We start from the raw sequence: 115,343 nt of genomic DNA, 5'->3' as shown, positions 1-115,343 counted from the left end.
TCAACACCATCGGCGGCCCGACCAACGGTGCCAAGCGCAACGACTCCATCGGCTACGGCATCGTCCGCCCGCGCATCGCCCTGCAGAGGCCCGGCAATCCCGGCGTCGCCGACATGTACCCCCTCCCGGACCTCACGGCCGCGGCTTCGAAGTCGCCGTCTCCAGAAACCTCAAAAACCGTTGACATCGGTGCTCCCGCGAAGGAAGACAACTCCGCCGAGTCCGAGGACGGCAGCAGTCGCTGGATCTCGCTGGGCACCGGCGCCGTCGCATTCCTCGGAACGGCCATCTCGATCGCCGTAGGCATCCGCAGACGTCGGGCTTCCGCAGAATCAGTCGAGGCGTCCATGACGAACTCACGCCAATTCCCCCGCCTGGCATCGGGGTTCACACAGCCTCCGAACGCAACCCCAAGCACACCGGGCCGCGTCAGCCCGTCCGACCGAGGCCGTGGTTCCGCATGAGTACAGATACTCAGGCGCGATGGTTGCCGGTACGGATAGGCCACGTGATGAACGGACGTTACGTTATTTCTCGATCACCGCAACCTTGCTGTCGCACGTTCACACCAGCTCGTCGCCGCACGACGAGCCACGGGGAGGGGGAAACGCATGGCGTGGGATGAATGGGAGCAGCTCAAGACTGCAGCGGCCGAGCGGCACACCACGCAGATGCAGCTCAACCAGCTGCCCGCTGACCCCGGAGGCTCCACTCCCGGTCGCAGTGGCGGCACGCTGAGGTCCGACAAGGGGGCGTGGACCAAGGCGGCGGAAGGTGTTGGCGATCTGCGGGACAACACCGGAAAAGCGCTGACGAAGCTGGATGATGGACAGACGGGGCTCGCCAAGGGTTCCGGGTGTCTGACCGCAGTTGCTCAAAAGGGCGTGTACTACTCCTGGGAGCGCCGAATGAAGGACATCGGTGAACTCTGCGATGGACTCGCCGGAGTGCTGGAGAAGACGGGTAACGACCAACTGAGGACTGACGAGGCCATCAAAGCCGAGATCGCCAAGCTGAAGGTCCACTCCGAGGACACAGCCACTTCCGGTGGCTCGGGCAAGGGTCGGTGATCTGGAGGCATGGACCTCAAGACACTCAAGGTCATCAAAGCGTCCGAATTTGCGGAAGCGGCGGACGGCTACCGCGTGGTTAGTGACATGGCTGACGCAGCCAAGGGCCGCATCGACAAGCAGATCACCACGGACATGCACAAGGCGAACGAGGGCGCGGCCGCGGACGCGGCGCTCAGGCAGCTTCAGAAGCTGTCGGAGAACTTCCACTACTCCCAGGTGGAGTGCGGTTTGATCAGTGGGGCGCTCAACGGCTTCTCGTCCGAAATGGCCGTGCCCAAGAAGCATCTACTCGAGGCGCTGGAAGACGCGGACGCATTGGCGTACCTCGTCGACAAGGATGGCAGCATCACGTATCCCGTCGGCGGTGAGAACGAACTGACCGGTGACAAGATTCCCGGCGGAACGATCATTGGCAACACCGGCAGGTATACCCCCGGGCCTGGCCCGGACACCTCCGGCCTGCACAGCCCCAATCCCCACCGCGCGAAGGCCCAGGACATCGCGGACCGTATCGCCCACGCCCTACAGGAAGCCACGGAGATCGACGAGCGGTACAGCGAGGCGCTGGGGAAGCTCAAGGCGGCCCCTGGGCTGACGGTCAACGCGAGAACGTGGGCGAATGTGGCAGCCGATGCCGAGGACGTCAGCTCGGCCGCTCGCGAATATCTCCTTCGCCATATTCCGTTGGATAAGTCGCCCAGTGACCGCAAAAAATGGTGGGATGACCTCAGCGATGAGGAGCGCGACGAATACAAAAGAGGGTTTCCCGAGGTCATCGGAAATCTGGACGGAATTCCATCTGTTGTGCGCGACGAAGCGAATCGCGAAAATCTGCAGATGCTCATCGCGAAGCTGGAAGGTCAGCACGATGACGATTCACAGACAAAGTTGGATGGATTGAAGGGAATCCAAGAGAATCTTCTCACTGGCGGCCAGCCACCCATGTACCTACTGGGCATCGGCGACGAAGGAAACGGACGCGCAATTGTCGCCTACGGAAACCCGGACACTTCAAAAAATATTTCAGCCTACGTCCCAGGACTCACTACAGCGCTTAACGGGGATTTCGTCGACTCAACAATGAAACGAGCTCAGGATACAGCCCTTGCCGCCGGGGAAATCAGTCCACACAGCTCTACTTCGTCGATCGTCTGGCTTGGATATGACGCACCCCAACTCAGTGCGGGCGACATGCTGACCAGTAGGAGTGTCATGTTCAGGGATGACGCCGAAGCCGGAGCACCCACTTACGACGAATTCATGGCCGGAATCTCGGCGACACACCAAAATGGCGACCCCCATGTCACCGCTATCGGGCATTCATATGGATCACTCACCGTTGGTCTCGCAGCCCAAGAAAAGGGCGGAATCCCTGGGGCCGATGACATCATTCTCGTAGGGAGCCCCGGAACGGGGGCGGATTCCGCAGATCAGCTGAACGTGGGTAAGGGGCATGTGTTTGTGGGAGCAGCCAACCACGACGTCGTCACCATGGCACCCGCCAAGGAGCAGAGCGCTGGTGCGCTCACCGGCGGTGCTCTTGGTCTTGTCGCAGGCGGACCTGCTGGAGCCGTGCTCGGCGCTACTGCCGGTGGGAGCGCGACCGATCCGGGCGGCGATGATCTCTGGTTCGGCAAGGATCCCGCCAGCAAGGCGTTCGGCGCTACAAGATTCCAAGTGAGTGACGGCCCTACTCTTCTTGAAGATCACGGGAAGATGCAGGCTCACTCCAACTACTTCACACCGACAAAAGATCAGATCTCGGCCGACAATATCGCCAGGATCGTTACTGGGAAATCTGACGAGATCACTTTGGAGCAGTCGCGGTGAGGACCATATACCCTTCGCTTCTGGTAGGGGCTTTACTGTTGACTGGATGCAGCTCCGCGGAGAGTACACTTGGGGGGGAATCGCAAAAAATGGACATGCAAGGGGCCGCAGAGCGCGCCGACAAGATCTTGGACGACACATTCTCCGCGATCAAGCCACCTGTGCATTGGACGCACGGCGAGTCGACCAAGGGCAGTTGCGATGTGTCGCGACGGCGGGCGGTAATGACCGTAGTCTCGAAAGAGCGTCGAGGAAGTTTCCTTGGCGTGGTGGAGCGTTACTGGAAATCGCAGGGTCACAAGCAGATCGGCGTGAATCGGAACGCGAGTAGTCCTGCCATATATTTCCAGACATCGGATAAATTCAACATGCGCGTCCTGATCGGCGGAAATGGTCAGGCGTTCTTCGAGGTTGCGACACCTTGCGTGGAAAAGTCTTCGGTATCACCCCCTACCTCGAAGACGGTGGGGCCGAACTACGCGGGAAAGCAGATTCCGGACCCGAATGTCCACTCCGACTTCTGGTCGTCAAGCGACCCCGTTCCTTCCGCCTCCCCGAGCGGGACCTGAAGAGGCCGGCTCCGAGACGGGAGTCCTGGTCAGCGGCGAACGCGGAGTCGGCTCCGGCGCATCGACCTTGCGAAGCGAAGGCCCTACCCACCTGGGATAGGACCTCTTCGACGTCTGTGCGGGCCCGCTCGGGTCCCGTTCATTGGCTACGGTCCGCCCACATCCGCAGAACCCTTTCCTACCGGACGCTGAGAGAACCGTGGATAGCCCGGCGTCGTCGCAGCCACGTCGGAAGGGCACCCACTCCAGGCGTGTGTGCGGGGCGCGGATCGACTCGCGGGAGCGGGCCGGAGCTGAGCTGGATTCCGGCCGGACGGAGTCGGAGGTCCTGGCGGCCCGTAGCCATGAGGCCGCAAAGGCGAAGGGCGCCCCGGAGATTCCGGGGCGCCCTTCGTGGTACTCGTGACCCAGCGCTGCTCAGCGCACGTCCACGTAGTCGTGGTAGCTCTCGGCGTCCACGTAGGAGCCGGACGAGAGATAGACCCCGACCCAGGTGCCGTCCTGCTTCGCGGTGAAGTGGGCGGTGAAGCGGCCGTGCGAGTCAGCCTTGACGGAGCCCAGCCCCGTCCAGGACTTCTTGCCCTTGGCCTGGAAGACGATGTAGACACGCTGCTTGCCGAACGCCACCCACTTCGTGCCGCTCAGCCGCTGCAAGGTGCCGGTGGCGGTCACGGTGTGGCCCTTGCGCACCGGCTCGGGACCGGCGTTGAAGCCGGTGATCCGGGTGGCGGTGCGGTTGAAGTGCACGGAGTTGGAGTAGCCGGACTGGTAGTCCGACGACCCCGTCGAGTACAGGCGCCAGTAGCCCTTGGGCACTGCCACGTACCCGTCGAGGTCGAAGGTGCCGTTGGACTTGGCGGTGAACCAGCCGAGCGACTTCCAGCCGGTCTTGCCGTCAGTGGATTGCTGGAGGTACAGCTTCCGGTTCGGCGGCACCTTGCCGTTGCTGGCGCTCAAGCTGCCCTGGATGTGCAGGTTGGAGTACTCGTCGATCCAGCTCGAACAGAAACAGATGTTCGTCCGGTTGATGACGTCGACCTTGAACTTCGTCTGCGAGAAGGACAGATACGGGTCGGCCAGGTAACTGTCGCGGCTGGTCTCCACCGTGTACGTGCTGTCGTCGTACGGCATGTACGGGTCGGTGAGGGTGAAGCGCCCGCCGGCACCGCTGGTCGCCGTGGCGTAGTAGCCCATGTCGAGCGCGACACCCTTGGCCGGGTGCCAGGTGCCGTTGTACAGGTACTCCACGACGCCGGACGCGGACGCCTTGGCGCCGTACTTGATCTGCACGCTGGAGTGGTCCAGCCGGATCCGGCTCGGGCTGACCACGACCGGCAGGTCCTTGCTGTCGACGAGCACATAGGTGTTCGTGCCGTCGGGGTTGGCGATCCAGAACGAGAGCGAGACCGGCACGGACGTGGTGTTCTCGCCGTGCAACTTCGGTACCACGTCGATCGCGTAGCTGCCGTCGGCGGCCGTGACGGCGCTGTAGGCGTACTCGGCCACCACGCTCAGCGTCTTGCCGGCCAGCGGCGAGGTGTCGCCGGTGATCGGGTCGAAGAGCGAGATGCGGCCGCTGAGCACGACGTGCGTGTGCTCCACGTCCATTACGGCGGGGCTGATGCTGCGGTCGGCGAAGACCGGCTTCGGCTCGACGTCCACGGTGGTGGCATGTGCTGACGAGGTGATGTCGCCATCACTGTCGTGGGCGCTGACCGTCACGTCATAGCTGCCGTACGAGGGCAGTTGTGACATGCGGGGCGAGCGCCAGACGCCGTCCTGCGCCGTGCCGGAGACAAGCGTGAAGCCGGTGACCGCGACGGTCGCCGGGTTCGCGCCGCGCACCTCGGTCAGATCGGCGGACACCTCGGTGATCGCCGAATCGGAGGAGACGGCGACCGTCACGAATCCGGCGTCGGAAGGGTCGGAACCGACGTTGCCGAACACCGGGGCGGCGGCACCGTCGGCAGGCGCGCCGCTGCTCGGATCGACTGTCGGGTCGCCGGAGGGCTGGTCGGACGGGGCCGCATCGGTGGGGGTCGGGGTGTCCGACGGTTCACCGATGGGCGGGGTGGACGGGTTCGGGGTGTCCGAAGGAGTGCCGGACGGGTCGCTGGTGGGCGTATCCGCCGAAGTCGGATCGGCCGGCGGGTTCGAGGCCGCGGTGGCCGCCGGGGCCTGCCCGGACGTACCGTCGTCGGCCGCGTACGCCAGCGCGGGCGCGGCGAGGAGCGCGGCGCCCAGTGCGGCGGACACGGCCGCCGACACCAAAGAGCGTGTTCTCACTGCTGGATTCCCCCCACGGGAATGGCGCGGCCGCGCCACCCCGGGTTTCTCCGGAGGCCGGCCGCGCTCTTTTGTGCGGTTGCTGTGAACATCACGCAACGCACCGGACTCTAGCGGTTGCCCCCGGCAGGTGAGCGAGCGGATTTATGGAACCGGTACGGGACCTCAACCGGCCCTGTCCCTCGTGCTGTTCGGATGTCGTCCGCAGCGATGCGATGGTGTCAGGGCGCTCCCATGACGACCGCTCGCGTCCGGTCGGGCGGTACGTCCGATGCGTTGGGGCGGGGAGGGGCAGTCTCCTTTCCCGCCCCCGCCTAGTGATCGGCAACCACTACCGCGCCAGGAGGCCGTACGCCGCATCCGTCCCTACGAAGCCCTCGCTGCCGAGCAAATCGTTGAGAGTGTCGGCCGGCACGCCCTCCCGAACTAGACCGGACGCCCCCTCTTCAGCGGCGGACAATCACCCTGATCAGCCTGACAAGGCCGGCCGCAGGCCCCACGTCTGCAGGGCAAAGGGCCGCCCCTTCTCCTCCCCCTCGATGAGCGGAAGGTCAAGCAGGCTGAAGCCCGCCTTGGTGGCCACGGCGACGCTGGCGGCGTTTTCGGCCTCCAACTCCAGGACCACTTGTTCCACGCCCAGTTGCTCGAAGGCATATGCGGTCATCACCCGCACCGCCCGCACGGCCAGCCCCTGGCCGCGGTACGCCGGGCCGACCGCGTAGCCGATCTCTGTGCCCTCGGGAGCGCGCCGCAGCATCACCTCGCCGAGCGGCGCGCAGCCGTCGACGGTGATGGCGAGCAGGATGGTCGTGCCTTCCGCCCGCATCCGCCGGTCGCGGTCCAGCCGTGCGCGAGCGGCCGCTTCGTCGAAGGGAGAGACGATCGGCGTCCAGTACGCGATGTCGGGATGGTCGAACAACTCCGGCATCGCAGCCAGGTCCGATTCCGTCCAGTCACGCAGGACGAGCCCTTCCCCTGTGAGCTCGATCCGATCCGGAAACGGTGGCGTGCTGCTGCTCATGGTGCGGAGCCTCCCTGGCCTGTAGGACGAGGCAGCATAACGGTGCGGTCAATCGGCTCACCAGATTTTTCGTGAGCACCACTGAGCGCCCGCTAGGCCATGACGCCCCTGTGGGCCACGGCGCCGCATCCTGGTGCCGGTAGCCATGCGGCCCGACGAGGCGAACGGGTCCCCGGTGGTGCCGAACGCCGTGACGTCCGCATCCGGCACGGTCCGGACGTACCGACGATCATGGAGATCCTGCGGCACACCCCCATCAGTCGGACGCGCCGCCGCGTCAAGGGCCGCTCGCACCTCCCGAAGGACGCCACGCGCCGCATGGGAGACGCCTTCCCACCCACCCCAGCGTCTGCCTCTGCGACCGCAACTGAGACTGAGACTGGGAATGAGACTGGGGACCGGCGCGCGGCTCGTGCACGGCGCCGCCGCCGTATTCAATGAAAAGCAAAAGCCCCAGGTCACGGCGAGTGAGAATCCTGGGGCTTCTACAGAGCCGCCTTCGGGATTCGAACCCGAGACCTACGCATTACGAGGGCCCGCAAGATCGTGACGGCGGGTACCGGACGATGTCACAGAATCCCGTTTCCCCAGTTCAGCGACCTGCACCTCTGGATCCGCGTGCCACCCGGTCCATCCCATGCCGCCCCGTCCGCTCACGCATCGCTCACGCACGCTGGACGCGTCTTCGCCCTCGCGTAGAGCACCCGGAGTGCCGGGGTTGTCGGTGTTCTGTAGCGTTCTCGCGCGGGAAACTGGGATGACGGCGCTCAACAGCACGTGGCCGGGAGGGGAGGGAGCAGATGGCGTACTCGACGCGTATGGCTGCCGCCCTCTCCGGGGCGACGGTCGGGCAACTGCGCACGTGGCGACAGGACCGGGGTAACGGGCCGGTCCTTCGGCCCGAGCTGGCGACCAGGCCGGCCCTTTACTCCTTCCGAGACGTACTCGCGCTACGCGCGTTCGCCCACCTCCGTCAGGACGTGTCCCTCCAGAAGATCCGCGTGGCCCTGGCCACCCTGAAGAAGATCGGGGAGGTCGAGCACCTGTCCAGCTACGCCCTGGTGGCCGAGGGCGACTCGATCGTCCTCGCGGGCCACGATGACCATGGCACCGATCTGGTCAAACATCCTGGCCAACGAGTGATCGCCACCATGGCTGACATCCTCCAGGAGTTCGCTCCCAGAGCCGGCGTCGTGGTCCCGCACCTGCTGCAGCCGAAGCACCACGTCACGGTCGATCCCGAGACCCAGGGCGGACAGCCCGTGATCACGGGCACGAGGATCCCCTTCGACGCCGTAGCGGAGCTGATCGAGGACGGCATCCCGCCGGAGCGGATCGCCGACTATTACCCCGGCGTCACCGCGGACGCCGCACGCGACGCGGCTTCCTTCGCCCTCTACGTGGACAGCTACAGCACGGGAGCGCGCGCCGCCTGATGCGGATCCTCATCGACGAGAACGTTCCCGTACAGGTGTTGGAGATGCTCAGACGGCTCCTGCCCGGCCACGAGGTCAAGCACGTCAGTGAGATCAGGTGGGCGGGGAAGAAGGATCTCGCCCTTCTCCCCGATGCCGCGAGAAACGGCTTCGACGCCTTTCTGACCAGAGACGCCCGGCAGCTCGAGGATCCGTCGGAGACGGAGGCCATCAAGAAGTCGGGCATGCACCACATCCGGTTCAGCCAGGCCCACAAGGGTATGGCGGGCCTCGGCCTGGCGATGGGCGCGATGGGCGCGATGGGCGCGGTGGTCGCGGCGATGCCGCTGATCGTCGGTGAACTCGGCGAAGCAGACGCACCAGCAGCTGATCCACATCAAGGGCTTGAACCCGGTGAGCAAGCACCGGTTCGAGCGTGTGGACCCGTCGGTCTCACCGCCGTCCTTACTGGCCACGGTAGGCGAGCAACGCTTCCCAGGGCTTCGAAGGCCCCGCTTTCCGCCGCATCCCGACGCGGCGGAAAGCTGAGACGACCACCCCTCTACGAGGTCCTCGGTGCCGGCCAGTCCTCCTACGCCGACCTCCGCTCGGGTGCCGCACGCCTCCTGGAGATCAACCACACCCTGCCGAGTCCCGCCGACCGCCTCTACCTGGTCCTCTCCGAGCCGCCGGCCGAGAGTTGGTCGGCCGAGACCCTGCTCGACGTCCACAACGTCCACATCCTCTGGCGCACCACCGACGGCTGGGGCGGCCGGGACACGGACACCGCCCTGGGCACGGCCCTGCCGTAGGTCCTGTCGGTCCGGGCAGTTCGATGAAGCCTGTTTTGCTGAAGACGACGAAGTGATGACGGGCGCCGCCGCGACCGGCGCCGCCGGCGCGCCACCGTCCGGCGGCCTCTACTCCTCCGGATCGGTAGGACGGTATTGGGCTTGCTCCCCGTCAACGCGCAGCAGCAGCCCTTCATCGGCAAGATCGCGCAGGATCTGTCGAGCGCGCTTCTCGTCGGCGGCGTGGCCGACCTCGTGCAGCGCGGTCACGGCACGCGGAGTGCGGCTGATCGCGCGGTCGGGGTGGGTCGGGTTCTCGGCCCAGACGCCAGCTTGCTCGTCGCCGCCCTTCCGTCGCATCACCGGCCCCGCCACGCGCCTGCACGTCAGGGCCACGCTCCGCGCGGCCCTGAACGACGCGATCGGGCAGCAGATCATCACGTTCAATCCGGCGGCCCACGTCGAGATCGATCCCGTGCGCAAGCCGAAGGCGCTCGTGTGGACGGACGAGCGGACGGCCAAGTGGGAGCAGACGGGCGAGAAGCCGTCACCCGTGATGGTCTGGACGCCCCAGCAGACCGGCGCCTTCCTCGACTTCGTCGCCGAGGACCGGCTGTACGCGATGTGGCACCTGATCGCCTTCCGCGGCCTGCGGCGCGGCGAGGCGTGCGGGCAGCCGTGGTCGGAGACAAACCGCGACACCCACTCCCTCACGGTCTCCTCCCCACTCGTGCAGGACGGCTGGGAGATCGAGGGCACGCCAAATTTTCGGACAGCCACACCCACCTCACGAACTGTGAGGAGGTGCGTCCTGTCGTGGTACTTCAGCGGGGTTCAGCAGGGGCTGCGCCAGCGGCCCAGGGCGAGCCTTTTGCGCATCGAGTCGAGGCCGAGCCGCTTGGCGATCGGGCAGAACGTGCGCTTGGGCTCGCTGTACTCCACGTGGAAGACGGCCTTGTCCGCCTTGATGAAGGGACTCAGCGACGGGCATTCGTCGAACTCCGCGCATTGCTCGTTGACCGCGAAATCGAAGTCATCGACCAGGTCGGGGATCTGTTCCAGGTCGTTCTTGAGGCCGACGGCCATGCCCCGTTCGTGTGCGAGGTCCGCGATCATGCGGTTGTAGGCGAGCTGGTGGGCGGCGGTCAGCGGGAAGCCGGTGTCGTTGGTGTACGCGTCCGTGAGGTCGGGTTCGACGGCGTCGAAGCCCTTCGCCCGGCACATGTCGAAACGTGCGGCCATGATGGGGCGGAGCACCGAGCGGCGGCGGATGTCGAGCCAGCGCTCGCCGCTCCAGCCGTCGGAGCGGCCGAGGACGGAGGCGGGGAAGGCGCCGCGGTCGGGGCGGAAGGACTCCCAGGCACCGGCGTTGATGTAGCAGATGACCTTGCGGCCGCTCTTGTGGAGGCGTCGCACGACGGCGGCGCTGTTCACGAAACCGTCGATGTCGTAGACGGGGACGGCCACGCGGGTGTCGACGCGGCCGCTGAGCTGCCACTGCCAGGCCGTGCCGGGGCGCGGTTGCCAGCGTGCGGCCGACGGGTGTCCGCCGGGAGCGCGGTCGGAGGTGCGGTCCGGGACGGTGACGCACCCGGTGAGCAGCCCCGCGAGCGCTCCCGCGCACAGCAGCGACACGACTGGCCGCAGGAGTGACGGGCGGGTTGCGAACCTCATGCGGTTTCCCTCCTCACGGCGGAGGGCAGGGCGGCCCAGGGGTTCGCGCCCGCACCCGGTACCGCGCAGTGGACGCCGGCTCGGCGGATCCGGGCGGTGCGGGCGGCGACGTCGCACAGGCCGTCGGGGATGCCGTGGATCAGATGACAGAAGCGGGCCGGCGGGTGCGCCGCGGTCCAGGCGGGCACGGCCGAGGCGAGGTAGGTCCGCCAGTTCCCTTCGAAGGTGACCAGCAGATCGGCGATGGCGGCGTAGCCGGGATCAGGGTGGACTCCCGGGTTGAGTGTGACGGTGCCGACGCCGTGGTCGCGGGCCTCGTCGGCCAGCGCGCGGTAGTACGGCAGCAGGCCGGCGTCGGCGCCGGTCTGGTCGAGGAAGACACCGTCGGTTCCGTACCAGGTGATGTGGCGGCGCAGCTCGTGGAGCACCGCCTGGTGGGGACGGGTGCCGTAGGCGGTGTCGAGGTAGCCGAGCACGCGTATGCCCGCCGCGCGCAGCGCCCCGGCGACGGCGGCGAAGGCCGGGTCGCGGGTCGCGCCGGGGCCGTCGGCGACGTTGAGCACGACGCCGTACAGCCGCGACGGGACCCGCGTCAGAGCCTGCCACGCCGCTGGGTCCACAGCGGGGTGGACGTACAGCGGCACGAGCAGTCGGCCGTGTGTCATGCCGCGGACGGGGTCGGGGGCGTGCCGGTGCGCGAGGTCCACAGATCGTCGAGCGAGGTGGCGAGGGTACGTTCGGGTCGCCAGCCCAGAGCGGTGGCGGCGGCTGTGATGTCCGCCTGCTGCCAGGAGACGGCCGACGAGCGCTGGGAACCGGTGCCGTTCTCGTCGATCCGCCCGTGGAACCCGCTGATCCGGGCCAGGCTTTCCGCGACCTCGCGGACCTGGGTGGCGCTGCCGCCGGCGATGTTGAGGATGCGGGGCAGCGAGCCGGGCGCGGTGGTGGCGAGGACGGCGGCACGGGCCACGTCCCGCGCGTCGACGAAGTCGCGGTACGCGGACAGGTCACCGACCCGCACCGCGCCGTCCGGCCCGGCGCGCAGCAGCTCGTCGGCGAGCCGCCCGGGCAGGCTGGTGCCGGGCGAGCCCGGCCCGAGGGGGTTGAACACCCGGAGGACGACGGCGTCCAGGGCGGACTCGGCGACGGTCAGCGAACCCGCCAGTTTGGTGGCTCCGTAGGCGCCCTGCGGGCAGGTGGCGGAGTCCTCGCCGAGCGGCTGCCCAGCGTTCGTCCCGTACTCGCCGGCGGATCCGAGATGGACCAGGCGTACCGGGATACCGGCCGTGGTCAGGGCCTCGCACAGCACGGCGGGCCCCCGGACGTTGGTCTCCGCCAGCAGAAGCGGGCCGCCTGCGACGGCGCCGGCACAGTTGACGACGGCGTCCGGGGCCAGCGTGCGCAGGTCGGCGGCGAGAGCGGGAACGGTGGCGGTGGTGAGGTCGACCCGCAGGTCGGCACCCGGGGAGCGGCCGGCGCGGAGCACCCGCACGCCGGACAGGGCACGCAGGTGATCCGTGAGGTGCCGGCCAAGGAACCCGGTGGAGCCCAGGACGAGGACGCGCATCAGGTCACGCTCCCTTCAGCAGCAGGTCGCGGTAGGTGGTGAACTCGACGTTCGCCCGGTCGTAGTCGTCCGGGCGGCCGATGTCCAGCCAGTAGCCGTCGAACTCGTGGGCGGCCGGTGGGGTGCCGTCGCGGAGCAGGTCGAGGACGAGTTCGTCGAAGCCGAGCGGCAGGCCGGGGGTGTAGCCGTTGAGGGTGGAGCGGGAGAGCCCGTAGACGCCCATGGAGACCCGGTAGTCCAGGGTCGGCTTCTCGGTGAAGCCGACGACCCGCTTGCTGTCGGTGGTGAGGACGCCGAAGTCGATCCTGACCTTGCGGGAGTACGTGGCGATGGTCAGCGGCGCGCCGTCGGCCTGGTGACCGTGCAGGACGGCGCGGAAGTCCAGGTCGGTGAGGATGTCGCCGTTCATGACCAGGAAGTGCTCCGGCAGCCGGTCGAGCATGGTCAGCAGCGGGCCCATGGTGCCCAGCGGGCTGTCCTCGGTCGAGTAGTCGACGCGCATACCCCATTGGGAGCCGTCGCCGACGTAGGCGCGGATGATGTGGCCGAGGTGGCCGATGGCGACGGTGCAGCTGGTGAATCCCGAGTTGGCGAGCTGCCGCATCACGATTTCCAGGATGGCGTGCTGGTCGCCGATGGGGACGAGCGGCTTGGGCAGGGCGGTGGTGTAGGGGCGCAGCCGGACACCCTTGCCTCCGGCCAGAATGACTGCGTGCATGGCGGACTCCGTTGTCGGTCGGTGGTCGATGGCCTGGGACGAGTCGTCAGACGTTGTAGATGGCGGTCTTGTAGCGGGCCAGGTTCGCCGGGTCGGAGAAGAACCGGACGGTCTGCTCCAACCCCTCCTGGAGGCTGTGGGCCGGTGCCCAGCCGGTCGCGGCGCGCAGCCGGGAGGCGTCGCAGACCAGCCTCATCACCTCGGACGCGGCGGGCCGGATGCGCTGCGCGTCCTCGCGGACCTCCAGCTCGGCCCCCATCAGCTTGCCGACCAGCGTCACCAGCTCGCCGACCGAGATCTCGCCGCCCGTACCGGCGTTGAACGTCCTGCCGACGACCGCCTCGGCGGGCGCGGTGCCCACCGCGAGGAACGCCTGGGCGGTGTCCTTGACGAACATGAAGTCCCGGGTGGGCCGCAGATCGCCCAGGGCGATGGTCCGCTCGCCGGCCGCCACCTGCCCGATGACGGTCGGGATCACCGCCCGCATGGACTGGCGCGGTCCGAAGGTGTTGAACGGCCGCAGTGTGGCCACCGGGATGCCGAAGCTGGCGTAGTAGCCGTCGGCCAGCCGGTCGCCGCCCGCCTTGGAAGCGGAGTACGGGGACTGGGTGTTGATGGGGTGGTCCTCGGTGATGGGGACGGTCTGCGCGGTGCCGTACGTCTCGCTGGTCGAGGTGTGCACCATCCTGGGGATGCCCAGCCGGCGTACGGCTTCCAGCACGTTGAGCGTCCCGGTGACATTGGTGGCCACGTAGCTGTGCGGTGCCTGGTAGGAGTACGGGATCGCGATCAGTGCGGCCAGGTGGTACACGGCCTCGGTGCCGGTGAGCAGGTGCTGCACGGACCCGGCGTCGCGTACGTCGCCGAGTACGACCTCCACACCGTCCATCACGTCCTGCGGCAGGGTCTCCAGCCAGCCGTACGACGAGAAGGAGTTGTACTGGGCCATGGCGCGTACCCGGTGCCCTGATGCGACGAGCGCCTCCACCAGGTGCGAGCCGATGAAACCCTCGGCGCCGGTTACTGCCACGGTTACGGGAGCGGGCGAAGTCACGGATATGTCTCCTCTGGATGTGAATCGAAATCTGAATCTGAAATCCGGGAACTGAATCTGCGAACCGAATCTGGGAACTGACTCCGAATCTGGAATCTGGAATCTGAATCGGTCGGGCCGGGGCGTCAGGACGTCCGGGCGTCATGCGGTCGCGGGGCTACGGGATACGGGGGTCTGGTCAGCGGTGGGCCGTGGTCCGGCCCATCCGGGTGCACGCGACCGCCAGCAGCACCGCCGTCGCGCAGCCGCAGGCCGTCAACTCGGCGGTCGCCGCGCTGAGCAGAGCCGTTCCCCGGTGGGCCGCGCCCGACAGGGCCGCCTCCGCCACGGCGGCGGCGAGGCAGGCCACGGCGGACGGCCAGGCGATACCGGCCGCCTGGAGCAGCAGGGCGACCCAGAGCGCCGCGCCGAGGGCGAGCAGCGGCAGCGGCGCCGCCCCGGTGACCAGCGCCGGGGCGGCGAGTACCGTGAGGTACCCGGTGAGGCACAGGGCGAGCACACCGGCCGCCCGGAGCCGGAAGTCCCGAGGGGTCCGGCTGTGCCGCAGAGCGGTGAGTGTCAGGCTCCGGTAGCGGTAGAGCAGCCACTCGGCCACGCCCATGCTCAGCGTCAGCACGACGGCGGCCGACCTGCCCGCCGCCGGGGCCATCAGCGTCAGCGCCCCGCCGGCGAGGCCGAACAGCCCGTACGGGACGGAGCCGGTGAGCCGGGCCGTGCCCGGTGTCGAGGAGCCGGGGGTGCGCAGCGACCCTGCGATCTCCCGTACCGCCGACAGCACCGCCGCCGCGACGGTGGCCAGCAGCAGCACGGCGACCGGCACCGGTCCGGGGCGCCACAGCGGTGTGCAGGCCGCCCCGGCCGCCGTCGGTACGAGCGCGAGCAGCAGGTGCTGTTCGCGTCCCAGTACGAGCAGCACCGTGGCGGCCGCCAGATAGAGCGCCTCTCCCGCTGCGAAGGCCGGGACGGCACCCGGCCCCGAGACGGCCAGCGCGGCCGCCGCCGCTGCCGTCACCCCGGCCGGGGCCCCGAGCAGCAGGCACCGCGCGGCTGCCCGCCGGCCGCCCGCGGCGAGCCGTACGTAGGCCCGGTGGGCCAGTGCCTGGTTCCAGGCCCAGGCCACGAGTGCCGAGGCGGCGAGCCCGGTGACCCGGCCGGGCAGCAGCCCCGCGCCCAGCAGGTAGGCCAGTCCCGGCAGGCCGAACAGCATGCCGCGCAGCAGGCACTGCCACGGGCTGGTCCGCCACGGGTCGGGTACCGGTCCGGGATCCGGGAAGCGGCGCGGTACCCGGGCGTACAGCTCCTCCGCGACGGCGAACAGGTCCTGTCGCGAGTAACGGGTGGTGATCTGTTCGTGCGTCAGCCCGTCGGCCTCCAGCACCGCGGCGATCTCGTCCGGGTGCACGGCGGCCCCGCACACGTCCGCCAGCCGTTCGGCGAGCCCGTCGAGCGGGTCGTCGGCCCAGGTCGGCCGCTGCGGCGGGGTCGGCAGGCGCAGGAGTACGGTTCGGTCGTCGCCCAGCCGGTTCACCACTCGCCTCCGGCCCGTCGGGCACGTGGCGCCGGGTCCTCGGCCAGGTGCGTCCAGGTCTCGGAAAGGTGCGTCCGGTCCTCGCCCGCTGCCAGTGCGCCGTAGATCTCCCGGAAGGAGTCGATGGTGTGCCGGAGGGTGAACTGATCGATCACCCTCATGCGTGCGGCCGCGCCCATCCGGGCCCGGCGGGCGGGAGCGCGCAGCAGTTCCAGGGCTGCCCGTGCCATCGCCTCCGGTTCGCGCGGCGGTACGACGAGTCCCGCGTCGCCCACCGCCTCGCGGACCCCGCCGACATCGGTGGAGACGGTGGCCCGGCCGCACGACATGGCCTCGATGAGGGTGAAGGGGAAGCCCTCGCTGATGCTGGAGAGCATGACCACGGTGCCCGCCGCGTAGGCGTCGCGGATGTCCTCCACCCGGCCTTCGAAGACGACCGCCTCGGCGACGCCCAGGTCCCGGCCGAGAGCCTGGCAGCGTTCCCGGTAGGCCTGGCCGCCGCTGGGTGTGCCGCCGAACAGCCGTAACCGCACCTGGGGCATCTCGCGGCGTACCAGGGCGAAGGCCCGGATCAGCGTCTCCAGGTCCTTGATGGGATCGACCCGCCCCGCCCAGGCCAGCGTGGGGGTCTCCGGTTCCGGACCGGCGGGGGGAAAGGCCCCGGGGTCCACGCCGTTGTAGACGGTACGGATCTTGTCGGGTGGGGTCCCGCCGCGTTCCTCCCAGCGTCGGTTGTAGTGGCTTCCCGGCGTGATGAGCGCGGCGCGGGCGTAGGTCTCCTGTGCCAGCAGCCGGAAGAAGCCGAGCAGCAGTGCCTTCACCGGCCAGCGGTATCCGCCGGCGCCGTAACCGAGGTAGCGCTCACGCAGGTAGACGCCGTGTTCGGTGAGCAGCAGGGGTGTGCCGTGCAGGTGCCGGGCCAGCAGTCCGGGGAGGGCCGCCAGTCCGCCGCTGACGGCGTGCGTGATCCCGTGCCTGGGCGGGGCTGCCGCCAGTGGGCGCAGGGCGTGTTCCAACAGATCGGTCGCGGTCAGTACGTCGTGCATGGTCGGCCGGGCGGCGTGGGTGGGTAGGTGCGGACGGTTCCAGACGGCGGCCAGGAGGCGTGTCGCCGCCTCGGTGCGCAGCGCCGCCGTCAGTTCCCCGTACCGGGCCCGTGCCGCCAGGCCGTACAGCCCTTCGGCGAAGCGCTCCAGGCGGCTGGGGCCGGCATGGGTGCCGGGGCCGGCACCGGGATCGAGGAGGGCCAGCAGGAACATCTCGTAGGTGCCGAGGAAGTCCCGCAGCCGCCGGCCGCGCGGTGCGCGGCCGGTCGGCGTCGGTCCCCAGGTGGGTACGGAGACCACCTTGCTGACGTGCGCGGGTGTTTCCCAGGTGACGGTCTCATGGCCGTCACCGGTGACCGCGATGATCTGGAAGTCCACGTCGGGTATGCCGTGGACCAGCTGATCGCACCAGACACTCACTCCGCCGTGGCTGTGCGGGTAGGTGCCCTCGGTGAGCATGGTGACGCGGGTCGCGCCGGTGTTGAGGGCCGCGATGGCCGTGGCCATGCCGGAGGGCGGTGTGTCCCCGCGTGCCCGCATGGTGTGGTCGGTCCGTGCCAAGGTTTCCGTATCCCCGTATCCCCGTGTCCCGTCGGGCCCGCCGGGGCGGTTGCGCCCGGTGGGCCCGTCGGGCCGGTCGTGACCATCGGTCACGGTCAGCGCTTGCGGCGGACGGTGTCGCCGGGGCCTGCCGGGACAGGGCTGGCCACACCACTGGGTACACGCAGCGCGGGAGCCGGAGCGGCTGCCTTCGCGGTGCCGGTGCCGGTGGCGGTGGGGGCCGCGGGCGTGCCCTGCGTGGTCAGTTGCAGGGTGATCGAGGCCTGCAGCAGGCCGGGCGTGGTCCAGCCGGACAGCTGTCCGGCGTAGGCGGTGCCGAAGGCGGTGCTGCCGAGCAGCTGCTGCTGGGTGGTGCCGGCGGGCATGGTCGCGCTGGTCTGGGTGCCGCTCGGCGAGGTGATGGTGACCGTGTTGCCGATCCGGTAGGCGGTGACCTGGTTGTTCTTCACCGCGGCGGCCCAGGCGGCACGGTTCTTCAGCTCGGTGCCGATGTCTTTCAGCCGCAGGTTCACCAACGGGGTGTTGGCGGCGTAGAGGCTGCTGTAGTCGCCCAGGATCTTGTTCAGCACCGGGTAGGCGATGCGGTCCTCGGCGAGGTTCGACTGGTGCATGTACACCGGCCGGGGATCGTTGGACAGCGCGTGCCCGAGGGCGATGCGGCTCTCCAGCGGGACGATGTACGACGTGTAGCCGGTCTGGGGGTCCAGCGGGGCGCTCAGGCAGGTGGTGGTCGCGGAGCCCTCGCAGATGCCGCTGCCGCCGTTGGCCCTGCTGGTGTAGATGTAGTTGTACTCGTCCACTTCCTCGGCCGCGCGGCCCGCGTTGTAGTAGACGTTCATCGGGAAGCGCGGCGCGGTGAGGGCGGAGCCGATCTGACGCTGCTGCGGGTCCCGGGAGTTGTCGCTGGCCAGCCACTTCACCCCGGTGGAGTTCAGGGACGGGGCCAGGTTGGGGTTGTCGGTGGGCTGCTGCGGCAGCACCTTCATCCCGGAGTGCTCACCGGTGACCAGTTCCGTGTTGTCGAGGGCGAGGCCCTTGCCGCCCGCCCAGGTGCGGTTCTGGGTGATCTGCGAGGTGATGTCGGCCTGGCTGACCCACTTGACCTTTCCACTCGCGTCGGTGGAGCACTTCCACGGCACCACGCTGACGTCCTGGACGCAGCCCAGGAACGGGTGCTGGTAGGTGTGGTTGACCCAGCGGTAGGCGTTCTTGTCGGCGATGAGCTGGGTCGCCGCCGGGTCGGCGCCACCGTGTTCCGCCTTGTAGTCCTCGCTGCCGCCGCCGTTGAACACCATGTCCAGGGTGAGCCCGTGGCCGGCGGACCACTGCTTGGCGTACTGGGCGTCCGCCGGCGTCATCCGGATCGGGTCGGGGGTGGCGCCCTCGCCCGGGGCGCAGTCCACGTCTCCGGGGGTGCAGTTGAGCGAGGTGTTCCACCGGTCGTCGCCGAGGAAGACGTCGTCGATGTGGACCGCGAAGTAGTTGCGGTCGGCGCCCAGGTGGATGCCCTGGGTCAGCCACTCGACAATGCCCCGGGTGAGCAGCCGGTACTGCTCCTGGTACTGGTTGTAGACGAAGTTGACGACCAGTTCCCGGCGCCCGTCGTGGGCGTACTCGCCGACGAGCGAGCCGCGCGCGGAGCTGCCCGGGATCGGGGCGTCCACATAGCTGGTGAACGTGGCCCCGGCCTGCTGCTGGGCGAGCGGCACCGCCAGATAGCCGTAACTCTCGGACACGTCGGGCGCGTTGTCCTCGAAGGGGACGTTCCCGTCGAGGTAGCCGAAGGGGCCGGCCTTCCCCGTGGACGTCACCTGGGCGGTGGCGCCGTCGAGCGAGCCGATGTACCCGGGCGACTGCGCGTAGTTCAGCCCGACCTCGGGCCTGGCGTAGGTGTAGGCGTCGGCCTGCCGGATGCCGAAGGTCTGCTCGAAGGTCGCGAGGGCCGTCATCTCGGCGGACCCCGCTCCGAACGGGTTGTCGTTCGGCAGCACGACGGCCTGGTACTTGGCCCTGGGACGGCCGCTGACGGTATCGCTCAGGAAGGCGGCGTTGATCTGCGGCCGCCCGCTGTCGGCCAGGTTGACCCTGGTGTAGGGGGTGCCAGCCGAGTCGAGTTCGGCGGTGATGGCTCCGGTGGCCGGACCCCCGTCATCGACGACGAGCACCTTCAGGTCGATCCTCGGCTCCAGCGTGGCCGCTTTCGCAGCTATGGGCGACGTGACGAGTGCGAGCACGGCAGCGCTGCCGCACACACCGGATTTCAACAGCATGCGACGCATGATGAACTCCCCCCAACGCCGCGGGTCAGCGCGGCGCGGAATAACAGTGGATCAGATATGGATCAGACGGCGATAGAAATTGCGCAGGGTTGCATGCTTGCGGACACGACCGTGTCGGCAGCGAATACAACCGCGTATACGTGAATCCCCCGATCCCCGCGCCCCCATCGCCCAGAGGTATATCACCTCCGGCCTACCGCCGAGAATTATCGCCTGCCGCATCACAGACGCGCGTGAGCCCGTCCTACGGAATCTCGGAGCGTGCGATTACACCTCGCCGAATGAGCAAATGATCAATAACATATGCAGCTCAGAGCGCATTCATCACGTGAGCGAAGCGCCGGGGAGAGCGTCGGAACCTCGCCCGACACTTCACCGACCGGCCACTAATCGGATCACCCGAAGGTGTGATCCGACGAGATGGCCGTACGAATTTTCCCCGCATCCGCTAAACGACCCTGCGCCCTGGATCCGGGCCAGATCCTTCAGGCAGCTGAGGCGGCGCGGCCTACCGCCGATCCTGCGACGTTATCGCCAATCGGCTACTGAGTGCACCCACGATGATGATCATCACCGGCGAAGGCAGCGATGCCGAAGTTGCTAATCGCCTCGCCCCAGGAGAAGCCTCCGTCCCAGCATGTTTCGACGTAGTACGACACCGAGGCGGAGAGCCCGGTGACTATCGCGCTGCACAGGGCGAAGACCACGGTGGCCACGGCACCGCAGAAGACCTCGCCGACCGCCTCGGTACCGTGCTCGGTGGCCCAGACGGCCGCCTTGCACGCGGCCTTCTTGATCGGGTGCTTCCATGACGGGCACTGGCCGCTTGTGTCGGCGCAGTTGACCGGGTCGCCGTTGCAGTAGTCGTACGGGTTCGCGCTACCGCCCGCGACGGAGTCGGTCTGGAGGAATGGCCAGTAGTGGGGTGGTAGAGGCGCAGCCCCACCAGGGTGAGGCCCCCACCCCGTGCCGATCCCGCCCGCGTTCATCCCGTATCTGCTCGCGCACAAGGCACAGCAGGACGAATTGCGAGAGGCGGCCGGCGAACTCTGGCAAGGAGCACCAAGCCGTTTTCACCCGGGCCGGGCCGACGGGCGCCCCATCGACCCGCGGGACGACTGGGAAGAGTTCAAGGAGCTACTGGCGGAGGCAGGCATTGCCGACCGTCGCCTCTACGACGGGAGCCGCCACAGGGCCGGCACGATCCTGAACGAACTCGGGGTGGACATGCCCACGATCATCGAGATCTTGCGGCACACCCGGATCAGCCAGACCCGCCGCTACGTCAAGGCCCGCTCGCACCTCTCGAAGGACGCCATGCGCCGCATGGGGGACGCCTTCATGCCGCGCCCGGAACCCGCCCCGGAACATCAGCCGGAACCCCATCCTGAACCGTCCATTGAGACCAGAATGGAGACCAGGGACAGCCGCACGGTCCGCGCACGGCGTCGTCGCCGCATCCAGCAAAAGCAAAAGCCCCAGGTCACGGCGAGTGAGAATCCTGGGGCTTCTACAGAGCCGCCTTCGGGATTCGAACCCGAGACCTACGCATTACGAGTGCGTTGCTCTGGCCATCTGAGCTAAGGCGGCACGCTGTCCGCACTATGGTGCGATCAGCAACGTCGGTAAGTCTACACAGTTTCCGAGAGTGCTCCGTACACGCCCCGGAGGGCCCGGATCCGGGGCGTGGGGGAGGGCTATGAGCAGCGCTTTCCCTTGGGTGGAGGGGTGCCGTCGAGGAGGTAGCGGTTGATCGCGGTGTCGATGCAGACGCTGCCGCGGCCGTAGGCGGTGTGGCCGTCGCCGACGTAGGTCAGGAGCGTGGCGGAGGAGAGCTGCCTGGCGAGGGACTTGGCCCAGGCGTAGGGGGTGGCCGGGTCCCGGGTGGTGCCGACCACCAGGATCGGGCCCGCGCCCTTCGCCTCGATGCGGTGGGGCTCCCCCGTCGGTTTCACGGGCCAGTACGCGCAGTTCAGGGAGGCCCAGGCCAGGCCGTCGCCGAAGACAGGGGATGCCTTCTCGAAGGCGGGGAGGCTCTTCTCCAGTTGGTCGGGGGTCGAGAAGGCGGCGGGGAGGTCGAGGCAGTTCACGGCCGCGTTGGCGTACATCAGGTTCGTGTAGTGACCCTTGGCGTCACGCTCGTAGTAGCTGTCGGAGAGGGCGAGCAGGCCCGCCCCGTCCTTGTGCTTCATCGCCGCGCTGAGCGCCTCGCGCAGCTGGGGCCAGGCCGCCTCGTCGTACATCGCCGCGATCACGCCCGTCGTCGCGAGCGACTCGGTGAGTTGGCGGCGGTCCGCGTCGCCCGTCGGGATCGGGTCCGAGTCGAGCTTCTTGAAGAAGGCGCTGAGGTTCTTGCCCACCTGGTCCGGGCTGGTTCCCCGGCCGCCCAGGGGGCAGCCGCTGTGGCGCACGCAGTCCTTCGCGAAGGACTGGAAGGCCGTCTCGAAGCCCGCCGTCTGGTCCTCGTTGAGCTTGCGGGCGGTGATCGAGGGGTCCAGCGCGCCGTCCAGGACCATACGGCCCACCCGCTGCGGGTACAGACCCGCGTACGTCGCTCCCAGGAAGGTCCCGTACGACGCTCCCACGTAGTTCAGCTTCTGGTCGCCCAGAACCGCACGCAAGATGTCCATGTCACGGGCCGCCTCGACCGTGGAGACATGACGCAGCACCTTGGGCGAGTGCCGGGCACACCCCACGGCGAACTTCTTGTAGGCGTCGACCAGTTCGGCCGTCTCCCGTGTGTTGTCGGGCGTCATGTCCGTCTTCGTGAACGCGTCCATCTCCGGGCCGCTGAGACATTCGACCGGCTCACTGCGGGCCACTCCGCGCGGGTCGACCGCGACCATGTCGTAACGGGCGCGGACCTGCGCCGGGTAGCCGAGCCCCGCGTACGACTGCAGGTATCCGACCGCCGAGCCGCCCGGACCACCCGGGTTGACCAGGAGCGAGCCGATCCGCTTCCCCGGACCTGTGGCCTTCTTGCGGGCCACGGCCAGTTTGATGGCGCCCGAGGCCGGGTCGTCGTAGTCGAGCGGCACCTTCATCGTGGTGCATTCGAAGCCGGGCGCACCGCAGGAGCGCCAGGCCGGCTTCTGCTCGTAGTACGGCGTCAGCGTCGCGGGCGTGGTGCGGGGCAGTGGGGTCAGCACCGCCTCCGCCGTCGTCGGTGCCGACGCCGTCGTGGTGAGACTCTCCGTGGAGCAGGCGGAGACGAGCAGCGTCGCGGCGGCCAGCAGCATGCCGCCCCTGCGGAGGGGCCTGAGGATGCGCCTGAAGTACATTCCGCGAGCGTAACCTCGCGTGCTCGATTGATCACCTTGAGTGGCATACGCGCCTCGTACGAGTGACATCGTCAACCCCGCACACTCCGTGCCCTGAGGACCTGGCCCCGTCTGCCCGCCCTGCCGCGTCCCGACGGTCGCGTCAGACCGAACGCCGTATCCCGACGGTCGCGTCAGCCCGCGCGCAGCGCCATCGTCATCGCCTCCACCGCCAGCAGCGGCGCCACATTGCGGTCGAGGGCCTCGCGGCACGCGGCGATGGCGTCGATCCGGCGCAGGGTCGCCTCCGGCGAGCCGCCGCGGGCCAGTCTCTCCAGCACATCCCCGGAATCCGCGTTGGCGATGGCCAGGCGGGAGCCGAGCTGGAGGGCGAGGACGTCGCGGTAGAAGCCCGTGAGGTCGATGAGCGCCAGGTCCAGGCTGTCGCGCTGGGTGCGCGTTCTGCGGCGCTTCTGCCGGTCCTCCAGCTCCTTCATGACGCCCGCGGTGCCGCGCGGCATGCGGCCGCCCTGCGCCGCGCCGAGGGCGGTCTTCAACTCCTCGGTCTCCTTCACGTCGACCTCCTCGGCGAGCTGCTTCGCGTCCTCCGACGCGGTGTCGACCAGCTCCTGGGCCGCCCTGAGACAACTTCCGACGTCGTCGACCCGGAGGGGGAGCCTGAGGACGGCGGCCCGGCGCTCACGGGCACGCGGATCCGTGGCGAGGCGCCGGGCCCGCCCGATGTGCCCCTGGGTCGCGCTCGCGGCGGCCGCGGCGACAACGGGGTCGATGCCGTCACGCCGTACGAGGATGTCGGCGACCGCTTCCACCGGTGGCGTGCGCAGGGTCAGCAGGCGGCAGCGGGAGCGGATGGTGGGCAGGACGTCCTCGATGGAGGGCGCGCACAGCAGCCAGACCGTACGCGGCGCCGGCTCCTCGACGGCCTTCAGCAGCACATTGCCCGCACCCTCCGTCAGCCGGTCCGCGTCCTCCAGGACGATGACCTGCCAGCGGCCGACGGCGGGCGACATCTGGGCGCGGCGGACCAGGTCACGGGTCTCCTTCACACCGATGGAGAGGAGGTCGGTGCGGACGATCTGCACATCGGCATGCGTCCCGATCAGGCTGGTGTGGCAGCCGTCGCAGAAGCCGCAGCCCGGGACTCCGCCCAGCGCGCGGTCGGGGCTCACGCACTGAAGCGCCGCGGCGAAGGCGCGCGCCGCGGTGGAACGGCCGGAGCCGGGCGGGCCGGTGAACAGCCAGGCGTGGGTCATCCTGGACGCCTCGGGGGGCGGGGTGGCCCCGGCGACCGCCGTGACCAGGGCGTCGGCGTCACGCGCGGCGGCGGCGAGCTGCTCGCTCACCTTGTCCTGGCCCACCAGGTCGTCCCATACGGGCACGGGGCACCGCCCTTTCGTCGCACTTTGCCTTGCCGCGTCCATTGTGCGGGTCGCCACTGACAACGGGCCCCGGACCGGGGATCACCCGGCGGAGGCCGTGGCGCTCGGCGATCCCGTCCGGCCCGCGCCGGCCGAGCGCAGTCGATATCGGCTGATCACGACCGATCACGGCCACCAGCCTCACCGATCGCGACCACCGCACCCCCGGCGGATCGTCCCCGCCGGGCTCCCGGGCTCCCGGGCTCACGGGCTCACGAGGACCGCACCCGGCGGTCACCCCACCCGCTCCCGCGGCGATGACCGCCCCGGACAGCGGCGGCCACCGCCCTGGATTCAGCGACGATTCCCGCCGCGTCCCTCGCGTCCGCGTCCGTCACGCCCCTCGTCCGCTTCGTCGTCGTCCCGCGGGCCCAGCAGCTCGTCCGCGAGGGTCGGGAGATCGTCGAGCGGTGTCTCCTCGGCCCAGTCGGGACGCGGGCGGCGGCGGGGCGTGCCCGAGGCGTCCACCTGGGGCAACTCGCGGGTACGGTCGACCCCGTCGTCGGGCCGCTGCGCCGCCTGCCGCTCGTCCCGGAAGAAGCCCGGGGGCACCCGGCCGGCGGGGTCCCCGGCCGCATCCCTACCGCTGCCGCTGCCCCTGTCCCTGTTCGAGCCCCTGTCCGAGCCCCTGTCCGAGTCCGAGTCCCTGTCCCGTACGGGAGGCAGAACCGCCGTCTCGTCGGCCGCGCGGGGGGTCACCGGCGGCAGGACGGCCGTCTCGTCCGTGGCTCGCCCGACCGGCGGCAGCACCGTCGTCCGCTCCGCGGTGTCCTCCGGCACGGGCGGCTTCGGCAGCTTGGCCGTCTCCTCGGAGTCGGACCGGGAACCGCGGTTGCCCCTGTCCCGCACCGGCGACAGCACCGCGGTGTCGTCCACGGCACCACCCGACGCGTTCGGGGGCGCGACGACCGGCGTGGGCACGGTCGTCTCGTTGTCGGACCGGGTGCCGGTGCCGGCCGGAGCGGCAGCCCGCGCCGAGGCCGGAGTCGTGGTCGGAGCGGATGCCGATGGCGTGGCGGATGCCGAAGCCCCCGCGGACGGGGCGGCCCCGGTGGAAGGAGCAGCCCCGGTGGAAGGCGAGGACGCCGCCGCGCTCGCCGCGGCTGCGGCCGCGGCCGAAGCGGCCGCCGTCTCCGCCGCGGCGCGCCGTGCCCGCTCCGCGCGCAGCAGCGCCTCCTCGGCCTTGCGCTGCTTCTCCAGACGCCGGGTCTCCGCCTCGGCGCGCAGCCGGGCCTCCTCCTCGGCCTGCTTGCGCAGCCGTTCCTGCTCGGCGGCCCTGACCTTCTCCTCGGCCAGCAGACGGGCCCGCTCCTCCTCGGCCCGGCGGCGGGCGTCCTCGGCACGCTGCCGGGCCTCCTCCGCCTGCCGCTCCGCCTCGCGACGCTGGGCCTCCTCCAGCTCGCGCTGCTTGCGTTCCTCTTCCTCCGCGCGCAACCGGGCGAGCTGTTCCTGGCGCTCGCGCTCCTGGCGCTCCTCCTCGGCCTTGCGGGCGGCCTCTTCCTCGGCCTTGCGCCGGGCCTCCTCCTCGGCCGCCTTGCGCGCCTCCTCCTGGGCCTTCACCTCGGCCTCGGAGAGGGGCAGCATCACGTCGAGACGGTGCCGGACGACAGTGGTGACCGCCTCGGGCTCCTGCGCGGCGTCGACGACCAGGTAGCGGCCGGGGTCGGCCGCGGCCAGCGTCAGGAAACCGGACCGTACGCGCGTGTGGAACTCGACGGGCTCCGATTCCAGCCGGTCCGGCGCCTCCGTGAACCGCTCGCGCGCCGCCTCCGGGGAGACGTCGAGGAGGACCGTGAGGTGCGGCACCAGTCCGTCGGTCGCCCACCGGTTGATGCGGGCGATCTCGGTCGGCGACAGGTCGCGGCCCGCGCCCTGGTAGGCGACCGAGGAGTCGATGTAGCGGTCGGAGATGACGACGGCACCACGCTCCAGAGCGGGCCGCACCACGGTGTCCACGTGCTCCGCGCGGTCGGCGGCGTACAGCAGCGCCTCCGCGCGGTGCGACAGACCCGCCGACGAGACGTCCAGCAGGATGGACCGCAGCCGCTTGCCGACCGGTGTGGCACCGGGCTCGCGGGTCACCACGACCTCGTGGCCCTTGGCCCGGATCCACTCGGCGAGCGCCTCGGCCTGGGTCGACTTCCCGGCCCCGTCACCGCCCTCCAGGGCGATGAAGAACCCGTTCCCGGCGGGCGTCGGCAGCGGGTCGTCGCCGCCGCGCAGCGCGTCCAGCAGGTCATGGCGCAGCGGCACGCCCGCGCGGTCGTCGACCTTGGCGAGCACCAGGGCGGCGACGGGCAGCAGCAGGGCGCCCACCAGCATCAGGGTGAAGGCGGCGCCGCCGTGCGCGAACACGAACTTGCCGTTCTCCAGGCGGTGCGGTCCGATCGCCGCGGCCACCAGGGGTGCCAGCAGGACGCCGAGCGCCACGGAGACCCGTACGACCGCGTGCAGGTGTTCGGTGGTGCGCGGCCGCCGGTACTCCTCGGTCTCCTGGTCGAGCAGCGCGTGCCCGGTGTTCGCGGCGACACCCGCGCCGGCGCCGGCGAGGGCGACGATCAGCAGCACGCTGGTGACATCCGGGACCAGTCCGGCGGCCAGCAAGGCGATACCGGTGAAGGCGATCGCGAGGGAGAGCAGCCGGCGGCGGGACAGCGAAGGCAGCACCTTGGCGGCGTTGCGGATACCGACGACGACGCCGCCGGTCAGCGCCAGCACCAGCAGCCCGTACATGACCGGTCCGCCGCCCAGGTCCTTGGCCTGCAGCACGGAGACCGCGACGGCGGCCGCGATCGCCGCGGCGACCGCCGCGCAGGCGAGCACCAGGAGCGGGATCACGCCGGTACGGCCCTTGTCGACACCGGTGCCCGTCCTGGGCCGACGCAGGCCTTCCAGGGGCGAGCGGGCGCGGGGGGTGCGGGTGTCGGGCAGTTCGAGGAACGTGAGCACGGAGAGCGAGGCGGCGAACAGCCCGGCGGCGACGTACGAGGCGAGCGCCCCCTGATGCTGGTCGAACCAGGCGATCCCGGCCCCCAGCAGGTTGTTGACAAGAGACACCACGACGAGCGCCGCGGCCGCGAGCGGCACCGCCACGAACGCGGTGCGCAGGGACAGGCGCCGCAGCGCGTCCATGTGGTCCGGCAGCGGGCGCACGGTGGCGCCCTCCAGGGGCGGCGCCGGCAGCAGCGCGGGGGCCGCGCCCTCCCGGCTCACCGTCCAGAAGCGCTCGGCCACACCGGTCACGAACGCGACGACCAGGAGGATGGCGAGGGCGTCGTCCGGTGTCCAGTCGATCCACAGGGGCGCGACGATCAGCAGCAGGGTGCGCAGGCCGTCGGCGCCGACCATGGTCCAGCGCCTGTCGAGCGGGCCGTCCTTCGACGTCAGCGAGGTGAGCGGGCCCAACAGGACCGCTCCGAAGAGCAGCGTCGCGAGCACACGCGCCGCGAAGACCGCGGACACCGCGAGGGCCACGCCGCGGTAGCCACCGCCGAAGGAACCCTCCGCGACCGCCGCCTGGAGGACGAGAACGACCAGCACAAGCAGGGCCAGGGCGTCGGCCACACTCCCTACGAGGTGGGCGCCCCACAGGCGTTTCAGCTGCGGCTGGCGCAGCAGCGCGCGCACGGCGCGCTCGCGCGAATCCGCGACCAGGGCGTCGTCGGGGGCCGGAGTGTGGGCCGTAGGCTGCTCGGCTCGCGTCATCCTGTAAGCCTATCGGGACCCACTGACTGTCCGAAGGGGTGCCCGAACATGTGGACGCCCCCACACCGGAAGGTACGGGGGCGTCCACATCTGCCGGGCGGTACCGGCCCGGCCTCAGCTCTCGGAACCGGCCGTCTTCTTGGCGGCGGTCTTCTTGGCGGGCGCCTTCTTGGCGGCCGTACTCGACGTCGTCGTCTTCTTCGCGGCGGCCTTCTTGGCAGGGGCCTTCTTGGTGGCCGTCTTCTTGGCGACGGCCTTCTTCGCGGTCTTCTTGGCCGGCGCCTTGGCACGCTTCTCGGCGAGCAGCTCGAAGCCGCGCTCCGGAGTGATGTCCTCGACACTGTCGCCGGACCGCAGGGTCGCGTTGGTCTCGCCGTCGGTCACGTACGGCCCGAAACGGCCGTCCTTGACGACGACGGGCTTCGCGCTGACCGGGTCCTCGCCCAGCTCCTTCAGCGGCGGCTTGGCGGCCGCACGGCCCCGCTGCTTGGGCTGGGAGTAGATCTCCAGCGCCTCTTCGAGCGTGATGGTGAAGAGCTGGTCCTCGGTCTGGAGGGAGCGCGAGTCCGTGCCCTTCTTCAGGTACGGCCCGTAGCGCCCGTTCTGCGAGGTGATCTCCACGCCCTCGGCGTCCTTGCCGACGACGCGCGGCAGGGACATCAGTTTGAGGGCGTCCTGAAGGGTCACCGTGTCCAGCGTCATGGACTTGAAGAGGGACGCGGTGCGCGGTTTGACGGCGTTCTTGCCCGTCTTCGGGGTGCCCTCGGGAAGTACCTCGGTGACGTACGGGCCGTAGCGGCCGTCCCGCGCGATGATCTCGTGGCCCGACTCGGGGTCGGTGCCGAGTTCGAAGTCGCCGCTGGGCTTGGCGAGCAGTTCCTCCGCCAGTTCCACGGAGAGCTCGTCCGGGGCCAGCTCCTCGGGCACGTCGGCGCGCTGGTGGTTCTCGGAGTCCTTCTCGCCGCGCTCGACGTACGGGCCGTAGCGGCCGACGCGGAGCACGATGTCGTTGCCGACGGGGAAGGACGACACCTCGCGGGCGTCGATGGCGCCCAGGTCGGTGACGAGCTCCTTGAGACCGCCCAGGTGGTCGCCGTCGCCGTTGCCCGCCTCGGCGGCACCGGTGGCCTCGCCCTCGCCGAAGTAGAAGCGCCTGAGCCACGGCACGGCACGGGCCTCGCCCCGCGCGATGCGGTCGAGGTCGTCCTCCATCTTGGCGGTGAAGTCGTAGTCGACGAGCCGCCCGAAGTGCTTCTCCAGGAGGTTGACGACGGCGAAGCTCAGGAAGGACGGCACCAGGGCGGTGCCCTTCTTGAAGACGTAGCCGCGGTCGAGGATCGTGCCGATGATCGACGCGTACGTCGACGGGCGGCCGATCTCGCGCTCTTCGAGCTCCTTGACCAGCGAGGCCTCGGTGTAGCGGGCCGGAGGCTTGGTGGAGTGGCCGTCCACCGTGATCTCCTCGGCGGACAGCGGGTCGCCCTCGCCGACCTGGGGGAGACGGCTCTCGCGGTCGTCGAGTTCGGCGTTCGGGTCGTCCGCGCCTTCGACGTAGGCCTTGAGGAAGCCGTGGAAGGTGATCGTCTTGCCGGACGCGCTGAACTCGGCGTCGCGGCCGTCGGCGGCGGTGCCGGCGATCTTCACCGTGACGGAGTTGCCGACCGCGTCCTTCATCTGGGAGGCGACGGTCCGCTTCCAGATCAGCTCGTACAGCTTGAACTGGTCGCCGGTCAGACCCGTCTCGGCCGGGGTGCGGAAACGATCACCCGAGGGGCGGATCGCCTCGTGCGCCTCCTGCGCGTTCTTGACCTTTCCGGCGTACGTGCGCGGCTGGGCCGGCAGGTAGTCGGCGCCGTACAGCTGCGTGACCTGGGTGCGGGCGGCGGTGATGGCCGTCTCCGAGAGGGTCGTGGAGTCCGTACGCATGTACGTGATGAAGCCGTTCTCGTACAGCTTCTGGGCCACCTGCATGGTGGCCTTCGCGCCGAAGCCGAGCTTGCGCGAGGCCTCCTGCTGGAGCGTCGTCGTGCGGAACGGCGCGTACGGCGAACGGCGGTAGGGCTTGGACTCGACCGAGCGGACCGAGAAGTCCGTGTTCTCCAGGGCGGCGGCGAGCGCGCGGGCGTTCGCCTCGTCCAGATGGAGTGTGTTGGCGCCCTTCGACTGGCCGAGCGAGTCGAAGTCGCGGCCCTGGGCGACGCGCTTGCCGTCGACCGCGGTCAGGCGGGCGACCAGGGCGGACGGGTCGGAGGCGTCCCCACGGCGGCCGGTGCCGAAGGTGCCGGTCAGGTCCCAGTACTCGGCGGACCGGAAGGCGATGCGCTCGCGCTCCCGCTCGACGACGAGGCGGGTCGCCACGGACTGGACACGGCCAGCCGACAGGCGCGGCATGACCTTCTTCCACAGGACCGGTGAGACCTCGTAGCCGTAGAGGCGGTCCAGGATGCGGCGGGTCTCCTGGGCGTCGACCATGCGCTGGTTGAGCTCGCGCGGATTGGCGACAGCGCTGCGGATCGCGTCCTTGGTGATCTCGTGGAAGACCATCCGGTGGACGGGAACCTTGGGCTTCAGCACCTCCAGGAGGTGCCACGCGATGGCTTCGCCCTCGCGGTCCTCATCGGTGGCGAGGAAGAGCTCGTCGGAGTCGCGCAGCAGGTCCTTGAGCTTCTTGACCTGGGCTTTCTTGTCGGCGTTGACCACGTAGATGGGCTGGAAGTCGTTCTCGACGTCCACTCCGAGGCGGCGCACCTCGCCGGTGTACTCCTCCGGCACCTCCGCCGCGCCGTTGGGGAGGTCGCGGATGTGCCCGACGCTCGCTTCGACGACATAGCCGGGGCCGAGATAGCCCTTGATCGTCTTCGCTTTGGCAGGCGACTCGACGATGACGAGTCGGCGGCCGCCGTGTGCGGTGTCGCTGGTCGGGGACAACTTCGCTCTTCTCTCCGGTCGACGCAGGGGGTCTCCCCAGGCCTGGGTCCCGGGGGTCGGGTCGTGCTGACGCTGCGGAGTGTGACGGTACATCCCGCCCCCGTGTCAAACGGGAAAAGCCCGCAACGGCCACTCGAACGGTAACCCGACTACCGCCATTCCTGCCGCCCGGAGTACGCAGCCGCCCTTTCGGCCCTAACCGGAGCGTGACCCCCCGGTTACCGGGGGTCGGGCCCTCACACGCGCGTGAAACACCACATCCCGAGTGCCAGCGCACCCGCTCCGGCAACGCTCGCGACCGTCGCCGATGCGACGCGGTTCACACCGACGGCGATGGGCTCACCCTGCCGCAGCCGCACCACCGTCCACGCCAGCAGCGCGCCTCCGAACAGGGCGAACACCGTGCCCACGAAGATCGCCGGTCCACTTTCCATCGATATGCCCTTCCGCCCCGAGTCCTAGGGTCGGGACGTTGGCACGCCGCGGAAGCGACTGTGCGAATCTGCGGTGAACGCAGGGCGGACGGCACCCCATCGGCGGGCCCGGACGGCTCGGACCGTGCCCCGGTGCGGGCGCCCTCCGGGGCGTCCTCGGGTGGCTGGAGCGATCCGCCGGGCGCGTGAGTGTGGTGAATTCGTCGTTCGCCGTTCCCGGCGCTCACCCTCACCGACCGGCTCACCCCCGCCGGCCGGCCTGTCGCGGGTCCGTGGACGCGCCCGCTCCCCCGGCCGGCCGGGGACACACCCGCGCGTGGATCGCCCGGAACGTCCGGCGCCGGACGTATGTTGGCCGAATTCGCATCCCGGTCAAGGCCAGGCCCCCGGTGAGGGTCCTGGCGGGGGACCCTTGGAGGACGGTCCTGACGGGAAGCCCCGGAGGAGGATCTCGACCGGGGCCCCGGGGGCAGGATCCGAGACGGTGCCCGACAGGGCATCCGGTGCCCGGCGGAGCGTCCGATCCCCCGGAGCGTCGGGTGCCCTACGGAGCGTCGGGTGCCCGACGGAGCTTCCGGTGCCCGGTGGTGCGCGTGCCGGTGGCCACCGTCAGGCGCGTCCCTCGTCACTCCGCGAGCTCGAGGAACCCCTGTTCCACCAGCAGCCGGATCTGGCCGGGTGTCCGGTCGCGCAGCAACACCGGGTCCTCGCCGACCAGTTGGGCGATGGCGTCGAGAATCCGCCCGGCGCTCAGCGTGCCGTCGCACACGCCCGCGAAGCCCGCGCCGACCGTGTCCACCTTGGTGGCGCGCCGCATCCCGCGGTTCTGGCGCAGCACCACGTGTTCCGGGTCCTCGGCGCCGGGCAGCCCGACCTGCTCCTGGACCACCTCGGCGGTGAGCCTGAAGTGCCCCGCGAGCAACGCCGCGTCGTCACTGGCCCGCAGGAAGTCGACACGGGCGAAGTGCGCGCGCACGGTGTCTCCGAGCGGCTGTTCGACGGGGTGCGGCCACTCCTCGACGGTGATCGAGGGCTCGGCGGCCGCCGTTCTGCGCAACGTGATCCACCCGAAGCCGACCGCCTTGACCTTGCGCGCCTCGAACTCGTCCAGCCACGCGTCGTACCGTGCCTGGTACTCGGCCGGGTCGGAACGGTGGTCGCCCGCGTCGCGCAGCCACAACTCCGCGTACTGCGTGATGTCCTGGACCTCGCGCTGCACGATCCACGCGTCACAGCCGCGCGGCACCCAGGAGCGCAGCCGGTCCTGCCAGTCCTCGCCCTCCACGTGCTGCCAGTTGGCCAGGAACTGCGCGTATCCCCCTTCGTTCAGCCGGTCCCCCGCCTGCTGAACGAGCGTGCGGCACAGATCGTCCCCGCCCATGCCGCCGTCGCGGTAGGTGAGGCGGGCGTCGGGCGAGATCACGAAGGGCGGGTTGGAGACGATCAGGTCGTACGTCTCGTCGTCCGCGACCGGCTCGAAGAGCGAGCCCTCGCGCAGATCGGCCGCCGGGGCGCCGGACAGCGCCAGGGTGAGCGCGGTGATGTGCAACGCGCGCGGGTTGAGGTCGGTCGCGGTCACACGGGTGGCGTGCTGGACCGCGTGCAGGGCCTGGATGCCGGAGCCGGTGCCGAGATCGAGCGCGGCGGCGACGGGCTCGCGGACCGTGATGCCGGCCAGGGTCGTGGACGCGCCGCCCACACCGAGGACGACGCCTTCCTCACGGCTTCCGATGCCGCCCGCGCCGCCGACGGCGCACCCGAGGTCGGACACGATGAACCAGTCCTCGCCGGCCGGTCCCCCGTACGGCCGGACGTCCACCGTCGCGGTGACCTCGTCCCCGCCCACCCGGGTGAGCCAGCCGCTCTCCAGGCAGTCCTCCACCGGCAGCACGTCCGTCACGCGCGCGTGCGGCACGGGCTGCTGCAGCAGGAACAGCCGGACGAGCGCCTCCAGCGGTGTGTCCCCGCGGGTCGCCCGGAGCGCGGGGACGGTCTCGCTGCGCGCCAGGGCCGCGTAGGCGGGTGCGCCGAGCAGGTCGAGCATTCCGTCGGCGGTGAACGAGGCGCCGAGCAGGGCGTCCCGCAGCCGAGCGGCGACGTCGACGCGGTCGGACGAGGGCAACGGTGACAGGCTGGTGTGACTCACATCCCCCATTGTGTCCGCTCCCGCCGACCGGCACGCACTCCTGTGGACAGCGGCACGCACTCCTGTGGACAGCCTCCTGTGGACAGCGGCGCGCACCCCTGTGGACACCCATGCCGGGGACCCGGTACGCGGGCGTACCGGGTCCTGGTCCGGACGTGTGTCGGATCCCCGCCGGGCTGGCGGCCGCGCGCCGGCCCGCCGCTCAGCCCTGGGCCGCCGAGGGCGACGACGCCGACTTGCAGCTCGCCTGCTTCGCCATCGCCTTGCCCACGTCGCCCTCCTCCAGCTTCTTCAGCGCGTCGTTGCCGCTCTGGCTCAGCTTGGCGAGCTGCGTCGCGATGCCCTTGAGGCCGTCCGCGAACTTCGCCTGGTCCTTCGTGTCGAGCCCGTCGACCTGCTTCTTGAGGGCGGCGTAGGACGCGGAGATGCCGTTGAGTTCCTTCACGGCGTCCGTCTGCTTCTTCTTGCCGTCGGTGACGTCGGGCGCGCCGGCGCCGTCGACGGCGGCGCCGATCGCCTTGTAGGCGTCGGACATGTCCTGGAAGGCCTGCGCGTCCGTCTTCCGGACGGCGTCCGGCGCGCTGTTGTCCGAGGTCTCCTTCTGGATCGCGGCGTTGGCGGCCTCGATCTTCTTGGCCTGCGGCTGCACCGCGTCACAGACCTGCTTGGCCCAGGAGTTCAGCTTGTCGTCGTTGCCGTTGTCGCTGCTGCATCCCGACAGCGCCAGTGCCAGTACCGCACCGCCGGACAGTACGGCCGTGAGCTTCTTGTTCACCGGATTGGTCCCTTCCATGGCTCTCGGCCCCGGAACATACACGCCATCCGGGCGACATCCGCGGGCCGTGCGACCGGTTCACCCATTATTAGGGCCATTTGCACCAAGCGAGAGAAGGCTCACGGCGAGGGTGTGAACACACACAAGGCGGGCGGGCGGCGTATCAAAACGCGCCGCCCGCCCGCCCGTTGGCCAGTACCTGACCAGATGGAGAACCCTGGAGCTACGAAACCACCGCCGCATCCGGCGACTTGGAGACCCGTTCCGCGTCCTCCTCGTCGCCCACGGCGATCCCGCGTCGCTTCGAGATGTACACCGCGACCACGATCACGAGCAGCGAGAGCACCGCGATCAGGAAGCGCAGAGCGAGGTTCTTGTCGTCGCCGTACGAGAACCTGACGACCGCCGGCGCGATCAGCAGCGCCACCAGGTTCATCACCTTCAGAAGCGGGTTGATCGCCGGTCCCGCGGTGTCCTTGAAGGGGTCACCGACGGTGTCGCCGATCACCGTGGCGGCGTGCGCCTCGCTGCCCTTGCCGCCGTGGTGACCGTCCTCCACGAGTTTCTTCGCGTTGTCCCACGCGCCGCCGGAGTTGGCGAGGAAGACGGCCATCAGGGTGCCGGTGCCGATCGCTCCCGCGAGATACGAGCCGAGCGCGCCGACACCGAGGGTGAAGCCGATGGCGATGGGCGCCAGGACGGCGAGCAGACCCGGGGTGGCCAGCTCCCGCAGGGCGTCCTTGGTGCAGATGTCGACGACCCGCCCGTATTCGGGCTTCTCCGTGTAGTCCATGATCCCGGGGTGCTCGCGGAACTGCCGCCGCACCTCGTAGACCACGGCCCCCGCGGAGCGCGACACGGCGTTGATCGCGAGGCCCGAGAAGAGGAACACGACGGCCGCGCCGGCGATCAGGCCCACCAGGTTGTTGGGCTGGGAGATGTCCATCATCAGGTTCAACGGCGCGCCGGGCCCGGAGACCTTCTCGCCCACGTCGTTCGCGGCCGACAGGATCGCGTCCCGGTAGGACCCGAAGAGCGCCGAGGCGGCGAGGACGGCCGTGGCGATGGCGATGCCCTTGGTGATGGCCTTGGTGGTGTTGCCCACCGCGTCCAGGTCGGTGAGCACCTGGGCGCCCGCGCCCGTGACGTCGCCGGACATCTCCGCGATGCCCTGGGCGTTGTCGGAGACCGGGCCGAAGGTGTCCATGGCGACGATGACACCGACCGTGGTGAGCAGGCCGGTCCCGGCGAGCGCCACGGCGAAGAGCGCCAGCGTGATGGACGCGCCGCCGAGCAGGAAGGCCCCGTACACGCCGAGGCCGATCAGCAGGGCGGTGTAGACGGCCGATTCGAGACCGATGGAGATACCGGCGAGGACGACGGTGGCCGCACCGGTGAGCGAGCTCTTGCCGATGTCCCGTACGGGACGACGGGTGGTCTCCGTGAAGTAGCCGGTCAGCTGCTGGATCAGCGCGGCCAGCACGATGCCGATCGCGACGGCCACCAGCGCGAGGATCCGCGGATCGCCGCTCTTCGCCTTGATCGCCGCGTCCGTGACGCCGTCCAGGCCGGAGTACTTCCCCGGCAGGTAGACGAAGACGGCCACCGCGACCAGCACCAGCGAGATCACCGCGGAGACGAAGAAGCCACGGTTGATCGCGGACATGCCGCTGCGGTCGGAACGGCGTGGTGCCACCGCGAAGATGCCGACCATGGCCGTGAGGACGCCGATCGCGGGCACGATCAGCGGGAAAGCGAGCCCGGAGTCGCCGAACGCCGCCTTGCCGAGGATCAGCGCGGCGACGAGCGTGACGGCGTACGACTCGAAGAGGTCCGCGGCCATGCCGGCGCAGTCACCGACGTTGTCACCGACGTTGTCGGCGATGGTCGCGGCGTTGCGCGGGTCGTCCTCCGGGATGCCCTGCTCGACCTTGCCGACCAGGTCGGCGCCGACGTCGGCGGCCTTGGTGAAGATGCCGCCGCCGACACGCATGAACATGGCGATCAGCGCGGCGCCGAGTCCGAATCCCTCCAGGACCTTCGGCGCGTCGGCCGCGTAGACCAGCACCACACAGGAGGCGCCCAGCAGACCGAGCCCCACCGTGAACATGCCGACGACGCCGCCCGTACGGAATGCGATCTTCATGGCTTTGTGCGAGACGGCGGTGAGATCCTTTTCGGGTTCCCCCGCGGCCGGAGTCGCTTCCCGTGCCGCGGCGGCCACGCGGACATTGCTCCGGACGGCGAGCCACATGCCGATATATCCGGTGGTCGCCGAGAACACCGCGCCGATCAAGAAGAAGATCGATCTTCCCGCGCGCTGATTCCAGTCGTCCGCGGGCAGCAGCATGAGCAGGAAGAACACCACGGAGGCGAATACCGCCAGAGTGCGCAACTGCCGCCCCAGGTAGGCGTTCGCGCCTTCCTGGACCGCCGCCGCGATCTCCTTCATGCTGTCGGTGCCCTCGCCGGCCGCGAGCACTTGCCGTACCAGGACCCCGGCGACCGCCAGGGCCGCCAGCGCGACGACGCCGATGACCATCACGATCATGCGGTTGTCGTCGGTCAGGACTGCGGCTGCGAAGGTTGTGGGATGGTCAAACTGATGAGGGGTAGAAAGCCCCGCCATTCGTCCTCCTTGACGCCTGTGCTGAGCTCAAGATGTGGACGGATTGTAGGTACCGGGACCTGATCAAAACAGTACGCGGTAAACGGAATTTGCCTTCACATCCCCGTCAGCAAATGATCGACGGGTGTTCACAGAACCCAAAAGAGGTAATGCCCCAAAAGCGTTGACCCTTGATCAAATAATCGCGTGATTGATCGTGAACCAATTCACGAAAGGCCCGCGCAGTCATCTCACCTGCCCGGGAGCAAGAAAAAGGGCCCTGCGAGGCAGGGCCCTTCGTGTGATGAGTGTGTCTTGTACGTGTCCTGCTACGAGGGGGACATCAGGGAACGAGCGTGACCGGCGGCGTGGTCGGCCAGCTCATCCTGATCAGTCCACCGTGCTCGTCGGCGCTGACTTCCACGTCGTCGACGAGGCCGCTGATGACCGCGAGGCCCATCTCGTCCTCCTCGGCGTCCGTGTCGGCATTGCCGGGAGAGGCTCCGGACACCGTCGCACCGAGCGCCGAACGCGGCGCCTCGTCGCCGACCTCGATGGAGAACTGCTTCTCCTCCTCGATCAGCGTCACCCGCACCGGCGCCGAGATGCCGCCGCTCTGGTGCAGTCCGACGGCACGGCTGCAGGCCTCGCCCACGGCGAGTCTGACCTCGTCGAGGACGGCCTCGTCCACTCCGGCCCTGCGCGCCACCGCTGCCGCCACCAGTCGGGCGGTCCTGACGTGCTCGGGCAGCGCGCTGAAGCGGAGCTCAACGGTGGCCATGCATCCCCCTCAACTACGGGCGTGCTGTCAGGGGGCCGGGCCGCCGAGGCCCAGTCCCCCTCCATTGCTTCTACCGTCTCGGACGCCACGCTCCCGTGGCGCCCCGTGACGGGGTCAGTCGGTGGCCGCTACCGCTTCCTCGACCGAGGTGTGGATGGGGAACACCTTGGTGAGACCGGTGATACGGAAGATCTTCAGAATGCGCTCCTGGTTGCAGACCAGTCGCAGCGAGCCCTCATGGGCACGCACACGCTTCAGGCCGCCCACCAAAACGCCGAGCCCGGTGGAGTCGAGGAAGTCCACGCCCTCCATGTCGACGACAAGATGGAAACTGCCGTCGTTCACCAGCTCGACCAGCTGCTCACGCAGCTTGGGCGCGGTATATACATCGATTTCGCCACCGCCCTCGACGACCGTACGATCGCCGACGGTACGGGTCGACAGGGACAGGTCCACGGATCCTCCAGCACCTTGCTATCGAGCGGTCGCCCGAAGGGACACCTCGGCAGAGCCCCCGGGACGGTTCGCCAGCCGCGATGGCATTCAATCACTTACCGGCAGGCGTGCACGACGCCTTGAGCCCATTGTCCGTCACGCCAGTGACACACTCGATGCCGATGGCCAAGAATCACCGATCCGATCGAACCTCGTCGGACACCGCTTCCCGCCCGTCTCCGGGCACGGTCCTGGGCCTGCTCGCCTCGGGGCCGAGCCGGGCTTCGCGCATCACTCATACGGAGCACTTGCCCCCGCGGGCGGGTCGCCATGCCGTATGGCCCGATCGGATCCGATCGGAGGTCGTCGCCGCCGTGCAGGCCGCGGGCATCGAGCACCCCTGGGCCCACCAGGCGCTCGCCGCCGAGCACGCCCTGGACGGCGAGTCCGTGATCGTCGCCACCGGCACGGCCTCAGGCAAGTCCCTGGCATACCTCGCGCCGGTCCTCACAGCCCTTCTGGACGGCTCCGAGGCGCCGAACGGCCGAGGGGCCACCGCGCTCTACCTGGCGCCCACAAAGGCCCTCGCAGCCGATCAGCGGCGTTCCGTGAAGGAACTTTCACAACCTCTGGGCAACGCCGTCCGCCCGGCCGTGTACGACGGCGACACCCCGTTCGAGGAACGCGAGTGGGTCCGCCAGTACGCCAACTACGTCCTGACCAACCCCGACATGCTGCATCGCGGGATACTTCCCTCCCACCCTCGCTGGGCCTCCTTCCTCCGTGCCCTGAAGTACGTCGTCATCGACGAGTGCCACACCTACCGTGGCGTCTTCGGCTCCCACGTCGCCCAGGTGCTGCGCCGACTGCGCCGCCTGTGCGCCCGCTACGGCTCCTCGCCCGTCTTCCTGCTGGCCTCCGCGACCGCCGCCGAACCCTCCGTCGCCGCCCGTCGCCTGACCGGCCTCCCGGTGGTCGAGGTCGCCGACGACGCCTCCCCGCGCGGCGAGCTGGTCTTCGCCCTCTGGGAACCCCCGCTCACCGAACTGCACGGCGAGAAGGGCGCGCCCGTCCGGCGTACCGCCACCGCCGAGACCGCCGACCTCCTGACGGACCTGACCGTCCAGGGCGTGCGCTCGGTCGCCTTCGTACGGTCCCGGCGCGGCGCCGAACTGATCGCGGTGATCGCCCAGGAGCGGCTGGCCGAGGTCGACCGCTCGCTCGTCCGGCGCGTGGCGGCGTACCGCGGCGGCTACCTCCCCGAAGAGCGCCGCGCCCTCGAACGCGCCCTGCACTCCGGAGAACTCCTCGGTCTCGCCGCCACCACCGCCCTCGAACTCGGCGTCGACGTCTCCGGACTGGACGCGGTCGTCATCGCCGGCTACCCGGGCACCCGAGCGTCCCTGTGGCAGCAGGCGGGCCGCGCCGGCCGCTCGGGGCAGGGCGCGCTCGCGATCCTCGTCGCCCGCGACGACCCGCTGGACACGTTCCTCGTCCACCACCCCGAAGCACTGTTCGACCAACCGGTGGAATCCACGGTCCTCGACCCCGACAACCCGTACGTCCTCGCCCCCCACCTGTGCGCCGCCGCCTCCGAGATCCCTCTCACGGACGAGGACCTGGAGCTGTTCGGGCCGGCCGCCGCGGATCTGCTCCCGCAACTGGAGGCCGCGAAACTGCTGCGCCGCCGGACGAAGGCCTGGCACTGGACACGCCGGGAGCGGGCCGCCGACCTGACCGACATCCGCGGCGAGGGCGGCAGCCCGGTGCAGATCGTCGAGGCCGGAACGGGGCGGCTGCTCGGCACGGTGGACGCCGGCGCCGCGCACACGACGGTGCACGAGGGCGCGGTCCATCTGCACCAGGGCCGTACGTACCTGGTGCAGCACCTGGACCTGGAGGACTCCGTCGCACTGGTCGAGGAGGCCAACCCGCCGTACTCGACGGTCGCCCGCGACACGACCGCCATCTCCGTCCTCGAGACGGACACCGAAATCCCCTGGGGCGAGGGCCGGTTGTGCTACGGCTCCGTCGAAGTCACCAACCAGGTCGTCTCCTTCCTGCGCCGTAGGGTCATCACCGGGGAAGTACTGGGTGAGTCGAAGCTCGACCTCCCTCCGCGCACACTCCGCACGCGTGCCGTGTGGTGGACGGTCACCGAGGATCAGCTGGACGCCGCCCGCATCGGTCCGGAGATCCTCGGCGGCGCCCTGCACGCCGCCGAACACGCGTCGATCGGCATGCTCCCGCTGTTCGCCACCTGCGACCGCTGGGACATCGGCGGCGTGTCCGTCCCGCTGCACCCCGACACCCTGCTGCCCACGGTGTTCGTCTACGACGGTCACCCCGGCGGCGCGGGCTTCGCCGAACGTGCCTTCCACACCGCCCGTGCCTGGCTCACCGCCACCCGTGAGGCCATCTCGTCCTGCGAGTGCGAGGCGGGCTGCCCGTCCTGCATCCAGTCCCCCAAGTGCGGCAACGGCAACGACCCGCTGCACAAACGGGGTGCCGTCCGGCTGCTCACCGAACTGCTGCGGGGAGCGCCGCCGGAGTAGCCGCCGGGTCGACCGGTGTGGCGGGGCCCGCTCTGGATCTGATCTCCGCGGCGAAGGGGCCCGCACCCGACACGGCCATGACGTCCGCGATCTCGCCCTCCACCGCGCACCGCGCCAGCCGGGCACGCTGGGCCCGGGCCACCCGGTCCGCCTCGGCGCAGGCCTCCGCGCTCCCGTCCCTCCAGTGGTCCGCGGCGGCGAGCGCGGCCAGGTCGGCCGCCCCCGCCGCGCGGTGGCGCACCACGACCGCCTGCCCCATGGCCAGGACCGCCCCGAAGACGGCACACAGCAGGGCGATCACCCCGACCGCCCACACGGTCGCCGACCCCCTGTCCGAGAAATCCGGGGACCGCGTCCGCCGCCTCACCCACACGGCAGCCCGTGTGGCCCGGAGCAGGGCGTGTGGAGAGCGGAGGAGGGCGCACGGAGGCCGGAGGAGGCCGCGCGGCCCGAGAAGGGTGTGCGGGGGCCCGAGGAGAGCGCGGGGCCGGAGAAGGGCGCGCAGAGGTCCTGAGAGGGTGCGCTGGGACCCTGCGGGGGTGCGCTGGCGCCCTGCGGGGGATCGCGTGAGCCCGCGCCGGTCACGCGGGGGTCGGAGGGCGTCGGGCATCGGCACGAGGCGGACGCGTCGCGCGCTATGACCTCGTGTCATCGCCGGTCACCCCCACGGTCTCCTCCGCCAGGGCCACGGCCTCGTCGCTCAGCTCCACGGACAGCGCGTCGGGCCCCGGCGCGTTCGCCGTGACCGTCACCCGGACCAGATCACCCGTCCGGCTCACCGTGACCCCGGCACCGCGCGGTGCCGCGCGGCGGGCGGTCGCCAGGACCGTGTCGGGCGGGTCCTGGCGGGCCGCCGCGCGGGCGCCCGCCCTCGCCGCGTCCACGCACTGGATCTGCGCGGACGCGGCGAGCAGGGCCCACACCAGCGCCATTCCGACGAGCACCAGCGAGGGCAGCACCACCGCGGCCTCGGCGGTCACGAATCCGCGGTCGCCGCACCGGACCGGGCCGGCCGCCACCGGCTCATGTCGGGACATTGAGCGCCCGCCCCACGATGTCCTGCAACTCCGCGCTGACCTGACCGCTCGTCACCACCTTGTAGAGCACGGCCGCGAAGGCCACCGCCGCGATGACACCCACCGCGTACTCGGAGGTGACCATTCCCGCGTCCCCGCGCGCCGCCAGGCCGCGCATCCATGCCCGTACCCGTACTCGTACCGTCCTGCGCATCTCAACCCCCGTGGGTTCGATCCTGCTGATCACTTGACTCGTGTCGTCACTCGACGCCTGTCGCCGGCCGTCCGGCCGGTCATCCACCACCTCCCAGCACCCCGTCCGCCAGCCCGATCACCACGGGCAGGACACCGATCGCGAGGAACGCGGGCAGGAAGCACAGCCCCACGGGCACGGTGACCATGACGGCCGCCCTGCGTGCCCGCGCCGTCGCGCTCCGCCCCCGTTCGGCGCGGGCCTCGGTGGCGAGTCGCCCGACCGGCACGGCCGCCGGCACCCCCGACTCGCCCGCCCGCTCCAGCAGCCGCGCCAGACCCCCGGCACCCGGTATCGACGCCAACCTCCGCCACGCGTCCGCCGGTTCGCCTCCGAGCCGCACCTCCGCGGCACCCCGGGCAAGCCGCTCCCCGACGGGCCCGCCGAGGGCCTCGCCCACGGCCCGGGCCGCCCCCACGGGATCCGCCCCCGCCGCGATGCAGGCCGCCACCAGGTCGGCGGCGAGCGGAAGCTGCCGGGCGGCCCGCGTCACGTCGTACTCCTCCACCCGCTCCGGCCCGCGCCTCCGGCGCCACCGAAGGATCCCGAGCCCGGCGACCAGTCCCGTCACGACCCCGGCCGGCCCTCCGACCAGCACCCAGCCGGCGCACACGGCGCCCACCGGCGGCAGCCACCTCAGGCCCGCGCCCCGGACGTCGAATCGCCGCCGCTGTGGCGGCCGCCGCGGGTCCAGCAACCCGGCCAGCCTCCTGCGCGCCCGCCGCTCGTACCGCGCCCTGCCGAACGCCCGCACCAGCCACCCGAGCGCCATCGCACCGCACCCGAGCATGCCCAGCCTGTGGACAATCTCCGCACTCATGCCGCCTCCGCTCCCTTCACGATGCGTAGCGCCCACCACAGCCCCACGCCCTCCAGCACCCCACCGACCAGCAGGCAACCCAGGCCCGGCCCGCTGTGCAGCAGCACGTGCAGCGGATCCGCGCCCAGCGCCGTGCCGAGCAACAGCCCCAGGACCGGCAGCCCCGCGAGCATCACCGCCGTCGACCGCGACCCCGCCAACTGGGCTCTCAGATCGGCCCGCTGGTCGCGCTCCGCGCACAGCGCCCCTTCCAGGCGGTCCAGCCCCGCCGCGAGACCCGCACCCCGGTCCACGGCCACCCGCCAGCACGCGGCGAGCCCCACCAGCCCCTCGGCCCCCGGCTGCCGTGCCGCGTCGGTCAGCGCGTCCGGCACGTCCCCGCCGAACCGCGCCGCGGCCAGTACCCCCGCCCGCCCCTCGCCGAGGCCGCCCGAGTCGTGCGCGGCGTTCAACAGCGCCTCGCCCGGCTGCCGTCCGGCCCGCACCTCACCGGCGAGGGCCCCGCACAGGGCGATCACCGCGTCGCCCCGGCGCTCCCGCTCCCGGTCCGCCTCCCCGGCCCGTCGTACCCGCCGGAACAACGGCACCCCGGCCGCGCCGAGGAGCAGCGGCACGACCGAGGCACCCAGCAGCGCGACCGCCAACCCGGCCACCAGCGACCACCCTTCGGGCCGCAGCCGCCCGCGCAGCCGCCGCCATCCGGCCCGCGCCCTCTCCCCCGCCGGTGGTCCGGCCGCCACCGCGCCGCCCGCACACAGCAGCCGCGCTCTGCGCGCCCCCGAGTTCCACCCGCCCATCAGCCAGGCGGCCGTCCCGGCGCACGCCATGGCTGCCCCCAGCGACATCCCGCCCGTCCCCGTCACCACGGTCCGCTCCCCTCGCTCCCCTCGCGGAGCAGCCCCCGCAGCCGCTCCCAACCCGGCTCGTACGCGAACGCCCGAGCGCCCCACCGCAGCGCGGGAACCGTCACCACCAGGCCCGACGGATCGCGCTCGAGGACGTGGACTTCGGCGATGCGCCGACGCCCCGCCCGGTCACGCGCGAGGTGCAGGACCACTGACAGCGCCGCCGCCAACTGGCTGTGCAGGGCGGCCCTGTCGAGCCCGGCGGCGGTACCCAGGGCCTCCAGGCGGGCCGGTACCTGCGCCGCCGCGTTCGCGTGCACCGTTCCGCACCCGCCCTCGTGGCCCGTGTTGAGCGCCGCCAGCAGCGAGACGACCTCCGGTCCGCGCACCTCACCGACGACCAGCCGGTCAGGTCGCATGCGCAGGGCCTGGCGGACCAGGTCCTGCAGTGCCACGAGCCCGGCGCCCTCCTGGTTGGCGGGCCGCCCCTCCAACCGGACCACATGGGGATGGTCGGGCCGCAGCTCCGCCGAGTCCTCGGCCAGCACGATCCGCTCCCCCGGGCCGACCAGCCCCAGCAGCGCGCTCAGCAGCGTCGTCTTTCCCGAGCCGGTGCCGCCGCTGATCAGGAAGGACAGCCGGGCCTCCAGCAGGGCCCGCAGCACCCGGTCGCCGCCGGGCGGCACCGTCCCGGCGGCCACCAGTTCGTCGAGCGTGAAAGCGCGCGGTCGTACGACACGCAGCGACAGGCAGGTGGAGCCGACGGCGACCGGTGGCAGTACCGCGTGCAGCCGGGTGCCGTCCGGAAGCCGGGCGTCGACCCAGGGCCGCGCGTCGTCGAGCCTCCGTCCGGCCACGGCCGCGAGGCGCTGTGCGAGGCGCCGCACGGCCGCCGCGTCCGGGAAGGCGACGGCCGTCAGTTCCAGTCCGCCGCCCCGGTCGACCCAGACCCGATCGGGCGCCGACACCAGGACGTCGGTGACCGACGGGTCGGCGAGCAGAGGTTCCAGAGGTCCACTGCCGACCAGTTCGGAGCGCAGCTGCCGGGCGGCTCCGAGGACTTCGGTGTCACCGAGGACGCGGCCCTGCGCGCGCAGGGCCTGCGCCACGCGTGCCGGTGTGGGCTCCGACCCGCTCTCGGCGAGCCACTGCCGTACACCGTCCAACAGCTCCGTTCGCCCTGTGTGCCCCATGTGCCCCACGGCTCCTGACGGTCCGGCCTTCCCGCCCTGCCCCAGGGACCCCGTGTCCCCTCGCGGGCCCGGTGGACGTCTCCGGGCTGGCGTGCCTGACAGTTCTGGCGGCCTTGGCGGCCCCGGCAGACCCGTAGGCCCTGTCCGCCCAAGCGGTTCCGTCCGTCGTGTCGGCCCTGTCGGATCCTCGGCTCGGCCCGGTGTCATGGCTCCGCCCAGGGCCGCGACTCGCCGCGTCCTCGCAACGGTGTCCCGGTTCACGCGACCCCGCCCTCCCCCGCCACGCGCTCCCAGAAGGCGGTGCAGAACCGGGCCAGCGGGCCCCGTACCGCTCCGCCGGGTGGCACACCGGAGTCCAGCGGCGGGGATTCGGCGGGCACTTCACCGACCAGTGGCAGCCCTAGCAGCCGGGCCACCTCGCGGTCGTCGAGACCCGGAGCGTAGGGACCCCGGACCGCCACCCGCAGATCCCGCAGGACCATGCCGACCGCGGACGCCACCCGGCCGGCCGCCGCGACCGCGCGCAGGTCGGCGGGGACCACCAACAGTCCGAGGTCGAGCTGGGCGAGGGCCTCCGCGACGCCGTCGTCGACACGGCGGGGCAGGTCGACGACCACCGCGCCGCCACGCCGTCTGGCCGCGGCCAGAACAGCGCGGACCGCTTGCGACGGGATGACGACGGAATCACCGCGATCCCAGCTGAGAACACGCAGCGCGTGCAGTTCGGGCAGGGACTCCTCCAGCGCGCCGCCGCCGACCCGGCCGCGGGAAGCGGCGAACGACGGCCAGCGCAGGCCCTCCACCGCCTCTCCGCCGAGCAGCACATCGAGTCCGCCACCCAGGGGATCGGCGTCCACGAGCAGGGTGCGGCGTCCCTCGCGCGCCGAGGTGACGGCGAGCGCGCAGGCCAGCGTGGACGCTCCCGCGCCGCCCCTACCGCCGATCACGCCCACCGTGAGCGCGGGCCGGCCCACGCCCTCGGCCACGTCGGCGATGCGGTCGACCAGCCACTGCTCACCGTCGGGCAGCATCAGGACATGGTCGGCGCCGATCTCCACGGCCCGCCGCCAGACGCCCGAGTCGTCCTGGTCCCGCCCGACCAGAACCACTCCGCGCCTGCGCACGGCCCCCCGCACCCGCCGCGCGGCGTCGTCGCCGACCAGCACCAGCGGTGCCGCCTCCCAGCCGCCTCCGCGCTCCGGCACACCGTGGTGCACCTCCGGCCTCGCACCCGCCGCCGCGCACAGGCGCAGCAGGTCATCGAGGAGTTCGACGTCCTCCGTGACGATCAATGGTCCGCCCTGCCGCCCGTCGGCGGCGGGCGGCACGTCGTGTGTGATGGCTCCCGCCACGATCTCCAGCCCCCTTCGCTGCTCCCTGCGCGGAGCCCGCAGCGTTCCCTGCGGACCCGCGATTCCCGCCCGTACGGAGAACCGGCGAGCGGCCTCCATATGAACGGCCGATACGAACCGGCCGAACGCGTCCCGCAAACGGAACCGGCCGTGAACTTGCCGCGAGGAACTCGCCGCGAGCGGGACGCGCTGGAATCACGGTGCAGCGATCCAGGAAATCGTGTGGATCTTGGTCGATAACTGTGGACAACTCAGTGGTTGTGAATATCGCCTTCACTCATACCGGAGACCTGTGCGCGACTTCCGCAGAGCAGCGCAACGGCTACACACAGTGACCGAATGTGGGCATGCCGAAGGGCCCGCCGCAGCGGTGGCAACAGGGTTTCAGGGCCGCGCAAGAGAGGGGGAAAAACCCATCCGGACATGCGACGACCCCCGCCGGGGGGGAGAGCGGGGGTCGTCCCCACGGCCGACTCGGGGGGGGAGGAGTCGGACCGGGTTAGCACGGTCGCGAACGATCCGTGACTTCCATGGTGTACCCGAGAGGCCTCTCAGGCAAACCCACGCGCACCACAGTAGCCCGAATGGCGGGCGCCTATGCTCGGGCTCGTGGAAAACCACTCCTTGCCTCGCACAGCAGCCTTCTTTGACCTGGACAAGACGGTCATTGCGAAGTCGAGCACGCTCACGTTCAGCAAGTCGTTCTACCAAGGCGGACTGATCAACCGCCGGGCCGTGCTGCGTACGGCATACGCCCAGTTCGTGTTCATGGCGGGCGGCGCTGACCACGACCAGATGGAGCGGATGCGCGCCTACCTGTCCGCGCTCTGTCGCGGCTGGAACGTCCAGCAGGTCAAGGAGATCGTCGCGGAGACGCTGCACGATCTGATCGACCCCATCATCTACGACGAGGCCGCCTCGCTCATCGAGGAGCACCACACCGCCGGACGCGACGTCGTGATCGTGTCCACGTCGGGGGCGGAAGTGGTGGAGCCCATCGGGGAGCTGCTCGGCGCGGACCGGGTGGTGGCCACCCGGATGGTCGTGGGCACGGACGGCTGCTTCACCGGAGAGGTGGAGTACTACGCCTACGGGCCGACGAAGGCCGAGGCGGTGAAGGAGCTGGCCGCGTCCGAGGGGTACGACCTGGCGCGGTGCTACGCGTACAGCGACTCGGCCACCGACATCCCGATGCTGGAGTCCGTCGGTCACCCCCACGCGGTGAATCCGGACCGCACGCTGCGGCGCGAGGCAGCCGCGCGCGGATGGCCCGTTCTGGACTTCCACCGTCCGGTACGGCTCAAGCAGCGGCTGCCCGCACTGTCGGTACCGCAGCGTCCAGCGCTCGTCGCGGCCGCGGCGATAGGAGCGGCGGCGGCCACGGCGGGACTCGTCTGGTACGCGAGCAGGCGGCGCGCCACGGCCCTGTGAGGGCGTCGCACGCGGGGCGTCACGCGTGCGCGTGCGGCGCGATTCCCGCCCGATTCACAGGCCTTTGAACCTAAAAGTAAAGAAGTGCGGCCAGGGGTTCCACTTCCTCCGGACCTGGAGTACAAAGGGTTTAACGGCCCGCGAGACCAAGGACATCCGAAAGGATCACCTTAAAACTCAACCAAGGCCCCACGGACCGAGCATGTACACCAGGCACCCACGCGACGTCGACCCGTCGATTACGGGCCAGCCGCACCAGGTGACGGGCAGCAGTTCCCGACCTGATGGGCAGTACATCGAGGACGCTTGGTAACCCGGTGGGCATGCCAGCGGCGGTACGAGACCTCGTACCGCCGCAACCCTGTGCCAGAACCTAGGCCGCCCCGCGCTGAAGCGCCTCACAGACGGCCGTCGACTCCCTGGCCCCGAGTCCGACCGCCTCGCCGCAGTGGGCGATCCACGCCGCCATACCCCGCGGGGTCCCGGAGACGTAGCCTTCCAGAGCCGCCAGATAGGACGCGCGGCCCAGTTCGGCGTGACCGACCTCCGCCGGACAGACGGACTTCGGGTCCAGGCCACTGCCGATCAGCACGATGCGCTCGGCCGCGCGCGCGACCAGGCCGTTATGGGTCCCGAAGGGGCGCAGGGCGAGCAGTTCGCCGTGCACGACGGCCGCCGTGACCAGTGCCGGCGCCGCACCACCGGCGATGATCAGCTGAGAGAGCCCCTCCAGCCGGCCCGCCACCTCGGCGGCGCCCGGCAGCGGCAGTTCGACGAGCGGCTCGTCGACGGGTTCGCCGTCCTGGCGCGGCCGGCCGACCGCGTCCTCCCCGTCCGCGGCCGCGACGAGATGCAGTCGCGCCAGCACCCGGAGGGGCGACTGCCGCCAGATGGAGAGAAGTTGGCCCGACTCGGCGGTCAGCCGGAGGGCCGCGCCGACCTTGCGGGCCTCGTCGTCCCCGCTGAAGTCGGTGCGGCGGCGCACCTCTTCGAGGGCCCAGTCGGCGCCGGACAGCGCCGCGGAGCCACGCGCGCCACGCAGCGCGGCTTCGGCGGTGATCTCGTTGCTGCGACGTCGCATGACCCGGTGCCCGTAGACCCGGTCCACCGCCTTGCGGACGGACTCCACGGATTCGGCCACCCCGGGCAGCGAGGCCAGGGTCGCGAGCGGATCGGCGGTCGCGCCTGTCGTACTCATGAGTACGACACTACGCACCCCTGCCGCCCGCCCCACGAAGGAGTGGTCTTCTTCACCCCACATGAGCACTCTGAGCTATCAGTCCACTACTCTTGGTGAACATGAAAATTGCTTTCGTGGGGAAGGGCGGCAGCGGCAAGACCACGCTGTCCGCCCTGTTCATCCGCCATCTTGCCGCCTCGGGCGCGCCGGTCGTCGCGGTGGACGCGGACATCAACCAGCACCTCGGGGCGGCGCTCGGACTCGACGAGGAGGTGGCTGTCGCACTGCCCGCCATGGGTGCGCGGCTGCCCCTGATCAAGGACTACCTGCGCGGTTCCAACCAACGGATCGCCTCCGCCGCGACGATGATCAAGACGACCCCGCCCGGCGAGGGTTCACGGCTGCTGCGGGTGCGCGAGAACAATCCGGTGTACGACGCCTGCGCACGGCCGGTGGAACTCGACAGCGGCGACGCCCGTTTGATGGTCACCGGCCCGTTCACCGAGGCCGATCTCGGAGTGTCCTGCTACCACTCCAAGACCGGCGCGGTGGAGCTCTGCCTGAACCACCTCGTCGACGGCAGGGGTGAGTACGTGGTCGTCGACATGACGGCGGGCTCGGACTCCTTCGCGTCCGGCATGTTCACCCGCTTCGACATGACGTTCCTCGTCGCCGAGCCGACCCGGAAGGGAGTCTCCGTCTATCGCCAGTACAGGGACTACGCCCGCGACTTCAAAGTCGCCCTGAAGGTCGTCGGCAACAAGGTGCAGAGCCAGGACGACATCGACTTCCTGCGCGCCGAGGTCGGTGACGACCTCCTGGTCACGGTCGGACACTCGGACTGGGTGCGCGCCATGGAGAAGGGCCGCCCGCCCCGGTTCGAGTACCTGGAGGACACCAACCGCCAGTCCCTGCGGGCCCTCCAGGCCGCTGCGGACGCCACGTACGAGCTGCGGGACTGGAAGCGCTACACGCGCCAGATGGTGCACTTCCACCTGAAGAACGCGAGCAGTTGGGGCAACGAGAGGACCGGGGCGGACCTGGCGGCGCAGGTCGACCCCGGTTTCGTACTCGGCGAGGAGCTGGTGGCTACGGCTTGACCGCCGGCGCTCCGGGGACGCCCTTCGGGGCGGGGGCGGGGCGCCCGGAGAAGAAGGACGCCCAGCCCTGCTTGGGGGCCTCGCCGACGTCGAGGCCGCGCAGCTTGTCGAGCGTGGCCGGGTCCTGGGCGTCGAGCCAGTCGGCGAGGCGGCGGAACGAGACGCAGCGGACGCCTGGCTTGTTGCAGACGTTCTCGATCACCTGGTCGAGGGCGCGCATGTACGTGCCGCCGTTCCAGGACTCGAAGTGGTTGCCGATGACCAGCGGGGCACGGTTGCCGTTGTAGGCGCGCCGGAAGCCCTTGAGCAGGCTGTCACGTACCTGGTTGCCCCAGGTCGCCCGCTTGGCGGGGTCCCCCTGGGTCTGGGTCCCCGACTGGTTGACCATGAAGTTGTAATCCGTGGTGAGCTGCTCGCCGGAGTGCCCGACGAAGGGCACGAGCTGCATGGACAGGTCCCACAGGTTGTCCTTCTTCCTGGGCCAGACCTGGTTGTCGACACCGCTGGTGTCGTAGCGGAAGCCCAGCTGCCGGGCCGCCTTCACGAAGTTCTTCTGGCCCTCCAGGCAGGGCGTGCGGCCGCCGATGAGCTCCTTGTCGTAGTCGAAGGGCAGCGACGGGGCACCCTTCATGCCCGTGTTGGTCCTCCAGGACTTCACGAACGACTTCGCCTGGGCGATCTCGCTCTTCCACTCCTCGACCGACCACTCACCGACGCCGCCCTCCGGCCCACAGAAGTGGCCGTTGAAGTGCGTACCGATCTCGTTGCCCTCCAGCCACGCGCCGCGCAGCTGCTGCAGGGTGTTCCTGATGCCCTCGTCGTCGTTGAAGCCGATCTCCGAGGTACCCGGCGAGTGCTCCGGAGGCCTGTACAGGTCGCGCTTGGCCTCCGGCAGCAGGTACACGCCGCTCAGGAAGTACGTCATCGTCGCCCGGTTGGCCTTGGCGACCTTCCGGAAGTGCGAGAAGAGTTTCTGGCTGTCCTCGCCTGCGCCGTCCCACGAGAAGACCACGAACTGCGGGGGCTTCTGGCCGCGCTTCAGCTTCTCGGGTGCGGGCAGGCGCGGCTGCGCCCCGGTGTACGCGGTGGAGCCGTCACCGATGAGACGGGCGGCGCCCTGAGGTGCCGGCGCCCCCGCGGCGGCTCCCTTCGCGCCGTGCGCACCCTCCTTGGAACCGGTGGTACCGATGGCGCAACCGGCGAGCGCCGCCGCGCAGGCCGCGGTGAGTGCTACCCCCGCGGCGATCCTCTGGGTGGCGGCCATCTCCGCCCACCTTCTTCCTTCGATCGGGGCAACGCCGCCGAGGGCGTCCCGGGGATCTGCAGCGAATACCGACAGCGCCGCCAAGGTCGCACGAGGCCGAGACCGAATAAATACGACAAGCCGATAGAAAGGCCCGTTCACCCACGGGGGTGACTTCTTGCCCCATTTGCGACTAACGTCCACACAAAGCCTTTACTCTGCATTACGATCTATTTACCGAGCGTTGAAAATCCCGCCGCTGCACGCCGTGACCCACGGCCGCGATCCGCCCCCGCCTCCCTGGCTGGGGGACCACCTGTTCCGCGACCGCGCCGCCCCGGAGGAGACGGGAATGTCTGCCTGCGTCCCCACCCGCGCCGCCGACTCGACTCGGCCGAAGCGCAACCACCCGCCCCACAACCGCCCGCCGATTCCGCCCCGCCGATTCCGTATCGCGGGCGCCGATGTGTCGGCATCGATCGCGGTCTTCCTGATCGCGCTGCCTCTGTCCCTGGGTATCGCCCTCGCCACCGGCGCCCCGCTCCAGTCGGGCCTCGTCGCCGCCGCCGTGGGCGGACTCGTCGCCGGCCGGCTCGGGGGTTCACCGCTCCAGGTGAGCGGGCCCGCCGCCGGGCTCACGGTCGTCACCGCCGAGCTCATCCACCGCTACGGATGGCGCACGACCTGCGCCATCACCGTCCTCGCCGGAATCGCCCAACTGGGCCTCGGTTGTCTGCGCGTGGCCCGCACGGCGCTCGCCGTCAGCCCCGCGATCGTGCACGGCATGCTCGCCGGGATCGGCGTGACCATCGCCGTCGCCCAGTTGCACGTCGTACTGGGCGGCATCCCGCAGAGTTCCGTGCTCGAGAACTTCCGCGCGCTGCCCGCCCAGTTGGCGCGCGTACATCCCGGGGCGGTGTCGATGAGCCTGCTGACACTGACGCTCCTGTTCGCCTGGCCGCGGATTCCCGGCCGGGCAGGACACGTCCTGCGCACCATTCCGGCCGCGCTCGTCGCCGTCGCCGGGGCCACCGCGACCGCCTCGCTCGCCGGGCTGGTCCTGCCCAAGGTCGACCTGCCGTCCTGGAGCAGTCACGCCCTGGCCGGGCTGCCCGACGGGCCGGTGCTCGGAATCGCCGCCGCCGTCCTCACCACCACGCTGGTGTGCAGTGTGCAGTCGCTGCTCGGCGCCGTGGCCGTGGACAAACTGGTGTCCGCACGGCCCGACCTGCAGGCCCGGGTGGGTCGCTCCCGTCTGGACCGCGAGCTCCTCGGGCAGGGCGCCGCGAACGCCGTCTCCGGCGCGCTCGGCGGGCTGCCCGTCGCCGGAGTCGCCGTCCGCAGTTCGGCGAACGTGCAAGCCGGTGCCGTGAGCCGGAACTCCACGATGCTGCACGGCGTTTTCGTAGTGATCGCCGCGCTGCTGATGGTCCCGATCCTGGAGCTGATCCCCCTCGCGTCGCTCGCCGCCCTGGTGATGGCAGTCGGCATCCAGATGGTCTCCCTGCACCACATCCGCACGGTCACCCGCCATCGCGAGGCAGTGGTGTACGCGGTCACCACACTCGGTGTCGTGGTCCTCGGCGTCCTGGAGGGCGTTGCCCTGGGGATCGCCGTGGCCGTCGTCGTCGCCATGCACCGCCTCGCGCGCACCCGCATCACACACGAAGAGAGAGGGGGAGTCCATCACATCCATGTATGCGGCCAGTTGACCTTCCTCGCGGTGCCCAGGCTCAGCCGCATCCTGCATCTGGTGCCCCGAGGCACCTCCGCCGTCGTCGAGCTGGACGGTTCGTTCATGGACCACGCGGCGTACGAGTCGCTGCAGGACTGGCAGCAGGCGCACTGCGCACAGGGCGGCACGGTCGAGCTGACCGGACGGACCGGCGGCCGGATCGCCGAGCCGTCGGACTCGTCGCACTGCCGCTGCCGGCCCTGGACACCGTGGCGCAACCACCACTGCGAGCCCTCCACCAACCCGCAGTCCGTGTCCCCCGGTGGCCGGCCGGGCGCGTCGAGTGCACCGGTCGGGCCGGGCGGGTCCGGTGACTCAGGCGGGCCGGGCGACGCGGTGGGTTCCTCCGCGCGGAGCGGGCCGGGCGATCATCGCGGACACGGTGACCATCAACTCGCCCGTGGGATCAGCGCGTTCCAGCGCAACACCGCTCCGCTGGTGCGGGACGAGCTGGCGCGGCTGGCACGAGAGGGGCAGCGACCGTCGCAGCTGTTCCTGACCTGCGCCGACTCACGGCTCGTCACCTCGATGATCACCTCAAGCGGCCCCGGCGACCTCTTCGTCGTCCGCAACGTGGGCAACCTCGTACCGAAGCCCGGGGAGGAGAGCGGCGACGATTCGGTGGCCGCGGCGATCGAGTACGCGGTGGACGTGCTGCATGTGCGGTCCATCACGGTGTGCGGGCACTCGGGATGCGGGGCGATGCAGGCCCTGCTGAACTCGGAGCCCGGCGGAGCGCAGACGCCCCTCAAGCGGTGGCTGCGGCACGGGCTGCCGAGCCTGGAGCGGATGGCCGCCAGGGAGCGGCCGTGGGCCAAGCTCGCCGGACGGGCACCGGCCGACGCGGTGGAACAGCTGTGTCTGACCAACGTGGTGCAGCAGTTGGAGCATCTCCGGGCCCACGACTCCGTGACACGGGCACTGCGCGAGGGCGCGCTCGATCTGCACGGGATGTACTTCCACGTCGGCGAGGCGCAGGCGTACCTGCTGGTCGACCGTGACGGCGACGAGCTGTTCGATGACGTCGGAGCGGCGGAGGATCTGCGCCGTCCCGCGTGACCCCGCCGTGGTGCGCGGCCCCGGTCGACGGGGCCGCGCACCACATGCCGGGCCCTGTGGAGCGCGGGCCGAACGGGTGTATTCGGCTGAGCTGCGACGCGCCCGTCGGCGCGCGTATGCGCCGGCGCGCCGCGCCGCCGGTCGCCATGCCACCGACCTCCGCCAGACCGGTCTTCACGCACGGGTCGCCATGCCACCAGCCTCCACCCGACCGGCCTCCGCGCCGCTCGCCGGGGCCGATCTCGTGCCCGTCCGAACGTGTTCCGGTCCGCGCCGCCTTCGTTGCCGGCGTGCGTCGTCGAGTGAACCCGGACATGGGGCCGTCCGTGCCTCGGGGTACTAAGCCGCCGCCGCGCGACAGCGGACCCGGAGCGGAAGCGGCGCCGGTGCCGAGCCGGTCCCCTGTCGACCGCTCGGTTCCCGGTCCGAGGCGCACCCCTGAAGGACGCAGAAGAATCACTGAAGGAACACTGAGAGACCGCCGGACAAGCCCAGGCCCCCAATAGGTCTAAACCAATTTGAGATCGGCCCTTGTCATCGAGGCCCCTGGTCTGATGAGCTGTGGCCTGGGACACAACGGACACCCTGGGAAAGGGAGATGTCGTGAGCAACGAAAGCCTGGCCAACCTGCTGAAGGAAGAGCGCAGGTTCGCGCCGCCCGCCGACCTGGCGGCGAACGCCAATGTCACCGCGGAGGCGTATGAGCAGGCCAAGGCTGACAGGCTCGGCTTCTGGGCCGAGCAGGCCCGCCGCCTGACCTGGGCCACCGAGCCGACCGAGACACTGGACTGGTCGAACCCGCCGTTCGCCAAGTGGTTCGCCGACGGGAAGCTGAACGTCGCGTACAACTGCGTGGACCGGCACGTGGAAGCAGGGAACGGTGACCGCGTCGCCCTCCACTTCGAGGGCGAGCCGGGCGACAGCCGCGCGATCACCTACGCCGAGCTGAAGGACGAGGTGTCAAAGGCCGCCCACGCCCTGACCGAGCTGGGTGTGGGCAAGGGCGACCGGGTCGCCGTCTATCTGCCGATGATCCCCGAGGCCGTCGTCGCGATGCTGGCCTGCGCCCGGATCGGAGCCGCGCACTCGGTCGTCTTCGGCGGGTTCTCCGCGGAGGCGATCGCCACCCGCATCCAGGACGCCGACGCCAAGCTGGTCATCACCTCCGACGGCGGTTACCGCCGCGGCAAGCCGTCCGCGCTCAAGCCGACCGTGGACGACGCGGTGAGCCGGGTCGACGGGGTCGACAAGGTGCTGGTGGTACGCCGTACCGGGCAGGAGGTCGAGTGGACCGAGGGCCGCGACGTCTGGTGGCACGAGATCGTCGACCGCCAGTCCACCGAGCACACGCCGGAGGCGTTCGACGCCGAGCAGCCGCTGTTCATCCTGTACACGTCCGGGACGACGGGAAAGCCGAAGGGCATCCTGCACACCTCGGGCGGCTATCTCACGCAGGCCTCGTACACCCACCACGCCGTCTTCGACCTCAAGCCGGAGACCGACGTGTACTGGTGCACGGCCGACATCGGCTGGGTCACCGGGCACTCGTACATCACGTACGGACCGCTCTCGAACGGTGCGACACAGGTGATATACGAGGGGACGCCGGACACCCCGCACCAGGGGCGGTTCTGGGAGATCGTGCAGAAGTACGGGGTGACGATTCTCTACACCGCGCCCACCGCGATCCGTACGTTCATGAAGTGGGGCGACGACATCCCCGCGAAGTTCGACCTGTCCTCGCTGCGAGTCCTCGGGTCCGTCGGTGAGCCGATCAACCCCGAGGCCTGGATCTGGTACCGCAAGCACATCGGGGCGGACCGGACGCCGATCGTGGACACGTGGTGGCAGACCGAGACCGGCGCGATGATGATCTCGCCGCTGCCTGGGGTCACCGAGACCAAGCCGGGGTCGGCCCAGCGGCCGCTGCCCGGCATCTCGGCGACGGTCGTCGACGACGACGCCCGGGAGGTCCCCGACGGTGGCGGCGGGTACCTCGTGCTGACCGAGCCGTGGCCGTCGATGCTGCGGACGATCTGGCGCGACGACCAGCGGTACCTCGACACGTACTGGTCGCGCTTCGAGGGCAAGTACTTCGCCGGGGACGGCGCCAAGAAGGACGATGACGGGGACATCTGGCTCCTCGGCCGGGTCGACGACGTCATGCTCGTGTCCGGGCACAACATCTCGACCACGGAGGTCGAGTCGGCGCTCGTGTCGCATCCGTCGGTCGCCGAGGCGGCGGTCGTGGGCGCGGCGGACGAGACGACCGGGCAGGCCATCGTCGCGTTCGTCATCCTGCGCGGCACGGCGTCCGCCGACGACGAAGGGCTCGTGGCCGACCTGCGCAACCACGTCGGCGCGACCCTCGGCCCGATCGCCAAGCCCAAGCGGGTCCTCCCGGTCGCCGAACTGCCCAAGACCCGGTCCGGCAAGATCATGCGCCGCCTGCTGCGTGACGTCGCCGAGAACCGCGAACTGGGTGACGTCACGACCCTCACGGACTCCACGGTGATGGAGCTGATCCAGGAGAAGCTGCCGGCGGCACCCAGCGAGGACTGAGGAACCCCTCCCTCCCGCTCCGCCTCCGGGTGTGGGGGCACCACGTGTGCCCCCACACCCGTGCGCCCACCCTTGTGCGCCCACACCCTCCCCGGGAACACCTCCACACCAAATGTCCGTATAGCGCATTATCGGGCTGTAATGACAAGGTAAACTGAGGCCTCAGGGTGTGCCGGGAAGTCTGGTCGGCAACGTCGTCGGCGACCCCGCCTGACGGTCGTCAGCGAGTCGTACCGACCCGGAGGTCCCCGCCGTGGCCGCGCCCCGTCCGAGCAGCACCACCAGCAACCGCAGGTTCTTCGGGCGGCTGTCCCTGCCCGAGCGGAACTTCGTGGCGGAGGCGCTGCGCACCGAGACCGTCGGCGGCGTACTCCTGCTCGTCGCCGCGATCGCGGCGCTGGTCTGGGCCAACACTCCCCTGCGGGACAGCTACGCCGCCGTGGGCGACTTCCATTTCGGGCCCGCGGCCCTCGGGCTGGGCCTGTCCGTGCGGCACTGGGCGGCCGACGGGCTGCTCGCCGTGTTCTTCTTCGTCGCCGGTATCGAACTCAAGCGCGAACTGGTTGCGGGGGACCTGCGCGATCCGAAGGCCGCGCTGCTGCCGGTCGCCGCGGCGGTCTGCGGAATGGCCGTACCCGCGCTCGTCTACGCCCTCACCAACGCCGCCGGCGAGGGATCCCTCGCCGGCTGGGCCGTGCCCACCGCCACCGACATCGCCTTCGCACTCGCCGTGCTCGCGGTCATCGGCACATCCCTGCCGTCCGCCCTGCGCGCCTTCCTGCTCACCCTCGCCGTCGTGGACGACCTGCTCGCGATCCTGATCATCGCGGTCTTCTTCACCGACACCCTCGACTTCGCGGCGCTCGGCGGGGCCGTCGCCGGGCTCGGCGTGTTCTGGGTGCTCCTACGCAAAGGCGTACGAGGCTGGTATGTGTACGTGCCACTCGCCCTCGCCATCTGGGGGCTGATGTACAACAGCGGCGTCCACGCCACCATCGCCGGTGTCGCCATGGGCCTGATGCTGCGCTGCCACCGGCACGAGGGCGAGGAGCACTCGCCCGGCGAGCACGTGGAGCATCTCGTGCGGCCCCTCTCCGCCGGACTCGCCGTGCCGCTGTTCGCACTGTTCAGCGCGGGTGTCGTGGTCTCCGGCGGAGCGCTGGGGGACGTGTTCACGCGACCCGAGACGCTGGGTGTCGTCCTCGGCCTCGTGGTCGGCAAGTCCGTCGGCGTCTTCGGCGGCACCTGGCTCACGGCCCGGTTCACCAGGGCCTCACTCAGCGACGACCTGGCCTGGCCCGACGTCTTCGCCGTCGCGAGCCTCGCCGGAATCGGCTTCACCGTCTCACTGCTCATCGGCGAACTGGCCTTCGGCAAGGACCCCGTGCTCACCGACGAGGTCAAGGCCGCCGTCCTGGTGGGCTCGCTCGTCGCCGCCGTACTCGCCACGGCACTGCTGAAGGTACGCAACGCCAAGTACCGTGCGCTGTGCGAGGCGGAGGAGCGCGACGAGGACAGCGACGGCATCCCCGACATCTACGAGCAGGACAACCCGGCGTACCACCTGCGGATGGCCGAGATCCACGAACGGAAGGCCGCCGAGCACCGAAGGCTTGCCGAAGTAACGGGCGGGGCAGGCGAGGAGAACGACCGTCCGGCATGATCTGACCAGACGACACAAACACCCGCAGAAGCCAGACGGTACACATATGCAGAAGAGGGAGTCCGCGATGAGCGCACCCGACGGCAGCCCGGTCGGCGCCGAACGCAGCGTCGGTCAGCTGGTCGCCTCGGCGACGGCCGAGATGTCCGCACTGGTGCACGACGAAATCGCACTGGCGAAGGCGCAGCTCAAGCGGGACGTCAAGCGCGGTGCGGTCAGCGGTGGCGCGTTCGCGGCGGCCGGGGCGGTGCTGATCTTCTCCCTCCCCATGCTGAGCTTCGCGCTGGCGTACGGCATCCGGACCTGGACCGACTGGAACCTCGCGATCTGCTTCGTCCTGTCGTTCGCGGCGAATGTGCTGGTCGCCGCCGTCCTCGCGCTGATCGGTGTGGTCTTCGCGAAGAAGGCCAAGAAGGGCAAGGGTCCGCAGAAGGTCGCCGCTTCGGTGAAGGAGACGGCGGGCGTCCTGCAGAACGCCAGGCCGCACCCCCGGCCGGCACCGGTCGAGGACGCCCTGGAAGCTGTGGCACGCTCATCCTCATGACGGACCCCGCCACACCTTCGGCGCACCCCACCTCGGTCGTACGCCTCGGCATCCCCGGCGCCCAAGAGGTGACCCACCGGGACGTCGCCGCCAACGGCGCGCGCTTCCACATCGCCGAGATGGGCGACGGGCCACTGGTCCTGCTGCTGCACGGGTTCCCCCAGTTCTGGTGGACCTGGCGCCGGCAGCTGGTGGCGCTCGCCGACGCCGGGTTCCGGGCCGTGGCCATGGATCTGCGGGGTGTCGGCGGGAGCGATCGCACACCGCGCGGTTACGACCCCGCCAACCTCGCGCTCGACATCACCGGGGTCGTACGGTCCCTCGGCGAGCCCGACGCCGCGCTGGTCGGGCACGACCTGGGCGGATACCTGGCGTGGACGGCGGCCGTGATGCGCCCCAAGTTGGTGCGCCGGCTCGTCGTCTCCTCGATGCCGCATCCCCGGCGCTGGCGCTCGGCGATGCTCTCCGACGTCAGGCAGACCTCCGCGAGTTCGTACATCTGGGGGTTCCAGCGGCCCTGGATTCCCGAGCGTCAACTCGTCGCGGACGACGGTGCCCTGGTGGGCCGTCTGCTGCGGGAGTGGTCGGGGCCGCGGCTGCCGGACGACGAGGCCGTGGACACGTACCGCCGCGCCATGTGCATCCCCTCCACGGCGCACTGCTCCGTCGAGCCGTACCGGTGGATGGTGCGGTCCATGGCCCGCCCGGACGGGATCCAGTTCAACCGGCGTATGAAACGACCCGTTCGGGTGCCGACACTGCATCTGCACGGCTCGCTCGACCCCGTCATGCGGACACGGAGCGCCGCGGGTTCCGGGGAGTACGTCGAAGCGCCGTACCGCTGGCGGCTGTTCGACGGTCTCGGGCACTTCCCCCACGAAGAGGACCCGGTGGCGTTCTCGACCGAACTCGTCAACTGGCTGAAGGATCCCGAGCCCGACCGGTAGGTCATTTTCGGCCAGCCGCCAACACCCTCCGGTGACCGCCCGATCGCGCCCGGTACGCGAAGGGGAACGTCTGTCCGACGAACAGCCAAATGCCTCGCGCATAGGCCAATTGAGGGCCCGGGGCGCGGTTATCGACCTTGGGGCAGGGGCACACGTCGGGGTATGGGCTGGACGCACGACTACAGTGACGCACCACGCAACCGCCGCTCGGCCACGGGCCTGAGCTCCCATCAGAGGGGCACCCCGCAGCTTCCGGGCACGGGCCTCCCGGTGGGAATCCCGCGCATTCTGCGCCGTCGGGCCCGTTGGGTCTCGGTGCGATTGCGCCATCCACGCGGCTGAACCGCCGCCAACCGCCGCCACCCCCGGCGACCCGCTCACTCCGATCACCCGAACGCTCCGGTCGGCCCCAGGGCCGTCCCGAACGCCGTAGCGGTGTGGCGGACGCGGCGACCGGCGGAGGGGTCGGCGGCCGCCGTCAGAGCGCGCAGCTGTCGCTGTCGACCTGCTGGTTGGCCGAACGCCCCTGGGTGACGTCCGGCTGAACCTCGTCGGCGGTGAGGGCGTATCCGGTGTTGGCGTCGTCGAGTGACTTCGCGAAGACCACGCCGTACACCTTGCCGTCCGGCGTCAGCAGGGGGCCGCCCGAGTTTCCCTGACGGACGGTCGCGTAGAGCGAGTAGACGTCGCGGCGCACGGTCTTGCGATGGTAGATGTCCGGACCGTTGGCCGTGATCCGGCCGCGCACACGCGCGGGTTGGACGTTGTACGCGCCGTTCTGCGGGAAGCCGGCAACGATGGCGTTGTCGCCGCTGCCCGCGTCCTGGGTGGTGAACCGCAGGGCGGGCGCGTTCAGGTTCGGCACGTCGAGGATGGCGATGTCGCGCTGCCAGTCGTACAGGACGACCTTGGCGTCGTACTTCCTGCCCTCGCCGCCGATCTGGACGGTGGGCTCGTCGACGCCGCCGACCACGTGCGCGTTGGTCATCACCCGGCGGTTGCCGAAGACGAAGCCGGTGCCCTCCAGGACCTTGCCGCAGCTCTGCGCGGTCCCCATCACCTTGACGATGGAATTCCGGGCTCGGACGGCGACGGGGCTGTTCGCGAGCGCCGGGTCGGGAGGCTGGACATCGGTGATCGGTTCGTTCGCGAACGGGCTGAAGACCTGGGGGAAACCGTTCTGCGCCAGGACCGAGGAGAAGTCCGCGAACCAGGTGTCGGCCCGGGAGGGCAGCGCGCGCGAGACGCCGAGCAGCACCTTGGAGCCGCGGACCTCCTTGCCGAGGGTCGGCAGCGTCGTGCCCGCGAGGGCCGAGCCGATCAGCCAGGCGACCAGGAGCATCGCGACTACGTTGACGAGGGCGCCGCCCGTCGCGTCCAGGGCGCGGGCCGGGGACCAGGTGATGTACCGGCGCAGCTTGTTGCCCAGGTGTGTGGTGAGGGCCTGCCCGACGGAGGCGCAGACGATCACGACGACCACCGCGACGACGGCGGCGGTCGTACTGACCGTGGCGTCGTCGGTGAGGGCGTCCCAGATGACGGGGAGCAGGTAGACGGCGACGAGACCGCCGCCCAGAAAGCCGATCACCGACAGGATGCCGACGACGAAGCCCTGTCGGTAACCCACGATCGCGAACCACACGGCGGCGACCAGCAGCAGGATGTCCAGCACGTTCACGAACGACACCCTGTCACGCGCGCCAGTCGAGCGGGACCTGCTTCTCGCGGTCCCAGGGCAGCTCCCAGCCCGCGAAGTGCAGCAGACGGTCGATGATCCCCGCGGTGAACCCCCACACCAGGGCCGATTCGACCAGGAATGCCGGACCTCGGTGGCCGCTGGGGTGCACGGTCGTGGCGCGGTGCGCGGGGTCCGTGAGATCCGCCACGGGGACCGTGAAGACCCGGGCCGTCTCGGCCGGATCGACCACGCCGACCGGGGTCGGCTCGCGCCACCAGCCCAGGACGGGCGTGACCACGAAGCCGCTCACCGGGATGTACAGCCTCGGCAGGACACCGAAGATCTGGACACCGCCGGGGTCGAGTCCGGTCTCCTCCTGGGCCTCGCGCAGCGCGGCCCGCAGCGGCCCGTCGGACTGCGGGTCGCCGTCCTCGGGGTCCAGGGCGCCGCCGGGGAACGAGGGTTGTCCGGCGTGCGCGCGCAACGAGCTGGCGCGCTCCATCAGGAGCAGTTCGGGGCCGCGGGCACCCTCGCCGAAGAGGACGAGGACGGCGGACTGCCGTCCCGCGCCGTCGGCCGGCGGCAGGAAGCGGCTCAGCTGGAGCGGCTCCACGGTCTCGACGGCGTGCACCACCGGGTCGAGCCAGGCGGGCAGGCCGTCCTTGGTCACCAGCGCGGGGGCGCCGGGCGTCGCGTGTGCGCCGGGCTCGCCGCGCGTTCCGTCGGTGCCGGGCTCGTCGTACCTGTCGATGTCGTGCGTCTCCATGTGCCTGCTGTGCGTATCGCTCGCGTGTGTCATAGCCACCCCCGTTCCGTTCTCCCCACACCGGCCGGTGTCGTGCTCGCCGTCATCCGGCACCCAGCGGGGGTGCCGGAATGCCGCCCGCGTCGAGGTAGGCCTGCGGCGGGTTGAGGCGCTGGCCGGGATAGCCGCCCTTCTCGTACTTCAGGAGCTTGCGCGCCTTCTCCGGGTCCGTCTCGCCCTCTCCGTAGGCCGGGCAGAGCGGGGCGATGGGGCACGCTCCGCACGCTGGTCTGCGGGCGTGACAGATACGGCGGCCGTGGAAGATCACGTGGTGGGAGAGCATCGTCCACTCGCTCTTCGGGAAGAGCGCGCCGACCGCGGCCTCGATCTTGTCGGGCTCCGTCTCGTCGGTCCACTTCCAGCGGCGTACGAGCCGCTGGAAATGGGTGTCCACGGTGATGCCGGGACGTCCGAAGGCGTTGCCGAGCACCACGAAGGCCGTCTTGCGGCCCACGCCGGGGAGTCTGACGAGGTCTTCAAGACGTCCGGGGACCTCGCCGCCGAACTCCTCCGCCAGCACCTTGGAGAGCCCTATCACCGATTTGGTCTTGGCCCGGAAGAAGCCCGTCGGCCGCAGGATCTCCTCGACCTCCTCGGGGTTCGCGGCGGCGAGGTCCTCGGGCGTGGGGTACTTGGCGAAGAGCGCCGGGGTCGTCTGGTTCACCCGCAGGTCGGTCGTCTGCGCCGACAGCACCGTGGCGACGACCAGCTGGAAGGGGTTCTCGAAATCCAGTTCCGGGTGGGCGTACGGGTACACCTCGGCGAGTTCGCGGTTGATACGGCGGGCTCCGCGGACGAGGGCGGTGGACGGCTCGGCGACGAGAGGCTTCTTGGCGACGGTTTTGGCGGCAGCCGTCTTCTTGGCGACGGTTTTGGCGGCAGCCGTCTTCTTGGCGACGGTTTTGGCGGGAACCGCCTTCTTGGCGACGGACTTCACGGCAGCCGCCTTCTTCACGGCAGCCGTCTCCTTCGCCGCGGTCCTCTTCGCCGCGGTCGTCGAGGATGTGGCCTTCTTGGTCGTCGCCGTCACCTTCTTGGCCGTTGCCGTCGCCTTCTTCGTCGTGGCTGTCGCCTTTTTGGCCGCCTTCTTCGCCGTCGGTATCACCGGCGCCGATTCTGTCGCCTTTGTCGTTTTCGTGCTTCCATCGGGGCCCTGTTCGCCCACAGCGGAATCGCGACGTACAACCACCCGCCCAGCCCCCTTGGCCTGTGCTCTCACCGGCGATTTGGACACCCGGCCAGCGTAGAGCCCAGCACCGACATCCGCCCCGGACCCAGAAGATCAGCCTCCAATTGGCCCCCTGCCGCACTGCCCGCGACGCCCGTACGGCAGACTTGTGACTGATCACACTGTTTGGACCGTCCAGCAAGATGGGGAACACGCTCCCCTGGTACCACGGGGGAGCAAGATCCCCTGAGCAGGTCGACAAGGAGAGAACTCGTGGACGACGTTCTGCGGCGCGCCCCGCTCTTCGCGGCGCTCGATGATGAGCAGGCCGCGGAGCTCCGCGCCTCCATGAGTGAGGTGACGCTCGCACGCGGCGACGCTCTCTTCCACGAGGGCGACCCCGGAGACCGCCTCTACGTGGTCACCGAGGGCAAGGTGAAGCTCCATCGCACCTCCCCCGACGGCCGGGAGAACATGCTGGCCGTCCTCGGCCCCGGTGAGCTGATCGGCGAGCTTTCGCTGTTCGACCCGGGCCCGCGCACGGCGACCGCCAGCGCGCTGACCGAGGTCAAACTGCTGGGCCTCGGCCACGGCGACCTCCAGCCCTGGCTGAACGCGCGGCCCGAGGTGGCCGCCGCCCTGCTGCGCGCCGTCGCCCGGCGCCTGCGCAAGACCAACGACCAGATGTCCGACCTGGTCTTCTCGGACGTGCCCGGCCGGGTGGCCCGCGCGCTCCTGGACCTCTCCCGCCGCTTCGGCGTGCAGTCGGAGGAGGGCATCCACGTCGTGCACGACCTGACGCAGGAGGAGCTGGCCCAACTGGTCGGCGCGTCCCGCGAGACGGTCAACAAGGCGCTCGCCGACTTCGCGGGCCGTGGCTGGCTGCGTCTGGAGGCCCGCGCGGTGATCCTGCTGGACGTGGAACGGCTCGCGAAGCGTTCCCGCTGACCGCTTCACCGGTTCGCACGTGACGACGCGCAGGGGGCCCCGCCGTACGGCGGGGCCCCCTGCGCGTCGTCACCCGGACGGCCGTCGCCGCACGGTGGGCCTGTGAACGGCAGAGGACCGGCGACTGCGGCCGCATCGCGCGTGAGGGCTCCCTGGGACTCGTTCAGGAGGCGTTCCGGCCCGTGGTGGCCGCGGTCCGGGGCCGGCTGCCGGAGGTCTTCGGGACGCGGATGACGAGCGCGTACCTCTACGGGCCGATTCCGCGCGGCACCGCGCGCGTGGGCCGCTCCGACCTCGACCTGTTCCTCGTCCCGCGTGAGGAGCCCACCGAGGCGGACCGGACGGACGCCGGGGCGCTCACGGAAGCGCTCGACAAGGAGTTCCCGCAGATCGACGGCGGGGACGCTGCTGGTGGGCCGCACGCGCCTGCTGAGCGACCTGGAGAGGTACGACCTGGGCTGGTTCGTCGCCTGCCTCTGTACGCCCCTCCTGGGCGAGGACCAGGCCGCGTACCTGCCGCGCTACCGCCCTGACTCCCTCCTGGCCCGCGAGACCAACGGCGACCTCGCCCTGCTCCTGCCGCGCTGGCGCGACCGGACTGACCGGACTGAACCGAGGTGAGAGGCTCCCCCGCCGGACCGAGGAGAACCGGGCCCTGGATCAGGCCGGGCCCTGGATCAGGCCGTGCTCCCGCAGGTAGTCCAGCTGCGCGCGGACGGAGAGTTCGGCGGCGGGCCACAGCGAACGGTCCACGTCCGCGTAGACGTGGGCGACGACCTGGTGCGGCGCCCCGTAACCGTTCTCGACCGCGGTCTCGACCTGGGCGAGGCGATGGGCTCGGTGGGCGAGGTAGAACTCGACGGCGCCCTGGGCGTCCTCGAGCACGGGCCCGTGTCCGGGCAGGACCGTGCGCACGCCGTCGTCGACCGTGAGCGAGCGCAGCCGCCGCAGCGAGTCGAGATAGTCGCCCAGGCGGCCGTCAGGGTGGGCCACGACGGTCGTACCGCGGCCCAGGATGGTGTCACCCGTCAGGACGGCCCGATCGGCCGGGAGATGGAAGCACAGCGAGTCGGCGGTGTGCCCGGGGGTCGGGACCACGCGCAGTTCGAGACCGCCCACGCTGACGACGTCGCCGTGCGCCAGTCCCTCGTCCCCGAGCCGCAGCGCCGGGTCCAGCGCCCGCACCTTCGTCCCCGTCAGCTCGGCGAACGACGCGGCGCCCTCGGCGTGATCGGGGTGCCCGTGCGTCAGCAGGGTCAGCGCGATCCGCTTCCCGGCCTTCTCGGCCGTGTCGACGACGGCGCGCAGGTGTACGTCGTCCAGGGGTCCGGGGTCGATCACCACCGCGAGCTCGGAGTCCGGCTCCGAGACGATCCAGGTGTTGGTGCCGTCCAGGGTCATCGCGGACGCGTTGGGGGCCAGCACGTTGGCGGCGCGCGGGGTGGCGGGGCCGGAGAGGGTGCCGCCTCGCGGCCGGCCGGGGAGGGCGGCGGCGTCGGTCATGCCGTGGCTCCCCCGGTGGGGACGTGCTTGGTGAACTCGTCGTGACCGGGCCAGGCGAGGACCACTTCGCCGTTCTCCAGGCGGGCCCTGGCCAGGACGGGCGTCAGATCGCGGGCGGGCGCGGCGGCGAGAACGTCGGCCGCGCTGTCGTACGGAATGAGCTGGCGCAGGGTCGCGACGGTGGGCGGCATCATCAGAAGCTCGCCCTTGTCGTATCCGCCGGCCGCGTCCGCGGGCCGGATCCACACGGTGCGGTCGGCCTCCGTGGAGGCGTTGCGGGTGCGCTGCCCCTCCGGGAGGGCGGCCACGAAGAACCAGGTGTCGTAGCGGCGGGTCTCGAACTCCGGGGTGATCCAGCGGGTCCAGACACCCAGGAGATCGGATCTGAGGACCAGGCCCCTGCGGTCGAGGAACTCGGCGAAGGAGAGGTCGCGGGCGACCAGGGCGGCGCGGTCCGCCTCCCACTCGTCGCCGGTGGTGTCGCCGACCACCGTGTCCGGGGTGGGGCCCGCGAGGAGGACGCCGGCCTCCTCGTACGTCTCGCGGACCGCGGCGCAGACGACGGCCTGGGCGGACGTCTCGTCGACTCCGAGCCTGTCGGCCCACCACGCGCGCGTGGGGCCCGCCCAGCGGATCTGGTGATCGTCGTCACGGGGGTCCACGCCGCCGCCCGGATACGCGTACGCGCCTCCGGCGAAGGCCATGGTGGTGCGTCTGCGCAGCATGTGCACCACGGGGGTGGCGTCGGTGTCCTTGAGCAGCATGACGGTGGCGGCCCGCCGGGGGGTCACCGGTGTCAGCGTGCCCTCCGCGAGTGCGCGGATCCGTTCGGGCCATTCCGGTGGATACCACTGCCCATTCGCCATGGCCGGAGGCTATCCCGAGCCGGGCGAATGTTCGAGGGGCCCCGGTCGATCAAGGGGCCGCCACCGGTCCGACGGGGAGTTTCCCCGCTCCCGCCGCCCCTACCCGACCCATCCCGTTCCTGGGGGCTGCCGCCCCGGGGACGGCACGGGGACAGCACGGGGACAGCACGGGGACGGCACGGGGACAGGGCGGATGGGGCGAGAAACCTGCGCCCAGGGCACAACCCACCCCGTCCGCCCGGAGGGCCTACGCCTCCGTCAGCTCCACCTGGATCTCGACCTCCACCGGCGCGTCCAGCGGCAGCACCGCCACCCCGACGGCGCTACGAGCGTGCACACCCTTGTCACCGAGGACCGCGCCGAGCAGCTCACTGGCACCGTTGACCACACCGGGCTGCCCGATGAAGTCGGAGGCCGAGGCCACGAAGCCGACGACCTTCACGACCCGCGCGACACGGTCCAGGTCGCCCGCGACCGACTTGACCGCGGCCAGCGCGTTCAGCGCACAGATGCGGGCCAGGTCCTTGGCCTCCTCGGCCGTGACCTCCGCGCCCACTTTTCCGGTCACCGGAAGCTTGCCGTCCACCATCGGAAGCTGGCCGGACGTGTAGACGTACACACCGGACCGCACGGCCGGCTGGTACGCGGCCAGCGGCGGGACGACGTCCGGCAGGGTCAGCCCGAGCTCCGCGAGCTTCGCCTCGACGGCGCCGCTCATGCCGACCTCTCGCGCTTCAGGTAGGCCACCAGCTGCTCGGGGTTGTTCGGTCCGGGCACGACCTGGACAAGCTCCCAGCCGTCCTCGCCCCAGGTGTCCAGAATCTGCTTCGTGGCATGGACGAGCAGCGGCACGGTTGCGTATTCCCACTTGGTCATGTGGGCGACTGTATCCGTTGCCGCGGAGGGCCTCGCGCGCACGTTGTCCACAGCCTCCTGCGTACTCCGGCGGCGGACTGGTTAGGCTCGAAGACGTGAGCAGGCTCCAGGTCGTCAGCGGCAAGGGCGGTACCGGCAAGACCACGGTAGCCGCGGCCCTCGCGCTCGCCCTCGCTACAGAGGGCAAGCGCACTCTCCTCGTCGAGGTCGAGGGCAGACAGGGCATCGCGCAGCTCTTCGAGACAGAAGCGCTGCCCTACGAGGAGCGGAAGATCGCCGTCGCTCCGGGGGGCGGGGAGGTGTACGCCCTCGCCATAGACCCCGAACTGGCCCTTCTGGACTACCTCCAGATGTTCTACAAACTGGGGAGCGCCGGACGGGCCCTGAAGAAGCTCGGCGCCATCGACTTCGCGACCACGATCGCGCCCGGCGTCCGAGACGTCCTCCTCACGGGGAAAGCGTGCGAAGCCGTGCGCAGGAAGGACAAGAGCGGGCGGTTCGCCTACGACTACGTCATCATGGACGCGCCGCCCACCGGACGGATCACGCGGTTCCTGAACGTCAACAACGAGGTCGCGGGGCTCGCCAAGATCGGCCCGATACACAATCAGGCCCAGGCCGTGATGCGCGTCCTCAAGTCTCCGGAGACGGCGGTGCACTTGGTGACGCTGCTCGAGGAGATGCCCGTCCAGGAGACCGCGGACGGTATCGCCGAGCTGCGGACGGCGAAGCTACCGGTCGGGCGGATCATCGTGAACATGGTGCGGCCCGCGCTCCTCGACGACGCCGACCTGGAGCTCACGGGCGCCGTGGCGCGCAGTGCCGTCGCCAAGTCGCTCTCCGCCGCCGGACTCGGCGGCGCCCGCCGCGGCGGGGGCGCCGAGCGGCTCGTCGGCCCCCTCCTGGAGCAGGCCGAGGAGTACGCCGAACGGCACACCCTGGAGCGCGAGCAGCGGGCCGTCCTCACGGAGCAGGGCCTGCCGCTGCACGAGCTCCCGTTGCTCGCCGAGGGAATGGACCTGGCGGGCCTGTACCAACTGGCCAAGGAACTGCGTCAGCAAGGGATCTCATGAGTCCGGACCCGGCCCGCGCCCACGACCCCGCCCACACCGGCGACTCCGCCCACACACCCGACCCGGACCGGACCCACGATCAGGGCGAGACCCACGATCAGGCCCGGACGCACGATCAGAGCCGGACGCACGATCGGAGCCGGAAGCAGGATCCGGTCCGCGGAATCGGCTCCGCCCGCGTCCTGGACGTCGATCCGCTGCTCGACGACCCCGGGACCCGCATCGTGGTGTGCTGCGGGTCGGGCGGCGTCGGCAAGACGACCACGGCGGCCGCCCTGGGGCTGCGCGCGGCCGAGCGCGGCCGCAAGGTGGTCGTTCTCACGATCGACCCGGCACGCCGGCTCGCCCAGTCGATGGGCATCGACTCGCTCGACAACATCCCCCGCCGGGTGAAGGGCATCGACGACTCCGCGGGCGGCGAGCTGCACGCCATGATGCTCGACATGAAGCGCACCTTCGACGAGATCGTCGAGGCGCACGCGGACGGCGAGCGGGCCGCCGCGATCCTGGGCAACCCCTTCTACCAGTCGCTTTCGGCGGGCTTCGCGGGCACGCAGGAGTACATGGCGATGGAGAAGCTCGGGCAGCTGCGGGCCCGGGACGAGTGGGACCTGATCATCGTCGACACGCCGCCGTCCCGCTCCGCGCTGGACTTCCTGGACGCCCCGAAGAGGCTCGGTTCCTTCCTGGACGGCAGGCTCATCCGGCTTCTCACCGCCCCGGCGAAGCTGGGCGGGCGCGCGGGGATGAAGTTCCTGAACGTCGGGATGTCGATGATGACCGGCACCCTGGGCAAGCTGCTGGGGGGACAACTCCTCAAGGACATGCAGACGTTCGTGGCGGCGATGGACACCACGTTCGGCGGCTTCCGCACGCGCGCGGACGCCACGTACAAGCTGCTCCAGGCGCCCGGCACGGCGTTCCTGGTGGTCGCGGCCCCGGAGCGGGACGCGCTGCGGGAGGCCGCGTACTTCGTCGAGCGGCTGGCCGCCGAGGACATGCCGTTCGCCGGCCTGGTGCTCAACCGGGTGCACGGCAGCGGTGCCGCCCAGCTGTCCGCCGAACGGGCACTCGCGGCCGCTGAGAACCTCGACGCCGCGGCGGCCGAGGACCTTGATCCCGACACCGCGGAAGATCTTGGCTCCGGGACTGCGGAAAATCTTGACGGGGCCCGCATTGTGGATCAGGAGGGCGGGAAAGCTGGACTTCGTAACTCTCCCGAGGCGTACGGCAGTTCAGAACCCTCCGCTTCCGCATCGTCAGTACCGGAAGCACCCGAAGCACACGCAGTACCCGAAACTCCTGACGGTTCCGTCGAAGGCTCCCCCGCCGCCACGGACACCGACCGGACCGTCACCGACCGGACCGTCGAACAGTTCACCGCAGATCTGCTGAGGCTGCATGCCGAGCGCATGCAGCTGCTCTCCCGCGAGCAGCGCACCCGTGACCGCTTCGCCGCGCGTCACCCCGAGGTGGCCGTGGCCGAAGTGGCCGCACTGCCCGGCGACGTGCACGACCTCGCGGGGTTGCGGAACATCGGGGAACGGCTCGCGGCCAATCGGCCTGAGCTGCCCGGGTCCGGCACCTGAGACGGCGCCGCGACCACCCGTAGGGGTCCGTACCCGCCACGGGTCCGCTGTGGTGGGTCCATGGGGCCGCCTCCCGGCGGCCCGTGTGACCCTTGGATGTCGCCTGACGCGTGTGTCACCCATGCCGGCCCATGAGGTGCCGTGCGGCTCACGGGGCGGCTGCACCCCATGGACGCCGTACGGGCCCTGGGCGCCACGCAAGGACGCCCGAGTGGCCGGGGAGTCGTGGTCCGAGGGAAACCCCTCAGCCCACCGCCGCGTAACGCTCGTACACCTCTTCCTCGTCGAGGGGCAGCAGGCCCGCACCGCGCTCGTACTCCGTGCGCGCGGTCTCCAGCAGGCGACGCCACGAGGTGACGGTGGGTCGCCTGCGCAGCAGTGCGCGACGCTCCCGCTCCGTCATGCCACCCCACACGCCGAATTCGACGCGATTGTCGAGCGCATCGGCGAGGCACTCCGTGCGTACCGGACATCCGGTGCACACTGCCTTCGCCCTGTTCTGCGCTGCTCCTTGAACGAACAGTTCATCTGGATCGGTAGTGCGGCAGGCCGCCTGCGCACTCCAGTCGGTTACCCAGCCCATACCGGCGCCGTCCTCTCCCGAATCGAGGCTCCCCCACGGCGGCAGCGGCATATTCACCGCCGCCAGTTGAGGACGTTACGGAAGGTGGGCACAGCGCAACACCCCCTTCGGGCCCAATCTTGAATGGCCCGAACGGACTATGCGTAAGCGGCAGATCACCCGGGGGAGTGACCTGAGGACATACGTGAGTATCCCGACGAAGCGGGACAGTTCAGTTGAGTCACAACGGACGCCTGGTGACGCATGAGGCTGATTCGGACACGACCTCCCCAAAAAATTGGGGAACCTCCGGAACGATTCGGGGTCGCCGGACGTATTGATACGTAGCCGCACTGCTGTGACAGTTGAGAGCAGCTTAGGCCAAGGCATATACGCGTGTCCGGCGAATGAGAACGTAGGCTGCCCTCATGCCAAAGAAGCTCTCGGGCGGTGGTCTGTCGCCCACGCAGCAGGCCGCCAAGTTCCTCGGTGTCAGCGTGCTCGCCGGAGCAGTCATGGCCGGACTCGCGTTGCCCGCCGCGGGTGCGCTGGGCCTCGCGGCCAAGGGTTCCGTCCAGGGGTTCGACGAGATTCCCGACAACTTGAAGAGCCCCGCGCTGAGTCAGCGCACCACGATCCTGGACAACCAGGGCGGTCAGATCGCGACGGTCTACTCGCGCGACCGCACGGTGGTCGACCTCAAGAACATCTCGCCGTACATGCAGAAGGCGATCGTCGCGATCGAGGACTCCCGCTTCTACCAGCACGGAGCGGTCGACCTGAAGGGCATCCTTCGCGCCGTGAACCAGAACGCGCAGAACGGCGGAGTGGCCCAGGGCGCCTCCACGCTCACCCAGCAGCTGGTGAAGAACTACTTCGTGGAGGAGGCCGGCGACGACCCGACGAAGGTCGCCCAGGCCACCCAGCAGACCCTCGGCCGCAAGATCCGCGAGCTCAAGTACGCGATCCAGCTCGAAGAGAAGCTCGGCAAGAAGAAGATCCTCGAGAACTACCTGAACATCACGTTCTTCGGCGAACAGGCCTACGGAGTCGAGGCCGCCGCCCAGCGCTACTTCTCCAAGCCCGCCAAGGACCTGAACCTCCAGCAGTCGGCGCTGCTCGCGGGCATCGTCCAGTCGCCCAGCCGGTACGACCCGGTCAACGACGAGGCCGAGGCCATCAAGCGCCGCAACACCGTCCTGCAGCGCATGGCCGAGGTGCACGACATCTCCCCGCAAGAGGCCGACGCGGCCCAGAACGCCAAGCTGGACCTGAAGGTCAGCCAGCCGAAGAACGGCTGCATCACGGCGGTCAAGGGCGCGGGCTTCTTCTGCCGGTACGTGGAGAACGTGTTCCTCACCGACCCGGTCTTCGGCAAGACCAAGGAGGACCGGGCCAAGGTCTGGAACCAGGGCGGCCTGACCATCCGTACGACGCTCGACCCGCAGTCCCAGAAGTCGGTACAGGACTCGATCAAGTCCCACGTCAACAAGTCGGACTCGGTCGCCACGGCGGCCACGCTGGTCCAGCCGGGGACCGGCAAGATCGTCGGCATGGGCCAGTCGAGGCCGTACGGCCTCGGGAAGAACGAGACGGAGTACAACTACTCGGTCGACCGGGACATGGGCGGATCGAACTTCGGATTCCCGACCGGTTCGACCTTCAAGCCGTTCGTGGCCGCGGCCGCGCTGGAGGAGGGCCGGCCGGCGACGCAGGAGTACGACTCGCCGTACAAGATGTCCTACCCCAGCCCCGTCCAGACCTGCGGCAGCAAGCCCTGGACCAACCAGCAGAACGAGACGCTCACGAACGAGAGCCACTCGGAAGAGGGCCCTTACCCGCTGAAGACGGCGATGGCCAAGTCGGTCAACACCTACTTCGTGCAGATGATCTCGGACATCGGCATCTGCCCCGTGGTGAAGCTGACCGACAAGCTGCACGTCGTGCAGGGCAACGGCGACAAGCTGCCCGAGGTGCCCGCCATCACCCTCGGCTCCAAGGGCATCGCCCCGCTGACCATGGCGAGCGCGTACGCCACCTTCGCGTCCCGGGGCATGTACTGCTCGCCGATCGCCATCGAGTCGATCACCCAGCAGGTGGACGGCAAGCAGAAGTCACTGGAAGTACCGAAGTCGACCTGCACGCGGGCCATGTCCGAGACGACCGCGGACACCGTCAACACCCTGCTCAGCGGCGTGATCGACTCCGGTACGGGTCAGCAGGCCGGCCTGTCCGACCGGGCCAACGCCGGTAAGACGGGTACGACGGACGAGCGTCGCAACGCCTGGTTCGTCGGTTACACCCCGAACCTCGCGGGCGCGGTGTGGGTCGGCAGCCCCAAGCAGGACGTCAAGATGACGAACATCAACATCGGCGGTGTCTACCACTCCCTCGTCTACGGCGGCGAGGTGCCGGGCCCGATCTGGAAGGACGCCATGACGGGCGCCCTCGCGGGCAAGGACTCCCCCTCCTTCAACCTGATCGACATCCCCGATCCCGAGCCGGAACACGGCGACGACGGGGGTGACGGTGGCGACGGGGGTGACGGCGGCGACGGCGGCGACCGGGGCAACACCATCGACGGGAACAACGGCAGCAACGGGAATGGCGGCAAGTTGCCGACGCCTTCCTTCTCGATCCCCGAGGGCTTCCTCCAGGGACAGAACGGCACCGGGGGGCGCCACCACCGTTAGTCCTCCGCCGGTCTCCTCGGGGGCCGGGCGAAGGAATCTCCGGAAGAGGACGCACTGAAAGAGGGACGCCACCACGGTGGCGTCCCTCTTGGCATCCCTCTTGACGTCCTTCTCGACGTCCCGCTTGTCGTCCCGCTTGACGCGGAGGCCTCAGCCGGCGAGCAGTTCCTTGACCACGGCGGCGACCCGGCCGCCCTCGGCCAGGCCCGCGACCTTGGGGTTGACGATCTTCATGACCTGACCCATGGCCCGCGGCCCCTCGGCACCCGCCGCCCTGGCCTCCTCGACGGCCTGTCCGACGATCTGCCGGAGCTCTTCCTCGGAGAGCTGCTTGGGCAGGTACGTGGCGAGGAGCTCGCCCTCCGCCTTCTCCCGCTCGGCCGACTCGGGCCGGCCACCCTGCGCGAAGGCGTCCGCGGCCTCTCGGCGCTTCTTCGCCTCGCGGGTGATCACCTTCTGTACCTCGTCGTCGGAGAGCTCGCGCTTCGTCTTGCCGGCGACCTCTTCCTTGGTGATCGCGGAGAGGGTCAGCCGGAGCGTGGCGGAGCGGAGCTCGTCGCGCTCCTTGATGGCGGCGTTGAGGTCTTCCTGCAGCTTCGACTTGAGCGTGGTCATGCCGACGATTGTCGCAGGTGTGGTGAGGCGGACGCCCGCTGATTTCGGCGCCGGTGTCGGACGGCGTTCCGGGGCGGCCCTCCCACGCCGGAACGGACCGCCTTCCTCCGGTTGCCGGTGCCGAGGTTGTCCACAGGCGGGGACGCGAAGCCGCCGGGGTCTGACACGATGGACGTATGCGCGCACGATACGGAGTACCCCTGGGAATCACGGCGGTGGGCGCCGCCGGACTGTTGTACGCGGCAGGATTCGAGGCCCGCTCGTTCCGCCTGAGGCGGGTCACGATCCCGGTCCTGCCACCCGGCATGCGACCACTGCGTCTCCTCCAGGTCTCCGATATCCACATGGTCAGCGGGCAGCGCAAGAAGCAGCGCTGGCTGCGCTCCCTGGCCGGTCTGCGCCCCGACTTCGTCATCAACACCGGGGACAACCTCTCCGACCCGGAGGGCGTTCCCGAAGTCCTGGACGCCCTCGGCCCCTTGATGGAATTTCCCGGCGCGTACGTCTTCGGCTCGAACGACTACTACGGCCCCAAACTCCGCAACCCGGCCCGGTACTTGTTCGAGAAGACCCAGGGCCGCCACGGCCTGAACGGCAACAGGCCGGCCGTTCACGCCATCCACAACCCGTGGGAGGACCTGCGCGACGGCTTCGACACGGCGGGCTGGCTCAACCTGACGAACACCCGGGGGACCCTGAAGATAGAGGGCTCCGAGATCGAGCTGACCGGTCTCGACGACCCGCACATCAAGCGGGACCGCTACGCACGCGTGGCCGGCGGCCCCTCGGAGTCTGCCGACTTCTCCCTGGGCGTGGTCCACGCTCCGTACCTGCGCACGCTCGACGCGTTCACGGCGGACGGCTACCCCCTGGTCCTGGCCGGCCACACCCACGGCGGCCAGCTCTGCCTCCCCTTCTACGGCGCCTTCGTCACCAACTGCGACCTGGACACCGACCGCGTGAAGGGCCTGTCCACGCATACGGCGGAGGGGCGGACGTCGTACATGCACGTCTCGGCGGGCTGCGGCACGAACCGCTACACGCCGGTGCGTTTCGCATGCCCGCCCGAGGCGTCGCTCCTGACCCTGGTGAGCCGCTAGCGGGCCTGCTGCTCAGAGTGGACCTCCGATCACGGCTCATGAGCCGTGAAACGTGATCATGAGCCGTGATCATGGCCCCCTGAGCCCCTAAGACCCTGACTACGCAGTACCGCGCACTGCTGACGACACACCGCCCGTTGCTGGGCGCACTCGAGGCCGCCCCGACGCCCTTCCTCCCAGGCCCACAACTCAACCAAATGTCCCAAATGGCACGATGCGCCCACCCCACTTAACGTGGGCGCATGATCGCCCCGATCCCCAAGGACATACCCGACCTCCCCCCGATCCCGGGTATCGCCGCACTGGCCCCGTACAACGTCCCGTCGGCGGCGGTGGTGTCCCCCGTGCACCGCCCGCTCGCGACGGCCTTCCGCCTCCTGGTCGCCATGGCGGCAGCTGCGGGCATCGCCATCGACCTGTACCTGGGCAGCCCGGCACATGTGCTGAGCTACTTCGCCACCCAGAGCAACCTGCTGGTGGCCATGGTCCTCGCCGCGTCGGCCCGGCGGGCATGGATGGCCCGCCGCCCACTGCCCGCGGCCCTCACGGGTGGCACGCTTCTGTACATCCTGATCACGGGCCTGGTCTTCCACCTGCACCTGGCGAACCGTCCCGGCGGCTTCTCGATGACCGGCGAGACCGCCTCACTCAACGGCTGGCAGGCCATCGCCAACCTGATCCTGTACACGGTGACACCGGTCGCCGTGGTGATCGACTGGCTTCTGCTGACGCGCCCGGCCTCACTGGCGATGCGCTACGCGGCCACCTGGCTCGTCTACCCCCTCATCTACCTGGTCTTCTCCCTCACCCGCGGCGCGATGCTGCCGCCGGGCACCACGGAGCGCTACCTCTACCCCTTCGTGGACGCCGACCGGCACGGATACGTCGGCATCCTCGGAAACACCGCGATCCTCGGCGTCGCCTTCTACGCCCTCGCCCTCCTCGTCGTCGCCCTGGACCACCTCCGCCCCGACCCACTGCGCCACGGCGGCCGACGCCCCGAAAACCGGATTTCGTCTCCGGCCACCGGTGGGCTAAAGTAAACGACGTCGCCGCGAGAAGCAGTGACAATCGGGGTGTAGCGCAGCTTGGCAGCGCGCTTCGTTCGGGACGAAGAGGTCGTGGGTTCAAATCCCGCCACCCCGACAGCAGGTCAGAGGCCGGTGAGTAAATTTACTCACCGGCCCCTTTCATGCTCTGGGGGCCAAACAGGGGGCCAAAGGGTCAGGCCCCGAGTGCGTCCGCCTCGTCATCGTCTTCGGCGAAGATCTCGTCCATCGCCTCGGCACCCTCCGTGATCACTGGCCGGAGCTGCTTCCGGTACACCGCTTCCGTCGTCGTCTGGCTGCTGTGACCGACCAGGAGCGCGATGCGCTCCAGCGGGATCCCGTGATCCGACAGCGGGGACACGAAGCTGTGCCGCAGCTCCCGCGGCGTCCATTCCGGCTCCAGCCCTGCCTTCTTCACGATGGCCTTGAAGTCGCGCCGGACGTTGGCAGCATCGAGCGGTTCCCCGCTCCGCGTCGTGAAGACACGGCCGGCCGGACTCCACTCCATTCCCTTCGAGCCCCGCTCCTGCTTCTGCCACCGCAGATGCTCTTCGAGGACGTCGACTACCTGCTTCGGGAGTGCGATGGTTCGGCGGCTCTTCCTGGTCTTGGTTTCCCCGTGCTTGCGCACTGAGCGCCACACCGCCACGTGAGGCGGCACGCCATCCTGCGGCGACAGGAAAACGTGGTCCCACGTGAGGGGACGCGCCTCTTCCGTGCGAACACCACTGAGGAGCGAGACCACGAGATAGGCATACAGTCGTGATCCACGCGTGGCGGCCAGTACAGCCTTCGCCTGCTCCAGATTCAGGGCTTTGCTGGGACGGCCCGGTCGTCCCTCTGGCGCGGTCACCAGCAGTGCCACGTTCCGCACGGCCTTGTCCCGACGCTGGGCATGTTCGATGGAGCGACGCAGCACGGCGAGCAGATCCCATGGTCGCCGTTAATCGACCGGCAGCTCGCGCTCCTCGCCCAGGTCGCCCCGTCGACCACGGGTGCCGTGCGTGTCGCTGTGACGACGCCAGCCGCACGAACGGACAGCACCTGGGTATTGGGCTTGCTCGGGCTCAAAGCCGTGCTCCGGCAGCTTCGTTGGGGTTGGGGTCGGGGTTGCGAAGTGGCCGGACCCGGGTTCTGGCGCCTGTCATCCTGAGAGGGGCGACGGGGAGATCGGCGACTACTGAGGGGCGGACGCCAACGTGAGTCGACGTACGGTCTGGACCGCGACGCTCACGGCATTCGGTCTGCTCGTCCTCCTCGTAGGCGCGGTCGTTTTGGTGCCCCGACTGCTCTATCCACCGCTGGACACGGACGACCTACGTGCTGTCGGTAGTGCACAGGCACGCATTGAGTTGCAGCAAAGCCAGTCCCGGCTGGCCAACGACGCGCGTTCGGCGATGCTTCAAAGCTGCGTAGGCCTGCTGGTGGTGATCGGCGCCGGAGCGACTTGGCAGCAAGTTCATGTCAGCCGGGAGAGCCAGATCACGGAGCGCTTCACGCGGGCCGTGGATCAGATAGGCAGTAGTGATACGAACGTCCGCATCGGTGGGATCTACGCGCTCGAACGGATCGCGAAGAACTCCCAGGCTGATCGTGATCCGATCCAATTCCTGCTGGGTGCCTTCGTCCGAGGCAGACTCACCTGGCCGGTTGGCGCGACCGACGGTCCCGAGCACCCCACGTCAGCAGTCGATGAACGACTGCCCAAGTTGAACGTCCGCGCCCCCGATGTTCAGGCTGCCATGTGGGTCTTGGAGCGTCGTTCGAGGACCCCGGACGATCCCGCGCTCTACCTGGCGCGAGTCGATCTGCGCGGCGCGGCGCTCCGCCGTGCCCGTTTGAGCCGGACGCAATTTCGCCACTCCAACCTGGCCCGGGCTTCGCTGGTCGATGCGCAACTCGACCGCTCCGACTTCACGGATGCCGACCTTCGCGGCGCTCTCCTCGATGATGCGAACCTCAAGGGTTCGAATCTGAGCGGCGCACATCTGCAGGGAGCCAGTCTGCGAAGGGCCGATTTCCGCGGTGCGAATCTGCGGGGAACCGACTTCCGTGCCGCAGTCTTCGACGGGACCCTGCTGACCGGCGCCCAGGCAGACGCAACCACGGTCTGGCCCACCGGAATCAGTGCCGAGTTGCGTCATGCGCTCGGGATAGTCGACGTGGGCGGGAGTCCCGTTTAGGCGCTCTCACCCGCCCTCCCGGCTGATGAGAAGTTCTGGGGACCCGTTCGATGTGGGCGTGTTCCTCACGCCGGTCTCGGGCGGCGAGCCCGTACGCGAGAGCGGTGCTCGTCGGGAACACCGCGCAGGCCCGGGCAGACTGCCTCCTCACAACCGCTTCGCGGTGCGGAACAGCTTTGCGTAGAAGCCGTTGCCGTCGAGGCGCGAGACACCGCCCTGGTCGCCGATCGTCGGGCCGTTCTGCTCCTTGCGGCTGGAGATGAAGACCTTGTGCCCCTCGGTGTCCGGCCCCAGGTAGATCGCGGAGTGGTCCATGTGGTCGGCGGTACGGTGATCCATCTTGAAGAACAGGAGATCGCCGGGCTGCAGGACGTCGATGTTGTTCGGCCGCTCGTACCAGGGGCTCGGGCCCTGGAGTTTGATGACGTCCACGCCCTCCTTGCCGCGGGCCATGCCGTCGGCAGTGCGCGGCAGCCCGTCGCCCTTGCCGTTGCTGGACATCAGCGGGTACCGCGCGCGGTACCCGTACACCAGCCGCAGATAGCCGGAGCAGTCCACCGACCGCAGCCGGTCCTTTTGCGGGTAGGTCGTGGTGCCGTCCCGGAAGGTGTACGGGATGCCCAGGTAGTCGTAGAAGTCGGTCTGTTCGGCGCGGTCGACGCCGTCGGACTTGAGGGGACCGTAGAACGCGTGGCCCGAGTACTGGATGCCCTGGTCGTCCTTCTTGACCGGTGCGCCCTGGGTGTACTGGAAGGCGAAAGCGAAAATGTCGTCCTCTTCGCTGCCGTAGTACTGCTTGAACCAGTCCTTGAACCATTGCTGCTTCTCGGAGCCCTTGGTCCACGACTCCGGCATGAGGCGCACCCAGTCGTCGGTCGCCACCTTGGTGTTGGTGGTGGCCGGTTCGACGAAGGTCCGCGTCGGGCCCTTGAGGGTGGATGTACGAGCGCCGTCCGTGAAGGTGGCGATGACCGCGCCCTTGCCATCGCGCAGGACCGAGCGCGCCGGGTTGTTCAGCCGTTCCCAGGTCTGCTTGCCGGTCGCCTTGCCCGAGGTCTGCAGGTTCTCGGTGATCGTCTGGGCGGCCGGGAGCTTGGCCTGCTCGTCCCTGCGCAGTTCGTAGGTGAAGTAGGCGCTGCCCGCGAGCAGCGCGAGGACCGTCACCGCGTGGAGGACGGGACGGCCTTTGCGCTTCGGCATGGTGAGGGCTCCAGGAGTGCGTGGGGTGAAGAGGTTCAGGCGGACGGCATGGCGCCCAGGAGGATGCCGGCGGTCAGCACCACATAGGTGGCGAGGGTGACCGATCCGACGGACAGCAGGGTCGCGCCCTTGGGCTGACGGACCATCTGGTAGCCGATCAGGCCGGGGACGATGAAGCCGAGTGTCTGGTTGGCGTACAGCAGCGGGAACTCCATCTGGAGCACGATGATCACCGTGGCCTGGATGAGCACTCCGCTGAGCACCACGGCGGCGAACAGCCGCTTGCCGTACAGGATCACGAACTTCTGCATGAGCAGCGTGGCGAGGTAGGTCAGGACGGTCACGCCTACCACCAGCGCGGCTCGCTGGAGGTCCTCGATGAGGGTCAGCGCGAGCCAGCCAGGTGTGATCATGCCGCCCGGCGACAGGTTGGTCGTCAGGTAGCACATCAACGAGAACATCAGCCCCAGACCGATGCCGATCGCGGCGATCTCGGGGGTGAGGACGGAGGGGATCAACGCTGTTCTCCTGGGCTGTGCCACTGCTGGCTGTCGTCGGCGGAAGGCTGCGGAGGGATACGGGGTTGGAACATGCCGCGGGGCGGGGCCTGCCCGGCCGGCGGGTGGGTGTCCGGACGCACCCCCGGCGCGGCGGGGGCGGCCTGGTCACCGCGGTGCGGCTGCGGCTGCGGCTGCGGCTGCGACCAGGTGTCGTAGGCGTACCCCTGGTCCTGCGCCGCTCGACCCGCCTGGTGCTGGGGTACGGCGTCACGCTGCGCGGCGGGGGTCTGCGAGGGGTGCGGCCTCTGCGCGTAGCGCGACTCGTACGCCTCCGAGTAGCCCTGGTACGGGTCGATGCGGGGCGCGTACAGCTGCACGGTTTCGACGTGCTCGGGCACGGCGCGTGCGGTGGGCGCGGCGGGTGCGGTGGGTGACGCGGCGGGACGGTCGGCCGCGGCAGTGACCGTGGGCTCGTCGGCGCTCTCGTCGGGCGGCAGTTCGGCGAGATGCTCCAGCAGGATCTCGCCCTGGCCGTGGATGTTGCCGATCGCTACCAGCGAGGACTCCGGACCGAGCTGCTTCAGCAGCAGGGCCATGAACTCCTCCGGATCGCGCTTGTCGCCGCCGAGGTCGACGGCGCGCGAGCGGAACTCGGCGGGGATGGCGTCGATGGCGGACTTGGCCGGGTGGCCGATGACGAAGACACGCTCGGGGTCGAGGTCGGGGATGATCTCGCCCATCTGCCCGTTGCGCTCGACACGGTCGGGACGGCAGTTGATGACCACGTTGAGCGGGCGGTGGATGACGCCGAGGTCGAGCAGCTGGTTGATGTTCATCAGCGTCGACTCAGGGTCGTTGGCAGCGAACACGTTGGCGAAGCGCATCTTCTTGCCCTCGGGCGTCAGATAACGCTCGACGGAGAGGACACCGGGGTCCGGCGGGGCCTCGTACATGCCCTGGAGGGCCGTCCGGCGGTCGACGCCGAGGAGTTCCGCGACGGTGAGCGCGATGGCCACGTTCTCCTTGAAGGTGAACCAGCTGAAGCCGCGCAGCTCCTCATCGCTGACCATGTCCGGGTCGGCGTAGACGAGCTTGCAGTTCCGTGAGTCCGCCTCCTCCTGGAGGATGTGGAAGCGGTCCTTCTCTGCGGTGACGCAGATGCCGTCCTCCGGCATGGAGCGGCACAGCGAGCGCGCCACGTCGTCCAGGGTGGGACCCATCTCGGCGAGGTGGTCCTCTCGGACGTTGCACAGCACGCCGATGGTGGAACGGATCAACTTGGACTGGTTGATCTCCTGAAGGGCCGGCATGACCGCCATGCACTCGATGACCAGCGCGTCCGGCTTGTACGCGGCTGCGCGCCGCACGATGCCGATCTGCTCGACCACGTTGGCGATGCCGAACTTGCGGTAGACCGGCTCCTCGGTGGCGTCGGGGTGGATGAACCGGGCGGCGGTGCCGGTCGTCTTGGCGACGGTGACCAGGTCGCCGCCGCGCAGCGCGCCGGCGCAGAGCCGGGTGATGGACGACTTGCCGCGGATACCGTTGACCAGGACCCGGGCGGGGATCTGGTCCAGGTTGGTGAAGTGCCGCCGCTGCTCCACGATGCCCGCTGTGAGCAGAATCGCGCAGCAGACCATCAGCACGGTGTAGAGGAAGAGCACGGGGATCAGTTCCTTGTGTACTGCTGGGGCGGGTACGGCTGGGGCGTTTCCTGCGGCGGCTCGTGCTGCCGGGGTACGGACGGCGGGGCCTGGCTGCGGCCGGGCTGTTGCCTGCGCTGGTCCTGCACCTGCTGCCGGATGAGTTCCACGGAGCGGGTGACGGCACCGACCTCGTCGTGGTGCTGCGGGAAGAGCACGGTCTTGCGGTCGCCCCCGGCCAGTGCCTCGGCCCGGTCGGCCAGAGCGCGCAGCGGCCGCGCCACCACGATGTGCAGCCAGCCCAGACAGGCGGCGGCCGCGGCGGCACCGAGCAGCCCGGCGAGGACCGTACGGTTCTGGGTGTTGTACTCGGGGATGTCGAGGCGGTCGACCCGCTGCCAGCTGACCACGCTCCAGCCGAGGGACTCGGCCGAACCGGTCCCGGAGAACGGCGCGGCGGCGGCGATCCGCACCCCGTTCTCGCGGTAGAGCACACCGTTGGGGCGCGGCTTCTTGCCGAGCCTCTGGGCGCTGGCCGCGACGAGGTCGTTCAGGTGGTCGTCGGGCAGCGACTGGAAGGCGAGGAAACCGGTGTTGCCCGCGATGACCTTGTTCTGGTCGTCCACGAGGCGGATGACGCCGAGGCCCGGCCGGTTCAACAGCGCGTTGAGGAACTCGACTCGGAACTCGCCGACCAGCTGGGCTCCCTCTCGGCCCGGGATCTCGGCGGCGGCGACGACCACGGGCTCCTTGCCGCCGTGGCCCAGCAGCCGGACGGGGACGCTGGACACCCTCTTGGACTGGATCACCTTGGGCTTCTTGCCCTCGCGGGCCTGGACCGCCCCGGACGAGTCGACGACGTAGAGCGAGCGGTAGCGCCGGTTCTCGTTGTACGTGCGTTCCAGCACCTTGCCCATGTCCTCGGGTTCGGTCCGGTCGCCGATCAGGGACGCGACCGACTGGAGGTCGGCGTCACCCTCGTTGAGCGCGCGGCGCACCCGGTCACTGAGCGTGTCGGTGCGTTCACGCTGGTCGTCGACGAGTTGCCGGGGGACGACGGCCGCGCTGTCGGCGCGGTTGACCAACAGCATGAGCGGCGCGGACCAGGCCAGCAGCAGCACCGCGCAGGCCACGAGGAGGGCCCGGGTGCCCACCCGGCGCACTCCGCGCGGACGCGGGAGCGGACCGGAGGCGTCGGTGGCCTCACCGAGCAGCTGCCGGCGGAGCCGTTCCAGCGCGTTGCCGATGCGATGTGCCTCGCCGTAGCCGGGCACGGTGACAGAGCGGGCCAGATCACCCCGGGTGAGCCGGCGGGACTCCAGGAACAGCCGGATCAGCGGGCGCTGCACGGTGGCCAGCAGGACCGTCACGGCCAATGCGCCGACGACGAGCAGCGCGCCGGCCGCCAGCAGACCGAACACCGGCGAATGGGCCCGGGTGGACTCCTCCGTCACCTTGACCATGGCCACCACGGACAGGCCGAGCCCGGAGGCCGTGGTGGTCTCGCCGGGCTCGGGCACCGCCAGCGTGGCGTAACCGGCCACGGACCGGTCGCTCAGCAGCATCCCGCCGAGCAGGCTGCCGCTGACGCCCTGGTATCCGCTGGTGCCGGGCTCCTTGGCGCTGCGCGGATCCCGCCGGGCCTGGAGGGCGGCCCGCCGGGCGAAGTCCGCGAGCTGCTTGCGGGAGACCGTGATGTCCTTGCGGTCGATGCTGTTGCGCGCCGACTCCGGTTCGGCGATGCCGTCGCTGCTGAGGGTCGTGCCGGCCGCGTCGACCACGGCGATGGAGCGGAACTGGCCGAGGCTGATGCCGGGGAACTTCAGGTTCCGGGAGGCCACCAACAGCAGCTGCGGCTTGCCCGGCCAGGTCAGCAGTCCGAAGGACAGCAGCCGTACCTCGCCGTTCTTCAGCCGGACCATCCGCGGCGCCAGACCGTCCTCGCCGTCCAGCGAGGAGGTGTCCACGTCGGTCAGCGGCACCGTCTCACCGCGGGCCGCGACCAGCTTCCCGGTGTGGATCTCGACGACGGCGGTGCCCATCCACTTCTGGTAGGTGTTGCCGAGCTTGTCGAGGACAGCGTCACCGGAGACCGGCTGCCCGGCGCTGAACAGTGCGGCGGAGCGGGTGACGTCGGTGACGGATTCGTCGATGGAGGCGCGCAGCGCGATGGCGCCGTCCTCCGCGAAGTGCTGCTGGGACGTCAGCACCGCCACGGGCACTCCGGCGTTGTCGACGCGGCCGAGCACGAGTGCCGTGACGGCCGCGAGCGACAGCAGGAGCACCGACAGGACCGCGATCGGGGGGCGGATGCCACCGATCAGCGACATATCGGCTCGACGGCGGGCCCGGTGGTGCCGCGCCGGGGTCGATGACGCCAAGGGACGGTCCTCTCACGAATGAAGTCTCCGGGCGCGCCGAAAGGTAAGAGCACGCCTCGGGAAGCTCAGACATTCGAGAGAATGGTTAAGTTGCAGTAAGTCCGACGTGATCTCCGCAACATCGTGCAACCATCCGACAAGTACAGACAAATACCGCCTCTGTTAACCAGTTAATCTGGCAACCGTGTCAGCGGCTTCAGCCCGTCCGCAGCCGCACCGCGGTTCAGCAGAGTGCCCTCGGTGCGCTCGAAGGCCAGCCGCAGCCGTGCCCGCTGGACGTCCGTCAGGTCGTGGTCGGTGCGGAGCGCGGCCGTCACGTCCAGCAGGCGGTAGTCGCGGACATCGCCGTCGGCGTAGGAGGCGGTGCCCCCGTCGCGGACGTTCTCGGCGTCCGGCGGGATCGTCAGCAGCGTCGGCTCGTAGCGGGGCTGGACGTCCCAGTGGCCCTTGCCGCGCTCGGTGAACGTGAACCAGGCGATCACGCCCTCCTCGGTCAGTCCGGTCGGCACGTCGTGGCGGGCGATCTGGTTGCCGAGGCCGTAGGCCACCCAGGTGCCGCCGACCTTCTCGATCGGCTCCACGACGTGCGCGTGGTGGCCGATGACCAGGTTGATACCGGTGTTCCGGGCGATCTGCCGGGCGAAGGAGATCTGCGAGGAGGACGGTTCGGGGTGATGCTCACGGCCCCAGTGCAGGGAGAGGATCACCACCTCGGCTCCGGCGGCGCGGGCCCGCTGCTCAGCGGACTTGATCCGGCCCAGGTCCTGCTGGTTGGCCATCCACGGCTTGTCCTTCGGCAGCGTGTGCGGCTCGTTGAAGCCGTAGGCGAAGGAAATCTGCGCCACCTTCACACCCTTGACGTCCATGATCAGCGGGGTGGTCGCCTCCTTCTCGGTCCGGGCGGAGCCGGTGTGCCTGACGCCCGCGGCGTCCAGCGCGTCCAGGGTGCGTTTGACGCCCTCGTAGCCGTGGTCGAGGGTGTGGTTGGACGCGGTGGAGCAGGTGTCGTACCCGATGTCCTTGATCGTCTTCGCGGTCTGCGGCGGCACCTGGAAGTCGGGGAAGCCCTCGAACGGGCCCTTCGGCGTGCCCATCACCGGCTCGAAGTGGCAGATCGCCAGGTCCGCCTTGCTGATCACCGGCTTGATGCCGGTCATCATCGGACCGAAGTCGAGGCCGTCCACGGCCTCGCCAGTGGTCTTGGCGTCCTTGCGCGCCTGCTCGACCAGATCGGGATGCATCAGGATGTCCCCGGCGGCCGCGACGGTGAAGGTGCGCCCACCACCCTGGGCGCCGTCGTCGTCCGAGAGGAGACCACAACCGGACACGGCGGCGAGGAGGGAGAAGGGGGTCAGCAGGGACAGCAGGGTCCGGCTACGGCGTCTGTTCACCGGGATATCTTGATACAACCATGAGAGCCAATCGATCGCGTGTCATAACGATCGCAACATTTCTGCTGGTCGTTGCCGGTCTCGCCGGCGGCCTCACCGCCCTGCTGCGCACCACCCGCGGTGACACGGCCGGCACCGGTCGGCCCGCCCCGAGGGGCAGCGCGCAGATCGACCTGGCGCACGCGGTCGCGGACTACACCAGCCGGTTCGGGCCCGACCAGGGCTATCTGCGACCCGGCCGAACCGACCGCGAGGCCATTGCCGCAGGGATCGGCCTGCTGCTCGACGGCCACCGCAAACAGGCGGAGCAGCAGCTCCAGCAGCGGGATTTCACGCTGCGCACCCTCGTCGACCGGGTCTCGGGCCGCCACTACGCCGAGGTGGCCGACCGCACCGACGCCGCCGCGACACCCCGCGGTTGGGGCCGGGTCTACATCGACCTGGACCACCGTCCGAGCTGGTCCGTCCAGGTCCCGCACCCGGTCTTCGACCGGGGCACGGAGCAACTCGGCGTACGGGTACTACGCGGCTCCCCTGGCGGAATCCTGGTGATTGCTGGAGCACATCGCAAATCAGGAGTGGGTAATTCCGCCGATGTGGCGCACCGCCGGGACACGGTCTTCCACGCCATCTGCGCCGAGCTGGCCCGCCGCGGCATGCCCGGGATCCAGTTGCACGGCTTCGCCGCCTCCTCCGCACCCGGCTACGACGTCGTCACCTCCACCGGGGCCGGCTCCGCGGGCCGGCAGGACGGCAGGGACCTGGCCGACGCCCTGCGCACCCACGGCTTCCGGGTCTGCCAGGCCTGGGCACGGTCCTGTCCCCTCGAGGGGCTGACGAACATGCAGGGACGGGTGGCCGACGACGACCATGTGGCGTTCCTGCACGTCGAGTTCTCCCCCACGACGCGCGCCGGCGGGCAGCCCGCCGAGAGGGCGGCCGCCGCGGTCGCCGACATCACGCGCGACTGGGCGAAGAGGCCCGTGGCGGACTGAGTCCGCCACCACGCCATCGAAGCGCACCGCTTTGAAGACTTCGGCAGGAGGACCGTGGGCATGTTCACCACAGTCGCGTCCTGCTCACCGGCGCGTCCGGGAGGCCGCGGACCAACCGCCACCGCCGCTTTGACCTGCACGAATTCCGCCCCGAGCAGGTGGACGACATGATCGCCACACTCGGACGACCAGAAGGAGAGAGGTCCCGTTGACCGCCCCGACCCCCGTTCCGACGCACGTCCCCGGGGCCGCTGCCGCCTCCCCTCTCCCGCCCCGCCCCTCTCTCCCCTCCCTCCCGCCCCCCTCTGCCTCTCCCAGGAGTCCCCGTACGGTGGCAGTCGGCGCCGCCGGATCGCGGCCCTGCACCCTGGTCGTCTGCCGGGGGTGCTGCTGCGGGGATCCGGTGAAGTATCCCGATGACGACCACACCTGGCAGCTGGAGCGGCTGCGGGCCGGGGCCGAGGCGTCCGAGGGGCGGTTCGTGGTGCGGACCGTGGACTGTCTCGGGCCCTGCGACCAGGCCAACGTGGTGGTGGTGCGGCCTTCCGGGGAAGGGCGGCGCAGAGGTGCGCGGCCGATCTGGATCGGGTTCGCGATGGGTGACGACTGCACCGAGGAGCTGGTGAACTGGGCCGCCGCCGGGGGGCCGGGGGTCGCTCCGCCCCCGGTCGCGCTGGAGTTGCAGTTCGTCCGGCCGCCGCGCGAGGCGCGGGCCCGCACCAGGACCCGTACCCGAGGCCGTACCCGCGGGTGAGTCCCCGGGCGGGTCCCCGGGCGGGTCCGTCCCCTCCCGGGGTCAGTACCCGAGCCGCTGTCCCAACCGCTGCCGGGCGGCGGCGACTTGTGCCGGCCGGCCGTATGGAACCACGCGTCCCGGTAAGGCACTCTTCTCCCTTGTGGGGACCCTTCCGTACCAAAGCCCGCCGCCCGAACCCGCCGCGCACATGGTGGTGGCCGGGGACGACGCCCTGGCGCACCGGCTCGCCGCGGAACTGCGCGGTGTGTACGGCGAGCGGGTGACCCTCGTCGTACCGCCCGCACAGCGCCGCGTGCGCCCGCCGGTGGTCGGACGGGCCCGGGGCTCGACCCTGTTCGACCGGGTCTCCGCGGCGGTGAACCGGGCCGCCGGGAACGGTGACGCGCCACCCGGCCGTACGGCCGAACCACCCGGTTCAGAAAGGGTGTTGGAGGCGGCTGAGCTCACCGAGGCGGTGCTCGCCGAGGCAGGCGTCGAACGGGCCGCCGCCCTTGCGCTCGTCCATGACGACGACGAGGCCAACATCCGGGCCGCGCTCACCGCGCGCCGCCTGAACCCGCGGCTGCGGCTCGTCATCCGGCTCTACAACCGGCGTCTCGGCGAGCACATCAAGGAACTCCTCGACCAGGCATCGGCGTTGGCCACGGCCGGTATCGACGACGTCACCGCGAGCGGCGGCGGTGACGGGGGCGGGTTCGACGCGTCCACCACCGTGCTGTCCGACGCCGACACCGCCGCGCCCGCGCTCGCCGCGACCGCCGTCGCCGGCACCAGCAAGGTCGTCCAGACGGACGGACTGATGCTGCGGGCGGTGGAACGGCCTCCGCCGGGGCCCGGCGAGGTCGCCGACCCCGGTCTGTGCACGCTCGCGCTGCTGTCCGCCACGACCAACGACCCGGCCGGGGCCGACGGTTCCGAGAGCAGCGGTCCGCAGGGACCCCGGCTGCTGCCCGACGAACGGGCGGTGGCCGCCGCCACCGGGCGCGGGACCGTCGTCCTGGAGACCGTGTCGTACACCGCTCCCGCGGTGTCCGGCGGGCGCAGCGTCCCGCCCTTCGCCTCGCTGGTGTCACGGCGGCTGCGCTGGTCGTTCGCCGGGCTGGTGGGGTGTGTGATCGGGCTGGCGGTCGCCTCCATGGCCGTCACCAGGGAGCCTCCGCTCCAGGCGACCTATCTGACGCTGCTCGACCTCTTCGCCATCAACAATCCCGCCATCGGGGAACCGGTCGGGAGGCAGGTCCTCCAACTCTTCTCCGGGCTCGTCGGGTTGCTGCTGCTTCCGGTGCTGCTCGCCGCGGTGCTGGAGGCGCTGGGTACGTTCCGGAGCGGGTCCGCGTTGCGCAAACCGCCGCGGGGACTGTCCGGGCATGTGGTGCTGCTCGGGGTCGGCAAGATCGGTACCAGGGTGCTGGCGCGTCTGCGGGAGCTGAACATTCCCGTGGTGTGCGTGGAGGCCGACCCCGAGGCGCGGGGGCTGGCGCTGGCACGGCGGCTGCGGGTGCCGGTGGTGCTGGGGGATGTGACCCAGGAGGGCGTGCTGGAGGCCGCGAAGATCCACCGGGCGCACTCGTTGCTCGCGCTGACCAGCGCGGACACGACGAATCTGGAGGCCGCGCTGTACGCCCGTACGGTGCGGCCCGATCTGCGGGTCGTGCTGCGGCTGTACGACGACGACTTCGCGACCGCCGTGTACCGGACCCTGCGGGCCGCTCATCCGCAGGCGCTCACGCGGAGCCGCAGCGTGTCTCATCTGACCGCGCCCGCGTTCGCCGGAGCGATGATGGGGCGCCAGATCCTCGGGGCGATTCCGGTCGAACGGCGGGTGTTGCTGTTCGCGGCCATCGAGGTGGGCGGGCATGCCCAGCTGGAGGGGCGGACCGTGGGGGAGGCGTTTCGGGCGGGGGCGTGGCGGGTGCTCGCGCTCGAGACGGGGGTGGGGGGACGGCGGGATCCGGCGGGCTCAGGCGGGGGCGGCGGGGTGCCGCAGCGGGCGCCGAGCGGGCTGGTCTGGGATCTTCCCCCCTCCTATGTGCTGCGGGCGGAGGATCGGGTGGTGTTGGCGGCCACTCGGCGGGGGCTCGCGGAGTTGTTGGGGCGGCGGGTTCGGGAGCGGTCCGCAGGCCCTCCGGGCGAGTAGGGACGGGACGGGGCAGAGGCTCCCGCCCCGGTCCCCACGGGTCCCCGCAGCCGGCGGACCCGTGGGGACCGCCTCCGTCAGTCCGGAAGGTGGGTCCGGGCGAAGTTCATTTCCAGGTGGACCTGTTTGATGCGTTCGTCGACGACCAGGGAGCCGTGGCCGGCGTCGTAGCGGTAGACCTCGTGGACGGCTCCTCGGGCGGCGAGGCGGTCGACGTAGTTCTCGACCTGGCGGATGGGACAGCGGGGGTCGTTCACCCCGGCCGAGAGGTAGACGGGGGCCTTGACGGCGTCGACGTACGTCAGGGGTGAGGACGCCTCGAAGCGCTCGGGGACCTCCTCCGGGGTACCGCCCAGCAGGGTGCGGTCCATGGCCTTCAGGGCCTCCATCTCGTCGTGGTACGCCGTGACGTAGTCCGCGACCGGGACGGCGGCGATGCCGAGGGACCAGGCGTCCGGCTGGGTGCCCAGACCCAGCAGGGTGAGGTAGCCGCCCCAGGAGCCGCCGGTGAGGATCAGGCGCTCGGGGTCGGCGAGGCCGGACGTCACCGCCCACTCGCGGACCGCCGCGATGTCCTCCAGCTCGATGAGGCCGACCCGGTGCTTGAGGGCGTCCGTCCACTCCCGCCCGTATCCGGTCGAGCCCCGGTAGTTGACCCGCACCACCGCGTACCCGTGGTCCACCCAGGCCGCCGGGCCCGCCGCGAAGGAGTCGCTGTCGTGCCAGGTGGGGCCGCCGTGGATGTCGAAGACGGTGGGCAGCGGTCCCGTCGTCCCGGCCGGCTTCTGGACCAGGGCGTGGACCCTGCCGCCGGGGCCCTCCACCCAGACGTCCTCCACGGGCACCGAACCCGGGGACTTCAGGCCGGGGGGATCGAGGATGACGCCGCCGGTCGTCGAGCGGACCGACGACGGTTCGGCCGCCGACGACCACAGGTACTCCACGCTGCCGTCGGGGCGGGCCGTCGCCCCGGACACCGTGCCCGCGGGGGTGGGCACGCGGAGCAGCTCGCCGGACGCCAGGTCGTAGCGCCACAGGTCGCTGCGGGCCTCGAAGCTGTGCGCGATCAGCAACGCCGATCCGTCCGGATACCACTCGGCGCCCACGTCGCCGGGCAGGTCGAGGGACAGGTCCGTCTCCTCGCCGGTCGCGACGTCCCACACCAGCGGCTCCCAACGGCCGCGCCGCTGGTGCCCGATGAGCAGCCGGGTGTCCCCGTCGACCGGGGCGAAGCCCAGCACCTCCAGGCCCAGCTCGACCGTGCCGCCCTTGCTGTCGTCGAGCTCGGCGACCGTCGAGCCGTCCGGGCGCAGCACCCGCAGCGCCGAGTGCATCGCGTCGCCGTGCTCGGTGTGCTCGACGGCGATCAGGGAGCCGTCGTGGGAGAGGTCGCCGACACCGGCCGATTCCCGGTGGCGGTAGATCTCCACGGGTTCCTCGCCGGAGCGGACCAGGTGGATCGTCGACCCGTCCTCGTCCGTCGAGCGGCCCACGACGGCCGTCCGCCCGTCCCTGCCGATGGCGAGTCCCCCGGGGTAGGAGGGCTCCAGTCCCGGCGCGGCGGGCTCGTCGGCGCCGGCGGCACGCGCGTCACCCGCGTCACCGGCAGTTCCGGCGGTGGAGGCGGCGCCGCCGGTGCCGGCCGCGGCGAAACGCTGTCGGCGCCAGATGCCGAACTCGTCGCCGTCCTTGTCGTCGAACCACCAGATCCATTCGCCGTCCGGGGAGAGCACCCCGTCCGTCGTACCGTTCGCCCGGTCGGTGATCTGGCGCTGCTCGCCGGTCTCGCGGTCCCACGCGTACAGCTCGTAGGTTCCCGTCGCGTTGGAGACGAACAGCGAGCGGTGCGGGGCGTCCTCCGCCCAGTCCGGCAGCGACACCCTCGGTGCCCTGAAGCGCTTCTCCCAGTCGGGCATGGCCGCCTGCTGCTGCTCGACGGACCCGTTGCTCTCAGTCATGGCCCCATAGTGCCTGGCCCACCCGCCCTCGCGCCGACGAGGTCCCCAGCCTGTGGAAAACTCCGTCCGGAACCCTCGTCCCGCCGCGCCCGGCGACCGGTGCCGGACGGGCGGGTCGGACGGCGGGAGCGAACGCCGGGACCGGGCCCCGGAGCCCGGCCGCGCGCGGTGGCACCGTACCTTTGAAGCCGTGTACCGGTTCCTGCTGACGCCCCGCTGGTGGGGGATCAACGTCTTCGTGCTGTTGGCCATCCCCTTCTGCGTCTTCATGGGGTCGTGGCAGTTGAGCCGGTTCGAGGCTCGGGTCCAGGACCAGCGCGACGCCGGTGAGCAGGCCGCGGCGGCCAGGACGGATCCGGCCCGGCCGCTGCGCGAGCTGCTGCCCGTCGACAAGAACACGTCCGGCAAGCAGGCCGTCGCCACCGGCAGGTACGGCAAGCAGTTGCTGGTGCCCGGCCGCGAGCTGGGCGACAGGCGCGGGTACTACGTGCTGACGCTGCTGCGGACCGACGGCGGCCGGGCGCTGCCCGTCGTCCGGGGCTGGCTGCCCGGTACCGCGGATCCCGCGAAAGCGCCCGCCGCCCCGGCCGGCGAGGTGACCGTCACGGGCGCGTTGCAGGTCTCCGAGAGCCCGGGGTCCGACGGGGTGAGCGCCGCCGGTGGGCTCCCCGACGGGCAGACCGGCGCGATCAGTTCGGCGTCGCTGGTGAACCTGGTGCCGTACAAGGTCTATGACGCCTGGATCACCCTCGCGAAGGCCGACAGCGGGATGACGGCGGTGCCCGCGACCACCGCGCAGGGCACCGGCCTGGACCTCAAGGCGTTCCAGAACCTCGGCTACACCGGTGAGTGGTTCGTCTTCGCGGGCTTCGTCGTCTTCATGTGGTTCCGGCTGCTGCGCCGCGAGGCCGAGTTCGCGCGGGACGCGGAGCTGGGCCTGATCCCCTCCGAGGAGACGGATCAGGACGAGGAGACGGACCGGGACCAGGAGCGGAACGGAAACCCGGACGGAAGCCCGGACGGGGATCCGGTCCGGGACACCGCCGGGGCCCCGGCTCCGTAGAAACTCGGGCCCCGGCTCCGTAGAAACTCAGGTCCGGGGCGCCGTGTGCTCCCGGCCCCGGTCCCGTGAATTCCGGGTCGCGGCGCCGCCCCGCTCAGGACGCCGCCAGGATCCCCGTCCGGTACACCGTGCCCGCGCACGCGCCGGACACCGTCGTCGAGGCGGTCGCGCCCGTGTCCGTCGCGTAGGAGAGGGTGACGCTGCCGTCGGCCACGCCGTCCTCCGTGAGGAACTGGGCCGAGGTGCCCGTGCCGCCGGTGTCCGTACCGGTGCCGCCGGCCGTGGCGGCACCCTCCGTGGAGCTCGGATCCGGTGAGGGCTGGCCCCCGCCGGTGGTCGGACAGGTCTCCGAAGGCACCCAGGCGAACTTCACGACGTACGAGACACTCGGCTGCAGCACCAGCGAGGCGACCTCCGTGGAGGGGTCGGGCAGGCCGGTGGCCGCGTCGCCCGCCACATGGGTCACCACGCTGATCTTGGACGAGTCCGCCGCCCCCTGTGCCAGGGTGCTGACGACGCCCGCGGCGCTGACGGTGCAGCCGGTGCCGGAGACGTTCGAGACGCTGAAGGAGCCGTAGACCGCGCCGGTGGAGTCCGGGACGCCGAGGTTGCTGGTGGTGCCGCCGAGCTGCGCGGCCGTGCACGCGGACGCGGTGGACGCCGAGGCCGACGGATCGGGGCCTCCGGTGGCCGCCCCGGTGCTCGCCCCCTTGCCCTTGTCGGGCGCTCCCGTCCGGTCCTGTTTGCCATGGCCCTTGGAGGTGCCGGAGCCGCCGCCCGCGGTGCTTTCGCCGCCGTCCGGGTTCTTGCCCTGGCTGGTGCCGCCCTGGGCCTGCGAGCTGTTGCCCGCGATGGACGGGTCGGCGTTCGATCCCGAGGCGTTCGAGACGTGCACCAGGGCCGGGACGGCCGTGCCGATGAAGAGCGCGGCGGCGGCCATGCCGACGAGGGCCTGGCGCTTGCGGGCCCGCCGGGCGGGCACCGCCCGGCGCAGATGCTCCAGCGTGCCGTCGGCGGGTTCGATCTCCTCGACCGCCTGGTGCAGCAGCCGGCGCAGGGCCAGTTCGTCCGCGCCGAGGCTGTCGGAGCCCAGTTCGGCCGGGCCCTGTTCGTCGGGCTGTCCGTCGGGGCCGTGGTTCACAGTTCCGTTCCCAGCGTGCGATTGCCTGTGCTCGTGCTCCGGGCGCCGTTCCTCGTCACGGCGCCGCGCGTTCTCGTCGTACTCGCTCATGCCGGGGCCTCCATGGCCACACGGAGCGCCGCGATGCCGCGCGAGCCGTACGCCTTCACCGAGCCGAGCGATATGCCGAGGGTCTCGGCGACCTGGGCCTCGGTCATGTCCGCGAAGTAGCGCAGCACGAGGACCTCGCGCTGGCGGCGCTGCAGGCCCTTCATGGCCTTCTTCAGCGCGTCGCGCTCCAGCAGGTCGTACGCGCCCTCCTCGGCGCTCGCCATGTCGGGCATCGGCTTCGAGAGGAGCTTGAGGCCGAGGATGCGCCGGCGCAGGGCGGACCGCGAGAGGTTGACGACCGTCTGGCGCAGATAGGCGAGCGTCTTCTCCGGGTCGCGGACGCGCTTGCGCGCCGAGTGGACCCGGATGAAGGCCTCCTGGACGACGTCCTCGCAGGAGGCGGTGTCGTCGAGCAGGAGCGCCGCGAGACCCAGGAGCGACCGGTAGTGGGCGCGGTAGGTCTCGGTCAGATGGTCGACCGTCGTGCCCGCGGCCGTGCCGCTGTCCTCAGCGCCGTCGCGCTGGCTCGGTATGCGGGCGGGCCGCGCTGCGGGCATGGGCGCGATCACCGGCATGCCGCCGGGCGCGCCGGGGCTGCGGAGTCGGCGGGGCGGACGCAGGGGCGCGCCCCTCGTCTGTACCGCGGTGAATTCGAGTACCTCTGCCACGCCAGTTGGACACGCGTCCCCCCCTGAGGGTTGTACGCGACAGGCATCACATTCGCTTCAGCCATCACTTCGGCCGAAACCCCCACCCGCGCGCGCACCGCGGCGCCCACTCTCACGCACACCGCGACACCCACCGGAACAGATGCCGGAACCTCCGCCGACGCGCCCGGCAGCGCGCCTGGAAGTGCACTGAAAGCCCTCATGCGTAACAGCCCATCCCCTATGCCCCATGTGCCCTGCCGCCCCCGGACCACCCGCGCAGGGCTATCGCAAAGACGCTCCCCGCCCTCCGCGCGGTTGCGGAGAACGGGGAGGGAAATCTTCGAACGCCGGGTAGGTCTCGTTCAAGTGGTACGGACCATTATTCCGGCCACACGACTCACACAGATCCTACAAACGAATCCGGGGATGACCAGGGAGATTTTTCGCGGCCCGCGACCGCGGCCGGGAAACCTGCCGCGCAGGTCACGCCTTGCCCGGGTGACGAACCGACAGTTCCGCCGCCACCAGCTCGGCGATCTGCGCCGTGTTGAGCGCGGCGCCCTTGCGGAGGTTGTCGCCACAGACGAAGAGTTCGAGGGCGGTCGGATCGTCGAGTGCCCGGCGGACGCGGCCGACCCAGGTCGGGTCGGTACCCACGACGTCGGCGGGAGTGGGGAACTCCCCGGCGGCCGGATCGTCGAACAGGACGACCCCGGGCGCGGTGGCCAGGATCTCCCGCGCCTTCGCCACCGTGACCCTGCCCTCGAAGCGGGCGTGGACGGTGAGGGAGTGCGTGGTGACGACCGGGACGCGGACGCAGGTCACGGCCACCGGCAGATGGGGCAGTCCGAGGATCTTGCGGGACTCGTCCCGCACCTTCATCTCCTCCGAGGACCAGCCGTCCTCGCGCAGCGACCCGGCCCACGGTACGACGTTCAGTGCCACCGGCTCCGGGAACGGGCCGGTGTTGTCCCCCACCGCACGGCGTACGTCGCCGGGGCTGGTCCCCAGTTCCGTACCGGCGACCAGGGAGAGCTGCTGGCGCAGGGTCTCGACGCCGGCGCGCCCGGCGCCGCTCACCGCCTGGTAGCTGGAGACCACCAGTTCGCGCAGTCCGAACTCGGCGTGCAGCGCGCCGATCGCCACGATCATCGAGAGGGTGGTGCAGTTCGGGTTGGCGATGATCCCGCGCGGACGCATCCGCGTGGTGTGCGGATTGACCTCGGGGACGACCAGGGGCACGTCCGGGTCCATCCGGAAGGCGCCCGAGTTGTCCACCACGATCACGCCCTTGGCGGCGGCGATCGGCGCCCAGTGCGCGGCCACCTCGTCGGGTACGTCGAACATCGCGACGTCGACCCCGTCGAGGGCGGCCTCGCTCAGTGCCACCACCTCGACCTCCTCGCCGCGCACGGCCAGCTTGCGGCCGGCCGAGCGCGGGGAGGCGAGCAGACGGATCTCGCCCCAGACGTCCGCGTGCTGGGACAGGATCTGGAGCATGACGCGGCCGACGGCCCCGGTCGCGCCCACGACCGCGAGCGTCGGACGTCCGAGGCGTCCGGGGTGGCCGGAGTGACCGGAGAATCCGGAGTGTTCAGCCGGTCGCCCGGTCCGTTCGGCCATCAGCGGCCAGTGCCCCCGTAGACGACGGCCTCGTCGCTGTCGGAGTCGAGCCCGAAGGCGGTGTGCACGGCGCGTACGGCCTCCGGCACGTCGTCCGCGCGGGTCACGACCGAGATACGGATCTCGGAGGTCGAGATCAGCTCGATGTTGACCCCGGCGTCGCTGAGCGCCTCGAAGAAGCCGGCCGTGACACCCGGGTTCGTCTTCATGCCCGCGCCGACCAGCGAGATCTTGCCGATCTGGTCGTCGTAGCGCAGCGAGTCGAAGCCGATCACGGACCTGGCCTTCTCCAGGGCGTCGATGGCCTTGCGGCCCTCGGTCTTGGGAAGGGTGAAGGAGATGTCCGTGAGGCCCGTGGAGGCCGCGGACACGTTCTGCACGACCATGTCGATGTTGATCTCGGCGTCGGCGATGGCCCGGAAGATCGAAGCGGCCTCGCCCGGCTTGTCCGGGACACCGACGACCGTGACCTTGGCCTCGGAGGTGTCGTGAGCGACACCGGAGATGATGGCCTGCTCCACCTTCTGGTCCCCTTGCTGGATCGGTGCGTTGCTGACCCAGGTGCCCTGCAGTCCGCTGAAGGACGAGCGCACGTGGATCGGGATGTTGTAGCGGCGGGCGTACTCCACACAGCGGTGGAGCAGCACCTTGGAGCCGGAGGCGGCGAGCTCCAGCATGTCCTCGAAGGCGATCCAGTCGAGCTTCTTCGCCTTCTTCACCACCCGCGGGTCGGCGGTGAACACGCCGTCCACGTCGGTGTAGATCTCGCAGACCTCGGCGTCGAGCGCCGCGGCGAGCGCGACGGCCGTGGTGTCGGAGCCACCGCGCCCGAGCGTGGTGATGTCCTTCTTGTCCTGCGAGACGCCCTGGAAGCCGGCGACGATGGCGATGTTGCCCTCGTCGAGGGCCGTCCGGATACGGCCGGGCGTGACGTCGATGATCCGCGCTTTGTTGTGGACCGAGTCGGTGATGACACCCGCCTGGCTGCCGGTGAACGACTGGGCGCTGTGCCCCAGGTTCTTGATCGCCATCGCCAGCAGGGCCATGGAGATCCGCTCACCCGCGGTCAGCAGCATGTCGAACTCTCGCCCGCTGGGCATCGGAGACACCTGCTCGGCGAGATCGATCAGCTCGTCCGTCGTGTCGCCCATCGCGGAAACGACCACGACCACCTGGTGGCCGTTCTTCTTCGCTTCCACGATTCGCTTGGCGACGCGCTTGATGCCCTCGGCATCGGCTACGGAGGAGCCTCCGTACTTCTGCACGACAAGGCCCACGTGCGCTCCTCGCTCCTTCTGTCTCTGCACCGCACAACTGCGGTCGGCTCAGTTTAACGAGCGGCCGGATTTCCCTTCCGAAGTATCGCATCGTGAGATGTCCCGCTCACGACGTGATCACTGCGGACCGTCAGGTCGACCGAGGCCGTCAGGGATCCTCCGGCCGCTCCGAGCGGCATCTGCCCATGCCCCGGCCCCGCCACTCCGGAAAGTGCCCCGAGTCACACGAGACCCGTCGTGACCGGCGTGACGACGGAGGAGGAGCGCACGCCGGGCGTACCCGGCGCGCGCCGACTGCCCGAGGTGCTACGTGGCCGTCCCCAGGCCCAGCGGGCCCCCGATCTCCTCGGCCATCACCCGGCCCGCCTCCTCCGCGAGGATCTCCTCACCGAGGCCCTGGTCGGTGTCCAGGCCGTTCAGGTCGTCCAGGGGCTGGTTCAGCCGCACGTGGGCGACCAGGGACTGCAGGGCGCGCAGGGCGGCCGAGGCGGTGGAGCCCCAGTTCGAGAAGTACGAGAACTGCCACCACCACAGCGCCTCGCTGGTGCGTCCCGCGCGGTAGTGGGCCATGCCGTGGCGCAGATCCGCGAAGACGTCGGCGAAGTCGTCCGAGATCCGGCAGGCCACCGGGGCCTTGCGGGGCTCGTACGGGTCGAAGACCTCGGAGTAGACGTCGATCGGCTCCAGCATCACGGCCAGGCGTTCGCGCAGCTCGTCGACGTCCGGCTCCGGGCCGAGGTCCGGCTCGTAGGGCTCGTCGGGGACGATGTCCTCGTGCGCGCCCAGGCGGCCGCCGGCCAGGAGGAGTTGGGAGATCTCCAGGAGAAGGAAGGGAACCGCCGAGTCCGGCTCGTCGCCCTTGGCCACCTCGGCGACGGCGACCAGGAAGCTCTCCACCTGGTCCGCGATCTGGACCACGAAGTCGTCGGGGTCCTGGCTGGTGGCGTGCAGTGTGGCGTCAGACATCTAGGAGTCGTCTCCCCTCGAAGGCGCGGCCGAGCGTGACCTCGTCCGCGTATTCCAGGTCGCCACCCACCGGGAGGCCGCTGGCCAGGCGGGTGACCCTGAGGCCCATGGGCTTGATCATGCGGGCGAGATACGTGGCCGTGGCCTCGCCCTCCAGGTTCGGGTCGGTGGCCAGGATGAGTTCCGTGACCGCGCCGTCCGCGAGGCGGGCGAGGAGTTCCCTGATCCGCAGGTCGTCCGGGCCCACACCCTCGATCGGGCTGATCGCGCCGCCCAGTACGTGGTACTTCCCCCGGAACTCACGCGTCCGCTCGACCGCGACGACGTCCTTCGGTTCCTCGACCACGCAGATCACCGACAGGTCGCGGCGCGGGTCGCGGCAGATGTTGCACAGTTCCTCCTGCGCCACGTTGCCGCAGGTCGCGCAGAAGCGGACCCTCGCCTTGACCTCCATGAGGCACTGCGCGAGCCGGCGGACGTCCGTCGGCTCGGCCTGAAGGATGTGGAAGGCGATCCGCTGCGCGCTCTTGGGACCGACGCCGGGCAGCCGCCCCAACTCGTCGATGAGGTCCTGGACCACGCCTTCGTACAACGGACTGCCGCCCTTCCTGGATTCTTTCAGTACGTACGGTAGTTGGCCGCCGCCGGTCTTAGAAGGGCAGTCCCGGGATGCCGCTGCCGCCGAGGCCCTGGGCGAGCGGGCCGAGCTTCTGCTGCTGGAGCGCCTGCGCGTTCTCGTTCGCCGCCTGGACCGCCGCGACGACCAGGTCGGCGAGCGTCTCCGTGTCCTCGGGGTCGACCGCCTTCGGGTCGATCACCAGGGCGCGGAGCTCGCCGGAGCCGGTCACCGTCGCCTTCACCAGGCCGCCCCCCGACTGGCCTTCCACCTCCGTGCGCCCGAGTTCCTCCTGCGCGTTCGCAAGGTCCTGCTGCATCTTCTGGGCCTGCTGGAGCAGCTGCTGCATGTTGGGCTGGCCACCACCGGGAATCACGATCAGCTCCTGGGTCGTACGGCTGTCGGCACCACTGTCCGAACGGGGTTTTCCCGCTCAGCACGAGCCTACGTGGTCGACGGGCCGGTCGCCCCAGCACTCTTTCGAGTGACACCGTCCGTCCGCCTATACCTGACCAAGACCCTCTTCCGGGCGGAAAACCGGTGAAAACCGGGCCATCGCCACCCATTGGGCGGTAGGAAAGGGAGGGCGCCCGAGCATCATGCGTCACGCAGCATCACACAACGTCACTAGTTTTCGTCGGAGCCGTCGTCGCCGGAGTCGTGGCCCGCGTCGTCGTCGGCGTCATCGCCGTCGTCAGTAGGGAGTGCCGGGTGAGCCAGCCGGAGATGCAGCCCGAGAGGCCGCCCCAGGACGCTCGCGACGACGGGACCGGAGGCTCCCGGCCGGGCGACCTGACCGGCCGGACGCTCCCCCTGGGGGACTGGGGTGAACCGGCCGAGCGGCTCCACGAGATGTACCAGTGGGTGGAGCGGGGGGCTCTCGACACGGCGTCCTGGTATCTCGCGGACCGGGCGGGGAAGCGGTGGGCGGCCCGGGGCCTGCGGGGCGGGGCGGCGCTGGGAGCGATGGCCGGAGCCGCGCTGCCGCTGCTGGATCTCACCGGAGTGGTCGGTGGCGTGGCTCCCTGGGGGTACCTCGCGCTGCTGTTCGGGGTGGCGTGTGTGGCGGCCGACCGGTTCTTCGGGGTGACCTCCGGGTGGATGAGGGACGTGGCCACGGCGCAGGCCGTACAGCGACGGCTCCAGGTGCTCCAGTTCGACTGGGCGTCCGAGAGCGTGCGGGAGGTGCTGGGGCCCGCGGAGGGGACCGCCGGCGAGGCGGCGGAGCGGTGTCTCGGCGTGCTGCGCAGGTTCTCGGAGGACGTCACGGAGCTGGTCCGGGCCGAGACCGCGGACTGGATGGTGGAGTTCCGCACCGGTTCCGCCCCCCTCGGCATCCAGTCCTCACCGGTCAGCGGACCGAGGCCGGATGCGGGGGCATCACAGGGGAGGTTTCCGGCGCCCCCGAACGGGACCCGCCCGAACATGCCCCGTCAGCGCCCGCCGGAGTCGAGATGAGCCGGCTCCGGACCGGCTCGCCCCGTCAGCCCCGCCCTCCGTCGTCGCACGTCCGCAGCGCCTTCGACGCCGAGCACGAAAGCTGGCCGTGGGCACGGATGACGCTCTCCCCGGTGCCCTGGACGACGTAGGCGAGGAAGCTCGCGGCGAGGGAGCCGGTGGGCGGGCGGTGGTAGGTGTAGGCGTACTCGACCCCGCGGTACGGGTAGTCGCTCCTGCCGTTCTCGATGTCGGCGACCGAGGCCGCGGCACCGTCGAGAGCCACGGGCCGCAGCCCCTTGTGGCCGGTGGCGAGGGTGAGTTCGCTGTAGCCGATGGCGCCGGGGATCTCGGCCACGGTGTCCAGCACCTTTTGCGTGGAGTCGAGTTCGCAGCGCGTCACGGGGGCCGCGGCGTCGTCCTTGCCCACACAGTCCAGGGAGGTGCTGGGGACTCGCTCCCAGGCCCCCAGGACCCGCCGCTGGAAGATCTGCCGGGTACCGGACTCGGCGTTGCGGCTGACGAGGACGACGGGCAGGTCGGGAAGCCTGGCGTCGAGCTGCCTCCAGCGCGTGATCTCACCGCGGTAGACGCGGCGTACGTCGTCCAGGGAGAGCCCTTGGCGAAGCCGGATGCCGTCGTTGACGACCAGGGTGAACACGGACAGGGCGACCCGGGTCCCGAAGAGTTCCCGGGGCCCGTCGACCGCGGGGCCGTCAGAGACGGCGATCACGGACCGGGCGCGCTTCTCCGACTGGGCGCCCAGGGCGGCGAGGTCGTGGATCCCGGCTTCACTGCCGCGCGCGTCCACCGTGATGGCGGACCCCCCGCAGTGCCTCTCGTACTGGTGTGCCAGCTCCTGGATCGCGGGGGCGAAGGCCGTCGAGCCGGTGATCCTCAGCGTGCCCTTCTCGCAGCCGATCGGGGCCGCGTTGTCGTCGCGCAGGACCACGATCGCGGCCAGGGTGACCACGCAGGCCGTGAGCAGGACGGTGATGATCCGGGCCGCCCGGCTGAACAGGGGCAGCGTGTCGTCCGGCGTGGCGCTGCGGTTGGGGTGGACCTCGCCGTCCCGGATGCCGCCGACGATCCGTATCGGGCATCCCACGTCACCACCCGACAGCAGCACGAGCAGCTTGAAGTGCTCGCCCCGGTTGAGCGGGACGCGCGGGATGCGCAGCGTGCCGCCCTCGTAGCTGAGCCCCGCCGCCGAGGTGAAGTGGTCCATGAGGTGGTCGGTGCCGGGCGGCTGGGTGACGGACACGCCCCGGATGGTGCGGTCGGTGAACACCGCGGTCAGACCGTGCCGTTCACGGCTCGTGTAGTCGTCCCCCGCGATGCTCTGCGAGCCGTCGTTCTCGATCCGCAGCAGCACCAGCGTGGCGTCCGCCATGCCCGGCGCCTCGTCGAACAGCCCGAGCCGCACGTTGGCGCGCCCCGAACGCACGTCGTCGCCCACCGGGTTGTCCATCTGCACCCGGTACCCGATCCGCTTGCGCCGCGGTACCCGGCGCTCGTACCAGACCATCACGGCAGAGGCGACGACACCGATCACGGCGGTCCCGACGGCCACTATGTTCTCTGCGCTCAGCCATTCCATCGCGAGCCACTCCCCCGAGCCCAACGGTGGGGTCACCGTACGGCCCGGAGCGGGAACGCCCGGCGTACGCCGGATGAAGTTTCAACAGCCTTCCGCGGTGGCCGCCCCGGCGTACGCCGCTTTCCGGGTACGTACGCCGGTCAGCCGCTCTTCGTGTACGTCAGGGCGTCGCCGGAGCCCGAGTTCACCCGGCGCAGAGTGCCGTCCGGCAGCAGGGTCACCTCGGAGGCGGCGCCCGGGGCGCAGGAGGAGAGCGGTTCGCCGGAGGAGACCTGGGAGGGACCGATCCGCAGCGGGCCGCCGCCCGGGGCGGCGGTCAGCTCGGCCTGGAAGACGCAGTGGTACGTGCCGCTGCCGAGCGGGCCGTCCGCGGTGAGCGAGAGGACCGTGTCGCCGACCTCGCCCTGCTGGATCGTGAGCCGGCGCGTGTTGTGCCCCGTCGTGTTGTCGATGGAGGCGTCCCAGGTGCCGAGGAACGCCTCCGGGACCGTCCCGCCCTCCGCCGACGGCGAGGCGGAGGACTCCGCGGGGGCGGAGGTGGAGGCCGACGGCCCGGACGCCGTCGGGCCCGGGGTCGTGGGCGCGCTGGCGGCCGGGGCCCCCTTGGAGTCGTCGGTGGTGCCGTCGCCGCCGCCCCGCATCAGGGCGTAGACGGAGCCGCCCGCGCCCAGCGCGACGACCAGCGCCACCACGATCAGGGCGGCGGTGGAACGGCCGCTTCGGCGCGGGGGCTCCAGGGAGTCGGGGGCGGGCCCGCCCCCGGGGCCGTACGGCGTCGTCGAGCCGTAGGAGCCCGGCGGAGTGCCCCAGCCGCCCTGTGGATAGCCGTACGCGGGCGGCCCCGAGGGGCTGGGGTGCTGCTGGGGATAGCCGTACGCCGGGTGCTGGGCGGGCGGTGCGGCCGGCGGGGGCGTCCCGTGGAAGCCCCCGATCATCGTGGGGAGATGGTCCGCGGCGCCCGGCTGCCCCGGCGGCGGAGTGGCGGCGTGCTCCGGGGCGACCTCGGGAACCGGCGCGGCGCCGGAGGCGACGGGGGCAACAGGTGCGGCGGGCGCGGCGGATGCGGCCGGTGCGGCAGATGCCGCAGGGGACTTGGAAAGGTCCACGGCCGGGTCCGGAGCCCGCTCCGGGGCCGGCGGGAGCGCGGCGGGAGCCGCGTCCGGATTCTCCGTGTCCAGCAACCGCACCGCGTGCCGCCCCAGTTGGGCCACCAGCGCGCTCGGCAGCCACGGGTCACGGGACCGGCCGCCCGAGACGGTGTCCTCCGCGCCGGTCCGCTCCAGGATCTCGTCGAGCGAGGGCCGCGCCGCGGGATCCTTGCGCAGACAGTGCCGTACGAGGTCGGCGAGCCCCTCAGGTACGCCCTCCAGGTCCGGGTCCTCCTGCGCGATGCGGAACATCATCGCGTGCACCCCGCTGCTCGTCGCCCCGAAGGGCAGCACGCCCGTGGCGGCGTACGACAGGACCGACCCCAGGCAGAAGATGTCGCACGCGGGTGTGACACGGTCGCCGCGGACCTGTTCGGGCGCCATGAAACCGGGAGAGCCGACGAGCGCGCCGGTGCGGGTGAGGCCGCCGTCGGTGACCGTCTCCAGGGCGCGCGCGATCCCGAAGTCGATGACGCGCGGGCCGTCGATCGTCACCAGCACGTTGGAGGGCTTGAGGTCGCGGTGGACGATTCCGGCCGCGTGGATGTCCTTCAGGGCGTGCGCGAGGCCGGCCGCGAGGATGCGCACGGAACGCTCCGGGAGCGCGCCGTGGTCGTGGCCGACGACACTCTGCAGGCTGGGCCCGGCCACGTAACCGGTCGCGACCCACGGGATGTCGGCCTCCGTGTCCGCGTCCAGCACGGGCGCGGTCCAGTAGCCGCCGACCCTGCGCGCGGCCTGCACCTCCTGCCGGAAGCGGGCCCGGAACTCCTCCTGCTCGGCCAGTTCCTCGCGCACCAGTTTCACGGCGACGGTACGGCCGCGGTCCGAGCGCGCGAGATAGACGTTCCCCATCCCGCCGGCACCGAGCCGCGCCATCAGCCGGTAGACCCCGATCTGACGTGGGTCCCCGCCCCCCAGTTTCTCCATCGTCGCGCGCCTCCCCCGTACGTGTGCAACAGCCCGAGGATAGTGCGGCCGTACGGGGAGGCGGGCGGGGTGGTGTCTACGGTTCCGTAACAGCGTCTGGCGTTTCCGTGACGCCCGTCGCGAGGCCGCCGGGCGTCCCCGAGAGGTCACCGGGCACCGCCGAGCGCCGCTCCGGCACCCGTCCCACGCCTCCGTACCCGCGTCCGTCTCCGTTCCGCCTCCGTGTCCGTCTGCGGGTCCCCACGCCCGACAGACTGTCGCGGAAAGCCCCGGACCGCAGACAGGACGCCGATATCGCGTCCGCTCCGCGGACACCTACGCTTCGGCGCATGACCCCTCAGCCCAACCCCCAGGTCGGCGCCGCAGTGAAGGCCGCGGACCGCGCGCACGTGTTCCACTCCTGGTCCGCGCAGGAGCTCATCGACCCGCTCGCCGTCGCCGGCGCGGAGGGGTCGTACTTCTGGGACTACGACGGCAAGCGGTATCTGGACTTCACCAGCGGGCTCGTCTTCACCAACATCGGCTACCAGCATCCGAAGGTCGTCGCCGCGATCCAGGAGCAGGCCGCCACACTGTCGACGTTCGCGCCCGCCTTCGCCGTCGAGGCGCGGTCGGAGGCGGCCCGGCTGATCGCCGAGCGGACCCCGGGCGACCTGGACAAGGTCTTCTTCACCAACGGCGGCGCCGAGGCCGTCGAGAACGCGACGCGGATGGCCCGGCTGCACACCGGGCGCCCGAAGATCCTCTCCGCGTACCGCTCGTACCACGGCGCCACCTCCACCGCGATCAACCTCACCGGTGACCCCCGGCGCTGGCCGAACGACATCGGCGCGGCCGGCGTCGTCCACTTCTGGGCGCCGTTCCTCTACCGCTCCCCCTTCCACGCGGAGAACGAGCGCCAGGAGTGCGAGCGGGCGCTCCAGCACCTGGAGGACACGATCGCCTTCGAGGGGCCGGCCACCATCGCGGCCGTCATCCTGGAGACGATCCCCGGCACGGCGGGCATCATGACGCCCCCGCCCGGCTACCTCGCCGGGGTGCGGGAGATCTGCGACCGGTACGGGATCGTCTTCGTCCTGGACGAGGTCATGGCCGGGTTCGGGCGGACCGGCAAGTGGTTCGCCGCCGATCACTACGACGTGACGCCGGACCTGATGACCTTCGCCAAGGGCGTGAACTCCGGGTACGTGCCGCTGGGCGGTGTGGCCATCTCCGCGGAGATCGCGGAGACCTTCGCGCGCCGGCCCTACCCCGGGGGGCTCACGTACTCCGGGCATCCGCTGGCCTGCGCCGCGGCCGTCGCCACGATCAACGTGATGGAGGAGGAGGGCATCGTCGAGCAGGCCGCGCGGATCGGTGAGACGGTGCTCGGTCCCGGGCTGCGTGAGCTCGCCGAGCGGCACCCCAGTGTCGGCGAGGTGCGCGGTACGGGGGTCTTCTGGGCCCTTGAGCTGGTCAAGGACCGGGAGACGCGGGAACCGCTGGTGCCGTACAACGCGGCGGGGACGGACAACGCGCCGATGGCGGCGTTCGGGGCGACCGCGAAGGCCGGTGGCCTGTGGCCCTTCATCAACATGAACCGCACGCATGTCGTGCCGCCGTGCAACGTCACGGAGGCCGAGGCGAAGGAGGGGCTCGCCGTGCTGGACGCGGCGCTGGCCATAGCCGACGAATACACCGTCTGACGCCGACGGCCCTCCGTCGCCGGCCCCGTCGTCCCTGGGGCCCCATAGCCCCTGGGGCCCCGCCCCGGACCCCGCCAGGGGCGTTGCGCCCCTTGGACCCCCGCCATCGCCCGAAGGGCTCGTCCTCAAGCGCCGGACGGGCTGGACGGGCGCCCGCGCCACCAGCCCGTCCGGCCTTGAGGACAACGCCCTCGAGGCCGGAGCGGGGGCCTGGGGGCGGAGCCCCCGGGTACGGACGGGCCGGGCAGGGGCGGCGGGGGCGAGGAAAGCCCTGAGGGAACCCCACCGCGTAAAGTGACGTGCTCATAGACGAACCACAAGCGCACGCACGTGCACCCGTACGCGATGGGGGAGCGACACACCATGCCCGGCACCGGCGGCAATGGCGCCGTAACCCGCAGCACCCTGCGGCAGCAGATCGCCGACGCACTCCGCGACGAGGTGCTGGCAGGCCGCCTCCAGCCGGGGCAGGAGTTCACGGTGAAGGAGATCGCCGAGCAGTACGGCGTCTCCGCGACCCCGGTCCGCGAGGCCCTCGTCGACCTGTCGGCGCAGGGACTGCTGGACGCGGACCAGCACCGCGGCTTCCGTGTGCACGAGTACTCACCGGCCGACTTCCGCGGCATGATCGAGGCCCGCAGCCTCGTCACGGACGGGATGTTCCACAGCCTCATCGAGGGCGACGGCATGAAACTGGCCGACGATCCACGCGTCCTCGCCGCCCTCGCGGGCGTCCGCCGCCGCGGCGAGGAGGCCCAGCGCGCCGCCGCCGCGGGCGACCTGAACATCCTCATCGGCTACGACCTCCGCTTCTGGCGCGAACTGAGCGCCCTCTTCGGCAACGCCCACCTGGCCGACTTCCTGCACCGCCTGCGTGTCCAGTCCTGGGTGTGCACGGTGCAGCGCCTGCGCAGGGTGGACGACCTGAGGGGCTACCTCTGGGCGGGGCACACGGAGCTGGTGGACGCGCTCGCGCGGCGCGACCCGCGCGCGGCGCACGCGCTCGTCACCGAGTACAACGCGCACTCCCTGGCCCTCATAGAACGTCTGGTCGCCGAATGAGCGCGCCCCACACCGCGGACGTCATAGAGGACATGCCGGCCCCTGCCATCGACCTGTCGGTCGTCGTCCCCGCCTACAACGAGGAACGACGGCTCGCGCCGACGCTCGACGCGATCATCACGCACCTGAGCGACAACGAGAGCCGCTTCGGCAGCTGGGAACTGATCGTCGTGGACGACGGCTCCACCGACGGCACGAGGGACGTCGTCGAGGCCGTCCACGCCCGCGAACCCCGCGTCCAGCTCGTCACCAGTCCCCGCAACCGCGGCAAGGGCAGCGCCCTGCGCCTGGGCGTCCTCGCCTCGTGCGGCCGTCGCGTCCTCGTCACGGACGCCGACCTGGCCGCGCCGATCGAGGAGCTGGAGCTGCTCGACAAGGCGCTCGGCGAGGACCACGCGGCCGCGATCGGATCACGGGCCACGCCCGGCGCCACGATAGACACGCACCAGCACCGGCTGCGCGAGCTGCTCGGCCGCGCCGGGAACTTCCTGATACGCAGCGTCGCGGTGCCCGGCATACGCGACACCCAGTGCGGGTTCAAGCTCTTCGACGGGGAGCGGGCACGGGAGGCGTTCGGCGCGTCGCGGCTCAACGGCTGGGGCATCGACGTGGAGGTGCTCCAGCACTTCCGCCGCTCGGGCTGGCCGGTGGCGGAGGTTCCGGTCCGCTGGTCCCACCAGCCCGGCTCGAAGGTACGGCCCCTCGACTACGGCCGCGTCCTCGCCGAACTGGCCCTCCTCAAGGCCCGCTCCGTCCGCCCCGCGGATCTCCTCGCGGTCTCGCTCTTCCTCCTCATGGCGGTCGCCCTCTACTCCGGCCGCTGGGCGGACCCGAACGGCCGCTACCTCCCGGACTCGCTCCAGGACCAGAACCAGTGGGAGTGGTTCTTCGCGGTCACGGCGGACAACATCCGCCATCTCCACAACCCGCTCTTCACCACCCTCCAGGGCTTCCCGGACGGCGTGAACCTCATGGCCAACACGGTCATGCTGGGCCTGTCCGTCCCCTTCGCACCGATCACCCTGCTCTTCGGCCCGGCGATCGCGCTCAGCCTCGTCATGACGCTGGGACTGGCCGCCACCGGCGCCGCCTGGTACTGGCTGATCGTCAAACGGGTCGTGGGGCACCGGGGTGCGGCGTTCGTCGGCGCCACGCTGGCCGCCTTCGCCCCGCCGATGGTCAGCCACGCCAACGCGCACCCGAACTTCGTGATCCTGTTCATGATCCCGCTGATCATCGACCGGGCGCTGCGGCTGTGCGCCGGCACGCGCGTCGTCCGGGACGGGATCGTGCTCGGCCTGATGGCGACGTACCAGATCTTCCTCGGCGAGGAGCCCCTGCTGCTCGCGTCGATGGGCATGGCGCTCTTCGCCCTCGGCTACGGGCTCGCCCGACGCGACACCGCCCGGGCCGCGTGGCGTCCGCTGTTGAACGGGCTGGCGGTGGCGGGGGCCGTATGCCTGCCGATCGTCGCGTTCCCGCTGTACTGGCAGTTCGCGGGGCCGCAGAGCTACGGGAGCGTGCTCCACGGCGACAACGCAGGCAACAGCCCCCTCGCGCTCCTCTCCTTCGCCGAGCGCTCGCTGCTCGCCGGGAACGCCGAGAGTGCGGGCGCTCTCTCCCTCAACCCCACCGAGCAGAACGCCTTCTACGGGTGGCCGCTGGCCGTGTTCGCCTTCGCGGTCGTCGTACGGCTGTGGGAGCGGGCGCTCGTCAAAGCCCTCGCCTTCACGGCGCTGGCCGCGGCGATGCTCTCACTGGGCCCGAAATTCCGCATTCCGACGACCGACATCGTGCTGCCCGGCCCCTGGGCGCTGCTGTCCGGCAAACCCCTCTTCGAGTCCGTCATCGAGGGACGGGTCGCGATGATCTGCGCGCCCGCGCTGGGAATGCTGGTGGCGGTCGCGATCGAGCGGCTGCTGAGCACCCGCCGTGCCGCCACCCAGTACTTCGGCGCGCTGGCCGTCGCCGCCGCGCTGCTCCCCCTCGTCCCGGCACCCCTCAAGACGATCGACCGGGCGCCGGCCCCCGCCTTCTTCACCGACGGAACGTGGCGGGCGTACGTCGACCCGGCCAGGGGCGAGTCCCTGGTGCCGGTGCCGCTGCCGGACCCGGGCGACGCGCAGGCGCTGCACTGGCAGACGGCGGCGGGCCTCGGCTTCCCCCTGCCCGGCGGGTATTTCAACGGCCCCTACGGCCCCGAGCACATCGGCATCTACGGGGCCTCGCCCCGCTTCACGTCCAACATGCTGCGCGACGTGCGGTACTCGGGCACGATCCCCGTGATCGGCAAGAACTGGCAGGCGCAGGCCCGCGCCGATTTCGCGTACTGGAAGGCGGGCGCGCTGGTGCTGGTCCCGCAGCCCCACCAGGACGAGCTGCGGCAGGCCGTGGACAAGCTGGTGGGCCGCCCCGGCACGTGGGTGCACGGGGTCTGGGTATGGGATCTGCACGAGGGGGACTGAGGACGGGTCCCACGCATTACGCTTCCCTGACCACCGTGCTTCCCCAGGAGCTAGAGGAGCCGTCTGTTGGCCTGTGACCTGTGGCTTGTCCCGCTCGTCGACGTGCTGTGCCACACCCCCGACAACCCGTTCGCCGAGGAACTGGCGCTGTACGACAAGGTGCTGGGCGAGGCCGGGCTTCCGCCGGTCCCCGTGTACGCCTACATGCCGGGACTCTCCGGCGACGTCGCCCCGGTCGCGGGCTTCGACTACGACGCCCTGCACTTCCTGCGCCGGGCGTACCTGCTGCAGATGTGCGGTCTCGCGGTCACCCCGGTGGACGAACTGGGCGGCGACTACGAGCAGCTGCTGGAGATGTTCCAGACGAACGCCCAGCAGTCGCATCTGGTCTGGCACTACGACCACGCGGGCGCGTACGTACCGGTCGACTTCCCGCATCCGCTCGCCAACGACGAGCTCCTCGCCGGGGGCGGCCCGCTGGGCTCCTCCCAGACGCTGCTGCGCGAGCTGGAGTTCGTGGCCCCTTCGATCGGCATCGACCCGGCCAATCCGCCGACCGCCCCGCAGCCGCCGGCCGCCCCCACGGAACTCGAGGAGCCGGCCGCTCCCGCCCCTTACGACGCGAGCCCCTTCGCCCGTGAGCGGCACGTCTGGCTGGGCCTGCACGCGGCGGCTACCCGCAGCCTCGCCCAGGGCTCGATGATCATCTTCAGCTGAGGCGCGTCCCGGCCGGCCGGGTCGGGGCCCGCTCCGCGCGTCCCCCCTGGCGGCCGTCTCCGCGCCTCTCGGCCCGGCGTCGCGGCCTCGGCGCCCCTGTACGCGGCCGCCCCTCCGCGCTCGCGCGGCCCGTACGGCCGTCCCACCGCGCCTGCGAAGCCCGCGGGCCGTCCCCTGCGCGCCCGAGTACCCCCGGCCGTCCTCCGCGCCCACGAGGCCGCCCCCGTCTCTCGATCACCTCGCCCCCGGCCGGCGGTCCCGCCCCGGCCCCCTCGGCCGCGCCGGTCTGTCCTCACGGCCTTCCGTTCCCTCGGACGAGGTGGTCCGAGGCCGGGCGGGACGGGCTGACGGGTCACCGGTAGCGCGCAGTCGTGTTGCGACCGATCGGGTTGTGTCTGGGCCCGGACCGGCGTGGGACCTGGCGGATGAACCACGATGAAGTAGCAGGTCAGAGGGGTTCGGCCGGGTCCGGGGCGGCATCGGGGCGCCCGCCGGGCGGCGCCGGGACCCGCGCCGGTTGCGCGGCTCGAGTGGTGAGCGGGCCGGGAGGGGCTGACGGTGGATCACGTCGGGGTCGGGTTCCCCACGTGCTGACAAATCGTCAGCGGCTCGGCTGCGACGGAAGGACTCGACAATGCGCTCTGCCCGCATGCTTCTCGCTACCGCGACGGCCACGGCCGCCCTCGCGATTGCCGCTCCCGGCGCCTTCGCCGCCACGGCGGGCGAAGGTGGCCACGACGACTCCTCCTACAGCAACGAACAGGACGCCGGCAGCGGGCACGACAGGCCCAACGGCGGCATGCACACCGGCGGCGGCGCGCTCAACAAGGTGAAGATCGGTCCGCTCGCCACGGTGAAGGGCGGCAAGCACACCAAGGTGAAGAGCGACGACCAGGGCGAGGGCGGCGACTCGGGCTGGGGCGGCGACTCCGACCAGGGCGGCGACTCCGACCAGGGCGGCAAGGGCTCCGGCCGTGGTGGGGACTCCGACCGTGGCGGGGACTCCGGCCGCGGTGGCGACTCCGGCCGTGACGACGAGGGCTCCGACCACGACAAGCCCCGGGGCGGCATGCACACCGGCGGCGGCGCGCTCAGCATGCTGAAGAGCGACGACTGGAACAAGGACGACGCGAAGTTCAACCCGGAGACCTACAAGAACGACAACGGCGGCGGCACCGGCGGCAACGGCAACGGCCGCGACAACGGAGGGTCCGGTTCCGGCCGTGACAACGGAGGCAACGGCAACGGCAACGGCAACGGAGGGAACGGCAACGGCAACGGCAACGGGGGCAACGGCAACGGCCGCGACAACGGAGGCAACGGCAACGGCAACGGCAACGGCAACGGCGGCAACGACTCCGGGCGCGACAACGGCGGAGGCAACGGCGGCAACGACTCGGGCCGCGACAAGCCGAACGGCGGCATCCACACCGGCGGCGGCGCGCTCGCCGGAAAGAGCGTCACGGCCGGCGGTCTCGCGATCCTGACCCTCGGCGCGGCGGGCGTGTACGCGATGCGCCGCAGGAGCGCGGCGGGCGGCATGTCCTGACCGGTGCCCGGCGCCCTATCGGCCGAGGCCGCCGCGGGTCGCCCCCGTCGTGACGGCCCGGCCGGGTTGCCCGCGAGCTGTACCCGCTCCGCCGCAGTGCCCTAGTGAGGTGGTTCCCGATGACAGCCCGGCTGTCCTCCCCTGCCGTGACCGAGTCCGCGCCGCAAGGGCAGGGCTCCCGTTCCGGCGTGCCGTTCAGCGTCTGGTGCGCCGGAATCCTGCTTCTGGTGCTGGGCGTGTTCGGCGGCCACGCCAAACCGGCCGACGACTCCCGGACGTCCCACGACGCCGCCGCGCTCATGCCGTGGTCGACCCCGGTGCCGGGCAAGCACCTGCCGTCGTCCGCGCCGACCCGGCTGGTCATCCCGAAGATCGGGGTGGACGCGCCCTTCACGGCCCTCTCCGTCGACGCCAAGGGCCACCTCAACCCTCCGCCCGCGGACAACGTGAACATGGTCGGCTGGTACGCCGACGGAGTGACCCCGGGGGAGGCGGGAACCTCGATCGTCGCCGGGCACGTGGACACGAAGACCTCGGCGGCCGTGTTCGCGAGACTCAGCTCGCTGAAGAAGGGGGACACCTTCAAGGTGGAGAAGGCGGACGGCCTCACCGCGTCCTTCGTGGTCGACGATGCCGAGACCTTCGAGAAGGACCACTTCCCCAACGACCGCGTGTACGCCGACACCCCGCAGGCCCAGGTCCGGCTGATCACCTGCGCCGGTGACTACGACCACAGCGCGAAGGACTACACCGAGAACCTGGTGGTCTTCGCCCACCTCGTCTGAACGGCGCCACCGCGGCCGACGCCCCCGGCAGGAGGGCGCGGACCGCGGCAGGAGGGCGCGGCACGCGGGCCGGTCGCGTGCGGCGCCGGCCCTACGCGGGTGCCTCAGAACACCGGCGTTCCGTCCTGCGTCAGCTTCCAGTTGCCGTCGGCGAAGTCCGCCGGGTCGAGGGTGCCCTTGGACGTGACGTAGTCGATCATCAGCTGGCGGATCTCGTTGGTGGAGCTGTAGGCGATGTCGGCGGCCGCGATGTGCGGGTAGCCGCTGCCGCCGTTGGCGCGGTAGTTGTTGACCGCCACCACGAAGACCTGGTCGTCGGTCACCGGCGCGCCCTTGTGGCTGAGGTTCTTGATCCGGGAGCCCTCGGCCTGGGCGATGTCGATGTCGTAGTCGACGCCCGCGGCGGTGTCGTACATGTAGTCCCAGAAGCTGTTGGCGTTGGTGAGGGTGGCGGTGTCCACCTTCGTGCCGGACGGGACCCGGTAGTAGTACTTCGCCGCGTACTCCAGGTAGTCCTTGAGCTGGGCGCCCGTGAGCTTCTTGCCGTAGAGGGTGTTGTCGTAGATGTAGAGCCCGGCCACGTCCCGGATGGTGACGTCGCCCCGCGGGATGTCCGCCGTACGGCTGAAGGGCGCGGCGACGGAGATGAGCGGGAGGGCCGCGTCGGCCGTCGACAGGCCGGTGGCGACGGCCGCCATCTGGACCTGGTGGATGAAGTCCATGACGGGGACGTCCTTCCAGCACGCCTCCGCAGCGGAGAGGTCGGCGGTGCACTTGCCGACGGGCGTGTTGACGTACTTCACGACCAGTTCGTGGTCCGCGGCCAGGAGCCTGGTGATCTCCGCGTCCTCGGCGACGGCGTTGCTGTTGAGGGTCTGCGCCTTGGTGCTCGTCACCTTCCACTGGCCGTGCGCGAGCTCGAGCTCGAAGTCGAAGACGGTCAGCCGCATGCCGTAGCAGTACGGCTCCGAGAGGACGACGTCCTTGCCCGTCCCGGTGTTGGTGACCGTGTAGGAGGAGACCTCGGTGTGGGTGTGGCCGACGAGGATGGCGTCGATGCCGGGCACCTGCTCGGCGACCAGGTTCGAGGCGTTCTCGACGTACGGGAGCTCGTCGCCGTACGAGGACGACCCGTCGAGGCCGGAGTGGTCGGTGAGGAACACGACGTCGCAGCCGAGGGCGCGCATCCGCGGCACGTACTTCTTCGCCTGCTCCACGAGGCCCGTGAACGCCATCTTCCCGGCGACGTTGTCCTTGTCCCACAGGGCGATCCCGGGGTTGGTCAGCCCCAGGATGCCGACCTTGATGTCCGGGGCGCCGGGGACCCGGATGCGCTTGACGGTGTACGGCTGGAAGGCGGGCCGGAGCGTCCTGGCGTCCAGCGCGTTGGCGCCGAGCAGCGGGAAGTGGCACTGCTTCTCGAACCGGCGCAGGGTCTCGATGCCGTAGTTGAACTCGTGGTTGCCGAGCGCGGCGGCGTCGTACTTCATGGCGTTCATGGCGATCGCCATCGGGTGCGCCGGACCGCGCTTGCCGCCGGTGCCGGTGATGGGGTCGACGCGGGCGTAGTAGTACGCGAGCGAGGTCCCCTGGATGATGTCGCCCGCGTCCACGAGCAGCACCCGGTCCGCGCCCTTCGCGGCCCGCTGCTGCTTGACCAGGGTGGCGACCCGGGCGACGCCCACCGAGTTGCCGGCCTTGTCCGTGTACGCCGCGTCGGTGTAGTAGTCCCAGTCGAAGACGTGGCTGTGCAGGTCGGTCGTGCCCAGGATGGAGAACGACCAGGTACGGGGCTTCTTCCCGGGCTTGCCCCCGGCGGGCTCGCGGTCCGCGGCCCGGGCCGGGGTCGCCGCGGCCGTCCCCGCGACGGCCACGGCCGCGCCGGTGGCGGCGGACTTCTTCACGAACTCCCGGCGGTTCAGCGGGCTGACGGGCATACGGGGCTCCTGGATACGGGGGCGACGCGGGCGGAGGAACGGGCCGTGCGGGCCGCACGGGGACTACACGCGTAGATCGTGGTCGGGTCCCGCCCCGACCGGAACCAGGAGCAAGCCATGTCCAGGTCAAGGATGGGCATCCCGGGAGCGATCCGCATCTCGGCGCTCCCGGACCCGCCCTCGGCACCGGCCGTTCAGCACCCCTCCGCGACCGCGCGCAGCAGCAGGGCGTGGACGAGGTGATCGCGTGCCGTGGGCCGGTAGCGCCAGGCCAGGGGCCAGGTCAGGCCGTCCAGCGCGGGGACCGGGATGTACGCGACGCGGTGCGGGCCGGCGGTGAGACGGGTGACGCCGGGCGGCCACGAGCGGTGGGCGGTGCTGCCGGCGGGGACGAGGAAGTAGACGGCACGGCGTCCGCGGGCTTCCTCGACGACCGGGCCGGGGTTGCCCCCGGTCGCTCGCGCGAGGCGGTCGGCGACGGTGCGGCCGGGGTCGCCGTCCACCCGGACGGCGTCGAACTGGACACCGGCCTTGCGGAGTTGGATGCCGGACGGGGGGATCCAGTCCGGGATCTCCGGGGTGAGTGGGGGGACGGCGGGGTTTACTTCGTCACTTTGCGTATCCATGAGGACAGTTTCCGCAGGCGGGGCTAGCGTTTCCATGACTCTGCGTCGACCACTGGCAACGGTGCGAATGCCGACGCCGGGCAGTGGAGTTCGGTTGAGTTCGGTTGAGTGCGGAGGTGACCGCATGGCGCGGGCGGAGAACAAGGTGGAGGCGGGCGGGACGGCGCACATGGTCGCCGCCATGTCGAGGGCCTTCCGCGAGCAACAGCGGCTGACACAGGAGGAGTTGGGCAGGCAGATCGGTTACACGGCATCGGCGGTCAGCGCGATGGAGACGTGCGCGCAGCCTGCGAGCGACACGATGCTCGTCAAGCTGGAGGAGGTGATCGGGGGTGGGTTCGGGCTGTTCGAGACAGCGCGCAAGTACGTGCTCCTGGACAAATATCCGCCGCAGTTCAAGAACTTCGCGGTGATGGAGGCCCGCGCGGTGACGTTGTCGTCGTATGTGACATACGTGGTCAACGGGCTCCTCCAGACCGAGGGTTACGCGAGGGCCCTGATCGGCGGTGGCTATCCGAAACTCACAGAGGCGAAGGTGAACGAGCTGGTCGATGCCCGCATGGCACGCAAGGCGCTCCTCGAACGCGAACCGACCGCGATGGTCGAAGTGATCCTGGACGAGACGGTGCTGCGACGACCGTTCGGAAGCCGGGAGATCCTGCGTGAACAGTTGGACTCACTCGTCGAGGATGCTCAGCGAGACAATGTCAGCGTCCAAGTGATGCCCATGGAGCGTGGCTTACGCGGTACTCACGCGGGCGCCCGAGGAGACATGACCCTGGTGGAGACAGAAGAGCACCACCATGTGGTCTACATGGAGATCGAGGACGAGAGCCACCTCGTCAGCAATCCCAGCAAGGTCGCCCAGCTCTCGCACCGCTATGC

91 protein-coding genes, 2 tRNA genes and 6 pseudogenes (2 of these 99 cut by a window edge) are annotated in these 115,343 nt (G+C 70.5%); 40 read left to right on the top strand and 59 right to left on the bottom strand.

The window, feature by feature from the left end; genetic code table 11:
• The 4 genes from mycP to ABZV34_RS07825 all read left to right on the top strand — a co-directional run.
• A protein-coding gene (gene mycP / locus ABZV34_RS07840) for a type VII secretion-associated serine protease mycosin (protein ID WP_356272316.1) crosses the window boundary here: on the top strand, window positions 1-464 show its 3' portion. It extends 955 nt beyond the left edge of the window; 464 of the gene's 1,419 nt are visible here — the last part of the coding sequence; its start codon lies off the left edge, out of view; its stop codon occupies window positions 462-464.
• 147 nt (window positions 465-611) lie between these two features.
• Window positions 612-1,070 carry a hypothetical protein gene (locus ABZV34_RS07835; protein WP_356272314.1) on the top strand — a complete coding sequence of 153 codons (459 nt, stop codon included), beginning with the start codon at window positions 612-614 and terminating at the stop codon, window positions 1,068-1,070.
• Between the two features lie 9 nt (window positions 1,071-1,079).
• A complete protein-coding gene (locus ABZV34_RS07830) occupies window positions 1,080-2,903 on the top strand; it encodes an alpha/beta hydrolase (protein ID WP_356272312.1) in 1,824 nt (607 codons plus the stop codon).
• An 89-nt stretch (window positions 2,904-2,992) separates the two neighbouring features.
• A complete protein-coding gene (locus ABZV34_RS07825; protein ID WP_356272310.1) occupies window positions 2,993-3,472 on the top strand; it encodes a hypothetical protein in 480 nt (159 codons plus the stop codon).
• Between the two features lie 417 nt (window positions 3,473-3,889).
• Here the strand turns inward: ABZV34_RS07825 and ABZV34_RS07820 are convergent, their stop codons facing one another.
• Complete coding sequence (locus ABZV34_RS07820) at window positions 3,890-5,758, bottom strand: hypothetical protein (RefSeq protein WP_356272308.1); 1,869 nt, start codon at window positions 5,756-5,758, stop codon at window positions 3,890-3,892.
• A 469-nt stretch (window positions 5,759-6,227) separates the two neighbouring features.
• Window positions 6,228-6,779 carry a GNAT family N-acetyltransferase gene (locus tag ABZV34_RS07815; RefSeq protein ID WP_356272306.1) on the bottom strand — a complete coding sequence of 184 codons (552 nt, stop codon included), beginning with the start codon at window positions 6,777-6,779 and terminating at the stop codon, window positions 6,228-6,230.
• A gap of 210 nt (window positions 6,780-6,989) precedes the next feature.
• Between ABZV34_RS07815 and ABZV34_RS07810 the strand changes: the two are divergent.
• The 4 genes and pseudogenes from ABZV34_RS07810 to ABZV34_RS07795 form a co-directional block, all read left to right on the top strand.
• Window positions 6,990-7,220 (top strand): annotated as a pseudogene (locus tag ABZV34_RS07810) (integrase); the annotation flags it as partial.
• 359 nt (window positions 7,221-7,579) lie between these two features.
• Complete coding sequence (locus ABZV34_RS07805; protein ID WP_356272304.1) at window positions 7,580-8,215, top strand: DUF433 domain-containing protein; 636 nt, start codon at window positions 7,580-7,582, stop codon at window positions 8,213-8,215.
• Window positions 8,215-8,397: pseudogene (locus ABZV34_RS07800) on the top strand (DUF5615 family PIN-like protein); the annotation flags it as partial. The gene ABZV34_RS07805 and the pseudogene ABZV34_RS07800, both read left to right, overlap by 1 nt.
• A 357-nt stretch (window positions 8,398-8,754) precedes the next feature.
• A pseudogene (locus ABZV34_RS07795) lies at window positions 8,755-9,006 on the top strand (hypothetical protein); the annotation flags it as partial.
• Window positions 9,007-9,114: 108 nt separating this feature from the next.
• Here ABZV34_RS07795 and ABZV34_RS07790 read toward each other — a convergent pair.
• Window positions 9,115-9,255, bottom strand: a complete 141-nt coding sequence (locus tag ABZV34_RS07790; protein ID WP_356272302.1) for a hypothetical protein — start codon at window positions 9,253-9,255, stop codon at window positions 9,115-9,117.
• A 73-nt stretch (window positions 9,256-9,328) separates the two neighbouring features.
• On the opposite strand from ABZV34_RS07790, the pseudogene ABZV34_RS07785 reads away from it, so the two are divergent.
• Window positions 9,329-9,739, top strand: a pseudogene (locus tag ABZV34_RS07785) (site-specific integrase); the annotation flags it as partial.
• Window positions 9,740-9,819: 80 nt separating this feature from the next.
• On the opposite strand, the gene ABZV34_RS07780 reads toward ABZV34_RS07785, so the two are convergent.
• The 9 genes from ABZV34_RS07780 to ABZV34_RS07740 all read right to left on the bottom strand — a co-directional run bounded on the left by ABZV34_RS07780 (window position 9,820) and on the right by ABZV34_RS07740 (window position 20,401).
• Window positions 9,820-10,659 carry an endo alpha-1,4 polygalactosaminidase gene (locus tag ABZV34_RS07780; protein ID WP_356272300.1) on the bottom strand — a complete coding sequence of 280 codons (840 nt, stop codon included), beginning with the start codon at window positions 10,657-10,659 and terminating at the stop codon, window positions 9,820-9,822.
• A complete protein-coding gene (locus ABZV34_RS07775) occupies window positions 10,656-11,324 on the bottom strand; it encodes a spherulation-specific family 4 protein (RefSeq protein WP_356272298.1) in 669 nt (222 codons plus the stop codon). The genes ABZV34_RS07780 and ABZV34_RS07775 overlap by 4 nt, the downstream gene beginning before the upstream one ends.
• On the bottom strand, window positions 11,321-12,226 hold the full coding sequence (locus ABZV34_RS07770) for an NAD(P)-dependent oxidoreductase (protein WP_356272296.1): 906 nt from the start codon (window positions 12,224-12,226) through the stop codon (window positions 11,321-11,323). The genes ABZV34_RS07775 and ABZV34_RS07770 overlap by 4 nt, the downstream gene beginning before the upstream one ends.
• Before the next feature lie 4 nt (window positions 12,227-12,230).
• On the bottom strand, window positions 12,231-12,944 hold the full coding sequence (locus tag ABZV34_RS07765) for a nucleotidyltransferase family protein (protein WP_356272294.1): 714 nt from the start codon (window positions 12,942-12,944) through the stop codon (window positions 12,231-12,233).
• Window positions 12,945-12,990: 46 nt separating this feature from the next.
• A complete protein-coding gene (locus ABZV34_RS07760; RefSeq protein ID WP_356272292.1) occupies window positions 12,991-13,998 on the bottom strand; it encodes an SDR family NAD(P)-dependent oxidoreductase in 1,008 nt (335 codons plus the stop codon).
• Between the two features lie 178 nt (window positions 13,999-14,176).
• A complete protein-coding gene (locus tag ABZV34_RS07755) occupies window positions 14,177-15,526 on the bottom strand; it encodes a hypothetical protein (protein WP_356272290.1) in 1,350 nt (449 codons plus the stop codon).
• On the bottom strand, window positions 15,523-17,031 hold the full coding sequence (pelF, locus tag ABZV34_RS07750) for a GT4 family glycosyltransferase PelF (RefSeq protein ID WP_356272357.1): 1,509 nt from the start codon (window positions 17,029-17,031) through the stop codon (window positions 15,523-15,525). Before pelF ends, ABZV34_RS07755 begins: the two co-directional genes overlap by 4 nt.
• A 197-nt stretch (window positions 17,032-17,228) precedes the next feature.
• Entirely contained in the window at window positions 17,229-19,412 is a 2,184-nt protein-coding gene (locus tag ABZV34_RS07745; protein WP_356272289.1) for a hypothetical protein, read from the bottom strand.
• Between the two features lie 542 nt (window positions 19,413-19,954).
• The gene (locus ABZV34_RS07740) at window positions 19,955-20,401 is read right to left on the bottom strand and encodes a hypothetical protein (RefSeq protein WP_356272287.1); all 447 of its coding nucleotides are present in this window, start codon (window positions 20,399-20,401) and stop codon (window positions 19,955-19,957) included.
• Here ABZV34_RS07740 and ABZV34_RS07735 point away from each other — a divergent pair.
• Window positions 20,379-20,876, top strand: a pseudogene (locus ABZV34_RS07735) (tyrosine-type recombinase/integrase); the annotation flags it as partial. The gene ABZV34_RS07740 and the pseudogene ABZV34_RS07735 sit on opposite strands and share 23 nt — an antisense overlap.
• Window positions 20,877-20,928: 52 nt before the next feature.
• On the opposite strand, the gene ABZV34_RS07730 reads toward ABZV34_RS07735, so the two are convergent.
• From ABZV34_RS07730 to bldG, 11 genes are all read right to left on the bottom strand, one after another.
• Window positions 20,929-21,002: transfer RNA gene (locus ABZV34_RS07730), tRNA-Thr, on the bottom strand.
• Window positions 21,003-21,109: 107 nt separating this feature from the next.
• A complete protein-coding gene (locus ABZV34_RS07725; protein ID WP_356272285.1) occupies window positions 21,110-22,693 on the bottom strand; it encodes an alpha/beta hydrolase in 1,584 nt (527 codons plus the stop codon).
• Between the two features lie 173 nt (window positions 22,694-22,866).
• A complete protein-coding gene (locus ABZV34_RS07720) occupies window positions 22,867-24,072 on the bottom strand; it encodes a DNA polymerase III subunit delta' (RefSeq protein WP_356272283.1) in 1,206 nt (401 codons plus the stop codon).
• A gap of 333 nt (window positions 24,073-24,405) precedes the next feature.
• Complete coding sequence (gene tmk / locus ABZV34_RS07715; protein ID WP_356272281.1) at window positions 24,406-27,816, bottom strand: dTMP kinase; 3,411 nt, start codon at window positions 27,814-27,816, stop codon at window positions 24,406-24,408.
• Window positions 27,817-27,930: 114 nt separating this feature from the next.
• On the bottom strand, window positions 27,931-30,744 hold the full coding sequence (gene topA, locus ABZV34_RS07710; RefSeq protein WP_356272279.1) for a type I DNA topoisomerase: 2,814 nt from the start codon (window positions 30,742-30,744) through the stop codon (window positions 27,931-27,933).
• A 236-nt stretch (window positions 30,745-30,980) separates the two neighbouring features.
• Window positions 30,981-31,178, bottom strand: a complete 198-nt coding sequence (locus ABZV34_RS07705; protein WP_168529291.1) for a hypothetical protein — start codon at window positions 31,176-31,178, stop codon at window positions 30,981-30,983.
• A gap of 625 nt (window positions 31,179-31,803) precedes the next feature.
• Window positions 31,804-33,324: a class I SAM-dependent methyltransferase gene (locus tag ABZV34_RS07700; protein ID WP_356272277.1), complete on the bottom strand. Its 1,521-nt coding sequence runs from the start codon at window positions 33,322-33,324 to the stop codon at window positions 31,804-31,806.
• Window positions 33,325-33,526: 202 nt separating this feature from the next.
• Window positions 33,527-34,117 (bottom strand): small secreted protein, encoded by a 591-nt coding sequence (locus ABZV34_RS07695; protein WP_356272275.1) that lies wholly within the window; start codon window positions 34,115-34,117, stop codon window positions 33,527-33,529.
• A gap of 205 nt (window positions 34,118-34,322) precedes the next feature.
• Window positions 34,323-36,728, bottom strand: a complete 2,406-nt coding sequence (locus ABZV34_RS07690) for a sodium-translocating pyrophosphatase (RefSeq protein WP_356272273.1) — start codon at window positions 36,726-36,728, stop codon at window positions 34,323-34,325.
• Window positions 36,729-37,050: 322 nt separating this feature from the next.
• Window positions 37,051-37,488 carry an ATP-binding protein gene (locus ABZV34_RS07685; RefSeq protein WP_356272271.1) on the bottom strand — a complete coding sequence of 146 codons (438 nt, stop codon included), beginning with the start codon at window positions 37,486-37,488 and terminating at the stop codon, window positions 37,051-37,053.
• 114 nt (window positions 37,489-37,602) lie between these two features.
• Window positions 37,603-37,944: an anti-sigma factor antagonist BldG gene (gene bldG / locus ABZV34_RS07680; protein WP_356272269.1), complete on the bottom strand. Its 342-nt coding sequence runs from the start codon at window positions 37,942-37,944 to the stop codon at window positions 37,603-37,605.
• Window positions 37,945-38,024: 80 nt separating this feature from the next.
• Between bldG and ABZV34_RS07675 the strand changes: the two genes are divergently transcribed.
• Window positions 38,025-40,478: a DEAD/DEAH box helicase gene (locus ABZV34_RS07675; protein ID WP_356272267.1), complete on the top strand. Its 2,454-nt coding sequence runs from the start codon at window positions 38,025-38,027 to the stop codon at window positions 40,476-40,478.
• Here the strand turns inward: ABZV34_RS07675 and ABZV34_RS07670 are convergent.
• From ABZV34_RS07670 to ssd, 7 genes are all read right to left on the bottom strand, one after another.
• Window positions 40,444-40,845 (bottom strand): Rv3654c family TadE-like protein, encoded by a 402-nt coding sequence (locus tag ABZV34_RS07670; RefSeq protein WP_356272355.1) that lies wholly within the window; start codon window positions 40,843-40,845, stop codon window positions 40,444-40,446. The genes ABZV34_RS07675 and ABZV34_RS07670 overlap by 35 nt on opposite strands.
• A 268-nt stretch (window positions 40,846-41,113) precedes the next feature.
• On the bottom strand, window positions 41,114-41,515 hold the full coding sequence (locus ABZV34_RS07665) for a TadE family type IV pilus minor pilin (RefSeq protein WP_356272265.1): 402 nt from the start codon (window positions 41,513-41,515) through the stop codon (window positions 41,114-41,116).
• On the bottom strand, window positions 41,502-41,708 hold the full coding sequence (locus tag ABZV34_RS07660) for a DUF4244 domain-containing protein (protein WP_356272263.1): 207 nt from the start codon (window positions 41,706-41,708) through the stop codon (window positions 41,502-41,504). Before ABZV34_RS07660 ends, ABZV34_RS07665 begins: the two co-directional genes overlap by 14 nt.
• A gap of 79 nt (window positions 41,709-41,787) precedes the next feature.
• Window positions 41,788-42,567: a type II secretion system F family protein gene (locus ABZV34_RS07655; protein WP_356272261.1), complete on the bottom strand. Its 780-nt coding sequence runs from the start codon at window positions 42,565-42,567 to the stop codon at window positions 41,788-41,790.
• The gene (locus ABZV34_RS07650) at window positions 42,564-43,430 is read right to left on the bottom strand and encodes a type II secretion system F family protein (RefSeq protein ID WP_356272353.1); all 867 of its coding nucleotides are present in this window, start codon (window positions 43,428-43,430) and stop codon (window positions 42,564-42,566) included. Before ABZV34_RS07650 ends, ABZV34_RS07655 begins: the two co-directional genes overlap by 4 nt.
• Window positions 43,427-44,605, bottom strand: a complete 1,179-nt coding sequence (locus ABZV34_RS07645; RefSeq protein ID WP_356272259.1) for a TadA family conjugal transfer-associated ATPase — start codon at window positions 44,603-44,605, stop codon at window positions 43,427-43,429. Before ABZV34_RS07645 ends, ABZV34_RS07650 begins: the two co-directional genes overlap by 4 nt.
• Before the next feature lie 257 nt (window positions 44,606-44,862).
• Complete coding sequence (ssd, locus tag ABZV34_RS07640; RefSeq protein WP_356272351.1) at window positions 44,863-45,957, bottom strand: septum site-determining protein Ssd; 1,095 nt, start codon at window positions 45,955-45,957, stop codon at window positions 44,863-44,865.
• A 597-nt stretch (window positions 45,958-46,554) separates the two neighbouring features.
• Between ssd and ABZV34_RS07635 the strand changes: the two genes are divergently transcribed.
• Entirely contained in the window at window positions 46,555-47,388 is an 834-nt protein-coding gene (locus ABZV34_RS07635) for an HAD-IB family hydrolase (protein WP_356272257.1), read from the top strand.
• A gap of 373 nt (window positions 47,389-47,761) precedes the next feature.
• Here the strand turns inward: ABZV34_RS07635 and ABZV34_RS07630 are convergent, their stop codons facing one another.
• Entirely contained in the window at window positions 47,762-48,586 is an 825-nt protein-coding gene (locus tag ABZV34_RS07630) for an oxidoreductase (RefSeq protein WP_356272256.1), read from the bottom strand.
• A 101-nt stretch (window positions 48,587-48,687) separates the two neighbouring features.
• Between ABZV34_RS07630 and ABZV34_RS07625 the strand changes: the two genes are divergently transcribed.
• On the top strand, window positions 48,688-49,668 hold the full coding sequence (locus ABZV34_RS07625) for an ATP-binding protein (RefSeq protein ID WP_356272254.1): 981 nt from the start codon (window positions 48,688-48,690) through the stop codon (window positions 49,666-49,668).
• On the opposite strand, the gene ABZV34_RS07620 is transcribed toward ABZV34_RS07625, so the two are convergent.
• Window positions 49,658-50,932 (bottom strand): hypothetical protein, encoded by a 1,275-nt coding sequence (locus tag ABZV34_RS07620; protein ID WP_356272252.1) that lies wholly within the window; start codon window positions 50,930-50,932, stop codon window positions 49,658-49,660. The two genes, ABZV34_RS07625 and ABZV34_RS07620, sit on opposite strands and share 11 nt — an antisense overlap.
• Window positions 50,933-51,263: 331 nt before the next feature.
• Between ABZV34_RS07620 and ABZV34_RS07615 the strand changes: the two genes are divergently transcribed.
• The 6 genes from ABZV34_RS07615 to ABZV34_RS07590 all read left to right on the top strand — a co-directional run bounded on the left by ABZV34_RS07615 (window position 51,264) and on the right by ABZV34_RS07590 (window position 59,763).
• Entirely contained in the window at window positions 51,264-53,705 is a 2,442-nt protein-coding gene (locus ABZV34_RS07615; RefSeq protein ID WP_356272250.1) for a SulP family inorganic anion transporter, read from the top strand.
• 561 nt (window positions 53,706-54,266) lie between these two features.
• Window positions 54,267-56,267, top strand: coding sequence for an acetate--CoA ligase (acs, locus tag ABZV34_RS07610; RefSeq protein ID WP_356272248.1), 2,001 nt, complete (start codon window positions 54,267-54,269; stop codon window positions 56,265-56,267).
• A gap of 253 nt (window positions 56,268-56,520) precedes the next feature.
• The gene (gene nhaA, locus ABZV34_RS07605; protein ID WP_356272246.1) at window positions 56,521-57,930 is read left to right on the top strand and encodes a Na+/H+ antiporter NhaA; all 1,410 of its coding nucleotides are present in this window, start codon (window positions 56,521-56,523) and stop codon (window positions 57,928-57,930) included.
• A gap of 67 nt (window positions 57,931-57,997) precedes the next feature.
• The gene (locus tag ABZV34_RS07600; protein WP_356272244.1) at window positions 57,998-58,474 is read left to right on the top strand and encodes a phage holin family protein; all 477 of its coding nucleotides are present in this window, start codon (window positions 57,998-58,000) and stop codon (window positions 58,472-58,474) included.
• Entirely contained in the window at window positions 58,471-59,421 is a 951-nt protein-coding gene (locus ABZV34_RS07595; protein ID WP_356272242.1) for an alpha/beta hydrolase, read from the top strand. The genes ABZV34_RS07600 and ABZV34_RS07595 overlap by 4 nt, the downstream gene beginning before the upstream one ends.
• Window positions 59,422-59,583: 162 nt before the next feature.
• Complete coding sequence (locus tag ABZV34_RS07590; RefSeq protein WP_356272241.1) at window positions 59,584-59,763, top strand: hypothetical protein; 180 nt, start codon at window positions 59,584-59,586, stop codon at window positions 59,761-59,763.
• Between the two features lie 136 nt (window positions 59,764-59,899).
• Here the strand turns inward: ABZV34_RS07590 and ABZV34_RS07585 are convergent, their stop codons facing one another.
• From ABZV34_RS07585 to nth, 3 genes are all read right to left on the bottom strand, one after another.
• Window positions 59,900-61,099: a MarP family serine protease gene (locus ABZV34_RS07585; protein WP_356272239.1), complete on the bottom strand. Its 1,200-nt coding sequence runs from the start codon at window positions 61,097-61,099 to the stop codon at window positions 59,900-59,902.
• 13 nt (window positions 61,100-61,112) lie between these two features.
• A complete protein-coding gene (locus tag ABZV34_RS07580) occupies window positions 61,113-61,865 on the bottom strand; it encodes a CoA pyrophosphatase (RefSeq protein WP_356272237.1) in 753 nt (250 codons plus the stop codon).
• An 82-nt stretch (window positions 61,866-61,947) separates the two neighbouring features.
• Window positions 61,948-63,006, bottom strand: coding sequence for an endonuclease III (gene nth, locus ABZV34_RS07575; RefSeq protein WP_356272350.1), 1,059 nt, complete (start codon window positions 63,004-63,006; stop codon window positions 61,948-61,950).
• A 339-nt stretch (window positions 63,007-63,345) separates the two neighbouring features.
• Between nth and ABZV34_RS07570 the strand changes: the two genes are divergently transcribed.
• Both ABZV34_RS07570 and ABZV34_RS07565 read left to right on the top strand, forming a co-directional pair.
• A complete protein-coding gene (locus ABZV34_RS07570) occupies window positions 63,346-64,020 on the top strand; it encodes a Crp/Fnr family transcriptional regulator (protein WP_016642758.1) in 675 nt (224 codons plus the stop codon).
• A 182-nt stretch (window positions 64,021-64,202) separates the two neighbouring features.
• Window positions 64,203-64,617: pseudogene (locus ABZV34_RS07565) on the top strand (nucleotidyltransferase); the annotation flags it as partial.
• A 63-nt stretch (window positions 64,618-64,680) separates the two neighbouring features.
• Here ABZV34_RS07565 and ABZV34_RS07560 read toward each other — a convergent pair.
• The 4 genes from ABZV34_RS07560 to ABZV34_RS07545 form a co-directional block, all read right to left on the bottom strand.
• Window positions 64,681-65,523 carry an MBL fold metallo-hydrolase gene (locus ABZV34_RS07560; protein WP_356272235.1) on the bottom strand — a complete coding sequence of 281 codons (843 nt, stop codon included), beginning with the start codon at window positions 65,521-65,523 and terminating at the stop codon, window positions 64,681-64,683.
• A complete protein-coding gene (locus ABZV34_RS07555) occupies window positions 65,520-66,389 on the bottom strand; it encodes an NUDIX hydrolase (protein WP_356272233.1) in 870 nt (289 codons plus the stop codon). Before ABZV34_RS07555 ends, ABZV34_RS07560 begins: the two co-directional genes overlap by 4 nt.
• A 247-nt stretch (window positions 66,390-66,636) precedes the next feature.
• Window positions 66,637-67,107, bottom strand: coding sequence for a RidA family protein (locus ABZV34_RS07550; RefSeq protein ID WP_356272231.1), 471 nt, complete (start codon window positions 67,105-67,107; stop codon window positions 66,637-66,639).
• Window positions 67,104-67,265 (bottom strand): DUF4177 domain-containing protein, encoded by a 162-nt coding sequence (locus ABZV34_RS07545; RefSeq protein WP_143608830.1) that lies wholly within the window; start codon window positions 67,263-67,265, stop codon window positions 67,104-67,106. Before ABZV34_RS07545 ends, ABZV34_RS07550 begins: the two co-directional genes overlap by 4 nt.
• Window positions 67,266-67,360: 95 nt before the next feature.
• On the opposite strand from ABZV34_RS07545, the gene ABZV34_RS07540 reads away from it, so the two are divergent.
• Together ABZV34_RS07540 and ABZV34_RS07535 are read left to right on the top strand one after the other, a co-directional pair.
• Window positions 67,361-68,338 (top strand): ArsA-related P-loop ATPase, encoded by a 978-nt coding sequence (locus ABZV34_RS07540; protein ID WP_356272229.1) that lies wholly within the window; start codon window positions 67,361-67,363, stop codon window positions 68,336-68,338.
• A complete protein-coding gene (locus ABZV34_RS07535; protein ID WP_356272227.1) occupies window positions 68,335-69,927 on the top strand; it encodes an ArsA family ATPase in 1,593 nt (530 codons plus the stop codon). The genes ABZV34_RS07540 and ABZV34_RS07535 overlap by 4 nt, the downstream gene beginning before the upstream one ends.
• 244 nt (window positions 69,928-70,171) lie before the next feature.
• On the opposite strand, the gene wblA is transcribed toward ABZV34_RS07535, so the two are convergent.
• A complete protein-coding gene (wblA, locus tag ABZV34_RS07530) occupies window positions 70,172-70,510 on the bottom strand; it encodes a transcriptional regulator WblA (RefSeq protein ID WP_028799159.1) in 339 nt (112 codons plus the stop codon).
• Window positions 70,511-70,917: 407 nt separating this feature from the next.
• Between wblA and ABZV34_RS07525 the strand changes: the two genes are divergently transcribed.
• On the top strand, window positions 70,918-73,182 hold the full coding sequence (locus ABZV34_RS07525) for a transglycosylase domain-containing protein (RefSeq protein WP_356272226.1): 2,265 nt from the start codon (window positions 70,918-70,920) through the stop codon (window positions 73,180-73,182).
• A gap of 150 nt (window positions 73,183-73,332) precedes the next feature.
• Here the strand turns inward: ABZV34_RS07525 and ABZV34_RS07520 are convergent, their stop codons facing one another.
• Window positions 73,333-73,797: a GatB/YqeY domain-containing protein gene (locus ABZV34_RS07520; protein WP_356272224.1), complete on the bottom strand. Its 465-nt coding sequence runs from the start codon at window positions 73,795-73,797 to the stop codon at window positions 73,333-73,335.
• Window positions 73,798-73,973: 176 nt separating this feature from the next.
• On the opposite strand from ABZV34_RS07520, the gene ABZV34_RS07515 reads away from it, so the two are divergent.
• The 3 genes from ABZV34_RS07515 (at window position 73,974) to ABZV34_RS07505 (ending at window position 76,043) form a co-directional block, all read left to right on the top strand.
• A complete protein-coding gene (locus ABZV34_RS07515) occupies window positions 73,974-74,897 on the top strand; it encodes a metallophosphoesterase (protein WP_356272222.1) in 924 nt (307 codons plus the stop codon).
• A 242-nt stretch (window positions 74,898-75,139) separates the two neighbouring features.
• Window positions 75,140-75,940, top strand: coding sequence for a Pr6Pr family membrane protein (locus tag ABZV34_RS07510; RefSeq protein ID WP_356272220.1), 801 nt, complete (start codon window positions 75,140-75,142; stop codon window positions 75,938-75,940).
• 29 nt (window positions 75,941-75,969) lie between these two features.
• Window positions 75,970-76,043: transfer RNA gene (locus tag ABZV34_RS07505), tRNA-Pro, on the top strand.
• A gap of 78 nt (window positions 76,044-76,121) precedes the next feature.
• Here ABZV34_RS07505 and ABZV34_RS07500 read toward each other — a convergent pair.
• Window positions 76,122-76,865, bottom strand: a complete 744-nt coding sequence (locus ABZV34_RS07500; protein WP_356272218.1) for a site-specific integrase — start codon at window positions 76,863-76,865, stop codon at window positions 76,122-76,124.
• Window positions 76,866-77,145: 280 nt separating this feature from the next.
• Here ABZV34_RS07500 and ABZV34_RS07495 point away from each other — a divergent pair, with 280 nt between their 5' ends.
• Window positions 77,146-78,129, top strand: a complete 984-nt coding sequence (locus ABZV34_RS07495) for a pentapeptide repeat-containing protein (protein ID WP_356272216.1) — start codon at window positions 77,146-77,148, stop codon at window positions 78,127-78,129.
• Between the two features lie 147 nt (window positions 78,130-78,276).
• Here the strand turns inward: ABZV34_RS07495 and ABZV34_RS07490 are convergent, their stop codons facing one another.
• From ABZV34_RS07490 to ABZV34_RS07470, 5 genes are all read right to left on the bottom strand, one after another.
• Window positions 78,277-79,329: an NlpC/P60 family protein gene (locus ABZV34_RS07490; protein ID WP_356272214.1), complete on the bottom strand. Its 1,053-nt coding sequence runs from the start codon at window positions 79,327-79,329 to the stop codon at window positions 78,277-78,279.
• 35 nt (window positions 79,330-79,364) lie between these two features.
• Window positions 79,365-79,847, bottom strand: a complete 483-nt coding sequence (locus tag ABZV34_RS07485; protein ID WP_053655665.1) for a poly-gamma-glutamate biosynthesis protein PgsC/CapC — start codon at window positions 79,845-79,847, stop codon at window positions 79,365-79,367.
• Entirely contained in the window at window positions 79,844-81,493 is a 1,650-nt protein-coding gene (gene pgsB, locus ABZV34_RS07480; protein ID WP_356272212.1) for a poly-gamma-glutamate synthase PgsB, read from the bottom strand. Before pgsB ends, ABZV34_RS07485 begins: the two co-directional genes overlap by 4 nt.
• A gap of 5 nt (window positions 81,494-81,498) precedes the next feature.
• On the bottom strand, window positions 81,499-83,853 hold the full coding sequence (locus ABZV34_RS07475; RefSeq protein WP_356272210.1) for a HAMP domain-containing protein: 2,355 nt from the start codon (window positions 83,851-83,853) through the stop codon (window positions 81,499-81,501).
• A gap of 170 nt (window positions 83,854-84,023) precedes the next feature.
• The gene (locus ABZV34_RS07470) at window positions 84,024-85,244 is read right to left on the bottom strand and encodes a CapA family protein (protein ID WP_356272208.1); all 1,221 of its coding nucleotides are present in this window, start codon (window positions 85,242-85,244) and stop codon (window positions 84,024-84,026) included.
• Window positions 85,245-85,264: 20 nt separating this feature from the next.
• On the opposite strand from ABZV34_RS07470, the gene ABZV34_RS07465 reads away from it, so the two are divergent.
• The 3 genes from ABZV34_RS07465 (at window position 85,265) to ABZV34_RS07455 (ending at window position 89,133) form a co-directional block, all read left to right on the top strand.
• Window positions 85,265-86,239: a hypothetical protein gene (locus tag ABZV34_RS07465; protein WP_356272207.1), complete on the top strand. Its 975-nt coding sequence runs from the start codon at window positions 85,265-85,267 to the stop codon at window positions 86,237-86,239.
• Window positions 86,240-86,570: 331 nt separating this feature from the next.
• On the top strand, window positions 86,571-86,993 hold the full coding sequence (locus ABZV34_RS07460; RefSeq protein WP_356272205.1) for a (2Fe-2S) ferredoxin domain-containing protein: 423 nt from the start codon (window positions 86,571-86,573) through the stop codon (window positions 86,991-86,993).
• 190 nt (window positions 86,994-87,183) lie between these two features.
• Window positions 87,184-89,133: an NAD-binding protein gene (locus tag ABZV34_RS07455; RefSeq protein ID WP_356272348.1), complete on the top strand. Its 1,950-nt coding sequence runs from the start codon at window positions 87,184-87,186 to the stop codon at window positions 89,131-89,133.
• Between the two features lie 77 nt (window positions 89,134-89,210).
• Here ABZV34_RS07455 and ABZV34_RS07450 read toward each other — a convergent pair whose 3' ends face one another.
• On the bottom strand, window positions 89,211-91,091 hold the full coding sequence (locus ABZV34_RS07450; protein WP_356272203.1) for a prolyl oligopeptidase family serine peptidase: 1,881 nt from the start codon (window positions 91,089-91,091) through the stop codon (window positions 89,211-89,213).
• Between the two features lie 190 nt (window positions 91,092-91,281).
• Here ABZV34_RS07450 and ABZV34_RS07445 point away from each other — a divergent pair, with 190 nt between their 5' ends.
• A complete protein-coding gene (locus ABZV34_RS07445) occupies window positions 91,282-92,154 on the top strand; it encodes an SURF1 family protein (RefSeq protein WP_356272201.1) in 873 nt (290 codons plus the stop codon).
• A gap of 94 nt (window positions 92,155-92,248) precedes the next feature.
• Here the strand turns inward: ABZV34_RS07445 and ABZV34_RS07440 are convergent, their stop codons facing one another.
• The 7 genes from ABZV34_RS07440 to ABZV34_RS07410 form a co-directional block, all read right to left on the bottom strand.
• The gene (locus tag ABZV34_RS07440; protein WP_356272199.1) at window positions 92,249-93,385 is read right to left on the bottom strand and encodes a hypothetical protein; all 1,137 of its coding nucleotides are present in this window, start codon (window positions 93,383-93,385) and stop codon (window positions 92,249-92,251) included.
• On the bottom strand, window positions 93,382-94,053 hold the full coding sequence (locus ABZV34_RS07435; RefSeq protein WP_356272197.1) for a SigE family RNA polymerase sigma factor: 672 nt from the start codon (window positions 94,051-94,053) through the stop codon (window positions 93,382-93,384). The genes ABZV34_RS07440 and ABZV34_RS07435 overlap by 4 nt, the downstream gene beginning before the upstream one ends.
• Before the next feature lie 465 nt (window positions 94,054-94,518).
• The gene (locus tag ABZV34_RS07430; protein WP_356272195.1) at window positions 94,519-95,658 is read right to left on the bottom strand and encodes an aspartate-semialdehyde dehydrogenase; all 1,140 of its coding nucleotides are present in this window, start codon (window positions 95,656-95,658) and stop codon (window positions 94,519-94,521) included.
• A complete protein-coding gene (locus tag ABZV34_RS07425) occupies window positions 95,658-96,935 on the bottom strand; it encodes an aspartate kinase (RefSeq protein ID WP_356272193.1) in 1,278 nt (425 codons plus the stop codon). The genes ABZV34_RS07430 and ABZV34_RS07425 overlap by 1 nt, the downstream gene beginning before the upstream one ends.
• 306 nt (window positions 96,936-97,241) lie before the next feature.
• Window positions 97,242-97,901 (bottom strand): DUF5063 domain-containing protein, encoded by a 660-nt coding sequence (locus ABZV34_RS07420; protein ID WP_356272191.1) that lies wholly within the window; start codon window positions 97,899-97,901, stop codon window positions 97,242-97,244.
• On the bottom strand, window positions 97,894-98,493 hold the full coding sequence (gene recR, locus ABZV34_RS07415; protein WP_356272189.1) for a recombination mediator RecR: 600 nt from the start codon (window positions 98,491-98,493) through the stop codon (window positions 97,894-97,896). The genes ABZV34_RS07420 and recR overlap by 8 nt, the downstream gene beginning before the upstream one ends.
• Window positions 98,494-98,551: 58 nt before the next feature.
• Window positions 98,552-98,893: a YbaB/EbfC family nucleoid-associated protein gene (locus ABZV34_RS07410; protein WP_356272187.1), complete on the bottom strand. Its 342-nt coding sequence runs from the start codon at window positions 98,891-98,893 to the stop codon at window positions 98,552-98,554.
• Between the two features lie 335 nt (window positions 98,894-99,228).
• Between ABZV34_RS07410 and ABZV34_RS07405 the strand changes: the two genes are divergently transcribed.
• Window positions 99,229-99,975, top strand: coding sequence for an SLATT domain-containing protein (locus tag ABZV34_RS07405; RefSeq protein ID WP_356272346.1), 747 nt, complete (start codon window positions 99,229-99,231; stop codon window positions 99,973-99,975).
• A gap of 25 nt (window positions 99,976-100,000) precedes the next feature.
• On the opposite strand, the gene ABZV34_RS07400 is transcribed toward ABZV34_RS07405, so the two are convergent.
• Window positions 100,001-101,554 (bottom strand): substrate-binding domain-containing protein, encoded by a 1,554-nt coding sequence (locus tag ABZV34_RS07400; RefSeq protein ID WP_356272185.1) that lies wholly within the window; start codon window positions 101,552-101,554, stop codon window positions 100,001-100,003.
• 140 nt (window positions 101,555-101,694) lie between these two features.
• Complete coding sequence (locus ABZV34_RS07395) at window positions 101,695-103,632, bottom strand: protein kinase (RefSeq protein WP_356272183.1); 1,938 nt, start codon at window positions 103,630-103,632, stop codon at window positions 101,695-101,697.
• Between the two features lie 329 nt (window positions 103,633-103,961).
• On the opposite strand from ABZV34_RS07395, the gene ABZV34_RS07390 reads away from it, so the two are divergent.
• The 6 genes from ABZV34_RS07390 (at window position 103,962) to ABZV34_RS07365 (ending at window position 111,895) form a co-directional block, all read left to right on the top strand.
• Complete coding sequence (locus tag ABZV34_RS07390; protein WP_356272181.1) at window positions 103,962-105,317, top strand: aspartate aminotransferase family protein; 1,356 nt, start codon at window positions 103,962-103,964, stop codon at window positions 105,315-105,317.
• Between the two features lie 363 nt (window positions 105,318-105,680).
• Entirely contained in the window at window positions 105,681-106,379 is a 699-nt protein-coding gene (locus tag ABZV34_RS07385; protein WP_356272179.1) for a GntR family transcriptional regulator, read from the top strand.
• On the top strand, window positions 106,376-108,844 hold the full coding sequence (locus ABZV34_RS07380) for a glycosyltransferase (protein WP_356272177.1): 2,469 nt from the start codon (window positions 106,376-106,378) through the stop codon (window positions 108,842-108,844). Before ABZV34_RS07385 ends, ABZV34_RS07380 begins: the two co-directional genes overlap by 4 nt.
• Before the next feature lie 66 nt (window positions 108,845-108,910).
• Complete coding sequence (locus ABZV34_RS07375) at window positions 108,911-109,561, top strand: hypothetical protein (RefSeq protein ID WP_356272175.1); 651 nt, start codon at window positions 108,911-108,913, stop codon at window positions 109,559-109,561.
• A 634-nt stretch (window positions 109,562-110,195) separates the two neighbouring features.
• Window positions 110,196-111,110 carry a hypothetical protein gene (locus ABZV34_RS07370; protein WP_356272174.1) on the top strand — a complete coding sequence of 305 codons (915 nt, stop codon included), beginning with the start codon at window positions 110,196-110,198 and terminating at the stop codon, window positions 111,108-111,110.
• A gap of 119 nt (window positions 111,111-111,229) precedes the next feature.
• Entirely contained in the window at window positions 111,230-111,895 is a 666-nt protein-coding gene (locus ABZV34_RS07365; protein ID WP_356272172.1) for a class F sortase, read from the top strand.
• A 104-nt stretch (window positions 111,896-111,999) separates the two neighbouring features.
• Here the strand turns inward: ABZV34_RS07365 and ABZV34_RS07360 are convergent, their stop codons facing one another.
• Together ABZV34_RS07360 and ABZV34_RS07355 are read right to left on the bottom strand one after the other, a co-directional pair.
• Entirely contained in the window at window positions 112,000-113,832 is a 1,833-nt protein-coding gene (locus tag ABZV34_RS07360) for a 5'-nucleotidase C-terminal domain-containing protein (RefSeq protein ID WP_356272170.1), read from the bottom strand.
• A 194-nt stretch (window positions 113,833-114,026) separates the two neighbouring features.
• The gene (locus ABZV34_RS07355; RefSeq protein ID WP_356272168.1) at window positions 114,027-114,458 is read right to left on the bottom strand and encodes a hypothetical protein; all 432 of its coding nucleotides are present in this window, start codon (window positions 114,456-114,458) and stop codon (window positions 114,027-114,029) included.
• 124 nt (window positions 114,459-114,582) lie between these two features.
• Between ABZV34_RS07355 and ABZV34_RS07350 the strand changes: the two genes are divergently transcribed.
• Window positions 114,583-115,343: the 5' portion of a helix-turn-helix transcriptional regulator gene (locus ABZV34_RS07350; RefSeq protein ID WP_356272166.1), read on the top strand. The gene runs 79 nt beyond the window's last position; only the first 761 of its 840 coding nucleotides appear in the window; the start codon lies at window positions 114,583-114,585; its stop codon lies off the right edge, out of view.

The organism is Streptomyces sp. NPDC005195 (assembly GCF_040608315.1).
Taxonomy (GTDB): domain Bacteria; phylum Actinomycetota; class Actinomycetes; order Streptomycetales; family Streptomycetaceae; genus Streptomyces; species Streptomyces kaempferi.
The sequence above is the reverse complement of the archived record's forward strand: the minus strand, read 5'-3'. Positions and strand labels throughout refer to the sequence as shown.

Coding starts and splice junctions, on each gene's coding strand:
- ABZV34_RS07510 (WP_356272220.1), top strand. CDS start 75,140: ATGATCGCCCCGATCCCCAAGGACATACCCGACCTCCCCCCGATCCCG.
- ABZV34_RS07395 (WP_356272183.1), bottom strand. CDS start 103,632: ATGGAGAAACTGGGGGGCGGGGACCCACGTCAGATCGGGGTCTACCGG.
- ABZV34_RS07725 (WP_356272285.1), bottom strand. CDS start 22,693: ATGTACTTCAGGCGCATCCTCAGGCCCCTCCGCAGGGGCGGCATGCTG.
- ABZV34_RS07440 (WP_356272199.1), bottom strand. CDS start 93,385: ATGAGCGAGTACGACGAGAACGCGCGGCGCCGTGACGAGGAACGGCGC.
- wblA (WP_028799159.1), bottom strand. CDS start 70,510: ATGGGCTGGGTAACCGACTGGAGTGCGCAGGCGGCCTGCCGCACTACC.
- ABZV34_RS07740 (WP_356272287.1), bottom strand. CDS start 20,401: ATGAACGCGGGCGGGATCGGCACGGGGTGGGGGCCTCACCCTGGTGGG.
- ABZV34_RS07355 (WP_356272168.1), bottom strand. CDS start 114,458: ATGGATACGCAAAGTGACGAAGTAAACCCCGCCGTCCCCCCACTCACC.
- ABZV34_RS07620 (WP_356272252.1), bottom strand. CDS start 50,932: ATGGCCGCCACCCAGAGGATCGCCGCGGGGGTAGCACTCACCGCGGCC.
- ABZV34_RS07535 (WP_356272227.1), top strand. CDS start 68,335: ATGAGTCCGGACCCGGCCCGCGCCCACGACCCCGCCCACACCGGCGAC.
- ABZV34_RS07580 (WP_356272237.1), bottom strand. CDS start 61,865: ATGGAGACGCACGACATCGACAGGTACGACGAGCCCGGCACCGACGGA.
- ABZV34_RS07685 (WP_356272271.1), bottom strand. CDS start 37,488: ATGGCCACCGTTGAGCTCCGCTTCAGCGCGCTGCCCGAGCACGTCAGG.
- ABZV34_RS07705 (WP_168529291.1), bottom strand. CDS start 31,178: ATGGAAAGTGGACCGGCGATCTTCGTGGGCACGGTGTTCGCCCTGTTC.
- pelF (WP_356272357.1), bottom strand. CDS start 17,031: ATGCTCACCGAGGGCACCTACCCGCACAGCCACGGCGGAGTGAGTGTC.
- ABZV34_RS07515 (WP_356272222.1), top strand. CDS start 73,974: ATGCGCGCACGATACGGAGTACCCCTGGGAATCACGGCGGTGGGCGCC.
- ABZV34_RS07825 (WP_356272310.1), top strand. CDS start 2,993: ATGGACATGCAAGGGGCCGCAGAGCGCGCCGACAAGATCTTGGACGAC.
- ABZV34_RS07835 (WP_356272314.1), top strand. CDS start 612: ATGGCGTGGGATGAATGGGAGCAGCTCAAGACTGCAGCGGCCGAGCGG.
- ABZV34_RS07675 (WP_356272267.1), top strand. CDS start 38,025: ATGGCATTCAATCACTTACCGGCAGGCGTGCACGACGCCTTGAGCCCA.
- ABZV34_RS07775 (WP_356272298.1), bottom strand. CDS start 11,324: ATGACACACGGCCGACTGCTCGTGCCGCTGTACGTCCACCCCGCTGTG.
- ABZV34_RS07745 (WP_356272289.1), bottom strand. CDS start 19,412: ATGCGTCGCATGCTGTTGAAATCCGGTGTGTGCGGCAGCGCTGCCGTG.
- ABZV34_RS07780 (WP_356272300.1), bottom strand. CDS start 10,659: ATGAGGTTCGCAACCCGCCCGTCACTCCTGCGGCCAGTCGTGTCGCTG.
- ABZV34_RS07830 (WP_356272312.1), top strand. CDS start 1,080: ATGGACCTCAAGACACTCAAGGTCATCAAAGCGTCCGAATTTGCGGAA.
- ABZV34_RS07695 (WP_356272275.1), bottom strand. CDS start 34,117: ATGGAAGGGACCAATCCGGTGAACAAGAAGCTCACGGCCGTACTGTCC.
- ABZV34_RS07560 (WP_356272235.1), bottom strand. CDS start 65,523: ATGACCGACGCCGCCGCCCTCCCCGGCCGGCCGCGAGGCGGCACCCTC.
- ABZV34_RS07655 (WP_356272261.1), bottom strand. CDS start 42,567: ATGAGTGCGGAGATTGTCCACAGGCTGGGCATGCTCGGGTGCGGTGCG.
- ABZV34_RS07630 (WP_356272256.1), bottom strand. CDS start 48,586: ATGAGTACGACAGGCGCGACCGCCGATCCGCTCGCGACCCTGGCCTCG.
- ABZV34_RS07595 (WP_356272242.1), top strand. CDS start 58,471: ATGACGGACCCCGCCACACCTTCGGCGCACCCCACCTCGGTCGTACGC.
- ABZV34_RS07450 (WP_356272203.1), bottom strand. CDS start 91,091: ATGACTGAGAGCAACGGGTCCGTCGAGCAGCAGCAGGCGGCCATGCCC.
- ABZV34_RS07590 (WP_356272241.1), top strand. CDS start 59,584: ATGGGCTGGACGCACGACTACAGTGACGCACCACGCAACCGCCGCTCG.
- ABZV34_RS07385 (WP_356272179.1), top strand. CDS start 105,681: ATGCCCGGCACCGGCGGCAATGGCGCCGTAACCCGCAGCACCCTGCGG.
- ABZV34_RS07635 (WP_356272257.1), top strand. CDS start 46,555: ATGCTCGGGCTCGTGGAAAACCACTCCTTGCCTCGCACAGCAGCCTTC.
- ABZV34_RS07765 (WP_356272294.1), bottom strand. CDS start 12,944: ATGCACGCAGTCATTCTGGCCGGAGGCAAGGGTGTCCGGCTGCGCCCC.
- ABZV34_RS07360 (WP_356272170.1), bottom strand. CDS start 113,832: ATGCCCGTCAGCCCGCTGAACCGCCGGGAGTTCGTGAAGAAGTCCGCC.
- ABZV34_RS07490 (WP_356272214.1), bottom strand. CDS start 79,329: ATGCCGAAGCGCAAAGGCCGTCCCGTCCTCCACGCGGTGACGGTCCTC.
- ABZV34_RS07390 (WP_356272181.1), top strand. CDS start 103,962: ATGACCCCTCAGCCCAACCCCCAGGTCGGCGCCGCAGTGAAGGCCGCG.
- ABZV34_RS07600 (WP_356272244.1), top strand. CDS start 57,998: ATGAGCGCACCCGACGGCAGCCCGGTCGGCGCCGAACGCAGCGTCGGT.
- ABZV34_RS07550 (WP_356272231.1), bottom strand. CDS start 67,107: ATGAGCGGCGCCGTCGAGGCGAAGCTCGCGGAGCTCGGGCTGACCCTG.
- ABZV34_RS07430 (WP_356272195.1), bottom strand. CDS start 95,658: ATGGCCGAACGGACCGGGCGACCGGCTGAACACTCCGGATTCTCCGGT.
- ABZV34_RS07380 (WP_356272177.1), top strand. CDS start 106,376: ATGAGCGCGCCCCACACCGCGGACGTCATAGAGGACATGCCGGCCCCT.
- ABZV34_RS07365 (WP_356272172.1), top strand. CDS start 111,230: ATGACAGCCCGGCTGTCCTCCCCTGCCGTGACCGAGTCCGCGCCGCAA.
- ABZV34_RS07545 (WP_143608830.1), bottom strand. CDS start 67,265: ATGACCAAGTGGGAATACGCAACCGTGCCGCTGCTCGTCCATGCCACG.
- ABZV34_RS07520 (WP_356272224.1), bottom strand. CDS start 73,797: ATGACCACGCTCAAGTCGAAGCTGCAGGAAGACCTCAACGCCGCCATC.
- ABZV34_RS07525 (WP_356272226.1), top strand. CDS start 70,918: ATGCCAAAGAAGCTCTCGGGCGGTGGTCTGTCGCCCACGCAGCAGGCC.
- ABZV34_RS07420 (WP_356272191.1), bottom strand. CDS start 97,901: ATGTCTGACGCCACACTGCACGCCACCAGCCAGGACCCCGACGACTTC.
- ABZV34_RS07690 (WP_356272273.1), bottom strand. CDS start 36,728: ATGGCGGGGCTTTCTACCCCTCATCAGTTTGACCATCCCACAACCTTC.
- ABZV34_RS07660 (WP_356272263.1), bottom strand. CDS start 41,708: ATGCGCAGGACGGTACGAGTACGGGTACGGGCATGGATGCGCGGCCTG.
- ABZV34_RS07555 (WP_356272233.1), bottom strand. CDS start 66,389: ATGGCGAATGGGCAGTGGTATCCACCGGAATGGCCCGAACGGATCCGC.
- ABZV34_RS07805 (WP_356272304.1), top strand. CDS start 7,580: ATGGCGTACTCGACGCGTATGGCTGCCGCCCTCTCCGGGGCGACGGTC.
- ABZV34_RS07400 (WP_356272185.1), bottom strand. CDS start 101,554: ATGGAATGGCTGAGCGCAGAGAACATAGTGGCCGTCGGGACCGCCGTG.
- ABZV34_RS07465 (WP_356272207.1), top strand. CDS start 85,265: ATGAGAGCCAATCGATCGCGTGTCATAACGATCGCAACATTTCTGCTG.
- ABZV34_RS07615 (WP_356272250.1), top strand. CDS start 51,264: ATGTCTGCCTGCGTCCCCACCCGCGCCGCCGACTCGACTCGGCCGAAG.
- ABZV34_RS07370 (WP_356272174.1), top strand. CDS start 110,196: ATGCGCTCTGCCCGCATGCTTCTCGCTACCGCGACGGCCACGGCCGCC.
- tmk (WP_356272281.1), bottom strand. CDS start 27,816: ATGACGCGAGCCGAGCAGCCTACGGCCCACACTCCGGCCCCCGACGAC.
- ABZV34_RS07625 (WP_356272254.1), top strand. CDS start 48,688: ATGAAAATTGCTTTCGTGGGGAAGGGCGGCAGCGGCAAGACCACGCTG.
- ABZV34_RS07645 (WP_356272259.1), bottom strand. CDS start 44,605: ATGGGGCACACAGGGCGAACGGAGCTGTTGGACGGTGTACGGCAGTGG.
- ABZV34_RS07455 (WP_356272348.1), top strand. CDS start 87,184: ATGGTGGTGGCCGGGGACGACGCCCTGGCGCACCGGCTCGCCGCGGAA.
- ABZV34_RS07770 (WP_356272296.1), bottom strand. CDS start 12,226: ATGCGCGTCCTCGTCCTGGGCTCCACCGGGTTCCTTGGCCGGCACCTC.
- ABZV34_RS07665 (WP_356272265.1), bottom strand. CDS start 41,515: ATGTCCCGACATGAGCCGGTGGCGGCCGGCCCGGTCCGGTGCGGCGAC.
- ABZV34_RS07815 (WP_356272306.1), bottom strand. CDS start 6,779: ATGAGCAGCAGCACGCCACCGTTTCCGGATCGGATCGAGCTCACAGGG.